The organism is Microbacterium sp. NPDC058021 (assembly GCF_042885955.1).
Lineage (GTDB): Bacteria > Actinomycetota > Actinomycetes > Actinomycetales > Microbacteriaceae > Microbacterium.
Genome location: NZ_JBHVRF010000007.1, coordinates 130,981 through 219,537, shown reverse-complemented (window position 1 = coordinate 219,537; position 88,557 = coordinate 130,981). Strand labels below are relative to the sequence as shown.

Sequence of the window (88,557 nt, the reverse complement as noted above, 5' to 3'; positions counted from 1 at the left end):
CACATACCGAACCCGGAAGCTAAGCCTCTCAGCGCCGATGGTACTGCAGGGGGGACCCTGTGGGAGAGTAGGACACCGCCGGACTTCTTTCGTGAGAAAGCCACCCAATGCTGGGTGGCTTTCTCTCGTTAACGCGTCACCAGATCGAGAGCCGCACGAGCGCGCCGATCACGCACGCCCACAGCAGGCTCGCGAGCGTGCCGACGATGAATCGTTCGCGCGCCGCGGGCGTCGACAGCTCCGAGAACCGCCCGATGCCCTTGAGGGCGACGACGACGGCGATGGCCTCGGGGAAACCGGCGATGAGCCCGAGGGTGACGCCGAGCCGCTCGAGGTAGCCGATGGTGGTGCCGCCGCGCAGGATCTCCTGCACCGCGCCCTGGTCTTCGCTGTCGCCGCGCTCCCCCACGAGGATGCCGCCGGCGATGCCCTGCTGCACCGTGCCGTGGGTGGCCATATCGAGGACGCGACGCACGACCGGGTCGCCGCCCAGCACCGCCAAGGCAAGCCCGAGCAGGGCGAGGATCATGCCCATGATCCCCGGCACGTTGTACGGGGTCATCACGACGATGACCAGGCCCACCACCACGAGGGCTGCGGCGATCGCCAGCGGCACGTTGCGTGGGCGGCGCAGACTCACCACCACGAGCACCAGCGCCGCACACAGCGCCAGAAACAGGAAGATCGACAGGACGGCGACGACAACGGCGTCGGGGATGGCCACCAACATGCGGTCAGTCTGGCACGGGGGTCCGTCACCGCCCCGGCATCCGCTCTTGTCACTTCGCGTCGCGCGCACCACCATGGGGCCATGGCGAAGATGGAGCACTTCGAGATCCCGGCCGACGACCTGGGCAGGGCGCAGGCGTTCTACCAGGAAGTGCTCGGCTACGACTTCCAACCCTGGGGCGAGGACATGGGCATGCTCACCCAGCCCGACGATGAGGGCGTCAATGGCGACCTGCATCGCCGCGCCGCCGTCTCCCACCCCACCGTCGTCTTCACCGTCGATCGCATCGAGGACACGATCGCCCTCGCCGTCGCCGCCGGCGGCGCGCAGGCGAGCGAGATCCAGGCGCTCGGCGAGAGCGGGCGGTGGGCGTACATCACCGACTCCGAGGGCAACACCATCGGGCTGTTCGACGAGGTCGCCGCGGCCTGAGGGCATCGGTGGCGCCCGGCATCCCGCTGATAGCCTGGAACGCGTGTCTTCCGAAGCCTTGACGGTCGCCCCGCCCGCGATCGACCCCACGTTCGAGAACGTCTGGGACGAACTGCAGTGGCGCGGCCTCGTGCACGTGTCCACCGACGCGCAGGCTCTGCGCGAACTGCTCGGTGGCGACCCGATCACCTACTACTGCGGCTTCGACCCGACGGCGCCGAGCCTGCACCTGGGCAACCTCGTGCAGCTGCTCACTCTGCGGCGTATCCAGCTCGCCGGCCACAAGCCGCTCGGCCTCGTCGGCGGCTCGACCGGTCTCATCGGCGACCCCCGGCCCTCCGCCGAGCGCACCCTGAACACCCCCGAAGTCGTCGCCGACTGGGTCGCGCGGCTGCGCGCCCAGGTCGAGCGCTTCCTGAGCTTCGAAGGCGACAACGCCGCGCGCATCGTCAACAACCTCGACTGGACGGCGCCGCTGTCGGCCATCGATTTCCTTCGGGAGATCGGAAAGCACTACCGCGTCGGCACCATGCTCAAGAAGGACGCCGTCGCGGCGAGGCTCAACTCCGATGCCGGCATCAGCTACACCGAGTTCAGCTACCAGATCCTGCAGGGCATGGACTACCTGGAGCTGTACCGCCAGTACGGCTGTGTGCTGCAGACCGGCGGCAGCGACCAATGGGGCAACCTCACCAGCGGGACGGACCTCATCCACCGCGTCGAGGGCGTGTCGGTGCACGCGATCGGCACACCGCTGATCACCAACAGTGACGGCACCAAGTTCGGCAAGAGCGAGGGCAACGCCGTCTGGCTCGACCCCGAGATGTGCAGCCCCTACCGGATGTACCAGTTCTGGCTCAACACCGATGATGCCGACGTGGTCTCGCGCCTGAAGGTCTTCACGTTCCTCACGCGCGCCGAGATCGAAGAATACGCCCGCCTCGTCGAGTCCGAGCCGTTCCGCCGTGCCGCCCAGAAGCGCCTCGCGCTCGAGGTGTCGACGCTCGTGCACGGCGCCGAGGCGACGGCCGCCGTCATCGCGGCATCGGACGCGCTGTTCGGCAAGGGCGATCTCACGGCGCTGGATGCCGCGACGCTGCGTTCCGCGCTCGAGGAGCTGCCGCACGCTTCCGTCACGCGGGACACGACGGTCGTGCAGGCGCTCGTCGACACCGGCCTGACCGCGAGCCTGTCGGAGTCGCGTCGCGCGATCACGCAGGGCGGTGTCTCCCTCGACGGCGTCCGCATCGAGGACGACACGGCGCTCGTGACCGGCGCGCTGCCCGGCGGCGTCTCGGTGCTGCGCCGCGGCAAGAAGACCCTCGCCGGCCTGTTCGTCGACGAGCCGGCCGGCTAGGCACGGGGCGCGGATGCCGTTCACGCCGAGCCACGCGCTCGTCGCGCTGCCGTTCATCCGCACGCCGATGGTGCCGGCTGCCGTCGCCATCGGCGCGATGACGCCCGATCTGCCGCTGTTCGTCCGCGGCACCCCGCTGACCTACGCCACGACTCACTCCTGGCCGGGGCTCGTCGTGACGCTGATGGTGGCCTTCGCACTGCTGCTGGCGTGGCGGTGCCTGCTGCGGCCCGCGGTGCGCGAGCTCTCGCCTGCGTGGCTCGCCGGCCGGTTGCCCGAGGGGTGGGACATGCCGGCCCGCGACGCGGCGCTGGACACGGTCGGTGCGCGCCCGCGGCATCCGCAGGGACGGGCCTACCCGCTGCTGGTGGTGGTGTCCCTCCTCGTCGGGGTCGTCTCGCATATCGTCTGGGACGCGTTCACCCACGAGGGCCGGTGGGGACTCGCATTGATCCCGGGGCTCGACGCGGCGTGGGGGCCGCTCCTCGGCTACAAATGGCTGCAGTACGCCTCGGGTGTCGTCGGACTGCTCATCATCGCGATCTGGGCGGCGTTGTGGCTCGGCCGCCGTGTCGAGCGCGCCGCGGTGTCGCGGGTGCTGCCCGGCGCCGTACGCGTCGCGTGGTGGATGTCGCTGCCCGTCGTGCTGATCGTGGCGTGGGCGATCGGGCTCGCGGTGTACGGCCCGCTGGACGCCGATTTCGGTGTGGCGCACCTCGCCTACCGCGTGCTGCCGCCCGCCTGCGCGGTGTGGGGAGCGGGCACCCTCGTGCTCGCGGTGTGGGTGCAGGTGCTGCGCGCACGGCGTCCTCGCGGCGCTGGGGACGCCCCCGCGCCGGCGGCGATGCGACGCGGCTAGGAGCGGGCGGCCGGGCGGGGAGCCCGCGTCGTGACCCGCGCGAGCGGGATCACCGCGAGGGCGGCGATCGGCGCGATGAGCAGCGCGACGCGCAGCGAGCTCGCGTCGGCGACCGCCCCGATCAGGGGCGGCGCGAGGAAGCCGATGCGCATGACGAGCGATGAGATCGTCAGGCCCACGCCCGCGCGCAGGCCCGGCGCGCGGTCGGCGGCCTCCATCGCCGAGGGGATCATCGTGGCGATGCCGATCCCCACGAGCACGAATCCGGTCAGTGTCGTCCACAGCCACGGCGCCGCCAGGGCGAGCGTGAACCCCGCGGCCGTCGCGATCGCCCCGACCGTGACCATGCGCCCGGTGCCCCACCGGTCGATCGCCCGGTCGCCGACGAGCCGGCCGACGGTGAGGGCGCACATGAAGACGATGAACGCGGTGCCTGCGGTGTCGGCACCGGCGCCCACGATGTCGACGAGGTAGATGCCGCCCCAGGTGGACACGACGTCTTCCAGCAGCGCGCCGCCGAGCCCGACACCCAGGATCGCGAGGAACGGCCACAGCGTGAACCGGCCTGCGGCGCGGGCCGCCGTCGCGGTCTCATCGGCATCCGTCGTCGCAGGCAGGCGCGCGAGCACCCCGGCCGCAGCCGAAAGCAGCACGATGAGGACGCCGGTCGTCACCAGCTGCGCGCCCATCGGCACGCCCTGGGCGACGGCCAGCGCGGCGCCGAGGCCGCCCACGATCGCGCCGACGCTCCACACGCCGTGGAGGCCGCTGATCACCGACCGGCCCATCGCGCGCTGCACGCGCAGCCCGTGGGCGTTGTTGGCGATGTCACCGGTGGAATCGAGCACCCCCGCGATGAACAGTGCCGCCGCGAGCGTCCACCCGTCCGAGGCCAGTGCGATGAGCACGAGGTTCAGCCCCAGCAGCATCGAGGAGGCGACGGCGGTCGGCGCGGAGCCGAGCGTCCGCAGCAACCGGCCGGCGACGAGACCGCCGCCAGCGCACCGACGGGCCCGGCGGCGATGATCAGCCCGAACGTGCCGTTGTCGAGCGAGAACGTCTCGCGCAGTTCGACGTACCGCGGCACGATCGACGCGAACGCGATGGCGTTGACGAAGAAGAGCAGCCCGACGCCCCAGCGGGCCCGTTCTGCGCGAGCCTGCGGCAGGAGTTCCATCGCACTCAGCCTATCCGCGCGGGCCCGGCGCCCCCGCGGCTACAGGCGCTCGGTGAACGGGGACGGCACGGCATCCGTCGTCAGCCGGAACAGCCGCACGACGCGACCCGAGTCGCGCTCGTACTGCCGGTAGCCCGGCCATTGCGCCTCGATCAGCCGCCATGCCGCATCGCGCTCGCCGTCGGGCAGCCGCTCGGCGTGCACTCGGTAGCGCCGCCCGCGCACGACGACTTCGGCATCGGGATGCGCGGCGAGGTTCGCCGTCCACGCCGGATGCCGGTCGCGCGCGAAACTCGTGCCCGCGACGATCGCACCGCCGCGTCCGTCCGGCGTGTACATGAGCTGCGTCTCGCGCGGCTGGCCGCTCTTGGCGCCGATCGTGTGCAGCACGAGTGAGGGGACCAGGATGCCGGAGACGATCACCCGCCCGCCGGTGAGCCGCTTCATGACCCGCTCGGCCACGGGGAGCGCCCGGGGTGCGACCCGGCGGAACGCGCGGGTGCGCGTCACCGGGGCCAGGACGCGCCGGAGGGTCGTGACGAGACGGTTCGCCATGCCCCGAGCATGCCATCGATCCCGCGGCGGGCGTGGGCGCGGCGCGCGCCGGTCAGGCCCGCGGCGCCGAGAGGTAGTGGGCGATCACGTACTCGGCGATCGCGATCGAACTGGTCGCGGCCGGCGAGGGGGCGTTGCGCAGCACCGTGACGGGCCCCACCTGGTCGACCGCGAAGTCGTCCAGCAGTTCACCGCCCCGTCCCCAGGCCTGCGCGCGCACGCCCGCGGCGGTCTTGTGGGTCAGGTCGCTCATCTTCAGCTCCGGCACGAACCGCCGCGCTTTGCGGAACCACAGCGGCTTGATCAGCGAGCTGCTGATCTCGTCCACTCCCATGCGCCAGTGCTGCTTGGCCAGTGGCCAGGCGCCCGGCCAACGCAGCGACTCCCACGTGTCCTTGGCCGACATCTGCAGCCAGGTGTAGCCCTCTCGCGCGAGCGCGGGCACGGCGTTGGGACCGACATGCACGTTGTCGTAGACGCCGCGCGTGAAATGCACGCCCAGGAACGGGAAGCGCGGGTCGGGCACGGGATAGATCATGCCCTTGACCAGGTCGCCGCGCTCGGCGGCGAGCTCCCAGTACTCGCCGCGGAACGGCAGGATCTTCGGCGACGGATCGGCGCCGACGAGCGTGGCCACCACGTCGGACTGCAGCCCCGCGCAGACGATGAGCCGGTCGAAGACATCCTCCGAGACCGGTGTCACGACGCGCACGGTGCCGTTCTCGCGGTGGATGCCGGTGACCTCGTGCCCCAGCCGGATCTCGCCGCCCGCGGCGCGCACGTCCTGTGCCATCGCCTCGGTGATGCTGGCGTAGTCCACCGCCGCGGTGTGGGGGGAGTGCACGGCGGCGACCCCGGCGACGTGCGGCTCGATCTCGTGCAGGCGCGCGACGTCGTCGACGCGCACGAGACCGGGCACACCGTTGGCGATGGAGCGTCGTTCGATCTCGGCCAGCGCGGGCAGCTCGGTCTCGTCGACGGCGACCACGAGCTTGCCGACCTCGCGGTAGGGCAGACCCTTGGCTTCGCAGAACTCGCGGATCGACACCCGGCCCGCCGCGCACAGCGTGGCCTTGAGCGATCCCGGTGCGTAGTAGAGACCGGCGTGCACGACGCCGGAGTTGCGGCCGGTCTGGTGCTGAGCGAGTCGCGGCTCCTTCTCGAGCACCGTGACCGCGGATCCGCGCTGGGCGAGGGCACGCGCGAGCGCGACGCCCACGATGCCTCCGCCGATGATTCCGATGCGCTCGGGCATCCGTGACTCCTCACTGCAAAAGGTGTTCCGGGTCGCGGCGCCCGGATCCGTCGTTCAGTCCTCGGCGACGCGCCGACCGATGTCGGTGCGGTGGTGCCCGCCCTCCAGGTGGATGCGCGCGAGCGCGTCGTACGCGCGCTCCCGCGCCTGGAAGAACGTGTTCCCGAGAGCGACGACGTTGAGCACGCGGCCGCCGGTGGCGATGAGTTCGCCGTCCTGGCGCGCGGTGGCCGCGTGGGCCAGGTGCACGCCGTCGACGGCGGCCGCGTCGTCGAGACCCGTGAGCACGCGGCCGGTGACGGGCGCGGCGGGGTAGCCCTCGCTGGCGAGCACGACGGTGACGGCGGCGGCCTCGGCGAACTGCGGGGCGGGCTCGTCCTCGAGGTGACCCGAGGCCGCGGCCATGAGCAGGGTCGACAGCGGAGTCGCCAGGCGCGCCAGCACGACCTGCGTCTCGGGGTCGCCGAAACGGGCGTTGAATTCGATCACCTTCACCCCCCGCTCGGTGAGGATGAGGCCGGCGTAGAGCAGACCGATGAAGGGCGTGCCCTCGGCGTCGAGCTGGCGGATGACCGGCTCCGCGACATCGCGCGTGACCTGGGCGACGAACTCGTCCTCGCCGCCGAAGGCGCCGGCCAGCCATGGCAGCGGCGAATACGCGCCCATGCCGCCGGTGTTGGGGCCGGCATCCTCGTCGAATGCGCGCTTGTAATCCTGCGCGGGTGACAGCGGGACGACGCGGTCGCCGTCGGAGACGAAGAACAGCGACACCTCGGGACCGGAGAGGAACTCCTCCACGAGCACCGGTGCGCCGGCGAGGTACTCGCCGGCGTGCGCGAGCGCGGCAGCGCGGTCCTCGGTGACGATGACGCCCTTGCCGGCGGCCAGACCGTCGGCCTTGACGACGAACGGCGCGCCGAACTCGTCGAGCGCCGCTTCGACCTCGGCGAGGGTGCGGGCCCGCACGGCCCGCCCGGTGGGCACTCCCGCGGCATCCATGATGCGCTTGGCGAAGGTCTTCGAGCCCTCCAGCTGGGCGGCGGCCTTGCCGGGACCGAAGGCCGGGATGCCCCGCTCGCGCAGCGCATCGGCGACCCCCGCCACGAGCGGCGCCTCCGGGCCGATCACGACGAGGTCGATCGCGTTCTCGTTGGCGTAGTTCGTCACGGCGACCGGATCGACCGGGTCGAGGTCGACGAGCGCGGCGTCGGCGCCGATCCCGGCGTTGCCCGGTGCGGCGAACAGCTCGTGCCCGGCTTCTTCGGCGCGCAGAGCGAGGATGATGGCGTGCTCACGCGCGCCCGAACCGAGGACCAGGATCTTCACCCGGCCAGCCTACCGAGCGGTGGTCGGCGGTAGCGTGGCGGGATGGCGCGGAAGATCACCACCGACGAGGGACGCGCGGCGCTCGCCGCCGTCGCGCAGGCCGCCACCCCTGCTCGCACCGACAATGCCACGGCGGTGCGCTACCTGCTGCAGCTGCTGGCCGAGAAGGCGCCGGGCAACACCGTCGAGGTGCGGGTGCCGCCCTTCGGTGCGGTGCAGGTGCTGGAAGGTCCCCGTCACACCCGCGGCACCCCGCCGAACGTCATCGAGACGGACCCGGCCACCTGGATCGCCCTCGCGACCGGCGCAGAGGCGTGGGCGGATGCCGCGGCGGCCGGCCGCATCCACGCATCGGGGACCCGCGCGGACCTGTCGGCGGTGCTGCCGCTGCGCCCCTGACCGTGCACCTGCCCCGCCGCGGCGCGCTCCCCTGTCGCCGGTGAGACAATGGAGGCATGACCGAGTCCGCGCGTGTGCGCCGCAGCCCGAAGTTCGCGGTGTTCCTCGGGCTCGGTGCCGCTCTCGGCATCCTGGCCGCCCTGATCCTCACGTTCGCGTTCGACGGCACGTCCGAGGTGAGCCCCAACACCGGCGTCGTCTACACCTCGACCCAGGTGTTCGGCTTCGTCGCCCTCATCTGCGTGCCGGTCGGCATTGCGATCGGCGGCATCGTCGCGGTCATCCTCGACCGCGTGCTGGCCCGCCGTGCGCGCGACGTGCAGATCGAGCACGAGCGCATCCGCACGCAGGACTGAGTCAGGCCAGTTCCGCGATGATCGGATGGATCGCCGCGTCGAACGCCACCACGTCGCCGCGCAAGCCATCGGTCACCGCGATCGTGAGCGAGCCGATCCACCACACCCCGCGCTGAGCCAGCGGCAGGACCTGCACGTTCAGCTCGAAGGAATGGGCGCGCCGGCCCACCCGACGCTCGTGCTCGGCGATCGCACCGGCATACGCGCGGTAGGACACCCGTGCGCCGGCGGCGGCATCGGCCACGTAGCGTTCGTGGGCGCGTCGTGCGTAGGCCACCACCGCCTCGGCGTGCGGAACCATCCCGTCGCGCAGTTCGTCATACCCCTCGGTGGGGAGGGCGGCGAGGCTGCCGAAGCCCTCGACCAGATCCAGCGGCACCGGGGAGGGGTGCGCCTGTGGTTCGACGGTCATCGCCCAGTAGCCGCGCCACTGGCGCTCGAGCACGGCTTGCGCATCCTCGTCGCGTTCGACGGATGCCGGAGGCAATCCCCGCAGCGGCGGCAGCTCGTCGGGGGAGCGGATGCCGAGGGCCTGGCGCACTCCGAGGGCTGCGAGCACCGCCTGGCTCGCGTCCTCGCGCACCACCCATTCGGGAGCCCCGCCGACCATGCGGCCATTGTAGGCCGGGCGTGTCGGGGTGGGGCAGGTCTGGAGGGGCCTGTCGCGGCGGGGCAGCCGCGCGGCCACGCTCGCGGACGGGCGAGGAGGATGGTCCCGCGAGGGTAGTCTGGTCGCGTGGCCCCACCCTCCCACAATCCCTATGCCGCTGCAGGTGTCGACACCGCTGCGGGCGATCTCGCCGTCGAACTCATGAAGACGGCCGTCAAACGCACGCATGGACCGGAGGTGCAGGGCGGCGTCGGCGGCTTCGCCGGCCTCTTCGACGCCACCGCGCTGACGGCGTACACGAAGCCGCTGCTGGCGACCAGCACCGACGGCGTCGGCACGAAGGTCGCCATCGCGCAGGCGATCGACAAGCACGACACGATCGGACTGGACCTCGTCGGCATGGTCGTCGACGACATCGTGGTGGTGGGTGCGAAACCCCTCTTCATGACCGATTACATCGCCTGCGGCAAGGTGGTGCCCGAGCGCATCGCCGACATCGTCAAGGGCATCGCCGCGGGCTGCGCCGAGACCGGCACCGCTCTCGTCGGTGGCGAGACGGCCGAGCATCCGGGACTTCTCGGCATCAACGACTACGACGTCGCGGGCGCCGCGACCGGCGTGGTCGAAGCCGACCGGGTGCTGGGAGCCGAGCGCGTGCGCGCCGGCGACGTCGTGCTGGCGCTCGGCTCCAGCGGCCTGCACTCCAACGGCTACTCGCTCGTGCGCCACATCGTCGCCGGTGCCGGCATCGCCTACGGCGACAACGCCGCCGATTTCGGAGCCACCTGGGGAGAGGCGCTGCTGGAGCCGACGCGGCTCTACACGACCCCGCTGCTGCGCCTGGCCGCCGAGTTCCCGGCCGATCTGCATGCGCTCAGCCACGTCACCGGGGGCGGCATCGCCGCGAACCTGGCGCGCGTGCTGCCGCTGGGCACCTGGGTCGACGTCGACCGGTCGACGTGGAGCCCGCCGCCGGTGTTCCGCGTGCTCGCCGACCTCGGCGACCTGGATCTCACTTCGACCGAGGGCACCTGGAACCTGGGCATCGGATTCCTCGCCGTCGTCTCGGCCGAGCGCGCGGATGCCGCGGCAGCCGCGCTCAACGCCGCCGGCATCCACACCTGGCAGGTCGGTGTCGTCCACGACACGGCGCTGCCGGACGGCGATTACGAACAGGGCGCCAAGGGCGTCGAGGGTGGTGCGGTTCGCCTGGTCGGCTCGTACCTCGAGCAGGGAACGGACTGACAACCCATGTGCGGAATCGTCGGCGTCGTCGGTCACGCCCCCGTCAACCAGGAGGTCTACGACGCGCTGCTGCTGCTGCAGCACCGCGGTCAGGACTCCACCGGCATCGCCACGGCCGAGCCGAGCGGCGTCGTGCACATGAACAAACAGCGCGGCATGGTGCGGGAGGCCTTCCGCACGCGTGACATGCGCACGCTCCTCGGCACGATCGGCCTCGGCCACGTGCGCTACGCCACGAAGGGCACGGCCTCCAGCGAAGAGGAGGCGCAGCCGTTCTACGTCAACGCGCCCTACGGCATCGTGCTCGTGCACAACGGCAACCTCACCAACACGCGCGAGCTCAGCGAAGAACTGTTCCGCACCGACCGCCGTCACCTGAACACCAGCTCCGACACCGAGCTGCTCGTGAACGTGCTCGCCAACGAGCTGCAGCAGACGATCCACGGCGAGCGGCTGAGCGCCGACGACGTGTTCACGGCCGTCACCCGGGTGCACCGCCGCGTCGAGGGCTCCTACGCCGCGATCGCGCTCATCGCCGGGTACGGGCTGCTGGCCTTCCGTGACCCCTTCGGCATCCGCCCCCTCATCCTCGGCACGCGCCGCACCGCCGACGGCCGCGACGAGTGGATCGTCTCGAGCGAATCACTCGTGCTCGAGAACGCCGACTACGAAGTCGTGCGCGACGTGCGGCCGGGCGAGGCGGTGTACATCGACATGGATGGACAGCTGCACTCCCGCCAGTGCGCCGACGAGACGCTGCTGGCGCCCTGCTCGTTCGAGTACGTGTACCTTGCCCGCCCCGATTCGATCATGAACGGCATCGCGGTGTACGAATCGCGGCTGCGGATGGGCGAGCGCCTGGCCGACACGATCGCCAAGCACACCCCGCCCGGATCCATCGACGTCGTCATGCCGATCCCCGACTCGTCCCGTCCGTCGGCGATGCAGGTCGCCCGCAAGCTCGGGCTCGAGTACCGCGAGGGCTTCTACAAGAACCGCTACGTCGGCCGGACTTTCATCATGCCGGGACAGGCGGTGCGCAAGAAGAGCGTGCGACAGAAGCTCAACGCGATGTCGAGCGAGTTCAAGGGCAAGAACGTGCTGCTCATCGACGATTCCATCGTGCGGGGGACGACCTCGAAGGAGATCATCCAGATGGCGCGGGATGCCGGCGCCAAGACGGTGACCTTCGCTTCCGCCGCCCCTCCGGTGCGGTACCCCCACGTCTACGGCATCAACATGCCGTCCCGGCACGAGCTCGTCGCGCACGGGCGCACGATCCCCGAGATCGCCGCGGAACTCGGCTGCGACCGGCTGGTCTATCAGGAGGTCGACGATCTCAAGGCCGCCATCCTCGAGGGCTCGGATCTCGTCGACCTCGACATGAGCTGCTTCGACGGCCGCTATGTCACGGGCACCGTCTCGGACGAGTACCTGGCCTGGGTCGAGGGCACCCAGGCATCTTGAGTCGCGAGGCGGCATCGCCGCGACCCGCGACGCCGGATCGGCGCGGCGGGGTGCTCGCGTTCGTCGGCATCGTGCTGTTCGCGTTCTCGCTGCGCAGCGCCGTGGCCTCGCTGTCGCCGCTCATCGACCTGATCTCCGCCGATTTCGCGCTGTCCGCGAGCGTCGTCGGCCTCATCGGCACCGCACCGCCGGTGTGCTTCGCCGTGTTCGGTCTGCTCGCGCCGCAGTTCGAGAAGCGCTTCGGACTCGAGAAGGTGACCGTTGCGGCGATCACGGTCGTCGCCGTGGGGTTGGTCATCCGCGCCTTCGCGGGCGATGCCATCGGCCTGCTCGGTGCGACGGCGCTCATCTTCGCCGGCGTCGGGACCGGCAACATCCTGCTGCCGCCGCTGGTGAAGAAGTACTTTCCGCGTCGGGTGGGGCTGCTGACGACCGTCTACTCGACCACCATGGCCGTCGCCACGTTCACGCCGCCGCTGGTCGCCGTGCCGCTGGCGGACGTCACGGGTTGGCGGATGTCGCTGGGCGTCTGGGCGGTCTTCGCCGCCGCCGCGACCCTCCCGTGGATCCTGATGCTGTGGCGCGCGCGGACCGATGCGCCCGAGGGGATCGCCGTCACGACGCCGCGTCTGTTCGCGCGGCTGTGGAAGCTGCCGCTGGCCTGGGCACTCGCGGTCGCCTTCGCCGTCTCGTCGATCCTGGCGTACACCTCGTTCGGGTGGCTGCCCACGATCCTCGTCGACATCGCCGGGGTGACGCCCCACGCCGCGGGCGCGCTGCTGTCGCTGTTCGCGCTGATGGGGCTGCCCGCCTCGCTGGCCGTTCCCCTGCTCGTGGCCCGGCTGCGCGCCGAACGGGTGCTCATCGCCATCGCGGTGTGCGCGGGATTCGCGGGCCTCGGCGGACTGATCGTCGCCCCGGAGGCCGCCCCGGCGCTGTGGGTGGCGCTGCTCGGGCTCACGCCGCTGCTGTTCCCCATGATCCTCGTGATGCTGGGGCTGCGCACCCGCTCGCACGAGACGGCCGTCGCCCTCAGCGGGTTCGTGCAGAGCATCGGCTACGCGATCGCTGCGGTGTTCCCGCTGGGGATCGGCCTGCTCCATGATGCGACGGGTCAGTGGACACCGGCACTGTGGGTGCTGGTCGGCGTGGTCGCCGCAGCGATCCCTGCCGGTTACGTCATCACCCGCGCACGCACGGTCGAAGAAGACTGGGAACGCCGTTACGGGCGGTGGTGAGAGGCGTTACGCCTTCTCGTCCTCGTACTCGTCGGCGTACTGATCCGCCCACTTGTCGACGTACTCGTTCTCATCACCTTCTGGGTGCCCCAATTCGCGTTCCAACGCGGCGTAGTTCACGCTCGGGCTGAACGACTTGAGTTCCCGGGCGATCTTGGTGTGCTTCGCCTTTTGACGGCCACGCCCCATGCGAGACCCCCTCATTTGTCTGAGCCGCGGGCTGCGACTGCCCGTCGTAATCACGATCCGGCCATATGCCGGGAAGAGTAGCATTCAGGATATCACGGAGCCCCGGGCCCGGCCCGAGGGGGAGGGCGTTGTTGCCATGTCTGACGAGTCCGCCGGAACCACCCCGCATCGAGCCGTGCTCGTCGGAGCGATCCCCGGCCAGCCGCCGCGGGTGCTGAAGGAAGCCGCGCGCTACGCCACGCTGCTCGGCGCCCCACTCGTGGTCGTGCACGTCGACGTGACGCGTTTCGTGACCTACGAGGATCCCGACGGCTACGTCCACTCCGCGCCGCTGGATCTGAACATCGCCACGGGAGAGGGGGATCTCGCCGAGGTGACCGCCGCTGCCGAGGCCGCGCTCGACGGGTCGGAGCTCTCGTGGAGCGTGCACCAGCTGGTGGGCGACCCGGCCCTGTCGATCAAGCACCTCGCCGATCAGACAGACGCGCGGCTCATCGTGGTGGGCACACGTCGCCGCGGGATCGGTGAGTCGATCCGTGAGTTCTTCACCGGATCGGTCGCCGCGCGACTCGCGCACCGTCAGCACCGGCCGATCCTCGTCGTGCCGCTGGACGAGCCGGCGCGCGACGACGAGGATCTCTGGCCAGAAGGCTGATCAGTCGCGCAGGCCCCGGATGAGGTTGCGGGCCGCGTCGTCGAGTGCCGAGATGAGGTCGTCGACGACGGATGCCGCCAGCGTGCCGCCGCGCGCGACGTGCGACCGCAGGTCACCGCGGATCTGCGCGCGGAACTCGGTCAGTGCGGTGTCGGCGCGGTGCAGTTGCTCGCGGCTGTAGGCGCGCGCATCATCGGCGACCGGCTGAGAGGCGGTGCTGCGCTCGCTGTGCGCGGCCGCGGCGAGATCTGCCTGCAGGCTGCGCATCGCCTCGCGGACGCTGCCGCGCACCTCATCGGCGATGAGGCGCACGCTGTCGGTGAGGCCGGCCTCGATCCCCTGCAGATCGCCCGCGCGGGCCGCCACCTCGGCGCGGCCGGCGTCAGTGATCTGATAGACGGTCTTGCGGCCGTCGACGAACTTCGTCACCAGCCCCTCCTCCTCCAGCTTCGCCAGGCGCGGGTACACCGTGCCGGCGCTGGGCGTGTACGTGCCGCCGGTGCGGTCGGACAGCGCCTGGATGAGGTCGTAGCCGTGGCGGGGTTCTTCGTCGAGCAGGCTCAGCAGGTACAGGCGGAGGTCGCCGTGCGAGAAGACGGGGGGCATCACCACTCCTCGGGCTCAGGGGCGGACAGGGGGTGTTCGGGCGTCGGTGCGGGGCTGCGGCGCAGCACCGTCACATCGCCCGAGACGCTGTGGGCGCGCATATCGAGGAACGAGCCGCTCAACTCGCCGATGGAACCGGTGTAGTTGACGCCGACCCCGACACCGCTGCCGCTGGAGCGGTTCACGCCGTCGATGAGCACCCGCCCGCTGACGCTGCGCACCGCGTAGTTGGTGGGCAGCTCCGGATCGAGCCGCACGGTCGCGTTGCCCGAGACCGTGTTGAGGTTCACCGCCTGGGCGGGTCCGGTGGAGTCGATGAGCATCGCGCCCGAGACGGTGTCGACCGTCGCTCGGCGCAGCGACCCGGAGGCGGCGATGTCGCCCGAGACGCTGTTCGCCGTCAACGCGCCCTCGAGACCTCGCGCCTGGGTGTCGCCCGAGACGGCGTTGACCGAGAGGTCCCCGGCCAAGCCGTCGACGATGATGTCGCCCGATACCGTGTTGAGCTTGGCTCCCGCCTGCAGCCCGGAAACGAGGGCGCTGGCGCTGACGACGCCGAGGGTGAGTGCGATGTCGCGAGGCACGGCCACGCTGATCTCGGCCTTCGGCCCGCCCGCACCGAAGTTGCGGAACGCCTCGAGGAAGTTGTCCCAGCGCAGCTGTGCGTGGTCGATCTCCAACTGGTCGCCCGAGGCTTCGATGCGCAGGTCCTTCACGGTGACGCCGTGCACTTCGACGCGGACGCCCGGCTCGTCGTGCGCCACGACGTCGATCTGTCCGCCGACGAGGCCGACTTTGAGTCTGCGGATGTCTTCGATGTCGATCACGCGGGTGTCGCCCGGGTGGATGATCCACTTCTCGAGGGTCATGTCTGCTCCTGGTGGGTGAAAGTCAAGATATATCGCGTGTGGTCACAGTAACACGATATATCGCGATGTCAATGCGTTCGTCCCCTTGCCTTGACCATGACGCAACGTCAACGCCTACCGTCGAATCGAGCGGAAGGAGAAGCGCATGGAGTGGTCCATCCAGGAGGTCGCCCGCATGGTCGGCGCGACGAGCCGCACGCTGCGCCACTACGGCGCCATCGGTCTGCTGCCGCCGACGAGTGTCGGACGCAACGGCTACCGGTACTACGACGAAGACGCCCTGGTTCGACTGCAGCGCATTCTCCTCCTGCGTCAACTGGGGCTGGGGCTGCCGCAGATCGCCGAGGTGCTGGGCCGGGAGATCTCGCCGCGGGAGGCGCTCGCCGTCCACGCGGCATGGCTGCGACAGGAGCAGGAGCGTCTGGCCCGGCAGATCGCGGCTGTGGAATCGACCATCGCGAGGTTGGAGGGAGGTGAACAACTCATGGCACAGGACATGTTCGACGGATTCGATCACACGCAGTACAGCGAGGAGGTGACCAAGCGCTGGGGTGCGCAGGCCTACGCGCAGGGCGACCGGTGGTGGCAAGGGCTCGACGCGAGCGACCGGGATGCCTGGAAGCAGCGGTCCACCGAGCTGGCGAGGGAGTGGACCCGGGCCGCGGCACGAGGCGTCGCTGCCGACTCCGACGAGGCTCAGGCACTGGCCGAGCGCCACGTCGCCTGGCTGACCGACGTCCCCGGTGCTCCCACCGGGCCGTCGCAGATCAAGGGGTACGTCAGCGGCCTCGGCGAGATGTATGTCGCTGACGAGCGCTTCGCGGCGAACTACGGCGGCGCGGCGGGCGCCGCGTTCGTGCGCGATGCGCTGCGGATCTACGCCGAGCGGGCGCTGTAGCCCGCACACAGAACGACGGCCCGGCGCGCGATGCGCCGGGCCGTCGTTCTGTGGACGTCTTTAGACCCTCTTGTTACCGCTGATGACGCGGAAGAGGAATGCGATCAACGCGATCACACCGACGATCAGGGCAACCCACAGCAGCCAGTTGAGGGCGGTGTTCAGTCCGCCGACAATGGCAAGCACGATCGCGACGACGATGATGATCAAGAGTGCGATGTTCATGGGGGCTCCTAGTCTGTACTCCCATCACCCGCAGGGAAGCGGGGTGAGGCGCGGGTCAGCGCTCGTCGAACACGCTAGCCAGGCTGGGAGTCTCATGCCGAGGTCTTGACTGGGTCTCCTCGGCAGTGGTAAATGTGCGCGCGACCGCTGTCAACCCCCTGCGCACGGAAGGTGGAGGTCCTAGCGTCGAGGCATCCACGAACGAGGAGGCGACATGCCACAAGGACGAGGTTCGAACAGCCTGAAGGATCCCGAGCTCTACGAAGAGCTGCGCAAGGACGGCGCGTCGAAGGAGAAGGCCGCGCGGGTGTCCAACGCCGCCGCACGCGATGGGCGCTCGGCCGTGGGGGGACGCGGCGGCCGGTCCGGCGACTACGACGACTGGACGGTCGCGGATCTACGCGCCCGTGCGAAGGAGCTGGGCCTGCGCGGGTACTCGGGCAAGCGCAAGGCGGAGCTCATCTCGATGCTCCGCAACCACTGACGGTGCCGCGCCTGCGGCGCGTGCGGCCGGGCGTAGACGTCGGCATCCGTCGCCTACGGGCGGGGGCGGGGTTCCGCTACGTCGACCACCGCGGGGCCGGGATCGACGAGGGGGACCGGGAGCGGATCACGCGGCTGGTCATCCCGCCGGCGTGGCGGGACGTCTGGATCAGCGCCGCCCCGAATGGTCACATCCAGGCGATCGGCGTCGACGACGCCGGGCGCACCCAGTACCTCTACCACCCCGATTGGGCACCGAAGCGCGACAAGGGCAAGTACGCCCGTGCGCTGCAGCTGGCCGAGGCGCTGCCGCGCGCGCGGGCGCGGGTGACCACGGCGCTGCGGCAGGAAGGACTGGATCGCGAGCGGGTGCTCGCGGCCGCATTCCGCCTACTCGACCAGGCAGCGGTGCGCATCGGCTCCGAGCGGCATCTGGCCCGTACCGGCAACCGCGGGCTCACCACGCTGCAGCGCCGACACGCGAGCGTGGACGGCGCGACGGTGTCGCTGAGCTTCCCGGGCAAGAGCGGCAGGCGCCAGCTGATCGAGATCGACGACGCCGACCTCGCCGCCGCGGTGGAGCTGCTCGCGGTGGGACGACCGTCCTCGCCGCTGCTGTCGTGGCAGCGCGGTCGACGCCGCACCCGGCTCCTGCCGCAGGAGGTCAACGCGTACGTGCGGGAACTCACCGGCGGAGATTTCACGGCGAAGGACTTCCGTACGCTGCGCGGGACGATCCTCGCCGCCGACACCCTCGCCCGCATCGGCACGGTGGACACCAAGCGCGACCGCAAGCGCGCGGAGGTGCTGGCAGTGCAGCGCACCGCCGACGCGCTCGGCAACACCCCGTCGGTCGCGCGGGGGTCATACATCGATCCGCGGGTGTTCTCGCGGTACCGGAAGGGACGGATGCTGGATACGTCGGTCTCGCCGGAATCGGCGATCCGCGCGCTCATTTCGGGCGAGCATCCCTAGCCTGAGCGCGTGGTGCGGTTCTCCTGGGTAACGCTCGCCCTCGTCGTGCTCGGCGGCGTGCTCGGCGTCGCCGTGCGTGCCGCCTTCGTGCTCCCCTGGGGATCGGGGACGCATCCGCTGGTCGTGCCCGCGATCACCCTGCTCATCAACGTCGTCGGCTCCTTCCTGATCGGCCTCGTCGCCGGCCGCCTGGACGCGCGCCGACCGCGGCTGCGCGCGTTCCTCGGCACCGGGGTGCTGGGCGGCTTCACGACGTACAGCGCGTTCGCGGTGCAGACCGTGCAGCTGTTCGGCGCCGCACCGGTGGTGGGGCTGCTGCTCGCGGCCGTCTCGGTGCTCGGTGGTGTCGCGGCTGCCGCCTGGGGGCTCGTGCTCGGCCGGCGCTCGAGGGTGCCGGACGCGGCGGTGGTCGAATGAACGGTCTGGAGGTGCTCGCGCTGGCCGCCGCGGGAGGGGTCGGCGCCGGCGCGAGGTACACGGTGGATGCCATCGTGATGCGCGGGCGCGGCGATGCCTTCCCCGCCGGAGTGCTGCTGGTCAACATCCTCGGGTCGCTCCTGTTCGGGCTCATCACGGGTCTCGGCGCGGTGCTCGCCCCGGTCTGGGGAGGGATCATCGGGGTGGGGCTGCTCGGCGGGTTCACCACGTTCAGTGCGGTCAGCCTCGACTCCGTGCTGCTGGCGCAGCGGGGTCGCCGGGAATGGGCCGTGGTCAACCTCGCCGCGACGTTCGTCCTGGCCGTTCTCGCCGCCGTGATCGGCATGGTCGTGGGGGGCCTCATTACGCGGTGACCTGGGGTTGGATGCCCCGTGGGATACTGGCATTCGATACACCCGCGTATCCGCCGCGCTCGCGGCATCCGTACTCCCGCATCCACGCTCGCAAAGGCAGCCCGTGTCGAACCTCGCCGTCCTGAGCCTCAAGAACCGCGCTCTCATCGCCCTCGTGACGATCGTCGCCGCCGTCTTCGGTGGCCTCGCCCTCACGAACCTCAAGCAGGAACTGATCCCGTCGATCGAGTTCCCCGCGCTGTCGGTGATCGCGAGCTACCCGGGTGCCTCGCCCGACGTCGTGGCCAACGACGTCTCCGCGCCGATCGAGTCCGCCATCCAGGGGGTTCCCGGGCTCGAATCCACGAGCGCCACGAGCACGACCAACGCGTCGATCATCCAGGCGTCTTTCGAGTACGGCACGGATCTGGCCACTGCGGAGCAGAAGATCTCGCAGGCGATCAACCGCATCAAGGGCCAGCTGCCCGAGTCGGTCGATCCGCAGGTGTTCAGCCTCTCGATCGATGATCTGCCGGTCATCCAGCTGGCCGTCACCGGCTACGACGACGAAGCCGCCGTGCAGGAGCTGCTGGAGCAGGCCGTCATCCCCGACCTCGAGGACGTCGACGGGGTCAACTCCGCCGAGGTCATCGGCGGAGCAGGGCAGCGCATCACGATCACCCCCGACCAGGAGGCGCTCGCCGCCGCGGGCTTCACACAGCAGGCCATCAGCGACGCCCTCGAGCAGAACGGCGTGCTCTTCCCGGGTGGGGGCATCACCGAGGGCGACCAGACCCTCACCGTGCAGACCGGCGCGAAGATCTCGTCGATCGAGGAGATCGGGCAGCTGCCGCTCGTGCCCACCGACGCCGCCCAGTTCGGCGCCGGGACGGTCACCATCGCCGACGTCGCCACCGTCACCGAGGAGACCGACCCGCAGACCTCGATCTCGCGCGTGGACGGTCAGCCCGCGCTCACGATCGCGGTGACCAAGCTCCCCGCCGCCAACACCGTCGATGTGTCGACGGGGGTGCTGGCGGTGCTCCCCGACCTCGAGGACGCCCTCGACGGGCAGGCCGAGTTCACGGTCGTCTTCGACCAGGCCCCCTACATCCAGCAGTCCATCGAAGCGCTCGCGCAGGAGGGCCTGCTCGGCCTCGCCTTCGCAGTGCTCGTGATCCTGCTGTTCCTGATGTCGGTGCGCTCCACCCTCGTCACCGCCATCTCGATCCCGACGAGCGTGCTCATCACGTTCATCGGCATCCAGGCGTTCGGGTACTCCCTCAACATCCTCACCCTCGGTGCGCTCACGATCGCGATCGGGCGCGTCGTGGACGACTCGATCGTCGTGATCGAGAACATCAAGCGGCACTACGTCGGCACCGCCGACAAGCTGCGGTCGATCCTGCTCGCGGTGCGCGAGGTGGCCGCCGCCATCACGGCATCCACCATCACGACCGTCGCCGTGTTCCTGCCCATCGCCTTCGTCGGCGACATGACCGGCGAGCTGTTCCGGCCGTTCGCACTCACGGTGACGATCGCGATGACCGCGTCGCTGCTGGTCTCGCTCACGATCGTGCCGGTGCTGGCCTACTGGTTCCTGCGCCCGGGCAAGCCCCTCCTCGACGCCGACGGCAACCAGGTCGACCCCGAAGACCCGGCCGCACCGCCCTCGCGACTGCAGAAGGCCTACCTGCCGGTCCTGCGCTGGACGCTCAAGCACTCGTGGATCACGCTGCTGCTGGCCGTGCTCGTGCTGGCCGGCACGGTCGCTGCCGCGCCGTTCATGAAGACCAACTTCCTCGGCGACACCGGCCAGAACACCTTCACGATGACGCAGGACCTCGGTCCCGCGGCATCGCTCGAGGCGAAGGATGCCGCGGCGCAGACCGTCGAGGACGCCCTGCTCGAGGTGGACGGCATCGAGACCGTGCAGGTCTCGATCGGCTCCAGCGGCTCGGCTCTCGTCGACGCGTTCTCCGGCGGCTCCAGCGGCGCGACCTTCTCGGTCACGACCGACCCCGACGCCGACCAGCTGGTCGTCCGCGAGGATGTGCTCGGCGTCGTCACCGGCCTCGAGGGCGTCGGCGACGTCGCGATCTCCGCCACCGGCGGGTTCGGCTCCAGCGACATCGAGATCGACGTCACCGCCCCCGATCAGCAGACGCTGCAGGAGGCGACGGATGCCGTCGTCACCGCCATCGACGGCCAGGACGGCGTGGAGCAGGTGACCACCAACCTCTCCGACGCGCTGCCCTACATCGCCGTGGTCGTCGACCGTGACGCCGCCGCCGCGCTCGGCCTCTCTGAGGTCGCCGTGGGCGCCCTCGTGTCGAGCACGATGCAGCCGCAGCAGCTGGGGACCGTTGAGATCGACGACACGGCCTTGACGGTCTACCTCGCCGCCTCGCAGACGCCGGCCACCCTCGAGGAGCTCCGCAACCTGCAGGTGCCGTCGGCGACGGGGCCCGTGGCGCTGTCGGAGATCGCGAGCGTCGAGGAGAGCCAGGGCCCGACCTCGATCACGACCGAGGGCGGTCAGCGCACCGCGACGGTGAGCGTCACCCCGTCGGGCGACGACCTCACCACCGCATCGGCCGTCGTCACCGAGGCGCTCGCCGAAGCGGACCTGCCCGCCGCGGCAGACGCGACTCTCGGCGGCGTGGTCTCGCAGCAGGAGGACGCGTTCACCCAGCTCGGCCTCGCGATGCTCGCGGCGATCCTCATCGTCTACATCGTGATGGTCGCGACCTTCAAGTCGCTGCGCCAGCCGCTGCTGCTGCTCGTGTCGGTGCCCTTCGCGGCGACCGGTGCGATCCTGCTGCAGATCGTGACGGGCGTGCCGCTGGGCGTGGCATCCCTCATCGGTGTGCTCATGCTGATCGGCATCGTCGTGACGAATGCGATCGTGCTGGTGGACCTCGTCAACCAGTACCGGGTCAAGGGACTCACCGCGCACGACGCGACCATCGCCGGCGGCGCGCGACGCCTGCGGCCCATCCTCATGACGGCGCTCGCGACGATCTTCGCCCTGACGCCGATGGCCATCGGCATCACCGGTCACGGCGGCTTCATCTCGCAGCCGCTCGCGATCGTCGTGATCGGCGGGCTCATCTCGTCGACCGTGCTGACCCTGCTCGTGCTGCCGACGCTCTACAACCTCGTCGAGGGGGCGCGGGAGCGCCGCCAGGCCAAGCGGGGCGCGCTGACCCCGGCCGTGGCGGGCGGACCCGCTCTGGCCGGCACCGAGCCCGAGACCACGACGGCGTCGGTGCCCCTGACGCGCCGGGACCGTCGCGCACAGGCGGCCATGATGTCCCTGCCCGTCGTGATCCCCGACGCAGTCGACACCCGTCAGGCTGCAGCCTCGGATGCCGCGCCGGTCACGGTCGCCGAGCCTGCCGCCGAGGAGCCGGCCGTCGCTGAGACTGCAGCCGAGGAGCCGGCGGTCGCAGACCCCGACGATGACGCGCTGTCGGCGCTCGCGCAGGCGGTGCAGCCGGCCCGCGTCGGCGACGACACGCAGTGGGCGCAGCCGGAGGCGCAGCAGGCCGAGCAGCCGACGGTGGAGGCGCCCGCCGAGGCCGAGGGCGACGTTCCTGCGGCAGAGGCGGACGCGGACGCGGAGACGGTCAGCGAAGCCGAGGCGGAGGCGGAGCCCGAGGCTCAGGCCGCCGAGGATCCCGACGCCGTGACGGAGTCGGTCGTCGCGGATGAGCCTACGGCCGAGAACGATGAGACCGAGGTCGAGGTCGCGGGCGAGTCCGACGCTGACGCTGGCGCAGACGATGCAGACGCGGACGACGCAGACCACGCCGGCAGCCGGGACGACGCCGCGCCGATCGCCGAGAACGACCAGACGCCGTCCGCCTCCGACGAGGAGCCCGAGCGCCGGGAGGACGACGGCCGCGACTGAGCCGGCTCAGGGGGTGCGGTAATCCGCACCCCACTGCAGCTGCCACTGTTCGCCCGGCGCCAGCCAGCGCAGGCCGATGCCCGAGTTGAGGGCGTCGGCGGGGGCGGTCAGCGGCTCGATCGCGAGGGCGACCGGCTGGCCGGGATAGCGGTCGGTCGTGAACAGCTGCAGGTAGTCGAAGCCGCTGCCGGCCCACACGTCCACCGAGCTGCCGTCGGGTGCACGGAGCACGGCGTGCGCGCGATCCTCGTCGTCACGGACGAGCCTGCTGTAGGCCGTGTCGAGGTCGAGATCGCCGACGATGCGCGGCGCACGCAGATCCGTCGCCTCGTCGACGGGCACCTCGGCGACCGGCAGCATCCGCTCATCGAGTGAGAAGCGCGTGGCGGCATCCACCTGCACGGTGAGGTCACTCGTCGCGGCCGTGCCGATGCAGAAGTACGGGTGGGCGCCCAGGGCCACCGGCGCCTCCTCGTCGCCCAGGTTCAGCAGGCGGTGCGTCACGGTCAGCGACATGTCCGTGACGGCATACGTGACCTCGGTCGCCAGGTGGAACGGGTACCCGGTCTGCGGGTACACGTCGGCCGCGAGGATGACGGTGTCTTCGGTGTACTCGATGGGCTGGTAGCCGGTGTAGCGCAGCAGTCCGTGCGAGGCGTTCCCCGTCTTGGGGTCGGTGATCGCGAGCTGGCGGGTGACGCCGCGCTGCGTCCATGCCCCGTCGCGCACGCGGCTCGCCCACGGCACCAGCACGATTCCCGATGCCGCAGGCGCCGGCGTGTGGTCGGGGTAGCGCGGAACGAGGTCGACATCGCCCACGGCGAACGCCCGTAAACCGGCTCCCACCTGGGAGATCTCCGCCGTCGTTTCGCCTGATCGGATCGTGAACCTGCGGCCGGTGGGATCGTACGGCGAATGAGTGCTCATGCCGCCATGGTAGGGCGGCGGGCAGTTTCCCAGCTGGCACCCATATACTCGTTCGGTCGGCTCTGGACACTGCGCATGATCGCGTGGATGGGTTTGTGAGTCCAAAGGGGCCGATGGTGGGCGTCGATCGACGCGCATGACCATCATCGATAATGGCCCCGGCCGACGAATGTCCGGGTATACCTGCGCGCTAGCGGGTGCTGTTCTCGTGTGTTGAGAACCCAGAAGGACATTTCCATGCCCAAAAGCAAGAAGCCCGCAGGCGGCCGCGCCGCCAAGAACTTCGAGCCCCGCTACGGCGCGAAGACCAGCTTCCAGGACCGCAAGCGTCGCCCCGGCGAGGCATCCACCGGCACCGCCGGCTCGAAGAGCCCCAGCCACCGCGGCTACCGCCCGGCTGCGGAGACCGCCGACGCCGCTCCCAAGCGCCGCTGGACCGCGCAGGAGAAGGTCGGCCGCGACGAGGCCCGCAGCATCCGCAGCACCGCCGGCGACGACCGTCCCCGCCGCTCCTTCGACGACCGCCCGGCGCGCGATGACCGTCCCGCCCGCGATGACCGCGGTGGCTACCGCGGCGACCGCGTGTCGCGCGACGACCGCCGCCCTTCGGGTGATGGCCGTCCCTCCTACCGTCCCGAGCGTCCGGCACGCTCCGGAGACGACCGCGGTGCGCGTTCCTACGGCGACCGCCCGCAGCGCTCGTACGGCGACCGCCCGCAGCGCGATGACCGTCCGGCCCGTTCGTACGACGACCGCCCGCAGCGGTCCTACGGCGACCGTCCGCAGCGCGATGACCGTCCGGCCCGTTCGGGTGACGACCGTCCGGCCCGTTCGTACGGCGACCGCCCGCAGCGGTCCTACGGCGACCGCCCGCAGCGCGACGACCGTCCGGCGCGCTCGTACGGCGACCGCCCGCAGCGTGACGACCGTCCGGCTCGTTCGTACGGCGACCGCCCGGCCCGCCCCTACGGCGACCGCCCGCAGCGTGACGACCGTCCCGCCCGTTCGTACGGCGACCGCCCGGCCCGCTCCTTCGACGACCGTCCCCGTCGCGACGACCGCCCCGCGCGTTCGTTCAACGATCGCCCCGCGCGTTCGTTCGACGACCGTCCCCGCCGCGACTCCGGCGACCGCCCGGCCCGCTCGGACTGGAATGCCGAGTCCAAGACCAAGGCGCAGCAGGACCACGTCGACGTCGTGCACGAGCGTCTGCAGGCCGAGGCCGTGCAGGCCGGCGAGGTCGCCGATGTGACGTTCTCGAGCCTCGGGCTCGGCGACAACATCGTCCGCGTCCTGAAGGACCTCGGTGCCCCGAGCCCCTTCCCGATCCAGGCGGCCACCATCGCCCCGATCCTCGAGGGCAAGGATGTGCTCGCCCGCGGCCGCACCGGCTCCGGCAAGACGATCGCGTTCGGCGCCCCCCTCGTGGAGTCGCTGCTGCGCTCGCAGGCAGGCAAGCGTCGTGAATTCGGCCGTCTGCCCAAGGCGCTCGTCCTCGCCCCGACCCGTGAGCTCGCGCTGCAGATCGACCGCACGATCCAGCCGATCGCGCGCAGCGTCGGCATCTTCACCACGCAGATCTACGGCGGTGTGCCCCAGGCGCGCCAGGTCGGTGCGCTGAAGAAGGGCGTCGACATCATCATCGGCACCCCCGGCCGCATCGAGGACCTGGTCGCCCAGGGCAAGCTCGACCTCTCCGAGGTGCAGATCGTCGTCCTCGACGAGGCAGACCACATGTCGGAGCTCGGATTCCTTGAGCCGATGCAGCGCATCCTCCGCCTCGTCGCCGACGGCGCCCAGAAGCTGCTCTTCTCGGCGACGCTCGACCGTGAGGTCGCGGCGCTGGTCGACGAGTTCCTCGTTGAGCCGGCCGTCTACGAGGTCGCCGGTGAGGACCAGGACTCCAGCACGATCAACCACCGCGTGCTCGTGATCGACCACCGCGACAAGGCCGAGATCCTCTCGTCGCTCGTGGACCGCGATGGCAAGACGCTCGTCTTCGCCCGCACCCGTGCGTACGCCGAGATGCTCGCCGAGCAGTTCGACGACCAGGGCATCCCCGCGGTGGCTCTGCACGGTGACCTGAACCAGGCCAAGCGCACGCGCAACCTGCAGCGTCTCACCGACGGCCGCGTCAGCGTGCTCGTCGCCACCGATGTCGCCGCCCGCGGCATCCACGTGGACGACATCGACCTGGTGATCCAGGCCGACGCGCCCGACGAGTACAAGACGTACCTGCACCGCTCGGGCCGCACCGGCCGCGCCGGCCGCACCGGCACGGTCGTCACCCTCATCCCGCGTCAGCGCCGTCGGCGCATGACCGAGATGCTCGAGCGCGCCGAGATCGACGCGCCGTTCGAAGAGGTGCGCGTCGGCGACGACGTGCTCGACGAGCTGGCCGGCCGCCAGCTGGCCGACGTCGACGCCTGATCGACGGCAAGCGCCCCGGAACCTCCGTGTTCCGGGGCGCTTCGTCGTTTCCGGCCGCTGCGGATCCCCGGTACAGGAGATCTCCGCAGAACAGGCCGATTCCGGCTGCATCCGTCCTGTTGCCGTGATTCCTCCTGTTGTGGGGAGGTGGGTGGATGCTGGGCGGGGCGACTGCGCCCGCGGCGGTGAGCGCCGGTACCCGGCCCGCGCCGCCTCCCCGGAGCAGGAGGTCTCCCGGAAACAGGCTGGGCCGGCTGCATCCGTCCTGCAACGGGGAGATCGCCTGTTTTGGGGCGGTCGTCAGAAGAGCATCGGCGCCGCCGCGGCGGCGCGACCGCGCGCCGTGGTCACGACGGCGCCCGGCCGCGGCGTCAGGCGGGGCGTGTCGTCCTCCTCGGCGCCGTTGAGCCGGTGCATCCGCAGCAGCGGACGCACGCGCTGCGCCAGCCAGGAGCGATACGCCTTGGGCGCACCGACGGCTGCCCCCGGGTACAGGCCGCGATACGACGACACCAGCTCCGGATGCTCGCGCTCGAGCCACTGCATGAACCACGGCTTCACGCCGGGCCGCAGGTGCATCGCGCCCCACACGACCCGCCCCGCACCGGCATTCTTGATGCGCCGCAGCGCATCGTCCAGCACGGCGACCGAATCGGTGAGGTGCGGCACGATCGGCATGAGGAAGACGGTCACCCGGAATCCGGCGTCGGCCGCGGCGCGCACGGTGTCGAGCCTGGCCTGGAACGACGGCGCCCCCGGCTCGATCGCCGCGCGCAGGTGCTCGTCGGCGACGGCGATCGACATGGCGATCGACACCGGGACGGAGGCTGCGGCATCGCGCAGCAGCGGCAGGTCTCGCCGGATCAGCGTGCCCTTCGTGAGCACGGAGAACGGCGTCCCCGAGGCGGTGAGCGCGCCGATGATGCCGGGCATGAGCCGGTAGCGGCCCTCGGCCCGCTGATAGGGGTCGGTGTTGGTCCCCAGCGCCACGGTCTCCCGCGCCCACGACCCCCGGTTCACCTCGCGGGCGAGCACCTCGGCGACGTTGATCTTCACGACGATCTGCGAATCGAAGTCGCGCCCGGCATCGAGATCGAGGTACTCGTGCGTGCCGCGGGCGAAGCAATACACGCACGCATGACTGCAGCCGCGGTAGGGGTTCACCGTCCAGTCGAACGGCATGGCGGAGGCCCCCGGAACGCGGTTGAGCGCCGACTTGCACTGCACCTCGTGGAACGTCATCCCGGCGAACTCGGGGGTCGTCACCGAGCGCACCAGCCCGTCGATGCGTTCCATCCCGGGCAGGGCGTCGGCATCCACCACGCCCAGTTCTTGACCCTGCCACCGCATCGTTCCATGGGAACAGAACTTCGAGACTGTGTCAATACGACGTCGGTTCAGTTCGAACGGCGCGCGCAGCGGACCGGTCGGCGGGCCGCCGCCGACGGGGGAGAATGGACACGTGACGGATCCCCCACCGCCGACCTCCCGCCGCGCCCTGCGCGCAGCGGTCGAGGACCCGCGCCCCGAGCCCGGGGCCCGGCGCCGTGCCGCGCGGCGCCGGGGGATCGTCGTGCTCACCGTCATCGGCGCCCTGCTCGCGTGGGGCGTCATCGCCCTCCTCTTCTCGGTGCTGGCGCCCGGCGACGCGCAGCCGGCGGGAGCCCCCGCGGCCGATCGGGGTCCCGCGCCCTGGGCGACCGCGCTTCCCGTGCCCACCCTGCGGGGCGCCACACCGCCCGAGCAGTCCGCCGCCCCCGCCGAGGCTCCGGCCCCCGCGCCGGCCGACGGCCTCTGCGCCGAGGCCGCGGTGACCGAAGCGTTGGCCGCGGGTGACGACGCTGCGGTCATCGCGGCCGCCGGCGGTGCCGCCGCGTTCCGCGAGCGGGTGGCATCGGGGGCCGTCCCGTGCATCGACCTCGCCGACCCCGCTCGGGTGTGGGTCGTCGTCAACAAGCAGCGCCCGTACGCGCCGCTGGAGTACGCCCCCTCGCCGCTCGTGTCGGCGGGGACGGCGGCGGATGCCGGTCACGCGATCCTGCGCACGGATGCCGCCGCCGCCCTCACCCAGATGGTCGCCGCCGCCCGCGCCGCCGGCGCCGGCGAGATCGGCGCACAGAACGGCTACCGCGCGTACGGGATGCAGCGGTCGATCTACGACGCGCAGGTCGCCCAGCGCGGTGCCGCGGGGGCCGACCTCGTGAGTGCCCGGCCGGGCTTCAGTGAGCACCAGTCGGGTCTCGCCGTCGACATCGTCCCGTGCGACCCGGCATGCGGCACTCTCGACGATCTCGCCGGCACGCCCGCCGACGCATGGATCCGCGACCACGCCTGGGAGTACGGCTGGATCGTCCGCTACGAAGAGGGCTACACGGCCATCACCGGCTACGCGTACGAGCCGTGGCACCTGCGCTACGTCGGCACCGACCTCGCCCGGGCCTACCGGGAGGGTGGCTTCCACTCGCTCGAGGAGTTCTTCGAGCTGCCGCCGGCGCCGGACTACGCCGACTAGCGGCATCCCACAATTGCGCGGTACTCAGTTCCACTCATCGCGACATCCGATCCCACAAACAGGTGCGGTGCGCTGCTGTGGAGCCTAGACTCGCCACGGCGGCGCCGCCGATCGGTGAGCGGTGCCACACCGAGACGTCTGAGTACCCGGCGGCTGCACCGCCGACGAACCGAAGGGGGCCTGCGCATGGAGCGCGACATCTACGACGAGGACCACGAGGCGTTCCGCGACGTCGTCAAGGAGTTCATCAAGCGCTACGCGACCAACGAGAAGCGCGAGCAGTGGGATGCCGACGGCGAGATCGACCGGGCGACGATGCTCGCCGCCGGTGAGGCCGGCATCATCGGGCTCTCCGTGCCGGAGGAGTTCGGCGGCGCGGGCATGCTGCAGGACTACCGCTTCCGCACGATCGTCAACGAAGAGGTCATCGGCGCCGGCGCCGGGTCGCTCGCGGGCGCCTTCGGCATCCAGGACGACCTCGCGGTGCCCTACCTCGTGCACATGGGCACGCAGGCGCAGAAGGAGAAGTGGCTGCCCCGCATGGCCACCGGCGAGATCCTCGGCGCGCTGGCGATGACCGAACCCGGCGCCGGCAGCGACCTGCGCGGCATCAAGACCACCGCGAAGAAGGTCGACGGCGGTTACATCGTCAACGGCGCGAAGACGTTCATCTCGTCGGGCAAGACCGCCGACATCGTCGTCACCTTCGTCAAGACCGGCGAGGGGACCCGCCCCGACGCGTTCAGCCTGCTCATCCTCGAGAACGGGATGGAGGGCTTCGACCACGGCAAGAAGCTGAACAAGATGGGCTCGCACGGTCACGACACCGCCGAGCTGTCGTTCACCGACGTGTTCGTGCCCGAGGAGAACCTCATCAGCGGCACCGAGGGCCAGGGCTTCATCCAGCTGATGATGAACCTCCCGCTCGAGCGGCTGTCGATCGGCATCGCCGCGGCATCCGCCTCGCAGGCGGCGCTGGCGTGGACGGTGGAGTACACCAAGAGCCGCGAGGCGTTCGGCGAGCGGGTCATCGACTTCCAGAACACGCGGTTCAAGCTTGCGGACGTCGCCACCACCGTCGACGTCATGTGGGCGTACCTCGACAAGGCCCTGATGTCTTACAAGGAGGGCAAGCTCACCGCCGAGGAGGCCGCGAAGGTCAAGTTCTGGACCACCGACCGCGAGTGGGAGATCCTCGACACCTGCGTGCAGCTGCACGGCGGCTACGGGTACATCACCGAGTACCCGATCGCCCGGGCGTTCCTCGACGCGCGCGTGCACCGCATCTACGGCGGCACGAACGAGATCATGCGCGACATCGTGAGCCGAAAGATCGCCGGCAAGCGCTGACACCGACGCACCCGGATGCCGCGGTCCCCTTCGGGTGGGCCGTGGCATCCGTCGTTCCCGGGCTGCCGCGCGGCGGTGCGCCCCCGCCAGAAACCACTTTCCGGTTCAGACGCCGCGCCGTGCGCGGTGTATCGACCGAGAAGTGGTTTCTCAGCGATGAGGGATGCCGCGGGGAGGGGACGCGGCGGGCGCGGGGCGTCGGGCGGGGCGGGATGCCGCGGGGCGGGGTGCCGTGAGTGCGGGGACGGCGGTCAGGCGCGCGGCCAGGTGAGCCAGAGCAGCAGGGCGGTGACGGCCCAGAACGCGACGACGAAGACCGTGTCACGCGTGCGCCAGGGCACGAGGTGCCGTTCGGTGCGGTCGGGGTACGCGCCGAACGCGCGGGAGTCCATCGCCAGCGCCACCCGCTCGGCGTGGCGGATCGCACTCGCCAGCAGCGGCACGATGTAGCCGCCCCAGCGCGCGATCGCGGCGAACGGCCCCCGCCCGCCGTGCGACCCGCGCACGCGGTGCGCCTGGCGGATGACGTCGAGCTCGTACCGGAACCGCGGCACGAAACGGAAGGCCGCCAGCGCCGTGTAGCCGATGCGGTACGGCACCCGCAGCTGCTGCACCATGGCGCGCACGAGGTCGGGGCCCGTGGTGGTGAGCCCCGCCATGAGAGCGAGCGCGACGATCGCGCCGAGCCGCAGCGCGGTGGCCATGCCGATGCGCAGCGCCCCGGCGTACAGCGTCCACTCGCCCACCTGCAGCACGGGGGCGGTGTCGGCGACCTGGGCGGCATCCACCCAGACGCTCATTCCGAAGCCCAGTAAAAGGATGCCGGCGGGCACGGCCAGCAGCAGCAGCGCCGCGAGGCGCAGTGTGAACCGCACCCCGACCAGCACCACGAGGTACGACAGCGCGAGGAAGGCCAGCGGGGTGGCCAGATCGCGGCTCGCGACGAGGGCGATCATCGCCGGGACGGGGGCCGCGAACTTCGCCAGCGGGTTCAGGGCGTACAGGAACCGCACCGGCGACGCCGGGCGCGCCTCGGCGTACGGGTCGGCGACGGCGGTCATGCGCGGCCTCCGGGGAGGTCGGCCAGTCGCACGACCGATTGCACCCGCGGATGCCGCGTCACCCCGCGCAGCGCTTCGCGCAGGGGCGGCGGACGCAGCCCCGCCCGCTGCAGCAGGGCGTCGTCGGCGAAGACCTCGGCCGTCGGGCCCGCGGCGAGCACCCGCCCGTCGCCGAGCACCACGGTGCGGTCGGCGTACTCGGTCACCAGTTGCATGTCGTGGGTCACGACGATGATGGTGGTCCCCTGACGGTTGAGGTCCTGCAGCAGGGTCAGCAGCTCGTCGGCGCGCGCGCGGTCCTGCCCGAAGGTCGGCTCGTCCAGCGCCAGCACGGGTGCCCCCGCCACGAGCGCGGTGCCCACCGACAGGCGTCGCTTCTGCCCGCCCGACAGCAGGAACGGGTGCACGTCGGCCTTGTCCGTCAGTCCGAATCGCTCCAGGAGCTCCTGCGTGCGCTCGCGCACCTGCGGGTCGGGGAGCTTCTGCAGCCGCAGCCCGTGCGCGAGCTCGTCGTAGACGGTGCCGGCGATGAACTGGTGCTCGGGGTTCTGGAACACGAACCCGATGCGCCGGTGCAGCGTCCGCGCGTCGACGCGTCCGGGGTCGATGCCGCCGACGTCGATGTGCCCGCGCGGCGGCCGAACGACCCCGGCGATCGCCTGCACGAGGGTGGTCTTGCCGGCCCCGTTGGCCCCGACGACGGCCACGAACTCGCCGGCGCGCACGTCGAGGTGCACGTCGTGCAGCACCTCGCGGCGTCCCCGGGTCACGTCCAGTCCCCGCACCTGCACGATGGGCGCCGTCGCGGGGCGGGCAGGGGCGGATGCCGGCAGGGCGTCTGCCGCGGCGACGCTCGCCGAAGCCGGCGCGGGCGCCTCCTGCAGCGCCGCGTGCAGTTCGGCGGGGGTCAGTGGCAGCGGGTCGAGCGCGTAGCCCGCCCGGCGCAGCCGCAGCGCCGCCATCGTCGCCGTCGGCAGCCACACCCCCATCTCGTGCAGCTGTGCCGCCCGGCCGCGCAGCACCTCGTCCACCGGCCCGTCCACCGCGGTGCGGCCCGCGTGGTCGAGCACGACCACGCGGTCGACGAGGCCGATCGCGGCATCCAGGTTGTGCTCGATCAGCAGGATCGCCCGGTCGCCGGTCGCGGCGACTTCGCCCAGCGCCCGGTAGACCTCCTCGATGCCCTGCGGGTCGAGGTTGGCGGTGGGTTCGTCCAGCACCAGCAGGTCCGAGCGCAGCGCGAGCGCGCACGCGATCGCGAGGCGCTGCCTGCCGCCGCCGGAGAGGTGGTCGGGGTTCTCGGTGCGCCGCTCCCACAGCCCCACGCGCCGCAGCGCCGCCTCGGCGCGGGCGAGGACCTCGGGGGCCGGCACCCGCAGGTTCTCCGGGCCGAACGCGACCTCGTCGAGCAGCGTGCCGGTCACCAGCTGCGCATCGGGGTCCTGGAAGACCATGCCCACGTGGCCGGCGAGCCGGGCGACGGGAGTCGTCGCGGCATCCTGCCCCGCCACCTCGACGGCGCCGTCGACGGTGGCCGGGACCGCCTGCGGGATGAGCCCGTTGAGAGTGAGCGCGAGGGTCGACTTTCCCGACCCGCTGGGACCGAGCAGCAGCACGACCTCGCCCCGCCGGACCGACAGGGTCGCCCTCGTGGGGGCCGACGCCGTCGCGCCCTCGTAGCGGACGGCGAGATCCCGCACCCGCAGCAGCGGGGGGACACCGGACGCCGCCGTGGCGGACACGGCGGACTCGTCGCGAGGGGCGGAGGTCACAGGCATCCAGAGCGCAGGGAAACGGGGTCGCTACCCAAGGTAGCCTGACCTAACTTCCCTGCCAATTGCGCGGGAGGGCGCGCGTCAGCGGGCGATGGCCTGGGCAACGCCCGCGCGGCGCAGGCCCCGGCCGACGGCGAGTCCCGCGGCCGTCCACGCCACCGGTCCCAGGACCGAGACGATGAGGTAGATCGCCTGCGCCCAGGGCGCCAGCGACCCGAGGTCGGCGACCATCGCCACCACGAACGCGATGATGCCGCCGAGGATGACGGCGGAGATGAAGAACCGCCACGCCTGCCACACCCGGTAGCGGGTGGCGGCGGCGACGAGCTCTTGGATGCCGCCGAACAGCAGCGCCGTGCCGATGAAGCGCAGCGCCCAGTGCGGTGCCATGGCGGCGCCGACGAGGGCGGCCATGAGGTGCGTCAGCAGCGCCACCCACGGCAGGCGCAGCGCCTCCTGCGCGATGATGCCGGGCAGCACGTGCACGCCGAGGACCACGCCGTACACGATCGGCACGCTCGCGATGACCAGCGGCGTGAGCCAGCTGCCGACGGCGGCCATGATGCCGGTGGCAACACCGATCGCCGCGCAGGTCAGCAGAACGCGCGTGGACAGTCGGGATGCTCGGGCCACGCCTCCAGGCTATCCGTTGCCGCGCGCTCGTGGCCGTGCGGAAGACCGGAGAAAACCGGGAGATTCCTCAGTTCCGCCGCCGCCGGCGGGTCAGGCGCACGCCGGGGAGGGGAGGGGCGGGGACGCGCTCGGGGCCGTGGCCGACGACATGGCCGAATCGGGGTGCGTCGGCCTCCCACGCCTCGCGGGCCTCGACGATCTCCTCGTGCGACCGGCCGACGAAGTTCCACCACATCACGATGTCGCTCTCGAACGGCTCGCCGCCGAGGAGGAAGGCGGTCACGTCGGTGGCGGCGACCAGGTCGACGCCCTCGTGGCCGGGGGCGAGGTAGAGCAGATGCTGCGGGGCGAGCGGCACCGGCGCAGCGCCCGCACCGGGGGCCACCTGCAGATCGCCCGAGACGCCGGCGACGGCGTGCTCCCACGCGGCATCCAGCGGCAGCCGCACGCGCGTGCCGGCCGGCAGGCGCAGCTCGGCGCCGACGAGCGGGGTGTACGCGGATGCCGGCGAGGTCGTGCCCGCGAAAGTCCCCATCACGACGGTCGCCTCGGCGCCGTCGCCGAGTGCGACGACGGGAAGGCCCTCGTGCTGCTCGAACGCGGGCGGGCCGTGACGGCGCGACTCCGGCAGCGCGACCCACAGCTGCAGGGCGTCCAGCGGCAGCGGCCCGTCGCCGAGCGAGTACTCGGAGTGGGCGATGCCCGCACCGCTGGTCATGAGGTCCAGCACGCCGCGGCGCACCACGACGTCGCTGCCGAGGGTGTCGCGATGTCGCACTTCGCCCACGAGCGGCCACGTCACCGTCTGCAGGCCGATGTGCGGGTGCGGTTCGACGCGCATCGTGGTGGTCTGCGGGCCGAACCGGTCGAGGAAGCACCAGGCGCCCACTGTCGGCAGCGCGCGCTGGGGCAGGCTCCGGTGCACCTGCATGCCGCGGAGCCCCCCGAGGGGAACCTCGCGCGCCTCGAGCAGCAGTATCTCGGGGGCATCCACCGCGGCGGTGCGCCGGGCGCCCGCCTGCTCCACCTGGGGTGCAGCCTCCGCGTCGCCGCGGGTCATGGTGCGGGTGCGGGATCGCTCGTGCGCGGCCACGCCACCTCGAGCCCCGGCACATCGTTCTTGGTGAGGAACGACGCGACGAACGGGCACACCGGCACCACCGTCTCGCCGCGCCGGGCGACATCGGTCATCGCCTCGCGCACGAGCGTGGAACCGAGCCCACGGCCCTCGAATGCCGGGTCGATCTCGGTGTGGACGAACCGCAGCCGCCCGCGCCGGTCGACCTCGAATTCGGCGAACCCGGCCAGCACCCCGCCGAGGCGGATCTCGTACCGATGGTCGTCGTCGTCACGGGTGACGGTGTGCTGCGGGTCGAGGTGGGCCATGGGTGGCTCCTTCCGGTCACTGCACCCAACGTAGGCCGCCCGCGCGGTGTTCCGCGAGGGCGGGCGGATGCCGTTCGTCGCGCGTCCGGTGCCGTTCGTCGCATGGTGCCGGCCGGGTCCGCCCGCCCGGCGGCATCCTGCCGCCGGTCCGGCTCCGGAGCAGAGGGCCCGCTGGACCCTGCCGAAGATCCTGCTGTGGGCGGGCATCGCCCTGCATCTGCCCGAGCGTCGTGCAGACTCGACAGGGTGAGCCTTCTCGACGCCGTCCGTGCCGCGCCCGATCCCGACGGCGTGTACGACGCGTTCGTGGCGTGGGCCACCGAGCGCGGCTTCGCGCTGTACCCCGCGCAGGACGAGGCCGTCATGGAACTCGTCTCCGGCGCGAACGTGGTGCTGTCCACCCCCACCGGCACCGGCAAGTCACTCGTCGCGATCGCGGCGCACGCGGCATCCCTCGCCCAGGGCGGCCGCACGTACTACACCGCTCCCATCAAGGCGCTCGTCAGCGAGAAGTTCTTCGCCCTCGTCGACATCTTCGGTGCGGACAACGTCGGCATGGTCACGGGCGATTCGTCGGTGAATCCCGAGGCGCCCATCGTCTGCTGCACGGCCGAGATCCTGGCCAACATCGCGCTGCGCCAGGGGGCGGACGCCGAGGTCGACCAGGTCGTCATGGACGAGTTCCACTACTACGGCGACCTCGACCGCGGCTGGGCGTGGCAGGTGCCGCTGCTGCTGCTGCCCCGCGCGCAGTTCCTGCTCATGTCGGCGACCCTGGGAGACGTCACCGACATCGCCGAGGACCTCACGCGGCGCACCGGTCGCCCCACGGCCATGGTCACCGGTGTCGAACGCCCCGTGCCGCTGCACTTCTCCTACGAACGCCGCCCCGTGCACGAAGTGGTCGCGTCGCTGCTGGACGAGAAGGAACGCCCCGTCTACATCGTGCACTTCTCGCAGGCCGCCGCCCTCGAGCGGGCGCAGGCACTCGCGAGCGTCAAGGTCGCCTCACGCGAGCAGCGGGATGCCATCGGCGAGGCCATCGGCGGCTTCCGCTTCAACACCGCATTCGGCAAGACCCTCTCCCGGCTCGTGCGTGCCGGCATCGGCGTGCACCACGCCGGCATGCTGCCGCGCTACCGGCGCCTCGTGGAGACCCTCGCCCAGCGGGGGCTGCTGCAGGTGATCTGCGGCACCGACACCCTCGGCGTCGGCATCAACGTCCCCATCCGCACCGTCGTCATCACCGCGCTCTCGAAATACGACGGCACGAAGATGCGCCAGCTCTCGGCGCGCGAGTTCCACCAGGTCGCCGGCCGTGCGGGCCGCGCAGGCTACGACCCCTACGGCAACGTCGTGGTGATGGCCCCGGAGTGGGAGATCGAGAACGAGGCGGCCCTGCGCCGCGCGGGCGACGACGCGGCCAAGCGCAAGAAGATCGTGCGCAAGAAGGCGCCCACCGGGGTCGTCAACTGGGGGATCGGCTCGTACGAGCGGCTCATCCAGGCCCAGCCCGAACCTCTCGTGCCGCACCTGCAGCTGACCGCGGCCATGCTCATCAACGTCATCGGCCGTGGCGGCGACGTCTTCGGCAATGTGCGCTCGCTCGTCTTCGACAACCACGAGCCGCCCTGGCGCCAGTACGAGCTGGCCCGGCGGGCCATCGCGATCTTCCGCACGCTCGTGGCGGCGGGCATCGTGGAGTCGGGGCCGGACGGCATCCACCTCACCGTCGACCTGCAGCCGAACTTCGCGCTCAACCAGCCGCTGTCGCCGTTCGCGCTCGCCGCCATCGACCTGCTCGACCCCGAGGTGGAGCTGGGGCGAGGAGCGGATGCCGCGGGCGTGGCGGCGCGCGATGCGGGCAGCATCGGCACCGGCCACTACGCCCTCGACGTCGTCAGCGTCATCGAAGCGACCCTCGACGACCCGCGCGCGATCCTCAGCCAGCAGGAGTACAAGGCGCGCGGCGAGGCGGTCGCAGCGATGAAGCGGGAGGGCATCGAGTACGAGGAGCGCATGGAGCTTCTCGAGGAGATCACCTATCCCAAGCCCCTGGCCGACCTGCTCGCGCAGTCGTTCGAGGTGTTCGCGACGAGCCAGCCGTGGGTGCGCGACTTCCAGCTGTCGCCGAAGTCGATCGTGCGTGACATGTACGAGCGGGCGCTGTCGTTCGGGGAATTCGTCGCGCTGTACCAGCTCGGCCGCAGCGAGGGGCTGGTGCTGCGCTACCTGAGCGACGCGTTCCGGGCGATCCGCCAGACGGTGCCGGCCGAGGCGCGCACCGACGACCTCATGGACGTCATCGAGTGGCTCGGCGAGCTCGTGCGCCAGGTGGATTCGAGTCTCGTCGACGAGTGGGAGGCCCTGACCCACCCGACGGACGACCCTGACGCGCCCGTCGTGCCTCCCGCGCCCCCGTCGGTGCTGACCAACCGGCGTGCGTTCACCGTGCTCGTGCGCAACGAGCTGTTCCGCCGGGTGCGGCTGGCGGCGCTGCAGGACGACGACGCGCTCGAGGCACTCGACCCCGACGTCGACTGGCCGGCGCGGTTGGACGCGTACTACGACGAGCATGACGAGATCCTCACCGGGGGACCGGCGCGCTCGCCGGGACTGTGCGTCATCGACGAGTCCGACGCGGCATCCGGTGTCTGGCGCGTCGACCAGATCATCGACGATCCCGCCGGTGACCACGACTGGCGCATCCGGGCGGAGGTCGACCTCGCGGCATCCGTCGAGGAGGGCGCTGCCGTCGTGCGCGTGACCGAGGTCGCACGGCTGTAGCGGTGTTGCGGCGGGTCTGCGGCGCGCCACGATCTCGGGGATCTGCAGTTCTTCGGAGCCTTGCACCGCCTTCGCTCCGAGGAACCGGCGATCTCCGAAGAAGTGGCGCGGTGACGCCGTGTCGCAGCCGGGAGCACAATGGCACCGTGGCGACCTACCTGGCGTTCCTGCGCGCGATCAATCTGGGCAAGACCCGCGTCTTCCCGAAGGACGACATCCGCCGGGTGGTCGAGGAGGCGGGCTTCACGGATGCCGCGACGCACATCAACACCGGCAACGTGCGGTTGACCACCTCGATGCGCTCCCGGGCGCGCATCGAGGAACGGCTCGAGCAGGCCTTCGCCGCCGATCGCGGCTTCGAGGTGCCGACGATCGTGTTCTCGGCGGCCGAGTTCACCCGGATCGCCGAGACCGGCCGCAGGCTCAGCGCCGAGCGGCCCGGCCTCGCCCGCCACTACGTGTACCTCCTGAAGGAGGAACCGTCGCCGGCAGCCGTCGCCGGCATCGCGGCCACGGCATCGGAGCGCGGGGAGATGGTCGTGAGCGGTCGGGCGGCGCACGCCCTGCTGCAGCCGGGATACGTCGAGGGACGGGTCGATCCGCTGCGCGCAGCCAGGCTGCTGGGGGTCGCCACCAACCGCACGCTCACGGTGGTCACGACGCTCGCCGATCGGTGGTGCTGACGGCCGTGGTGCGCGGGCGGGGGGCGGCGTAACCTGTCGCCACCGGATCCCGGAGGTGGACCATGGCCATGTGGAGACGCCGCCGCCGCACGCCGTATGCCGCGGTGACGGAGGAAGAGCGCATGTCGCGCTACGTCTACCTGTTGAGCACTCTGCCGCCCAGCGTCGTAGAGCGAGCGCACGAGGCGGCTTTCGGCAAGATGCCGCTGGAGCGGCGGCGCGAGATGTTCGAGAAGCTCCGACCGTTCATGACCGCAGAGGAACGTGTACGGGAGCCGCAGCCCGCGGTGCTCGCCGGCGTGTTCCGGCGGTTGACGCCGTCGGGTGGAGCCGCAGGGACGGCCGTCGAGGAGAAGGACCGGATCGCGGGTCGGGCATCCGCCCGCGCCGACGTGGAGCGCCGCGCTGCCGAGCTGTGGCCCTTCAACGACCCGCTGCTGTTCGCCGTCGTGGCGAGTCACTTCATCACGTCGGCCACCGTCGTGTCGTACTTCACGATCGGTGCCGGATCGATCGGCATCGCCGGCGAACCGGCGTGGGTCGGTGAGCTCGGTGGAATCCCGGCCGACACCGGCGCGTTCGGCGGCTACGCGGGTGACGGCGGCTACGGCGGTGATGGCGGTTACGGCAGTGGCGGTTACGACGGCGGCGGCGGTTTCGGGGGCGGGTTCGACGGCGGCGGCTTCGGCGGCGGGTTCGACGGCGGCGGCGGGATCGGCTGACCTGGGGAGGGCCCCAGCCGGGTGTCAGCCGCGCTCGGTAGGCTGTGGTGGTGGGAGATGGGCGCGAGACGACGGATGCCGGATGGGCGCCGTCCGACGCCCCCTTCGAGGCCTACGAGCCCCCGCCCGAAGACTGGGCGCCCCCGCCCGACGACGGGTGGATGCCCCCGCCGGATGACGCCTGGACGGCGCCTCGCGCGGCGCCGCCGGCCGCGGCATCCGCAGGGCTCGACCTGCCGCCGCGGCGCGAGCTGACCGGATCCGACCCGGTCGCCGTGCTCAAAGAGGTGTTCGGCTACGACTCCTTCCGCGGTGACCAGGGCGATGTCGTGGCGCACGTCGTCGCCGGTGGCGATGCGGTCGTGCTCATGCCGACGGGCGCCGGCAAGTCGATCACCTACCAGGTGCCCGCGCTCGTGCGCGAAGGCACGGGACTGGTGATCTCGCCCCTCATCGCGCTCATGCACGATCAGGTCGACGCCCTCATCGCCAACGGCGTGCGGGCGGCGTACCTGAACTCCACGCAGTCGGCCGCCGAGCGACAGGCGGTCGAACGGGACTACCTCGCGGGCGAGCTCGACCTCATCTATGTGGCGCCGGAGCGGCTGTCGAGCTCGCAGACGACGGCGCTGCTGCAGCGCGGTCGGCTCAGCGTCATCGCGATCGACGAAGCCCACTGCGTGTCGCAGTGGGGCCACGACTTCCGCCCCGACTACCTGGCGCTGGGCGATCTCGCCGAGCGGTTCCCCGGCGTCCCGCGCATGGCGCTCACCGCCACCGCGACCCGCGCGACCCACGAAGAGCTCACCGAGCGGCTGCACCTCCCCGAGGCGCGGCACTTCGTCGCGAGCTTCGACCGCCCCAACATCCAGTACCGCATCGCACCCAAGGTCGACCCGCGCCGGCAGCTGGTGTCGTTCATCCGGTCCCTGCCCGAGGGCTCCGCCGGCATCGTCTACGCCCTCAGCCGCAAATCCGTCGAGCAGACCGCCGAGTACCTGCGGACGCAGGGGCTCGATGCGCTGGCCTATCACGCGGGGTTGGATGCCGGCATGCGTGCGCGGCACCAGGCGCGGTTCCTCCGCGAGGACGGCGTGGTGATGGTCGCGACGATCGCGTTCGGCATGGGGATCGACAAGCCCGACGTGCGTTTCGTCGCGCACATCGACCTGCCGAAGTCCGTCGAGGGGTACTACCAGGAGACCGGTCGCGCCGGCCGCGACGGCGAACCCGCCGTGGCGTGGATGGCGTACGGCCTCGGCGACGTCGTGCAGCAGCGTCGGATGATCGACCAGAGCCCCGGCGACCGCACGTTCAAGATGCGCATGGGGCAGCACCTCGATGCCATGCTGGCGCTGTGCGAAACGGTCGAGTGCCGCCGCCAGAACCTGCTCGGCTACTTCGGGCAGGAATCCGGCCCCTGCGGCAACTGCGACACGTGCCTGGAGTCGCCGGAGACCTACGACGGCCTCGTGCCGGCACAGAAGCTGCTGTCGACGATCGTGCGGCTGCAGCGCGAGCGCAATCAGTCCTTCGGCGCGGGGCACCTCATCGACATCCTCCGCGGCGCCGACACCGAGCGCATCCGCCAGCAGGGACACGAGCGGCTGGCGACGTACGGGCTCGGAGCCGACCTCACCGATCAGGACTGGCGCTCGATCGTGCGACAGCTGCTGGCCCGCGGCATCCTCGTCGCCCGGGGCGACTACGGCACGCTCGCGCTCGGGGAACCGGCCGGCGCCGTGCTGCGCGGCGAGACCGCGGTGCCGCTGCGGCGTGACACGATCGGGCGGCCCGTCGCGGGTGCGCGGGTGCGCAAGGCATCGGCGGCCGACAGTCTGGGTGAGGGCGACCGCGGCCTGTTCGAGGCGCTTCGCGCCTGGCGTGCCGAGACCGCTCGCGAGCAGGGGGTGCCGGCGTACATCGTCTTCGGCGACGCGACGCTGCGGGCGCTCGCCGAGCACCGGCCAGCCTCGCTCGCGGATCTGGACGGCATCACCGGCATCGGCGCCAAGAAGCGCGAGGCCTACGGCGAGTCCGTGCTGGCCGTCATCGCCGCCGCCTGACCCCCGCTGCCGCCCGCGAGTGAGTATTCGTAGCGCCGAGTGAGCATTCGCGCCCTCGAGTGAGTATTCGACCCCGCGAGTGAGTATTCGCCTGGCCGAGAGAGTGCTCGCGCACTCGCGCTCAGAGGTCGAGCACCCAGATGTGGAACGTCAGCTCGCTGCCACGGAACACCTCGGTCAGTCGGCCGTGCTCGCGGAACCCGGCTCCGCGGCACAGGGCGATGGATGCCACGTTGTCGGCACCCGGGAGCGCGATGAGCCGGTCGCGGCGTCCGTCGTCGCGCACGAGGTCGATGAGGCCTCGCAGCGCCGCACGCGCGACGCCTCTGCCCTGCAGCTCCGGCACGACGCTCCACCCGGTTTCGAAGACGGGGTCGCCCTCAAGGTCACCCTCCCAGTAGCCGATGGCGCCGGCGGGCTCGCCATCGATGTCGATGCGGTACATCCGCGACGGACTGAGTTCCGGCGGCCTCAGGTAGCGCTCGTGCCGATCGAGTACCGCCGCGGTCGACTCAGGGCCGCCAAGGAACGCGGTCATCTCCGGGGTGTTCATCCGCACCAGCACATCGAGGTCGCCAGGTCCCCACGGCTCCAAGGTCACCGGCATCCGCGTCACCTCCTGCGAGTCATCTTCGCGCGGCCGCCTCCGCACTACCAGTACTCGCTCGGCGCATCGAATGCTCACTCGGCGCATCGAATACTCACTCGGCGCCACGAATGCTCACTCGGCAGCCCCCAAACCCGCGGCCGGCGGCGGGGGTGTGGGGTCGGCACAAGGGGGCGGCGGGGCGGGGACGGGAGCTGGTGTAGATAGTGACCAATCGGGTTGAGGCTGTGTTGTGGGACACCTACGGTCAGAGGACTCCGTTTCCCGCCGAAAGGTGACCCATGACTGACGCTGCCGTCCGTCCGAAGACCCCCGCGACCAGCAAGCGCACCCCCGCCGGCGGCGCGCCCACCGCGCCGCACACCGCCGAGCAGGCCCACGAGGCCCGCATCGACATCGCCGCCGTCACCGACCTGCTGCTGGGGACGTGGGCCGACACCCGCCGCGAGGCGCGCGAGATGGTCAAGGATCCGGCGCTCTGGCGCGTCGACGGCCTCTCGATGGCCGACCACCGCGAGCGGGTGCTCGAGCAGCTGCGCATCGTCGTGGCCAACGGCGGCTCCCGACGCGCCTACCCCAAGGAGTACGGCGGCCTCGATGACAACGGCGCCAACGTCTCCGCGTACCTGGAGCTGGTCCTCGCCGATCCCAGCCTGCAGGTCAAGGCCGGCGTGCAGTGGGGCCTGTTCGGCTCGGCGATCCACCACCTCGGCACCAAGCCCCACCACGACAAGTGGCTGCGCGACGTGATGAACCTCGACCTGCCCGGCGCTTTCGCGATGACCGAGACCGGCCACGGCTCGGACGTCGCGGCGGTCGGAACGACGGCCACCTACGACCCCGACACCGAGGAGTTCGTCATCCACACCCCCTTCCGCGGGGCGTGGAAGGACTATCTCGGCAACGCCGCGCTGCACGGCCGCGCCGCGACGGTGTTCGCCCAGCTCATCAGCGGCGGCGTCAACTACGGCGTGCACTGCTTCTTCGTGCCGCTGCGCGACGACAACGGTGAGTTCCTCCCCGGCGTCGGCGGCGAGGACGACGGCGTCAAGGGCGGCCTCAACGGCATCGACAACGGCCGCCTGCACTTCGACCACGTGCGCATCCCCCGCGAGAACCTCCTCAACCGCTACGGCGACGTCGCCCCCGACGGCACGTACTCGAGCCCCATCGCGAGCCCCGGCCGCCGCTTCTTCACGATGCTCGGCGCGCTCGTGCAGGGCCGGGTGTGCCTGGACGGGGCCGCGACCAACGCGACCGCCGCCGCCCTCACCATCGCCGTGACCTACGGCAATCAGCGCCGCCAGTTCGACAGCGGCACCGGGACCGACGAGGTCGTGCTGATGGACTACGCGCGGCACCAGCGGCGCCTGCTCCCGCGCCTCGCGACCACCTACGCGCAGTCCTTCGCCGGCGATGAGCTGATCAAGAAGTTCGACGGCGTCTTCAGCGGACGCGAAGACACCCCCGAGGAGCGCGAGGACCTCGAGACGCTCGCGGCGGCGCTGAAGGCGCTGTCGACGTGGAACGCCCTCGACACCATCCAGGAGGCCCGCGAGGCCTGCGGCGGCGCGGGGTACCTCGCCGAGAACCGGCTCGTGGGCCTCCGCGCCGACCTCGACATCTACGCGACGTTCGAGGGCGACAACAACGTGCTGCTGCAGCTGGTGGGCAAGCGCCTGCTGAGCGACCTCGCGAAGCAGTTCAAGGGCGCGGATGCCGCAGCGCTCGCCCGCTTCGCCGTCGGTCAGACCGCAGGCAAGGTCTTCCACGGCGCGGGCCTGCGCCGGCTCGGTCAGACCGTCACCGACTTCGGCTCGACCGCGCGCTCGGTGGAGCTGGGCCTGCGCGCCGACCAGCAGCACGATCTGCTGTCCGCCCGGGTGCAGCAGATGGTCGCCGACATCGCCGGCCGCCTGCGCCCCGCCGCGAAGATGTCGCCCGCCGATGCCGCCGCCCTGTTCAACGAGAACCAGTCCGAGCTCATCGAGGCCGCCCGTGCGCACGGCGAGCTGCTGCAGTGGGAGGCCTTCACCGACGGGGTGAACCGCGCCGCCGACGACGGCACCCGCCAGGTGCTCACCTGGCTGCGCGACCTGTTCGGGCTGTCGCTCATCGAGAAGCACCTCGCCTGGCACCTCATCCACGGCCGGCTCTCCACCCAGCGCGGCGCCGCGGTGTCGCGCTACATCGACCGCCTGTGCGCGCGGCTGCGGCCGCACTCGCAGGACCTGGTCGACGCGTTCGGGTTCGCGCCGGAGCACCTGCGCGCCCCGATCGCGTCGGGCGCCGAGCAGGAGCGCCAGCAGGAAGCACGGGAGCACTACGCGGCGCTCGCGGCATCCGGCAACGCCCCGGTGTCGGAGAAGGCGCTGAAGAAGAAGAAGTAGCGTCCCGACCGTAGGGTGGCGGGGTGAGTCCCGACATCCGCCTCGGCCCCGACGGCGTCCCGCGCTGCGCGTGGGTCGGCGACGACCCCGAGTATCGCCGCTACCACGACGAGGAATGGGGCAGGCCGCTCCACGGCGACCGGGAGCTGTTCGAGAAGCTGAGCCTGGAGGGCTTCCAGGCGGGCCTGTCGTGGATCACGATCCTGCGCAAGCGGCCGCGGTTCCGTGAGGTGTTCGCGGGCTTCGAGCCGGCCGTCGTCGCCGCGTTCGACGACGACGACGTCGAACGGCTCATGACGGATGCCGGCATCATCCGCAACCGCGCGAAGATCCTCGCCACCATCGGCAACGCCCGCATCGTCGACGCGATGGCACCGGGGGAGCTCGACGCCCTGATGTGGTCGTTCGCGCCCCCGCCGCGCCGGCGCCCGCAGTCGTTCGCCGACATCACGGCGACCACACCCGAGTCCGACGCGATGTCGAAGGAGCTGCGCCGGCGCGGATTCCGCTTCGTCGGGTCGACGACGATGTGGGCGCTCATGCAGTCGGCCGGGATGGTCGACGACCACGTCGCCGGCTGCTGGCGGGCCTGAGGCCGCACCGCGGGCCGCATGGGGAGTTCTCCCCACCGACAGCCGCGTGACCGCGGGTTAGGGTGGTCGAGGCGCCGACGCATCGTCGGACCCGACGCCACGCAAGTCGCTGCTGGAAACGACAAGGGGGATCGTTCTTCATGAGGTCCTTTGCGTGGCTTCGCGCGCGCCCGCGCACCCTGGCGTCGGCGAGCGTGGTCACCATCTCCGCCGTCGCGATCACCACGATGGCGTTCCTCTACGAGGGCTTCCCGACCACCGATGTCGAGCTGAACGACGGCTCCGTCTGGGTCACCAAGCAGTCCAGCTACCTCGTCGGCCGCTTCAACGACGCCTCCGAGGTGCTCGATGCGGGCCTGCGCACCGTGTCGGACCAGTACGACATCGTGCAGGACGGGCGCACCGTGCTCGTCGTCGACGAGGCCAACAGCACGCTCGCCCCCGTCGACGCGGCGACCGTCGCGACGGTGGGCGATATCGACATCCCCGCCGGCGCGACGGTGGGCGTGGGAGCTGCGACCGTCTCGATGCTCGAGCCGCAGGAGGGTGCGCTGTGGCTCACCCCGGCTTCCGGGCTCGCCGGCTTCACTCCCGCCGACGACCCGGCCGGTGAGTTCGGCAAGGGCGCCGTCGCCGCGACCGGCCCCGACGGCGCCGTCTACGTCGCCTCCCCCGAGCAGGGCACCCTCACCACCGTGCGCCTGGGCCCCGAGGGCGCGGAATCCTCCAGTGAACCGGTCGACGGGCTCGACGAGGGCGACGCGCTGTCGATCACGGTCGCCGGCACCACGCCGGTGCTCCTGAACAAGACCGACGCGCGGCTGTGGGTGCAGGGCCTGGGCCTGCGCGATCTCGAGGGTGTGGCGGATGCCGTGCTCCAGCATCCCTCCTCCTTCACCGAGCACGTCAGCTACGCCACCCCCACCGCGCTGGTCACCGTGCCGCTGGGCGACGGCCCCGCCGTCGAGACCGCAGCCGGAGGCAACGGCGCCCCCGCCGCGCCCGTCTCCCTCAAGGGCTGCGTCTACGGCGCGTGGGGCGGATCGGCCCGGTTCGTGCGGGACTGCGCTCAGGACCGCGACGACCTCACCGCCGACATCCCGGGGATCGCCGCGGACGCCGCCGTCGTCTTCCGCGTGAACCGCGACGTCGTCGTGCTCAACGACGTCGTCGCCGGCTCCGCGTGGACGGTCACCGAATCGCTCGAACTCGTCGACAACTGGGACGACATCGTGCCGCCCGAGGGAGGCGATGAGACCGAGCAGACCTCCACCGAGGTCGCCCCCGAGACTTCGCTCCCCGAGCGCACCGACGTCAACCACCCGCCGGTCGCCGAGGACGACGACTTCGGCGTGCGCCCCGGTCGCACCACGGTGCTGCCGGTGCTCGACAACGACAACGACCCCGACGGAGACGTGCTCACCGCCGCCGCGCAGGGCGGGGTGAGCGTGGGTGAGCTCGCCCCCATCTACGGTGGCCGGGCCCTCCAGGTGACGGTGCCCGAGGGCGCCTCCGGCACCGACACGTTCAGCTACGAGGTCAACGACGGGCGCCCCGGCGGCACCGATCAGGCCAACGTCACCGTCGAGGTGCGGCCGTGGTCGGTCAACGAGGCGCCGCTGCAGCGCAAGACGCCGATCGTGGTGGTCGAGCAGGGCGGGCAGATCACCCACGACACCCTGCTGGACTGGGTCGACCCCGACGGCGACGACATGTTCCTGCGCAGCGCCGTGGCCGACGGCGACGACGAGGTGGACTTCACGTCGGCCGGCGAACTCACCTTCCGCGCCGTCGGGTCGGTGCAGGGCCGGCGCACCGTGACCGTGACCGTCTCGGACGGCACCGACGACACCGCCGGCACGGTGGAGTTCGACGTACGCCCCGTCGGGTCGACCAAGCCCATCACGACGCCCGACCACCTCGTGGTGCGCACCAACGAGAAGACCAGCGTCTCGCCCCTGGACAACGACGTCTCGCCCAGCGGCGCGCCGCTGCGCCTGGCCCGCGTGACCGAGGTCGCCGGGGCCGAGGTGGTGCCCGACTACAACGCGGGGACCTTCTCGTTCGTCTCGCAGACCCCCGGCGTCTACTACGTGCAGTACCTCGCGACCGACGGGCCGCAGACGGTCACCGGACTCGCGCGCATCGACGTGCTGACCGCCGCCGACCCCGATGACCCGCCGATCGCGGTGCGCGACGTGGCGCTGCTGCCGTCGGGCAAGGACGTGCGCATCGACGTGCTCGCCAACGACTCCGATCCCGCCGGCGGCATCCTCGTCGTGCAGTCGGTCACGGTGCCACCCGATTCACGGGTGTCGGTCGCCGTGATCGACCACCGCTACCTGCTCGTGACCGACCAGTCGGGTCTGGCCCAGTCGGTGACGATCGAGTACCAGATCTCCAACGGCCGCCACTCGGCCACCGGCGACGTCGTCGTGATCCCGATCCCCGCGCCCACCCAGCTGCGACCGCCGGTGGCCGCCGACGACAACGTGATCGTGCGGGCCGGTGACGTCATCAGCATCCCGGTGCTGGATAACGACTACCACCCCAACGGCGACGCCCTCACGGTGCAGCCCGACCTGATCGACCCGCTCATCGACCCCGCCGACGGTGAGGCGTTCGTCTCCGAGAACACGCTGCGCTTCCGTGCCGGCACCGAAGCGAAGACCGTCTACGCGACGTACGAGATCGCCGATTCGCTCGGGCAGAAGGATGCCGGCTACGTCACGATCCAGATCGTCGACGTCGACGTCGAGAACAACCAGGCTCCCCGGCCGCGCGACCTCACCGCGCGCGTGCTCAGCGGCACCGAGGTGAAGATCCCGGTCGCACTCGACGGCATCGACCCCGACGGCGACTCGGTGCAGCTCGTGGGCGTCGCGTCCGCTCCCGCCAAGGGCCGCGTGGTGGAAGTGGGGCAGAACTACCTGCGGTACGAGGCGTTCGGCGAATCCACGGGCACCGACGAGTTCACCTACACGGTGCAGGACCGCCTCGGCCGCACCGCGACCGCAGCGGTGCGCATCGGCATTGCACCATCCACCGGCACCAACCAGGCACCGTTCGCCGTCAAGGACGTCGTGCTCATGCGGCCCGCGCGCACCGTCGCGGTGCCGGTGACCGTGAACGACTCCGACCCCGAGGGCGACAAGGTCATCCTCGTCGCCGACGGGCTTGAGGTGCCCGAGGGGATCGAGGCGATCGTGCGGGGTGACCGCGTGGTGATCACCAGCGCCGACGAGCCGGGCACCAAGACCCTCACCTACACGATCCGCGATTCGCGGGGCGCCTCGGCGATCGGCGCGCTCGTGGTCACCGTCGACCCCGACGTGCCGCTGCAGACCCCCATCGCCCGCGACGACCGGGTCACGATCGCCGACGTCGGCGACCAGCCGCAGGTCGACGTCGAGGTGCTACTCAACGACGAAGACCCCGACGGGGTGCGCGACGAGCTCACCATCACCACCGCCGAAGAGGACGTGCGGGTGCGCTCCGGCGGCATCGTGCGCGTTCCGCTGACCGACACCGCCCGCATCGTGCGGTACGACGTGACCGATGAGGACGGGCTCAGCGCCTCGGCGTTCATCCACGTGCCGGGCTTCGCGGACCTGCGCCCGTCGCTGGGCACGACCGGCGGCATCGAGGTCACAAGCGGTGAGACGGTGGAGATCCCCCTGGCCGACCACGTCGTCGTCGCCGGCGGCGGCCGGGCCATCATCACCGAGGCCGCGAAGGTCTCGGCGATCCACGCCGACGGTGCAGCGCTGGTGAAGGATGCCACGACGCTGGTCTACACCTCCGCCGACGGCTACAGCGGCGCCGACGCCATCACCTTCGAGGTCACCGACGGCACCGGCCCCGACGACCCGGAGGGTCGCGTGGCAACGCTCACCCTCCCCATCACGGTGCTCCCGCCCGACAACCTGCCGCCGACGCTGTCGGGGGCGGCCCTCTCGGTCGCGCCGGGCGAGACCGCCACGACGCTGGACCTGCGGGGCCTGGCATCCGACCCGAATGAGGAGGACCTCGCCGACCTCGCCTTCCGCCTGGTGGGCGGCGCCCCCGACGGGTTCTCTGCCTCGGTGTCCGACGGGGTGCTGAGCGTCTCCGCCGACGCCTCGACGCCCAAGGGCACGACCGCCACGATCGACGTCTCCGTCACCGACGGCGAGAGCGATCCGGTGACCGCCACGATGACGGCGACCGTCACGGCATCCACGCGCCCGCTGGCCGTCACCACCGACGACCTCGTGCCCGAGGCGCACCAGGGCGTGAGGCAGAGCATCGACGTGCTCGCCAACGACCAGAGCCCGTTCCCCGACGAGCCCCTCACCGTCATCGACGCGCAGGTCGAGGTCGGCAGCGTCAGCGCCCAGCCGCGGGTGCTCCCCGGTGGCACGGTGGAGCTGACCCCCGCTGACGACTTCGTCGGCAGCCTGGTGGTGCGCTACCGCGTGCAGGATGCCACCGAAGACCCCGACCGCGTCGTCGACGGCCGCATCCGCCTGACGGTGCAGGGCCGCCCCGACGTCCCCGGCACCCCGACCGTCTCGAGCGTGCAGGACCGCACCGTCGTGCTGTCGTGGTCGTCGCCGTCGAACAACGGCGCCGAGATCACGTCGTACACGGTGACCTCCACCCGCGGCGACTACACCAAGACCTGCGCCTCGACCACGTGCACGCTGGACGGTCTCACCAACAACGTCGAGTACAACTTCACCGTCGTAGCCACCAACCGGGTCGGCGAATCCGACCCCTCGGCCCCGTCTGCCACCGCGCGCCCCGACGCGCGGCCCGACACCCCGCAGCCGCCGTCGACCGTCTTCGGCGACAAGGCGATCACGGTGTCGTGGGTGACCCCGTCGACCCCCGGGTCGCCGGTCGAGAGCTTCGACCTCGAGATCTCGCCCGCCCCGCCGTCGGGCGCGACGCAGCAGACCGGCGTGACCGGCAACTCGCTGCGGTGGGAGGGCCTCGAGAACGGCACGTCCTACCAGGTGCGCGTGCGCGCCGTGAACCGGGCGCCGGAGCCGTCGGCCTGGAGCAGCTGGTCGCCGAGCGTCATCCCCGCAGGTCCCCCGGCGGCGCCCGCCGCGCCGACGACGCAGCGCCTGTCGCCGGTCGGTAACCAGGCTCAGCTGCAGGTGACGTGGGCGGCGCCCTTCGCCAACGGCGACCCGGTGAGCGGATACGAACTGCGCGTGCTGCGCGGCGGCACGGTCGTGAGCACCGTCCCCGTCGCCGGCGGGCAGACGTCCCAGGCGGTCAACGTCGACGCGTCGACCACCGACTACACGTTCACCGTCGCCGCCCGGAACAAGGCCGGTCAGGGTGCATTCAGCGCGCCGTCGGCACCCCGTCGTGCGTTCGTGCCGCCGGGGGCACCGGGGGCTGTCACGGCCACGCCCGGCGACCGGTCGCTATCGATCACCGCACCCGCAGGCGCGGGCAACGGCGCCAACCCCGGGGAGCTGAACTACGAGTACTCCCTCAACGGCGGCGGCTGGAGCGGCATCTGGGCGAGCCTGGAGAAGGGCGCCACGATCCGCGGCACGATCGCCGGCCTCGCCAACGGCACCGGGTACACGGTCGCCATCCGCGCGGTGAACAACATGGACGGGCAGAACTACGCCGGCCCCGGGTCGACCGGATCGAACCAGGTCGTCCCCTTCGGCAAGCCGAACGCCCCCGGCGCCGGCGCGCAGCGCGACGGCACATCGGTCGTGCTCAGCTGGTCGGGCCCCGCTCTCAACGGCCGCGACGTCACGGTGCAGATCAACGTCAACGGCGGAGGCTGGGAGAACGTCGGAGCCAACGGCAGCCGCCGGGTGGGTGACGGCTACGACCAGACCCACTCGATCCGCGTCCGCGCGGTCGACACCGAGGGTCAGGTGAGTCCCGAGAACTCCGCCCAGGCCTCCACGGGTCCGCGACCCGACCCGCAGAACGGCGCGCAGACGGTGAAGGGCGATTACAAATCCGGATGCAACGTCGCCTGCTACTACCTGTCGGTGCGCACCGAAGCGAACTTCCCGGCCGGCAGCTACACCTACAGCTGCCTGGCCAATGGTCGCAAGTTCAACGAGTGGGATGGCCCCGTGCACATCGCCGCCGGCGGGACGACGCAGATCCAGTGCTGGTACGGCAACCCCGGGCACACGGTGCAGGTGCAGCTCAACGGGATTCCGGCCGCCAGCCAGCCCAAGGCGACGACCTGGTAGCGGCGCACACACGATGATGAAGCGATGAAGGAGATACGCAGATGACGATGACGGTGGAGCAGGCGACGTGGTTCCGGGACACCTTCACGCGCCTGGCCGACAACGTCGGGCAGGCAGTGCTCGGCAAGGACGAGGTCGTGCGCCTCGTGCTGACCGCCATGCTCGCCGAGGGGCACGTGCTGCTGGAGGACGCCCCCGGCACCGGCAAGACGAGCCTCGCCCGTGCGCTGGCGGCCACCGTGCAGGGCACCAGCAGCCGCATCCAGTTCACGCCCGACCTGCTGCCGTCCGACGTCACCGGCGTCACGATCTACGATCAGGCGACCCACACGTTCGAGTTCCACAAGGGGCCCGTCTTCGCGCAGGTGGTGCTGGCCGATGAGATCAACCGCGCCTCGCCCAAGACCCAGTCGGCGCTGTTGGAGGTCATGGAGGAGTCGCGGATCACCGTGGACGGCGTCGCCCACGAGGTGGGCCGGCCGTTCCTGGTGATCGCGACGCAGAACCCCATCGAGCAGGCGGGCACCTACAAGCTGCCCGAGGCGCAGCTGGACCGCTTCCTGCTGAAGACCTCCATCGGCTACCCCGATCTGGCCAGCGCCGAGCGCATCCTCGCCGGCTCCGGCGACCGCAACCCGGTGAGCCGGCTGCAGCCGATCGTGACCGCCCATGCGGTGGCCGAGATGGCCGACCTCGCAGCCTCCGCCCACGTCGACCCCGTGCTGCTGCGCTATGCGGCGCAGCTGGCCGAAGCGACCCGCGAGAGCCGTGAGACGACGCTGGGCGTCTCGGTGCGCGGCATGCTCGCGATCGTGCGCGCCGCGAAGGTGCGCGCCGCCTCGGAGGGCCGCCACTACGTGCTGCCCGACGACATCAAGGCGCTCGCGCTGCCGGTGTGGAGCCACCGGCTCGTGCTCGACCCCGAGGCGGAGTTCTCGGGTGTCACGGCGGAAGGCGTCGTGCGGCGGGTCCTCGAGGACACGCCGGCACCGCAGGCCCGCGCGGCATGACCGCGGCGGCCGAGCCCGCCACCCCGACGCTGGTGCGCCGGGGTGATCGGCGTGCACGCGCGGCATCCGGACCCACCCTGCGCGCCCGCTACGAGGCCTCGGTCGCCCCCGCGCTCGCGCCGGTGGCCCGCCCGATCGGCCGCGTGCTGCGGGTCGTCACCCCGCTCGGCTGGGGCGTGATCGCCGTCACCCTCGTCGCCGCCGTCGCCGGAGCGATCCTGGGGTGGTGGGAGCTGACGACCTTGGCCCTGTGCGGCACTGCGCTGCTGGCGGTGTGCGCGGTGTTCCTCGTCGGCCGCACCCAGTACGACGTCGCGCTGGACCTCACCCGGGAACGCGTCGTGGTGGGGGAACGTGCGGTCGGCAGCCTGACGCTCCGCAACCCCGGCACCCGCGCCATCCTCCCCGCGCGCGTCATCATGCCCGTCGGTCACGCCCGCCCCGTCTTCGAGGTGCCGCGCCTCGCGGTGGGCGCGACGCACGAAGACCTCTTCGCCATCCCGACCACCCGCCGCGCCGTGCTGAAGGTGGGTCCGGTCAGCGCGGTACGGGGTGATCCGCTCGGCGTCTTCGAGCGCACGCAGGCCTGGAGCGACCCGGTCGAGCTGTTCGTGCACCCCCACACCGTGGGCCTCGGCGGCATGTCCGCCGGGTTCCTCCGGGACCTCGAAGGCCTGCCCACCCGCGACCTGTCGCCCGACGACGTCTCGTTCCACGCCCTGCGTGAGTATGCGCCCGGCGATGACCGTCGGCACGTGCACTGGCGCTCCACGGCGCGCACCGGCACCCTCATGGTGCGTCAGTTCGAAGACACCCGCCGGTCCCACATCGTCGTCACCCTCTCGCGCAACGCCGCAGAGTACGCCGATCCGGAGGAGTTCGAGCTGGCCGTCTCGGCCGCCGGGTCCATCGCGATCCAGGCGATGCGCGACGACCGACAGGTGTCCGTCCTCAGCCAGGACCTCACCATCCCGACCGCCGCCGGTCGTCCTCTCCTGGACGCACTCTCGCGCATCGAGACCGCCCACGCCGTGCCCTCCACGACCGAGCTCGCCGCGCGCGTGAAGGTCGAGGCGCTGCAGGCGAGCATCGTCGTCATGCTCACCGGGTCGCGGGTGTCCGCGCCCACCCTGCGGGCCGCCGCGACGACGCTCCCCGGCGGCGCCCGTGTGCTCGGCGTCTCGTGCACTCTCGGCGCCCCCGCACAGCTGCGCCGGCTGGGGGATGCCACCGTGCTCACCCTCGGCACGCTCTCCGACCTGCCCGTCGGGCTGCGGCGGGTGCTGTCGTGACCGCGCCCGCCTCGCCGCGCCCGCGGTTCACCCGCCGCCACGCCATCGACTTGGGCGCGGTCGCCGTGCTCATCGCGGTTGCGATCATCGGGTTCGGCCCCGCGTTCGACAGCCCGTTCTTCCTCGTCACCGGCTTCGGCGCCCTCCTCCTCGGTCTCGCCGTGGCGGCCATCGGCGCGTGGCTGCGCTGGGGGCTGCTGACGGTCGCCGCGGCGACCGTCGGCGTCTACGCCGTCTTCGGCGCCCCGCTCGCCGTCCCCACCACGACGCTCGGCGGCATCGTCCCGACGCTGGAGAGCGTCATCGCGCTCGCCGGGGGTGCGGTGTTCGCGTGGAAGCAGTTCGTCACGGCGGTGGCGCCCTTCGCGGCATCCGACGCGTTCCTGGTCGTGCCCTTCCTGTCGGTGCTGCTCACCGCCGTGATCGCCGGATCGATCGCGCTGCGCGCGCGGCAGTGGGCGTGGGCGGTGCTCCCGACCGGCGTGCTGCTCGTGCTCGCGATCGCGTTCGGCACGACGCAGACCGCCGCCCCGATCGTGCAGGGTGCGGTCTTCGCGATCACGGCCGTCGCGTGGGCCGCGTACCGCCGCTCCGTCACGGCGCAGCAGTACGCGGCGCAGTCCGGCTCGATCTCCACACAGCGACGGGGCCGGCGGGTGCTCGCCGCCGCCGGGGTGATCGCCCTCGCCGTGGGCCTCGGAGCCGGCGCGAGCGCGGCGGCCGCGCCGTCCGGCCCCCGCTACGTCGTGCGCGACGCGATTCTGCCGCCCATCGACATGCGCGACTACGTCAGTCCGCTGCAGTCGTTCCGCGCCTACGTGCGCGACAAGGCCGACGAGACCCTGTTCACCGTGTCGGGGCTGCCCGAAGGCGGCCGCGTGCGGCTGGCGACCCTCGACGCCTATGACGGCGTGGTCTACAACGTCGCCAGCGAGGGTGCCGGCGCCTCGGCGAGCTTCCAGCGCCTGGGCGACCGCATCCCCGCCGCGGTCGAGGGCGAGCAGGCGAAGGTGGACGTGGAGATCGGCGCGCTCCGCGGCGTGTGGCTGCCCGACGTCGGCTACCTCACCGGCATCCGCTACGACGGCGACCGGGCCGACGACCTCAAGCGCTCCACGTTCTACAACCGCGCCACCGGGGTCGGGGTGGTCACCGCGGGGCTGCGCGAAGGCGACGCCTACTCCCTCGATGTCGTCGTCCCCCGCACCCCCACCCGGGCGGAGCTGGAGGAGGCCGCGGTCGCCCCGCTGGCCCTCCCGCCGCAGCAGAACGTGCCCGAGGGCTCGGCGTCACTGGCCTCGACGATCGTCGGCGGCGCCGACACCCCGTTCGAGCAGGCCGACGCCCTGGCGACCACCCTGTCGACGCAGGGGTTCTTCAGCCACGGGCTGGAGGGGGAGGCGATCTCCCGCGCCGGGCACGGATCGGAGCGCATCCAGTCGCTGCTGGCGACACCCGAGCGCATGGTCGGCGACGACGAGCAGTACGCGGTCACCATGGCGCTGCTGGCCGGCCAGCTCGGCCTGCCGGCGCGCGTCGTCATGGGCTTCTACCCCGACGAGGATGCCGCCGGCTCCACGTTCGCCGCGACCGGCGAGCACCTCCACGCGTGGGTGGAGATCGCGTTCGACGAGTACGGCTGGGTCGTGTTCGATCCGACGCCGCCGGAAGACCAGGTCCCCACCGACCAGCAGACGGTGCCGCAGACCGAGCTGCAGCCGCAGACGCTGCAGCCGCCGCCGCCCGCGCAGGACCCCGTCAACCTGCCGCCGGACGTCCCCGAGGACGAGGGCAACGACGACGATGACGACAACGACGCCTTCGCGTGGCTCGCGATCGTCGCGTACGTCGCGGCCGGCCTCGGCGTGCTCATCGTGCTGGCGGCGCCGTTCGCCGCCGTGCTGCTGCTGAAGCTGCTGCGCCGCCGTCGCCGCCGCGAAGAGGGTGCGCCCTCGCAGCGCGCGAGCGGCGCGTGGGCCGAGGTCATCGACACCGCGCGCGACCTCGGGGCGAAGCCGCCGGCCGGGGGTACCCGCCGCGACGACGCGCGGCTGGTGGCCGACGCCCTCGCCGCCCCGGCGGTCGTCGCCGTGGCCGAGCGCGCCGATGCCGGCGTCTTCGGGCCGGGCGAACCCGCCGACGCCGACGTGGAGGCGCTGTGGCGCGAGGTCGATGAGGTCGTCGGCGGCATGCGCGGCTCGGTGGGCTTCTGGCGTCGGCTACGCTCTCGGCTGAGCCTGCGGTCGCTGCTCTCGCCTGCGGACAAGGGCACGCGCCCCCCGAAGGATGCCGCGGCGCCCGCCGCGACGAAGGACCGGACATGACCTCACCCCGCCCCGAGCCCGCCCGCTACACCGCCGGCGACGCCTACGCGATCGCGACGCCGCACGGCGTGGCGCTCGTGGCATCCGGCGTGGACGGCGCGGTGGTCGAGGGGGTGTGGCGCGCCCTCGCGGCGGGCGATGGCCTTGCCGCCGTGCTCGATGCCGCCACCGGCGGCCCCGGCCGCTTCGCCGATGTACCGCCGTTCGGGCTGGTGATGCGGGGCGAACCCGCCCGCGTGCTGGTGCGCGGTGAGGTGGAGGCGCACGTGACGGATGCCGCCGGGCGCGCCTGCGTGCTCAGCGGCGCCGGAGTCGCGACGTGGTCCGAGCATGTCGTCGCCGACGCGCGCGCCGTCTCGCTGCGGCTCGGTACGGCACCCGCCGGCGCCGACCTGCCCGTCGTCGACGGCATCGTGCGGGCGGCCGCGGTGACGGTGACGCTCGTGGCGGATGCGGCGTCGACGCCGATCGCCGCGCCGGCCACCGCCGCGCACGACCTCGCGCCGGAGGCGGTTGCCGCCGAGCCCTCGTCGGCCGCCGCGGCGCCGCCGTCCGCCGAGGTTGCGCAGCCCGCCGCCGTCGCTCCGACGCCGGACGGTCCGCTCGTGGCATCCGTCCCCGCCTGGGTCAGCGGCGACGTCCCGGCGGCGGACCCCGACCCGCTCGACACCGTGCAGTCCGACCGCCGCGGACGGTTCGCCCACCTCTGGGGCGAGACGGTCATGGCCTCGGTCGCCGCGGCCGCCGTCGCCGCCGACGCCGAGCCCGCAGTCGACGCGGTCGCTGTGGCGCCGGCGCCCGAGCCGCTCGTGCGTGCGGGCGACCACGACGGCGCCACGGTGTCGCTCGCGGCGGCCCGTGCCCTGCGCGCGGCGGGCCGCACCGACCTGCCGCCGGTCCCGGCCCCACCGGAGCCGGAACCGGCGACCCTCGGGCGCCTCGAGCTGTCGACCGGCCGCACCGTGCTGCTCGATCGCGACGTCGTCATCGGTCGCCGCCCCCGCGCGACGCGCGTGGGCGAGGACGTGCCCCAGCTGGTGACCGTGGACAGCCCGAACCAGGACATCTCCCGCAGCCACATCGAGGTACGCCGCGAGGGCGAATCGGCGGTCGTGGTCGACCTCGACACCACCAACGGCACGGTGCTGCACCGCGAGGGCTCCAGCCCCATGCGGCTGCACCCGGGCGAGGCGACGATGCTGCTCGACGGCGATGCGCTGGATCTCGGCGACGAAGTGACCGTCACCTACCGGGAGGGCTGATGAACGCGTCGCGTCCTCCCGCCGCGCCCCCGGTCCTCCCCGGCTTCACCTACCGCGAACTGCTCGGTTCGGGCGGCTTCGCCGACGTGTTCCTCTACGACCAGGCGCTGCCGCAGCGTCGCGTGGCGGTGAAGGTGCTGCTGGCGGACCGGCTCAGCCAGACCTCCGTCGCCGACTTCGCCGCCGAGGCCAACATCATGGCCCAGCTGTCGACGCACCCCGCGATCGTGACGATCTACCAGGCCGGCGTCTCCGACGACGGTCGGCCCTACCTCGTCATGGAGTACTGCTCCCGCCCGAACCTGCAGGCCCGCTATCGCCGGGAGCCGTTCTCGGTGGCCGAGGCGCTGCGGGTCGGAGTGCAGGTCGCCGCCGCCGTCGAGACCGCGCATCGCGCCGGCATCCTGCACCGCGACATCAAGCCGGCGAACATCCTCGTGACGGAATACAACCGTCCCGCGCTCACGGACTTCGGCATCGCCACCGCCGGCGACAACGAGCAGGAACTGGCCGGCATGTCGATCCCGTGGTCGCCGCCGGAGGCTTTCGCCGAAGCAGGTTCCCCCGGCCGCGCCGGTGACGTCTATGCGCTGGGCGCCACGATCTACACGCTGCTGGCGGGGCGCTCGCCGTTCGAGATCCCCGGTCAGCGCAACGGCAGCGCCGACCTCATCCAGCGCGCGCTCACCCAGCCGGTGCCCCCGCTCGGCCGGGCCGATGCGCCGCCGTCGCTGCAGCGCGTCTTCGAGCGGGCGATGGCCACGGCCCCCGGCGACCGCTACGCCAGCGCGCTGGACTTCGCCCGGGCGCTGCAGCGCGTGCAGCTCGAGCTGAACATGGCGGCCACCCCCATCGACGTCATCGACGAGAGCGTCGACGACGCCCCCGCCGAGGTGGAGGACGGCGGACTCACCCGCATCCGGGGGATCGTCAGCATCGACCCCTCGCTGCCGCCGCCCATCGTGCGTGCACCCGGCTCCACCAGCCCGCTCGCCGGCACCACCTCGCCCCCGGCCGCGACGACCGTCGGCGCCACGATGCTGCGCCCCGGCGCGGTGCAGCCGCCGGTGTGGGACAGCGCGCCCCCGGATGCCACGGTGCGGCGCTCCGCTCCGCTCGCCTCCCCGGCGCCCGCCGCGCCCGCACCCGGATTCGCGCCCCCGGCCGACGTTCGCCCCGACACCGACGAGTCCGCTCGCGTTGAGCCGCCGGAGCGGACTCGCCCCCGCACGGGTGCGCTCGTGGGCGCCATCGTGGCCGCCGTCGTCGTGCTCGCCGGCGGCGGCATCGCGGTCGCCGCAGCCACCGGCATCCTCACCCCCTCGCCGCAACCCTCCGCGGCTCCGGAAGACGATGAGGGACCCATCGACATCCTCCCCGCCGGCGGCGTGCCGGCCGTGGCCGATCTCACGGGCACGGTGGAGGGCGACACGGTCACCTTCACGTGGCGCAATGCCGAGCCCGAAGACGGCGACACCTACCTGTGGGCGGTGCAGCGCCTGGGCGAAGACCCCCGCATGGAGTCGACCGACCAGACCACCGTCACCGTGCCGGTCGAGCCGGGCGGGCGCACCTGCGTGGAGGTCACCCTCGTGCGCGCCGACCGGCAGAGCTCACCGCTGGCCGAGACCTGCGCGCCCTGATCTCAGAGCGTGGGCACGGGGCCGGTCTCACCGGTGTGGGACAGCACCTTCACGATGATGCCGCGGCGACGCAGCTCCGTGATCGTGCGGGATTCCTCGTCGACGTCGCGACCGAGGGCGCGCGCCGTGGCGACCACGACGACATCGCCGCGCGAGAGCCGACCGAACAGGCGGGTGAGGCGCTCCTGCCAGGTCTCCATCGTCTCCGGCGCGGGGTGACGGAAGCCTTCGATCGGCACCCCGAAGCGCGACAGCTCGTCGCGCTGGCGCACGATCGAGGGCATGTCGTCGCGGGCGACGACGAGCCCCACCAGGCGGGCGCCGGCGGGGCGGGCCAGCCACCAGTCGCGCGACTGCTCCAGATCGCGGAACGCCGCCGGCAGCGCGCCCGGGTCGACCGGCAGCGCGATCGATTCGGCGTAGTCGGCGGGCGCGCGGTGCAGGGCGGCATCCTGCGGTGTGACATCGGTCATCGTGGGCTCCTCGGTCATATCCATTCTCCCGCACCGCGGCCCCCGGCCGCTTACTGTTCGCCGTCCAGGCGCAGGCGCAGGCTCAGCTCGTCGGCGTCGAGCTCGGCCAGGGCGTGACGCAGCGCCGATGACCCGATGCCGCTGCGGCCGAGCGACACGAGTCGCACCCGCATCGCCTGGATGAGGGCAAGACGCAGCTCCAGCCCGTCGCGGTGCGCCAGCGACTCGTCGTCGTCGGGCGGCTCGGTCAACCGCGAGCCCACGCGCTGGATCAGCTCGGCCGGGAACGGGGTGCCGTCGCGGCGGTGCAGATCTGGCCGGCGCAGCGCATCGGTCGCCGCCGCCCGCAGTTCGTCGTCGATGCGGTCCTGCTCCTCGCGGGTGAGGTCGTCGCTCTCCGGGGGCAGCTGCAGCAGCCGCGCGAAGGCGGGCAGCGTGAAGCCCTGCACGAGCAGGCTGATCACGGCGACGAGGAACGCCGTCAGGATGAGCAGCTCCCGCGACGGGGTTTCACGGGGCAGGGTCTGGGCGGCGGCGAGCGTCACCACGCCGCGCATGCCCGCCCACACGATGATGCCGCCGTGCTTCCACCCCAGCGGCGACGCCTGGTAGTAGTCGAGATCGGCGAGCGACCGGGTCAGGCGCTCCCGCAGGGAGGCGATGCGGCGCTCTCGGTGCGGACCCCGCCGGTGGGCGGGGAGTGGATCGTCCTGCTGCTCGAACGCGTCGAGCCGGGCACCGAACTGGTCGAGCCGCTCGCGCTGCTTGCCGCGCGCCCGGCGCCCCTGCAGCAGCACGAGGAGGGCGACGTAGCCGGTGCGCACCACGAGCACGATCGCGAGCGCCGCCAGTGCGAGCCACACCGCGCGCAGCGGTCCGTCGTGCTCTGCGACGTTCTCGTTCCAGATGTCCTTGAGCTCCAGGCCCATGATGAGGAACACCGCTCCCTCGAGCACGAGTTCCACCGTGCGCCAGTTGAGGGTGTCGGACATGCGCTGGTCGGCGGTCAGCCACCGCGCCGAGCCCTGGCCGGTGACGATCCCCGCCACGACGGCGGCGACGAGCCCCGACCCGCCCAGGTGCTCGGTGGGCAGGTACGCCACGAACGGCACCGCGAAGCCCACCGCGGTGTTGGCCGCGGAGTGCGCCACCCACGCGCGGAACCGCAGGGTCGCCCATCCCACCAGAGCGCCGACGACGAGGGCCACCACGACGCCCCAGGCGAACGCCCCGACGAACTCGCCGACGGCCACCGCACCGCCGGCGGCGACGGCGGCGATCGCGGTGCGCAGCAGCACGAGCGAGGTCGCATCGTTGAGCAGACTCTCGCCCTCGAGCATCGTCACGACGCGCGGCGACAGGCCCAGCCGCTTCACGATCGACGTCGCGACGGCATCCGTCGGGCTGAGGATCGCCCCCAGCGCGATGGCCGACAGCAGCCCGAGACCGGGGATCACCCACGTGAAGAACAGGCCCAGCACGAGCGCACTGATGACCACCAGCACCACCGAGAGCCCCGCGATCGGCCCGAAGTCGCGGCGGAACTCGATCGCCGGCAGCGACACCGCCGCCGAGTACAGCAAGGGCGGCAGGATGCCGACGAGGATGATCTCCGGGTCGATCTCCACCGCAGGCACGAACGGCAGCAGGCTCACGCCGAGCCCGACGATCACCAGCAGCAGGGGCCCCGCGATGTTCACCCGCGGGGCGAGCGCCGTGGCCGTGGCGATGACGATCACCCCGAGTATCGCCAGCACGATGGCGGCATCCATTCCGCACCTCCCGTCGGGACGATTCTGGTGCCTCGGGACCGATTGCGGACTGCGCATGTCCGCAGAAGGGGGCATGCTGGGGTGCGCGCAACGGAAGGACCGCCATGACCGACGCCGTCGACACTCCCGCCGCCCCCGACACCCACGACGTGATCCGCGTCGTCGGTGCGCGCGAGAACAATCTGCAGGGCGTCAGCATCGACCTGCCCAAGCGCCGGCTGACCGTCTTCACCGGAGTGAGCGGGTCGGGAAAGTCCTCGCTCGTGTTCGGCACGATCGCCGCCGAGTCGCAGCGGCTCATCAACGAGACCTACAGCACCTTCGTGCAGGGGTTCATGCCCACCCTGCCGCGCCCCGATGTCGACCTGCTCGAGGGGCTGACCACCGCGATCCTCGTCGACCAGGAGCGGATGGGCGGCAACTCCCGCTCCACCGTCGGCACCGCCACCGACGCGCACGCGATGCTCCGCATCCTCTTCAGCCGGCTGGGGCAGCCGCACATCGGCTCACCGCAGGCCTTCTCGTTCAACGTGCCCTCCGCCAGCGGCTCCGGAGCCCTGAAAGTGGGCGACAAGAAGGCCGTCTCCCGCGACTTCACCGTGACCGGCGGCATGTGCCCCCGCTGCGAGGGCACCGGGGAGATCAGCGACATCGACCTGGACGAACTGTTCGACCGCAACAAATCGCTCGCCGAGGGGGCGATGACCGTCCCCGGCTACAGCGTCGACGGGTGGATGGTGCGCGGGTTCACCGAGTCGGGGTTCGTGGATGCCGACAAGAAGATCGCCGACTACAGCGAGCAGGAGTGGCAGGACTTCCTCTACAAGGAGCCCACGAAGGTCAAGATCCAGGGGATCAACATGACCTACGAAGGGCTCATCCCCAAGATCACCAAGAGCTTCATGCAGAAGGACCGCGACACCCTGCAGCCGCACGTGCGCGCGTTCATCGACCGGGCGGTGAAGTTCACGCCGTGCCCCGAATGCGGCGGCACACGGCTGAACGAGGCGGCACGCTCGTCGACCATCGGCGGGGTGAGCATCGCGGATGCCGCGGCGATGCAGATCACCGACCTCGCCGCCTGGCTGCGCACGATCGACGACCCCGAGGTCGCCCCGCTCGTGGCGGGACTGCGCGACACGATCGATTCATTCGTGGAGATCGGGCTCGGCTATCTCTCCCTCGATCGCGCATCGGGAACGCTCTCGGGCGGTGAAGCGCAGCGCACCCGCATGATCCGCCACCTCGGCTCGGCGCTCACCGACATCACCTATGTGTTCGACGAGCCCACGGCGGGGCTGCACCCCCACGACATCCAGCGCATGAACGCGCTGCTGCGGCGGCTGCGCGACAAGGGCAACACGGTGCTCGTCGTCGAGCACAAGCCCGAGGTCATCGACATCGCCGACCACGTGGTCGACCTCGGGCCCGGTGCCGGCCGCGACGGCGGCCACATCATGTACCGCGGCGACGTGGCAGGGCTCCGCGCCTCGGACACCGTCACCGGGCGCCACCTCGACCATCGCGCGCGGCTCAAGGACGCCGTGCGACCCCACCGCGGCGCCCTGTCGATCCGCGGCGCCACCCAGCACAACCTCCGCGACGTCGACGTCGACATCCCCCGCGGCGTGCTCACCGTCGTCACGGGCGTCGCCGGCTCCGGCAAGTCCTCGCTCATCCACGGCAACCTCACCGCGTTCGAGGACGTCGTGATGGTCGACCAATCCGCCATCCGCGGTTCGCGTCGCAGCAACCCGGCGACCTACACCGGCGTGCTCGATGTCATCCGCGCCGCCTTCGCAAAGGCCAACGGCGTGAAGCCGGCGCTGTTCAGCGCCAACTCCGCCGGCGCCTGCCCCGCGTGCAAGGGGCTCGGCGTCATCATCACCGAGCTCGGCTTCATGTCGACCGTCGAGACGGTGTGCGAGGTCTGCGAAGGCCGGCGGTTCACCGACGAGGTGCTGGAGTACCGCCTCGACGGCAAGAACATCGACGAGGTGCTCTCGATGCCGGTGGGGGAGGCGGCGGCGTTCTTCGGCAGCGGCCCGGCGCACACGACCCTTGCCCGCATGGTCGACGTCGGGCTGTCCTACCTCACGCTCGGGCAGCGACTCAACACGCTCTCCGGCGGCGAGCGGCAGCGGCTGAAGCTGGCCATCAGCATGGCCAAGAAGGGCGCGGTCTACGTGCTGGACGAGCCGACCACGGGCCTGCACCTCGCCGACGTCGACAACCTGCTCGGCATGCTCGACCGGCTCGTGGATGCCGGCAACACCGTCGTCGTCATCGAGCACCACCAGGCGGTCATGGCGCACGCCGACTGGATCGTGGATCTCGGCCCGGGCGCGGGCCGCGACGGCGGCACGATCGTGTTCGAGGGCGCCCCCAGCGAACTCGTCGCCGCGGGTGACACGCTCACCGCGCAGCACCTGCGCGCGTACGTCGCCGCCCCCGGTCGTTGAGCGAGCGGAGCGAGACGCGGTGCCCTTCCGGTCGTTGAGCGAGCGGAGCGAGACGAAACGCGCGCCGCCGGTCAGATCGCGCCGAGCTCCCGCACCGCGTCGCGCTCGGCGGCGAGCTCGGCGACCGAGGCCGCGAGCCCGGCCCGCACGCGCCCGTCGAGCTCCAGACCCTCGACGACACGGTAGCCCGACCCGTCGCTGGTCACCGGGAACGAGCACACCAGACCCTCGGGCACCCCGTATTCGCCGCGCGAGACCAGCGCGGCCGACGTCCAGCCGGCGTGGGTGCCTCGTGCCTCGTCCCGCACGTGCGCGATGACGGCGTTGGCCGCCGACGCGACCGACGACGAGCCTCGCACCCCGATGATCTCGGCGCCGCGACCGGCGACCCGCGGGATGAACACGTCGTCGAGCCACGTGGTCGCGGCATCCGCCCCGCCCAGTCGCTCCGCGAGCGCGTCGGTGACGGGGATCCCGTCGACCGTCGCGTGCGAGACGTCAGGGAACTGCGTGTTCGAGTGGTTGCCCCACACCGTGACATCGCGCAGCTGCGACGGCGACACCTCGAGGGCGGATGCCAGCTGTCCCAGCGCACGGTCGTGGTCGAGCCGGGTGAGCGCGCTGAAGCGGTCGGCGGGAATGCCCTCGGCGGCGCTCGCCGCGATGAGCGCATTGGTGTTCGCCGGGTTGCCCACCGCCAGCACGCGCACGTCCGCCGCGGCGTTCGCAGCGATCGCCGCGCCCTGCGGCCCGAAGACGCCGGCGTTGGCGGCCAGCAGATCGGCGCGATCCTGGCCCGCCGCCCGCGGGCGGGAACCCACCAGCAGGGCACGGTTCGCCCCGGCGAACGCAACCGCCGGGTCGTCGGTCACCTCGACGTCGCGCAGCAGCCCGAAGGCGCAGTCCTGCAGTTCCAGCGCCGCGCCCTCCGCCGCGCGCAGCCCCTGCGGGATCTCCAGCAGCCGCAGTCGCACCGGCTGATCGGGCCCCAGCATGTCGCCGGCTGCGATGCGGAACAGCAGCGCGTAGCCGATCTGGCCTCCGGCGCCGGTAATGGTCACGGTGACGGGAGCGGCATCCATCCGACGAGCATATCCACGCCGCGCCGCGGGGCAGCTCGAGTGTCACTTCCGCACAGTCGGAGGCCGCCGCACCCGCCATTGGTGACACTCGAAGAGCGCGCGCGCCCGCGGCGGACGCCCGCGGCGGACGCCCGAGGGGCGGCCCGAGGGGGCGGCTCGAGTGTCACTTCCGCACAGTAGGCGGCGCCCGCACCCGCCATTGGTGACACTCGAGCAGCGCGGATGCCGCGACGGACGTGTGGCGCAGGGGCGCCGGAGCGCGGCTTCATCGGTCCGGCGCCCCGGAATTCCGGGGCGGAACGGATACCGTGGGACCCGTGACGTTCAACGACAACGCCCGCGTGGGCGGCAACACGGCCAAGCGCCGTGGCCGCGGCGCCGCAGTCGTGGGTGGCGGGATCGCGGGCATCGGCGGCATCGCGGTGCTGCTTCTGACCCTGTTCACCGGTCAGGACTTCAGCGGACTGCTCGGCGGCCTCGGCGGCGGCGGTGCCGCGACCGAGGAATCGGCCATCGCCAACTGCGACACCGGGGCCGACGCGAACGCGAACGACGACTGCCGTCTCGCGGCCGCATCGCTGAACCTCGACCAGTTCTGGGCGCGCGAGCTCGACGGGTACCGTCAGCCGCAGCTGATCATCGTGGACGGCTCCACCCCGACCGCGTGCGGCACGGCATCCAACGCCACCGGCCCCTTCTACTGCCCCCCGGAAGAGACGGTCTACGTCGATCCGACGTTCTTCGCCATTCTGCGCGACCAGTTCGGCGCGACGGCAGGTCCCCTCGCCCAGCTGTACGTGCTGGCCCACGAGTACGGGCACCACGTGCAGCAGATCACCGGGATCTTCGACCGCTACCCGAACAACGGCAGCGGGCCCGACAGCAACGGCGTGCGCACCGAGCTGCAGGCCGACTGCTTCGCCGGCGCGTGGGTCGCCGATCTGTCGCAGCAGGTCGACGAGAACGGTGTGCCGTTCATGCAGGCGCCCACCGAGACCGAGATCCGCGACGCCCTCGATGCTGCGGCCGCCGTCGGCGACGACAACATCCAGCGGCAGTCCGGCGGTGCGGTCAACCCGGAGAGCTGGACGCACGGGTCCAGCGAGCAACGACAACGCTGGTTCGACACCGGCTACCAGCACGGCGCCCGATCGTGCGACACCTTCTCAACGTCAGGAGCGGACCTGTGAGCGACCTCGCGCACCTCGACGGCATCCTCTACCCGCCCATCGAACCCTACGAGACCGGCGAACTGCTGGTGGGTGAGGGCAACCGGGTCTACTGGGAGCAGTCGGGCAACCCCGACGGCAAGCCGGTCGTGTTCCTGCACGGCGGCCCCGGGGGCGGCACCTCGCCCTGGCAGCGGCGGTTCTTCGACCCCGAGGCGTACCGCATCATCCTGTTCGACCAGCGCGGGTGCGGGCGCAGCACACCGCACGCGAGCAGCCCCGAGTCCGACCTGCGCCACAACACCACGTGGCACCTCGTCGCCGACATCGACCTGCTGCGGCGGAGCCTCGGCATCGACCGGTGGATGGTGTTCGGCGGCTCGTGGGGCAGCACGCTCGCGCTGGCGTATGCCGAGGCGTACCCGGCGACGGTGAGCGAACTGGTGCTGCGCGGCATCTTCACCCTGCGCACGCACGAGCTGGAGTGGTTCTACGAGGGCGGGGCGGCGTCGCTGTTCCCCGACCTGTGGGAGGAGTTCATCGCTCCCATCCCCGTGCTCGAGCGCGCCCAGCTGATCGAGGCGTACCACCGGCGGCTCACCGACCCCGACCCTGCCGTGCACGTGCCGGCGGCGGTCGCGTGGGCGAAGTGGGAGGCGTCGACGGTCACCTTGCTGCCCGATCCCGAGCTCGTGGCATCCATGACGGGGCCTGCCGACGCGACGGCGTTCGCGCGCATCGAGAACCACTACTTCCTCAACCGCGGCTGGTTGCGCGAGGGGCAGCTCATCGCCGATGCCGGCGCGATCCGGCACATCCCCGGCGTCATCGTGCAGGGGCGGTATGACGCGTGCACGCCGATCATGACCGCATGGGATCTGCACCGGGCGTGGCCCGAGGCGGAGCTCGTGGTCGTGCCGGATGCCGGCCACTCGGCATCCGAGCCCGGGATCGCCGCCGCGCTCCGCGCCGCCACCGACCGCTTCGCCCGCAATGGCGGAGGTGCCGGTGCGGGTGTGGATGTCGGCGAGGGTGTTGGTGCGTCCCGGGAGTTCGCCGCGGGGAGCGCGTCGGGCGCGTCGTCGGATGTCGCGTCGGATGTCGCGTCGGGTGTCGCGTCGGGTGTCGGGTCGGGTGCCGGTTCGGAGGCCGGGTCGGGGTTCGCCTCGTATGCGGAGGCATCGCAGGCTTGAGCGTGCCGCGCCGCCGCTGATCGCCGCCCACGACGCGGTGGTGCCCTCCCCGTGTTCGGTCGTCGCATTCGTCCCTGCGGACGCGGGTGGAGGGTCGTTTGTGACGACCGAAGCCGCGGCGCCCAGCGCGCCAGGAGTTGCGTCGCCGCATCCGGCCTCGGCCTTCGGCTTGCGGGCGTTCGCGACGACCGAACCGGCGCGCCAGGGTTGGGACGGCGTTGGGTCGTCGCATCCGTCCTCCCGCCCCCCACCACGCGGCGCATTCGCGACGACCGAACTGGGGCGCCCTGCGGCGGGGATGCCTTCGGTCGTCGCATCCGTCCGTGCGGGGTCGCTTGGAGGGGCGTTCGCGACGACCGAACCGGCGCGCACAGGGTGGCGACGGGGCTGCGTCGTCGCATCCGTCCCTATGGCGCCCCAAACGAAAGGTCTCGCGACGACGGGATGCCGTGGTCAGCCGGACCAGCCGGCGGCCACCAGCGCGGCGCCCACTTGTCGCACGAGCTCGCGCGGATGCCGGCTGACGAGGTCGTGTGTGGCCCGCACGACCCGCCATCCTGCCTCGGCGTAGGCCTGGTACTTCTCGATGTCCCGATTCCACTGCTCACGCGACGTGCGGTGGTGGTCGCCCTCGTATTCGACGGCGACGCGGTAGACGGGGTAGGCGATCTCGCTGCATCCGAGCCACCGCCCGTGTGCGTCGTGCACATCGAAATCGAGGTGCGGCTCGGGGAGCCCGCCATCGAACAGGACGAGGCGGGTTCTCGTCTCGCCGGGCGAGGAACTTCCGGTGCGCAACAGCGGCAGCGCGTCGCGAAGCCGTTGCGCACCGACCCGGCGTCCTGCGGCAGCGGCGGCGGCGAGGTGCTCGATGGTCGCCAGTGGTGGCCCGCTGGGCGGGCGGAAGCCGCCGGGGTGCCGCGGCACGCGAACCATCGCATCGCCGAGTGCCACGAGTTCCGTGAGGTCGAGGTGAGCGCCGAACATCGCCCACGTCGTCGCCGGCGAGGTGGTGCGGATGCCGTCGACCACGGTGACGCGCGCGAGCGACGCACGCACGGAGTGGCCCTCGACGTTGCGACCTCGAGGCGCCCGGGCGGGGTGGTGCACGGCGACCTCGACGGGAGTGTTCGCCGACAGCCGGACGGGGTACCCATGCAGCACGGCCGCCGAGCGGAGACAGAGGAATGCCGGCTCGGGCATCACCAATGCGTATGCCTCGATGCGGGCGCGCAGCTCGCTGCGCCGGGCGGCGAACAGGTCGGCGTCGGGCTCGCCCGGCCTCGGCCGCATGCGCACGCCATGGAACGGGCGCGCGAGCTCGGGTCGATTCAGTCGCCTCCGGCTGACGCCGAGGGCGGATGCCTGGGCGACCGTGAACGCGACGGCGAGTTGAGGAGGGAGTGGCGCGCGTCGTGGCATCCGTCCACGGTGCCCTGTTCCAGTGCGGCTCCGCGGGTGGAAGTGCCGAAATGGGGACGGATTCCGCCCATTGCTTCCTGGGGAGGACGCGCCGCCACGCTCGAAGCGGCATCCCCTCGCTGCTCGTGCTGATCCCCGGCGCGCGCGCGGGGTTCGGTGGGCGCATTCGTCCCGCGGATGCCGCGGGGAGCGGCCGAACGTGACGACTGAGCGGGGGGTGGGGGTGGGGTGCTGGGGTGGGTCGTCGCAAATGGGCGCGTGGTGGCGCGTGGTGGGGCCGCATGCGACGACCGAACCCCAGCGCGGGCGTATGCGACGACCGAAGGCTGGGTGCGGATGCGGGTGTGCCGTCCGCCCACCGCCGCGGGCTCCGCGCCGCGGGCTCACCGCCGCGGGCTACGCGCCGAAGGCCTGCAGCAGCGTCGCCGACAGGCGCGCCGGGTTGCCGTCGATGCGGAAGCGGGTGAGCCCTTCGCTCACGGCCGAGCCGGTGCGCGAGGTCACGAACCACGGCGGCTTCGGCAGCACCGACGGGCGCCCGGAATCGAGCAGGCTGCCCACCGACAGCGACGACGGGAACGGGCGGAATGGCCCGCGCACGACACTGCGCTCCACCCGGTCCAGCAGCAGCGCGTTGTGCACGACGCCGATGCCGCTCGGCGCGTCGGCGAGGGTGCCGCCCGGGAACGCGCCCCACGTGCAGGTCGGCGTCATGAAGCCCATCGCCGTCCACGCGTTGATCGCGACGGTGCCGTAGCGGAGGTCGGCCATCGCCCGCTCGAACCCGTCGCCGAGGGCGGACTGCACCACCGGGTCGACGATCACGTTCGCTCCGAGGGTGCCGATGAGCCGGTCGTTGGCGTGGGCGACGGCCGCGTCGAGGAACTCCTGCCCGGTGCCGGGCAGGTCGACGACGCCGAGCACCGGCGCGAAGTACTCGGTGGTCTCGAGATGCGTGGCATCCGCGCCCTGCGTGTCGAAGAGCAGGCGGGTGCCGTCGCCGCTGCGCACCGCGCCGGGGTGTTCGGATGCCGCGGCCTCGACGCGCCGCTGTGCACCCGGGTACCAGACGGTGCGCCGGGGAGCGGCGGCGTAGGCGGCCTGCAGTGCGGCGACGAACGCGTCGCGCTGCGGCCAGTCGCGGCTGACCAGCACCACCTGCCCGGCGATGCAGTTGTGGCCGCTGTTGTACAGCCGCATCGTCACGATGTGCTCGGCGTGGTAGCGCAGGTCGGCGTCGGTCCACTCGCCGGGCACCACGATGATGGGCGACACCCCGCCCAGTTCCGCCGTGATCGGCACCCCCAGGCGCGGTTCGTCGGCGTCGCGGCGCGCGGCGGCATCCGCATCGCGGCCCCACACGATGGCCTCGAACGTCGAGACCGATCCGGTGATGTGCACGTGATCGATGCCGGGGTGCGTGGTGAGGTAGCCGCCCACCTCGCCACCGCCGGTGACGATGCGCACGAGCCCCGGTCCGATCAGCGGCGCCAGCGCGCGCTCGAAGACGGGCACCAGTGCGTCCTGCGTGGGGTTGACCTTGAGCAGCGCGACGCGGTTGAACGCGAGCAGCTCGTACAGCACGTCGAGGAACGGGATGGAGCTGACGTTGCCCGCGCCGAGCACCAGGCCCACACCCGCCGAGCGCGGTCCGGACAGCTGCCCGAGGCCCGCCGTGCGCACGGCTTCGGCCGCCGTGACGCCCGGCTCCAGCCACACCTCACCGGTGTATCCCGACAGCAGCAGCCGGTCGATGGGCGCGATGGGCAGCACGTGCACGCGGGTGCGCCCGCCCGGGGCCTCGTCGACGCGCAGGCCGTCCAGTGGACTCGCCCCGCGCTCCAGCGCGGCGAGCGTGTCGTCGTAGGCGTCGAGGGCGACGATGGCGCCGTACGGTCCCGACAGCCACTCCTCGCCCCGCAGCGGATGCCCGGGCTCGAGACCCTTCGAGGTGGATGCCACGTCGGCCCATTCCTCGGCCACGGCCGCCACGGCGGCGCGCACGCGGCCGAGCAGCCGGCGGCGCTGGCCGAGGGTCAGCCGCGCCCAGACCTGGGTGCCGGTGCGGAGCTCGTCGATCGCCGCATCCAGCCGCTCGCGCTCGTCGTCGGCCGGGCCGGTGCCGGCGGGGGCGGGGGAGGGGGACGGGGTGGATGCCACGGAGCGCTCTCCTCGGGTCGGGGTGTCCAGCTTAGGCCGGGACCCGGTGTCGCGGCCTGGCTGCGGTCACCCCGACGAGGCCGCGCCGCGCGGCGCCCCGAGCGTGTCGTCGATATCGGCGCGGCGCAGCGTGTACTTGGTGAACACCAGCACGCTCAGCACCACGAGCACCGCCGGGATGACGCTGAAACTCACCACGATGCCGTCGATCGCGGCATCCGGCTGGGTCACCGTCTGCCCCGCGGTGCGCTCGACGTAGCCGGTCACGGCGAGCACGATCGTGAGCACCGTGGCGCCGAGGGCGAATCCGGCGGTCTCACCCGCGGTCCAGACGCCGCCGAACGCCCCGGCCCGCCCGGGACCGTGCCGGGCCGCGTCGTGCGCGATGACGTCGGGGAGCATCGCCATCGGCAGCGACTGCATGCCGGCGTACGCGATGCCGGCGACGCCGACGGGAGCGTAGATCCAGGCGCCGGGAGTCCACAGCGCGCCGATCGTGGCGAGGGCCGCGACGGCGAACAGCAGGCTCGCCATCGCGAAGGTGCGCTCCTTGCCGATGCCCCGCGCGAGGCGTCCCCACGCGGGAGCGGCGAGCAGCGCAGGGGCGATCAGCGCGACGAACAGCAGCGTCACGGCATCCTCGGAGCGCAGCACCCAGGTGGCGAGGTACTGCGCGCCGGCGAGCATGAGTCCGGTGGCGAGGGCCTGCAGGCAGAAGGTGGCCAGCAGTGCGCGGAAGGGCGCGCTGCGGCGGAGCGCCTCGTAGGCCGAGCGGAAGTTGTCGCGGATGCCGCCGGCGGGCGTCGACGCATCCTTGCCGATGGCAGGCTCCGGGTGGCCGCTCACGCTCGGCGAGACCAGTGCCGCCTGCTCCGCGGCGGACGTGCCTGCAGCAGCCATCGCCGAGCGTCGGGTGCGCGTGCGCCCGGCGACCCCGGTGGCGATGAGCATGCCCAGGCCGATCACCACGCCGGCGACGATGCCCATCACGAGGTACCCGGTCGTCGGGTCGCCGGTCACCTTGCGCAGCTGCGGTCCGCCGGCGCCGAAGAGCAGGATCGCGAACGTCAGCACCACCACGCGCCAGGTCAGCAGCGTCGTGCGGGCGTCGTAGCGGTCGGTGAGCTCGGCGGGGAGCGCGATGTAGGGCACCTGGAACAGGCTGAACGCGGTGGCCGTCAGGACGAACGCGACCAGCACCCACAGCGCTCCGAGCACCGGTCCGAGCTGTGGCGGCGCGGCGAAGGTCAGCGCGAACAGCACCGGCAGCGCCAGTGCGCCCAGCGCCATCAGCCGGCGCCGGGACCCGTGGCGGGCGAGGTCGCGGTCGCTCAGCGCGCCGATGACGGGGTCGATCACGACGTCCCACACCTTGGCGGCGGCGACGATGACGCCCGCCAGCAGCGCGGTGACGCCGAGGCTGTCGGTGAGGTAGTACGTCAGCACGAGCCCCGGCAGCGTGGCGAACCCGCCGGTGCCGATCGATCCCACCGCGTAGCGGGCGACCGTGCCCCGGGTCAGGTCGGCAGATGCCGCGACAGTGCCCATGGGGGCAGTGTAGGGGTCAGATCAGCGAGAGCTCGCGCAGCTTCGACTCGACATCGGCGTTGCTCGGCTCGACGTGGTGGGTGGCGTCGGGGTAGACGACCACGGGGATGTTGGTGCGGCCGGAGATCTCGCGGGCGACCTCGGCGGCACCAGGGTCGGTCTCGAGATCGATGTACTCGTACCCGACGCCGAGCGCATCGAGCTGCGACTTGGTGCGGCGGCAGTCGCGGCACCAGTCGGCGCCGAACATCGTGATCGTGGGGGACTGGTCTGTCATCGCTCCAGCCTAGGTCTGCCCGGCTGAGCGGGTGCCGACCGCCTAGGGGTCCACCCGCACCCGCACCGCGGGCGGGTCGGATACCGCCACAGGGGCGCCGGTATGGCGCGGCGCGTAGACGACGAGTGCGTGGAAGACGAAGCGCACGATGAACGCCGCGACGAGGGTCAGGGCCGCGGCGAAGACGGCGGACAGGTGCGTGCCTTCCACGAGCACCCACATCACCGGGATGCGCACGGCGGCCTCGACGTTGTTGAAGACGAACGACTTCACGAACCGATGCCGCATGCGCCCCGACTCGGAGCGCATGTCGGCGAAGACGAGGTACTCCAGCAGCAGGAAGTTGCCGATGATCGTCAGCTCGCTGGCGATGACGGCGGCCACGACGTACTCCACGCCCAGGCGGATGAGCCCCCACATGATGAGCAGGTTGACGATGGCGCCGAACCCGCCCACCAGTGCGAACGCCGACATGCGGCCGAAGCGCAGCATCGCCAGCTGCGACAGGAACCGCACACCCTGGGTGAACGACGCCTTCGACGCGCCGGCGTGTCGCTCGTCGAAGTTGAACGGCACCTCCGCGATGCGCAGCTGCCGGCGGGCGAGCACCTCGAGCAGGATCTTGAAGCCGCGGGGCCGCAGCGCCTCGACGTCGAACGCCTCGCGGTCCACGAGGAAGAACCCCGTCATCGGGTCGGAGCAGCCGTGGAGCTTGCGCGGGAACATGGACTTGGTCAGCAGGTTCGACACGCGCGACACCGTCGTGCGCGTGGCATCCGCCAGCCCTTTCGAGGTGCCTCCGGCGGCGTAGCGCGACGCCACGACCACGTCGACGTCTCCCGCCTCGGCGCGGGCGAGCAGGGAGGGGATCGTCTCGGGCGGATGCTGCAGGTCGCCGTCCATCACGAGGCACCAGCGCGACTGCGCCATGCGGAACCCCTCGACCACGGCGCCGCCGAGCCCGGCGGTGGGCTCTTCCCGGTGCAGCATGCGCACCGGGAAGGGGGATGCCGCGGCGGCGGCGCGCACCACGGCAGGGGTGTCGTCGGTGGAGTCGTCGACGAACAGCACCTCGAACTCACGATCGGTCATCGCCGCGCCGATGCGGGTGAGCAGTTCGACGACGTTCGGACCTTCGTTGTAGGTCGGGACGATGATCGTCAGATCCATCGGTCGTCCTGTCGTCGGGCGGGCGGGCGGGTCGATCAAGGGTAGCCCGTCAGGTGATCCGGTGGCTGAGATCATCCACCGCGCATCCGCGCGGGAATCACGATTGATATATTGTATAGATCGCAGGTTCCGCCCGCGTCAGCGGCGACAGAGCAGAATCGAGGCCCCCATGCCAGCAGCGGCGACAGCGCCCGCGCGCGTCGAGGAAGAGACCGGCGCAGACGCCACGCGGCGGATCGCGCAGTGGGCGAGCGCGGCGGAGGCGCCCACGCTTCCCCTCGAGGTGCGGCACCACGGGCGGCGCATGATCATCGACTACCTCGCCGCCGCGGCGGCGGGAAGCGGGACGGAGCTCTCCCGCACCCTGCGCGAGCACTTCCGCGTGACCGAGCCGGGTCAGGCCGCGACCGTCATCGGGGGCCCGCGCCTCACGGCGACGGCAGCCGCGTACGTCAACGGCGCCGCGGCCCACGGCCTGGAGCTCGACGACGGCTACACCCCCGGCTCCGTGCACCCGGGCGCGTGCGTCGTGCCGGCGGTGCTGGCGGCGGGTGAATCGCGCGGCGCGAGCATCGACGACGTGGCCGCCGCCGTGGTGGTGGGCGTGGAGGTCACGGCCCGCATCGCCGAGGCCGGTCACCCGAGCGTGCTGCGGGCGGGGTTCCACAACACCCCGGTGGCCGGAGTGTTCGGTGCGACAGCGGGGGTCGGCCGGCTGCTGCGCCTGTCGCCCGACGCCCTGTCCGGCGCCCTGGGCCTGGCCGGCTCCGCCGCAGGTGGATTGCGCGAGTACCACGCGGATGGCTCGGAGGTGAAGCGGCTGCACACCGGCAAGGCGGCTCGCGACGGTGTGATGAGCGCCCAGCTCGCCGGCGCCGGCATCGCCGGTCCCCACACGATCCTCGAGGGGCACGACGGCTACTTCGCCGCCTTCGCCCGGGGCACGTGGAAGCCGGACGTGCTGCTGGACGGCCTCGGCACCACCTGGCGCGCGATGCGCACCTACGTCAAGCCCTACCCGTGCTGCCGGCATCTGCACGGCGCGATCGACGCGGCGCGGCAGCTGCGCGCCGCCGTGGGTGATGACCTCACCCGCATCGAGCAGATCCGCATCGGCACCTTCGACCTCGCCGCGCGGCTGGACCGCACCAGCCCGTCCACCGTCATGCAGGCGCAGTTCAGCCTGCCGTTCGCGGTCTCCGCCGCGCTCCGCCACGGCACGGTCGACCTCGGCACCTTCGAGCCGGAGGGTCTGGCAGACCCCGTCGTGCGGGCGCTCGCCCAGCGCGTGAGCGTCCATCTCGACGAATCGGCTCAGGCGGCGTACCCGCGCGAGCGGGCCGCCGAGGTGGAGATCACGCTCCACGGCGGCCAGGTGCTGCGCACGCGCGTGCACCACCCGCTCGGCGAGCCGGAGAACCCGCTCAGCGACGCCGACATCGAGCAGAAGTTCCGCACGCTCGCCCTCCCCGTCCTCGGCGCATCGCGCGTGGACGAGGCGCTGGAGCAGGCATGGCGCGGCAACGATCTGCAGGCGCTCACCTCCGCCCTGGCGGAGTAGACCGGACCACCCCGGCGGCATCGCCGCCGCGAAAGGACATCATGGACCACGCGGGCGCGCCCACCGGCGAACCTCTGCTCACCACGTTCGCCCGATGGATCGCGTCGGAGGACCTGGCCATCCCCGACGACGTGCGCCGCCACGCGCGGCTGGCGATCCTCGACACGGTCGGAACGACGATCGGGGCGCGGCTGAGCCCTGATTTCGATCAGGTCTCCCCCTTCATCGACGAGGCCGAACCCGGCACGAGCTCACCTCTCATCGGGCGTGCCGGGCGCGCGTCGACATCGGATGCCGCCTTCATCAACTCCTTCGGGGCGCACCTGCTCGACTTCGACGACTCGCAGGGCGACATGGCGGGGCATCCGACCGCGGTGATCTTCCCCGCTGTGCTCGCGGTCGCCGAGCGCGACGGCGGATCGCTCCGCGACGTGGTGGACGCCTACGCGGTCGGGGTCGAAGTCGCCGCCCGGCTGGGACGCATCCTCAACCCCGACCATTACGACCTCGGCTGGCATCCCAGCGCCACGATCGGCGTCTTCGGCGCGGCCGCGGGCGCCGCCCGCCTGCTCGGCCTCGATGCCGCGCGCACGCAGGCCGCCCTCAGCCTTGCGGCGGCGTTCTCCAGCGGCATCAAAGCCTCCTTCGGCACCTCCGCCAAGCCGTTGCAGGTCGGACGGGCCGCGGCATCCGGAGTCCAGGCCGCGTTGCTCGCGAGGGCCGGCGCGACGGGTCGCGAGAACGCCTTCGAGCACGCGCAGGGCTATGCGCGGGTGTTCGAGCGCAAGGACCCGCAGGCTCTGCCCCTCACCACCGCACTCGAGGGGCTCGGCACGGAGTGGGCGCTCGTGCACCCGGGCATCATCATCAAGCAGTACCCCTGCTGCGGCAGCACGCATTCCGCGATCGAGTCGGCCGCCGCCCTCGCGCCGCTGCGATGCGAGGACATCGAACAGGTGCTCATCCACCTGCACCCCAAGCGCCGCGGGCACGTGGACCGGCCGGACCCGCGCAGTGAGCTGGATGCGAAGTTCAGCGTGCAGTACACCGTGGCGCGGGCACTGCTGGCGGGCACCGTCACCCTGACCGACTTCGCCGACTCCGCGCACCGGTCCGCCGATGCCGTGGCGATGCTCGCGAAGACGGTCGTCGCCGACATCGACGCGCCCGACACCTCGGTCGCCGACCGGTATGTCGCGTCGGTGACGGTGCGCACCACCGATGGCCGGTCGCTGCACCGGACGACGCCCGTCGCGTCCGGCCGGGAGCCGGGCCGGATGCTCCCCGCGGCGAAGATCATCGCCAAGTACGAGAACTGCGTCGCGCCCTACCTCGCCACCGATCGCGCGGCGGCGCTGCGCGACCTGATCCTGGGCATCGGCGCCGAGTCCGCCGGCGACCTGCTGCGCCTCACGCAGCCGGAATGACAAGAGGGGGTGGATGCCGCTCGCGTGGCATCCACCCCCTCTTTCGTGTCCGCCTCAGGCCGGGGCGGGCGACGCTGAGCGATCGAGTGCAAATCGCGGCAGGACGAAGCCGTCGGGCATGGTGCTGTACCGCAGGACCACGCGCTCGCCGATCCAGGAGCCCTCGGGCTCCGGGCCTTCGAGGTTGCTGATCAGCAGCGGTCCCTCCTCCAGGCGCACCGCGATGACCGAGTGCGGCGCCGGATAGGCGGGCAGGTAGGTCTTGTGGAACACGACCCAGCTGAGGATCGTGCCCCTGCCGCTCACGCGCTCCCAAGTGGATTCCTCGGAGTTGCATTCTGCGCAGATCGGGCCGGCCGGGTAGCGCCACAGTCCGCACTCGGCGCAGCACTGGAGCTTGAGGTCCCGCTGCTCGACGGACTCCCAGAACGGGATGTCGTGGACGAGGGGGACGGGGCGGGGGGTGGGAGCGGGCTCCATGGGATTCTCCTATCGTCCGTAGATGACCGACATGCACTTGCCGGCGACATCGGAGGTGTAGTGGACGGTCTGCGCGCCGGCGACCTGTCGGTCCCCGGCGGTGCCGCGCAGCTGACGCACCGCCTCGAGCTGGTGGTTCCACCCCTGCATGTACGACTCCGAGAGGTGGCCGCCGTGGGTGTTCACCGGCAGCGCGCCGCCGGGACCGATCCCCTTCTCCGTGAGGAACTTCGCGACGTCGCCGACCTCGCAGTAGCCGTAGCCCTCGAGCGCGAGGGGCACGTGCACCGAGAAGCTGTCGTACGCGAGCATGACGTCCATGTCGTCCGGTCCGATGCCCGCCATCTCGTATGACGACGCCCCCGCCTGCTGCTGCGCCGGAAGGTAGTAGTCGGTCAGCCGCGGCTCGAGGCTCGTCGCGCCGGTGTTCAGATCCGACCGGCCGGTGCCGAGGATGTAGACCGGGTCCGGCCGCATCCGCTGGGCGTACTCCGCGTCCGCGATGATGAGGGCCACGCCGCCGTCGTTGACGAGGCAGTAGTCGAACACGTGCAGCGGCTCGCACACGTACCGCGACTGCAGGTAGTCGTCGATCGTGATCTGCTTGCGCTGGATGGCGGCTTCGTTCATGCTCGCCCACGCGCGCTGCGCGACGGCGACCTGCCCCATGTCCGCTTCCGAGAGTCCGCGCTCGTGCTGATAGCGGCGCAGGGTCAGCGCGTACAGCGCACCCTGCGAGGTCATGCCCCAGGGGGAGTGGTAGACGTACGAGAGGAACGACTGCCCGCCCATGGCGCTCGGGCCGCCGTACTGCGTGCCGGCGGAGCGCTGGTCGTTGCCGTAGACCAGCGCGATCACCTTGGCGTAACCGGCCTCGATGGCCATCTGCGCCTGCAGGATCGACTGCACGGCATCCGCTTGACCGCCCCAGCGGACGTTGAGGCCGAGGACCTCGCCCATCCGCTCGTAGGCGGTCGTCGGCCCCACGATGAGTCCGTCGATGTCTTCCTTCGGGATGCCGGAATCGCGCAGTGCGTCTTGGAAGGCGCGTGCGGCGTAGCCGACCGAGTCCGCCGGCTTCTCACCGGCGCGCACTCGCCTCCAGTCTCCGCTCCAGTCGGTCTGGCCGATGCCGATGATCGCCGTCGCGCGTCGCGTACGAGTCATGTTCTCCTTCTCCCGCTCGTCTCTAGCTGAGGATGTCGGTCGTGCGCAGGTCTGCGATCTCCTGCGGGCTCAGGCCCAGCAGCTGTGCGCAGATCTCGTCGGTGTGCTGGCCGAGCAGCGGTGCCGGGGTGGTCGGCTGCACCTCGTGGCGGGCGAACCGGAACGGCTGGCCGTTGTAGAGGGTGCGCCCCATCTCGGGGTGCTCCAGGATGCGCCAGTGCTCCCGGTGCGTCAGCTGCGGATCCGCGATGACCTCCGGCGGCGACAGCACGGGGGCGGCGGGGATGCCCGCCGCCTGCAGCGCATCGGCGAGTTCCCGGTTGCCGCGGGCCGCGACGGCGGCGGCGACGTCGCCCCGGCCGTGCTCGCGAGAGATCCCGGCAGGCAGTCCCAGCGTCGCCAGCATCGCGTCCCAGTCCGGCGGTGTCGGGGTGGAGATGGCGATCCAGTCATCGTCGCCCGCCGTGGGAAGCACGTCCTGCCAGTAGAAGCCTTCGCCGCTGTTGCCGAGCGGATCGCGGTCGTTTCCGTTGGCCGTCCAGTCCAGCAGTTCCGGGCCGAGGGTTGCGAGCATGGCCTCGGTCTGGGCCATGTCGATGCGCTGGCCGCGGCCGGTGCGGCGGCTGTGACGCAGGGCGGCGAGCATCGCGAACGCCGCGTGGCCGGGATTGGGGATGTGGTCGGGGTAATTCGTACCGGTGCCGGCCGGTGCGAGACCGGGAATGCCGCTCAAGTGGTGCAGCCCGGTGATGGCGCTCATCATCGCGCCGTATCCGCGGGCGTGGCGTTCGGGGCCGCTGTCGCCGTTCATCGACATGGAGAGATAGACGATGCGCGGATTGACCTCGGCCACCGCCTCGTAGCCGAGGCCCAGGCGCTCCATGACGCCCGCAGAAAAGTTGTTGCAGACCAGTTCGGCCTGGGCGATCAGCCGCAGCGCGATGTCGACGGCCGCGGGCTCCTTGAGGTTGAGCAGCATGCTGCGCTTGCTGGTGTTGCGGTCGGCGAAGTAGCCGCTGCGGTTCACCCCGCTTTGTCCGTCTGCGAAAGGCGGGCTCAGGCGGATGCCGTCGACCTTCTTCGTGCTCTCGATCTTGATGACCTCGGCGCCGAGGTCGGCGAGGATCTTCGTCGCGTACGACCCGGCACCGACCCAGCTGAAGTCGATGACGCGCACGCCCGTCAGTGGACGTCTCATGCGATGGCTCCGTCCCGGCGCAGTTCGTCGATGGTCGACGAGGAGAAGCCGACTTCCGCCAGGATCTCCTCGGTGTGCTCGCCGGGCCGCGGCGCCGGTCGACGGTGCTGCCAGGGCGTGCCGTCCAGTCGGTAGGGGGCGCCCGGCGCATCGGCGCGCGCCTGGCCGATCGCCGTCGGGGTGAAGAACTCCCGCGCCCGCAGCTGCTCCGAGCGGTGCACTTCCGCCATGGTCATCACGGGGGAGAGCGGCACGTTCCAGTCGATGGCCGCACGCAGCAGCTCATCCTTGGAATGCTGGGAGGAGTAGCCGGTGAAGATCTCCCAGAAGAGGTCCTTCGCCTCGGCGCTCTCCACGAAGGTTCGCTGTCCCCAGCGCTCCTGCTGCAGGACCTGCGCGTCCGTGACGCCTTCGGAAGTCATCCACTCGACGAAGTTCGGCCAGAATCTGTTGCCGCCGATGCCGGCGGCGATGAGGAAGACGAACCCGTCGGCGCAGGGGAAGACACCGAACCCCGCCTGCTTCTGCGTGCCGCCGTGGCGGCGGCGCACGTGACCTTCGAGGTCGTAGTACTGGATCGCGTTCTCGAGGCCGAGTGAGACACACTCCTGCACCGACACGTCGATGAGTTCCCCTCTCGCGTCCCCCTCCGCGAGGAGGGCGGACATCGATGCCACCGCGCCGAACAGGCTGCCGGCGCGGAAGGACTGGTGTCCGGCCGGCTGCACCGGCGGACCGTCCTCATAACCGCCGAGCCAGAGCATCCCGCCGAATGCCATGCACGTGGCATCCGTCGCCCGGTAGTGCGCGTACGGACCGCTCAGCCCGAAGGGGGTGATGACCGTCGTCGTGAGGGTGGGGAACATCTCGCCGAGCATGTCGTAGGAGAAACCCTCGGCGCCGAGGTCATGCTGCGTCTTGTCATCGAGAAGGAGATCGGCCGATGCGACGAGGCGGGCGAAGGCGGAGCGACCCCCGCTCGTGGCGAGGTCGATGCCGATCGACCGCTTGTCGGCGTTGTCATAGGCGAATCGCAGGCTCGCACCCGACGACGCGGCCAGCGGCGGCGCCGCACGGTAGCTCGAGCCTGCCGCGGGCTCGACGAGGATGACGTCGGCTCCCAGCTGCGCGAACAGTCGACCGCAGTAGTTCGCGATCTCCCCGCCCAGGTCGAGGATGCGCAGGCCTTCCAGCGCGCCGGCAGGCGGCAAGGTCGTGGTCATCGCTGCTCCTCTTCACTGAGTAGATATAATCTATATAATACACAATGAAAGATCAATGCCTTCGTTTGGAGAGCAGTTGCTCCCGGCGCGGCCGCCGCGGTACGTGAACGACGGGCGAATACTCACTCGGTGGTGCGAATGCTCACTCGGCAGCGCGAATGCTCACTCAGCAGCGGGGGCAGACGCAGTGCCCCGCTGTCGATGACGCGGGTCGCGTCACGGACAGGCGGGGCACTGGGCGTCGGGTCAGCCGCGCGAGAGGTCCGCGCCGTACTCGCTCTTGGCGTAGTCCGTGAGCCAGTCGATGATGTCCTGCGGGGGGTTGTACAGGGCGGCGTCGACGTCGGCCTCGAGGGAGTCGCCCGTGAGCAGCTCGTACCCGCCGAGCGCCTCGCGCACGGCATCGAAGGCCGGGTCCTTCTGCATGTCGATGATGGCTTGGCGATACGCCTCGACGGCCACAGCGGGAGCCTCGTCCTGGATCCACATCTGCTTCTGCAGGTTCTGGCCGATGAGGACGAGGTACTTGTAGGCCTCGAGCATGTCCGCGTCGGGAAGCGTGCCGTGCTTCTCCTGGTAGAGCTCGACGGCGTGGGGCAGGTCGGGGAAGGCCGGGTCGCGCACCAGCTCGCCGTCCTCCATGAGACCGATCGTGTAGACCGGGGTCGCCTCGCCGCGCTCGACGAGAGGGGCGATGGATTCGAGGTATGCGGCCGTGGACTGTCCGTCGATGGTGACCTCGCCCTGGCTGAACGCGATCTGCACCGCGCTGCGGGACTGATAGCCCCAGACGTGCGAGACGTCGAGTCCGAGCAGGTCCATGCCCAGCACTCGCGGGAACTCGCCGCCGCCGGGAGTGATGCCGCCATAGACCAGAGGGCTGGTGGTTTCCAGCAGGCTGGCGGAGTCCGTCACGCCGGTGGAGGGCGCCACATACTGCGTGCCGCCCGCCGGGATGCCGGCGATCGGGGTGAAGTCGTTGTAGTCGAAGTCCACCGCCGGGTCGCCGAACAGGACGGCGGTGTTGGTGGATGAGGACGTCATGAGGATCGTGAGTCCATCGGCGTCGGACCGGGCGAACTCGTTCGTTCCGAGCACCCCGTTTCCTCCCTCGATGTTCTCGATCTGGATCTTCGGGTTGCCCGGGATGTGCTCGGTGAGAAGCGATGCGAGCGCCCGCGCGGAGGTGTCGGTGCCGCCGCCCGCCTCGTAGGGGACGATCCAGCGGATCGTCTGACCTTCGAAGAACTCCGCGGGGTCATCCGTCTCGCGGACGTCGGAGGGCCGCGTGCAGCCGGTGAAGAGGAGGGCGAGGGCTCCGACGCCGGCGGCCACGGCCAGCGTGCGGCGCGTGCTGCGCGTCTTCGTGGAAGGGGTGATCATGCTTCTCCTCGGCTTGGAACTCTCGAAGGGACGTCGCGGCCGCTCGGGCCATCTGCCTCCCGTCCACAACTTTGTGGATTGTGTAGACCGTAAGATATAGAAGACTCAGTTCACAACACCTTTCGCAATCGGCCCGACGAGGAGCGCGATGGTCCGCATCTTCGAGCGAGCCGTGCCGTGGGGTCTGGTCGCTGTGATGGCGGGCACTGCCGTGCTGAGTCACGGGCTGAGACCCCTGGCGGGATACCGCGCCGTCGAACTGGATGCCTCCGCGTTCGAGATCGGCCTGCTCGCGTCCGCCTTCGCCCTGGGGGCACTCGTCCTCGCCCTTCCCGGCGGGCGGCTGATCGACCGCATAGGACCAGGCCCGGTGATCGTCATCGCGTGTCTGATACTGCCGGGGTCGGTGGCGGGGATGGCGATAGCGGTTTCGCTCCCCCTGCTGCTTGCCAGTGCGTCGGTGTTCGGCGTCGGCCAGATCCTTGCGGTGGTGGCGCTGCAGTCGGCGGTGGCGCGGGATCGTACGACGTCGCAGTTGGATCGTGTCTTCGGATGGTTGACAGCCGGCACGTCCGTGGGTCAGATTGTCGGGCCGCTTCTTGCCTTGGCGCTGCCGGGACTCCTGTCCACGGGGGCCACTGCTGCAGGGCTGCTCGTCCTCCTGGTTTTCTCTGCCACCGTCGGTGTGGGAGGTGCGATCGTCGGCATGCGGCTCCGCAACGCGGTGCCCCATGTGCGCGCGCCCCGAGGCGGGGGGCGCGCACGTACCCTCCGGGTGCCCGGGATGCCGGTGGCATTCCTTGCCAGCGGTGTCGTGCTGGCGTGTCTCGACCTGCTCACCGTCTTCCTCCCGCTGTGGGCGGCGGAGAACGGGGTCGCGCGGTCTGCGGCGGGACTACTTCTTGCGGTGCGTGGCGCGGTGTCCCTGGCCAGTCGTGTGGGTCTGGCTTCCCTGGCCCGGCTTGTCTCCCGGCGCATCCTTATCGTGGGGTCGACCTTCGCCGGCGCGGTGGCGTTCGCGCTTTTGCCCAGCCTGGACTTCTGGGGTGCAGCGGTGGCCATGGTGGTGATCGGCTTCGGCCTAGGGCTCGTGCAGCCGCTCACCCTCACTTGGGTGGTCAGTGCGGTTGCGCCCTCGGTCCGAGGCTCTGCGCTGGGGTTGCGGATGATGTCGAATCGTCTGCTGCAAGTCGTCCTGCCCCTGGGTGTCGGGGCCCTGTCGGCCCCCCTGGCGTTCCTCGGTACCGCCAGCTCTCGCAGCCTGATCCTGTCCGGCGTGGCTCTCTTCGTGAGTGCGACGCTCAGTGCGGGGGCGAGGTGGAGCACGGAGGAATCCGGCCCCGACCAACGATTCGACAAATGATTCTGTACAGAATATATAAAACCAGTTAGGCTCGGCGATCTGGCCCCCTGCAGTGCTGCATGGGCCGGTCCTCCCCGCAACGCTGCGAACGAGATCCTGGAGAATGCCAATGCTGTCACCGACCCAGAGCGTCACGGCCACGGCCGAATCGAGTGGCCCAGCCGTACGTCATGCGTCATCCGTGAGGGACCGTCGTGCTTGAGGCGGCACTGGAAGCGCTCACTCAGATCTTCACGCTGGAGCGCATGGGATGGTTGATGCTCGGGGTGCTCCTCGGGCTCTTCCTCGGCTTCGTGCCCGGTATCGGCGGCGTCGTCGGCATGTCGCTGCTCCTGCCGTTCATCTACGGCATGGACCCGTATACGGGCATCGCGCTGATGATCGGCATGGTCGCGGTGATGCACACCGGTGATACCTTCCCCGCGGTGCTCATCGGACTCCCCGGCAGTGCCGGCGGTCAAGCCACGATCATGGACGGCTATCCGATGGCCAGAAAGGGGCAGGCGGGGCGGGCGCTCGGTGCTGGCTTCTTCGCCTCGATGCTCGGCGGCCTCTTCGGCGCCGCGGTGCTGTTCGCGGTGTTGCCCATCGCGCGACCGATCGTCTTGGCCTTCGGGTCGCCCGAGCTGTTCATGATGACGCTTATCGGGCTGAGCCTCGTCGCGATCCTCAGCAAGGGAGCGCCGCTGAAGGGCGTGCTGGCGGGACTGCTCGGCATGCTCATCAGCACGGTGGGCATCGCGCCCGCCTCGACGGACCTGCGCTTCACCTTCGACCTGGGCTACCTGTACGGCGGGTTCGGCCTCGTGCTGATCGCCCTCGGTGCCTTCGCGATCCCCGAGATCATCGAACTCTTCGTGGAGAACAAGAAGATCGCGAAGGACGCAGCCAAGCTCAACGGCGGCATCGCAGAGGGAATGCGCGACACCATGACGAACTGGCGCCTTGTGCTCCAGGGCTCAACGATCGGCTCCGTGCTGGGCATGATCCCGGGCATCGGCGGCGCTGTCATCAACTGGCTCTGCTATGGACTGGCGGCGAGCACCATCCGCAAGAACAACCGGTTCGGACGCGGTGATGTCCGAGGCGTGATCGCACCTGAGGCCGGCAACAACGCGTCCGAGGGCGGCAACATGGTCCCGACCATGCTGTTCGGCATCCCGAGCGGTGGGACGACGGCCATCATCCTCGGCGCGCTCGTGCTGATGGGTGTGCAGCCCGGGCCGTCGATGCTCGAAGAGGAGAACATGCCGTTCCTCCTCACGATCGTGTGGACCCTGGCCATCGCGACCGTGATCGGCACCGGCCTGTGCATCCTGCTGGCGCGGCCGATCTCCCTGATGACGATCGTGCCGGCCCGCCGGGTCGCACCGTTCCTCGTCATCATCATCATCCTGGCGGCCTACCAGACCAGCAGGAACTGGGCCGACATCGCGGTCGTCCTCATCCTCGGCATCATCGCCTTCGTGATGAAGCAGCTGCAGTGGCCGCGCATCCCCCTCCTGATCGGGTTCGTTCTGGGCCCGGCGTCGGAGCGTTATTTCACCGTCAGCATCAGCCGCTTCGGATTCGAGTGGCTGACCCGGCCCAGCGTCCTGGTCCTCGGGCTCATCCTCGTCGCCGCGATCGTCTTCGGTGCGCGCCAGCAGCGCAAGATCATGCTGGCCCCGAAAAAGATCGAGCATGATGTGGCCGAGCGAGCGGCCGCGCTCCCGCCGACGGTCACCGTCAAGACGCTGCGCACCGCGCGTCAGCGGCGCAACGCGCTCAAGTCCGTCACGCGCACCACGCCTGGCGCCGTCGCCGTCGACGAGCGCGACGCCGATGCCGATGACGACGCCGACGGCACGTTGGACGGCGGCAGTGCCGGCGCCGGAAGGAAGGACCCGTCATGACCACCCAGACCGACATCGCCGCGGAGGAGACACAGGCCGCGCCGGAGGAGGCCCTCACGACGAAGGTCCTGCGACTCGCGTTGGCGGCCGCCGTCGTCGGCATCGGTGTCTTCGGTGCCGTCGGTGCTTCCGGCTTCTCTGAGGTGGCACGGCGCTTTCCGCTGTACATCTCGCTGGGCATCGTGATCATCGGCACCATCGTCTTGATCCGAGAGGTCATGATCATGGTGCGGGGAGGCGCGTTCAGCGCGGCCGCGTACGACTATCAGGTGGCCGATATGGCGCCGTCGACCGTGCTGCGCCGAGGGCTGCTCTGGTTCGGCATCGTCCTCGGCTTCATCGGCGTCATGGCGCTCGTGGGATACCTGGTGGCCGCTTTGGTGTTCCTGACGGTGACGCTCATCATCGGCGCGAAGATGCGGTGGTGGACGTCCCTCATCGCGGGCGTGATCGGAACCGGGGCGGTCTATGCCCTCGCCGAGGTGCTGGTCATTCCCCTTCCCGAGGGAATCTTCTACATCGGACTCTGAGGGTCCCGCGGCAGCCGCACGGGTGCCGCGGGGGCTGGGGGAGCGGAGGGTGTCACTCCGGGGACGAGTTGTCGTTCCGCGCCGTCCGCTCACCCAGCGCGACCCGGACATGCTCGGCCATGAAGCGGCCTGCGTCATCGCCGCGGCCGGACTCCAACGCGGCGAGCACAGCCTCGTGCTCCTTCAGGAAACGCTCCACCTGCTCGGCGCTGTCCCACATGCTCGCTGAGCTGGGAATCGTCTTCTCCCAGATCGGGCGCATCAGATGGTCGGCGATATAGGGCGACCCCGCGCGCATTACGGCGAGGTGGAACTCGCGGTTGGCTCGGGAGAGCTCGGCGGCGTCGGCTCCCTCCCGAACGAGCCGGCGCATCTCGTCGTGGGCGGTGCGCAGTGCGCTCAGCGATGCGGCGTCGGCGCGTTCGCTGGCCAGTCGGGCGAGGAATCCCTCGACCTCCGCGCGGAAGAGATACAGGTCGCGCACGTCATGCTGGGGCATCTCGGTGACCGTAGCGCCCCGGTGGGGGGAGTAGTCGACCAACCCGTCGGATTCGAGTCGGCGCAGGGCTTCCCGAACGGGGGTGGCGCTTACGCCGTAGCGGGAGCTGACCTCGGTCTGGCGGATCTGCGCCCCGGGCGGGATGGTGCCGTCGCGCAACTCCTTCCGCAAGCGCTGGAAGACGTATTCCGCCTTGCTGAGCGGCCGCTGGTCGGCGCTGGGCTGGTCGATCGATCCGTCCATCCGCATCTTCCTCGATAGGGAGCCTTCACTCTATCCACATAGGTCGGCGATGTGACTTGTTGCGGGAATCGCGGGATGTCGGTCTGTGGCGCGACCGGATCGATCAGCGCCCCACGAAGCGTGGGGTGCGCTTCTCGGCGAACGCTCGGCGCCCCTCTGCGCGATCCTCCGTGTCGCGGAGCAGGCCGAAGGCGTAACGCTCCGCAGCGATGCCGGCTTCGAGGGGGACGTCCTGTGACATTGTGACGAGCTTCTTCGCTGCGGAGATGGCGAGGGGGGCGTTGCGGGCGATGGCCAGGGCGAGCTCCGAGGCGCGCTCCTGCAGGCGATTGAACGGGACGACCTCCTGGACCAGACCGATGCGCAGCGCCTCCTCGGCATTGATGCGCTCGCCGGTGAGGATCATCTTCATCGCGTTCGGGACGCCCACGACCCGGGGGAGCAACTGGGTCCCGGCGCTGCCGGGGATGCTGCCGATGCGCGCTTCCGGGAGCCCGAAGCTCGCATTCGCCGAAGCGATGCGGATGTCCGCCCGCAGCGCGATCTCGAGTCCCCCGCCCAGCGCATAGCCGTTGATCGCGCAGATGGTGGGCTTGGACACCGGGAAATCGGCCAGGAGGTGATCGCTGCGCCCACCGAACTCCTGGACGACGAGACTGTCGGTGCTCGCCGGCGCCGATTTGAGGTCCGCCCCGGTGGAAAACGACTTGTCGCCCGCGCCGGTGAGAACCGCGACCCGGATCTGGCTGTCGTCCGTGATCCGGCGGTAGATGGTGCGGAGCTCGGCGCGGGTGGGAGCGTCGAGCGCATTCAGTGCCTCGGGGCGATCGAGGGTGACCCAGGCGACGCCGTCGTCGACGATCAGGTGCGCTGTCATGCTGCTCCTTCGAAACGATATAGAGTATAGATAATATCTGCATCCTATACGTGAGGTAAGTTGTGCGGATGAGCACACGCGAACCCGAGGCTGGGGCCGGTCGGGCGGAGTCTTTCGAAAGGCCGCTGAGTAAGGCGGAGTACGTCCTGCAGCGCCTGCGGCAGGAGCTTGTCGACGGGGCGATCGAGCCCGGGGCGCAGATCCGTCAGGGCGACATCAGTGCGCGGTACGGCGTCAGTGCCACGCCGGTGCGCGAGGCGCTGCGGCAACTGGAGGCTGAAGGCCACGTCAGCTACTCGCCCCACCGTGGCGCGACGGTGAACACCATGCCGGAGGAAGACCTCTACGCGCTCTACCGGTTCCGTATCGAGGTCGAGAAACTGCTCGCGGAACTCGCCGTCGAACGCAACGACGCGGAGGCGCTTGGGGACGTGAAGCGCAAGCACGAGGAGCTCAAAGCCGCAGTTGCGGCGGGGCAAAGTGCTGAGCGGCTCTCGCAGCTGAATCGGGAGTTCCATCTGGCGCTCATGCGCGCCGGTGCTCCGTATATCGCGGACCGGGTCGTGCGGCCACTGTGGAAGACCGTGATCCCGACCTCGCAGAGCCAGTGGGACAGCGGCGACTCCGTCGCGGAGTTCCTCCACGCCCACGACGAGATCGTCTCCGCCATCGAGAAGGGCGACGCCACTCGGGCCGGCAAGCTCATGGGCGCACACGTCCAGGACGCCTATAAGGAGCGTCTCTCGCGACTCAAGGGGGAGTAGCTCCTCAGCCCTCTCGCGTCTGTATAGTCTATACAATCCTTTGTATATGCGATACATTCAGGGGAGCGGTCGATCGACGAAGTCGACCACCCCATGGAGGCGAAATGAGTGAGAAGTACGACGTCGTCGTCGTCGGCGGAGCCAGCGCAGGGTATGCAGCGGCGGTCGCTGCCAGCCATGCCGGCGCAGAACGGGTGCTGGTCATCGAGAAGGCGCCGCGCGACGAGGTGGGCGGCAACTGCCGATTCTCGAAGATGGGCTTCCGGGTCGTGCACGACGGTACCGACGACCTGTTCGAGCTGCTCAATTCCGATCAGCAGGAGGAGCTCAAGGGTCGCTTCAAGGTGCGCCCCTACACGAAGGAAGACTTCGCGAGCGACCTCAACCGCGTCACCAAGGGGCTGATGGACCCGGAGCTCGCCCGCACCCTGGTCGAGGACTCCCGCGACGCCATCGACTGGATGACCGAGCTCGGCCACAAGTGGCTGGCCTGGCAGACGCCGGTCGACCGCGACGGTGTGCTGGAGTTCCCCCCGGGCACGGTCCTCGGCCCGGTCGGCGGCGGCCTCGGTCTCGTCGAGCAGTGGATCAAGATCGGCGACGAACTCGGCATCGAGCTGCGCACGGGCACCCGCGTCTCCGGCATCCTGGGCGACTCCAACCGCGTGCACGGCGTCGTCATCGACGGCCCCGAGGGTCGCACCGAGATCGAGGCCAAAGCGGTCATCCTCGCCAGCGGTGGCTTCCAGGCCAGCGCCGAGCGTCGGGCCCGGTACCTCCCCCCGGGCTCGGACCTCATGAAGGTGCGCGGCAGCCGGCACAACACCGGCGAGGTGCTGGACATGGCCGTGCAGCTGGGCGCCGACACGTCGGGGCAGTGGCAGGGCGGTCACGCCTCGCCCATCGACGCGAGCGCGCCCAACGTCGAGGTCGACAACAAGGTCAACCGC

At 71.3% G+C, this 88,557-nt stretch carries 73 protein-coding genes, 1 rRNA gene and 1 pseudogene (1 of these 75 only partly in view); 41 read left to right on the top strand and 34 right to left on the bottom strand.

Translation table 11 applies throughout. The features are described from left to right. A 5S ribosomal RNA gene (rrf, locus tag ACFVR6_RS15730) occupies nucleotides 1–84 on the top strand; the annotation flags it as partial. Nucleotides 85–136: 52 nt separating this feature from the next. Here rrf and ACFVR6_RS15725 read toward each other — a convergent pair. After that, nucleotides 137–730: a hypothetical protein gene (locus ACFVR6_RS15725; protein WP_386964727.1), complete on the bottom strand. Its 594-nt coding sequence runs from the start codon at nucleotides 728–730 to the stop codon at nucleotides 137–139. 81 nt (nucleotides 731–811) lie between these two features. On the opposite strand from ACFVR6_RS15725, the gene ACFVR6_RS15720 reads away from it, so the two are divergent. From ACFVR6_RS15720 to ACFVR6_RS15710, 3 genes are read left to right on the top strand one after another with little or no spacing between them, the layout of a single operon-like run. Further along, complete coding sequence (locus ACFVR6_RS15720) at nucleotides 812–1,162, top strand: VOC family protein (protein WP_386964725.1); 351 nt, start codon at nucleotides 812–814, stop codon at nucleotides 1,160–1,162. 43 nt (nucleotides 1,163–1,205) lie between these two features. Beyond that, a complete protein-coding gene (tyrS, locus tag ACFVR6_RS15715) occupies nucleotides 1,206–2,519 on the top strand; it encodes a tyrosine--tRNA ligase (protein ID WP_386964723.1) in 1,314 nt (437 codons plus the stop codon). 13 nt (nucleotides 2,520–2,532) lie between these two features. Then, on the top strand, nucleotides 2,533–3,378 hold the full coding sequence (locus tag ACFVR6_RS15710) for a DUF4184 family protein (protein WP_386964721.1): 846 nt from the start codon (nucleotides 2,533–2,535) through the stop codon (nucleotides 3,376–3,378). On the opposite strand, the gene ACFVR6_RS15705 is transcribed toward ACFVR6_RS15710, so the two are convergent. From ACFVR6_RS15705 to purD, 5 genes are read right to left on the bottom strand one after another with little or no spacing between them, the layout of a single operon-like run. Next, on the bottom strand, nucleotides 3,375–4,307 hold the full coding sequence (locus tag ACFVR6_RS15705; protein ID WP_386964719.1) for an MFS transporter: 933 nt from the start codon (nucleotides 4,305–4,307) through the stop codon (nucleotides 3,375–3,377). The genes ACFVR6_RS15710 and ACFVR6_RS15705 overlap by 4 nt on opposite strands. Next, nucleotides 4,292–4,555: a hypothetical protein gene (locus ACFVR6_RS15700; RefSeq protein WP_386964717.1), complete on the bottom strand. Its 264-nt coding sequence runs from the start codon at nucleotides 4,553–4,555 to the stop codon at nucleotides 4,292–4,294. Before ACFVR6_RS15700 ends, ACFVR6_RS15705 begins: the two co-directional genes overlap by 16 nt. Nucleotides 4,556–4,594: 39 nt before the next feature. After that, nucleotides 4,595–5,110, bottom strand: coding sequence for a nitroreductase family deazaflavin-dependent oxidoreductase (locus ACFVR6_RS15695; RefSeq protein WP_386964714.1), 516 nt, complete (start codon nucleotides 5,108–5,110; stop codon nucleotides 4,595–4,597). A 52-nt stretch (nucleotides 5,111–5,162) separates the two neighbouring features. Further along, nucleotides 5,163–6,365: an L-2-hydroxyglutarate oxidase gene (gene lhgO, locus ACFVR6_RS15690; protein WP_386964712.1), complete on the bottom strand. Its 1,203-nt coding sequence runs from the start codon at nucleotides 6,363–6,365 to the stop codon at nucleotides 5,163–5,165. 54 nt (nucleotides 6,366–6,419) lie between these two features. Continuing rightward, nucleotides 6,420–7,691: a phosphoribosylamine--glycine ligase gene (gene purD, locus ACFVR6_RS15685; protein WP_386964710.1), complete on the bottom strand. Its 1,272-nt coding sequence runs from the start codon at nucleotides 7,689–7,691 to the stop codon at nucleotides 6,420–6,422. 42 nt (nucleotides 7,692–7,733) lie between these two features. Here purD and ACFVR6_RS15680 point away from each other — a divergent pair, with 42 nt between their 5' ends. Further along, nucleotides 7,734–8,090, top strand: coding sequence for a sterol carrier family protein (locus ACFVR6_RS15680; protein ID WP_386964708.1), 357 nt, complete (start codon nucleotides 7,734–7,736; stop codon nucleotides 8,088–8,090). A gap of 56 nt (nucleotides 8,091–8,146) precedes the next feature. Beyond that, nucleotides 8,147–8,446 (top strand): potassium transporter Trk, encoded by a 300-nt coding sequence (locus tag ACFVR6_RS15675; protein WP_386964706.1) that lies wholly within the window; start codon nucleotides 8,147–8,149, stop codon nucleotides 8,444–8,446. 1 nt (nucleotide 8,447) lies between these two features. Here ACFVR6_RS15675 and ACFVR6_RS15670 read toward each other — a convergent pair whose 3' ends face one another. Further along, complete coding sequence (locus tag ACFVR6_RS15670; RefSeq protein ID WP_386964704.1) at nucleotides 8,448–9,056, bottom strand: zinc-binding alcohol dehydrogenase; 609 nt, start codon at nucleotides 9,054–9,056, stop codon at nucleotides 8,448–8,450. 126 nt (nucleotides 9,057–9,182) lie between these two features. Here ACFVR6_RS15670 and purM point away from each other — a divergent pair, with 126 nt between their 5' ends. The 3 genes from purM to ACFVR6_RS15655 are packed head-to-tail and all read left to right on the top strand — an operon-like array spanning nucleotide 9,183 to nucleotide 13,006. Beyond that, on the top strand, nucleotides 9,183–10,301 hold the full coding sequence (purM, locus tag ACFVR6_RS15665) for a phosphoribosylformylglycinamidine cyclo-ligase (RefSeq protein WP_386964702.1): 1,119 nt from the start codon (nucleotides 9,183–9,185) through the stop codon (nucleotides 10,299–10,301). A gap of 6 nt (nucleotides 10,302–10,307) precedes the next feature. Then, a complete protein-coding gene (gene purF, locus ACFVR6_RS15660; protein WP_386964700.1) occupies nucleotides 10,308–11,768 on the top strand; it encodes an amidophosphoribosyltransferase in 1,461 nt (486 codons plus the stop codon). Between the two features lie 50 nt (nucleotides 11,769–11,818). After that, on the top strand, nucleotides 11,819–13,006 hold the full coding sequence (locus ACFVR6_RS15655) for an MFS transporter (protein WP_386964698.1): 1,188 nt from the start codon (nucleotides 11,819–11,821) through the stop codon (nucleotides 13,004–13,006). 6 nt (nucleotides 13,007–13,012) lie between these two features. On the opposite strand, the gene ACFVR6_RS15650 is transcribed toward ACFVR6_RS15655, so the two are convergent. Beyond that, nucleotides 13,013–13,195 (bottom strand): DUF3073 domain-containing protein, encoded by a 183-nt coding sequence (locus ACFVR6_RS15650; protein WP_191719508.1) that lies wholly within the window; start codon nucleotides 13,193–13,195, stop codon nucleotides 13,013–13,015. Between the two features lie 136 nt (nucleotides 13,196–13,331). Here ACFVR6_RS15650 and ACFVR6_RS15645 point away from each other — a divergent pair, with 136 nt between their 5' ends. Continuing rightward, a complete protein-coding gene (locus ACFVR6_RS15645) occupies nucleotides 13,332–13,850 on the top strand; it encodes a universal stress protein (RefSeq protein WP_386964696.1) in 519 nt (172 codons plus the stop codon). Here ACFVR6_RS15645 and ACFVR6_RS15640 read toward each other — a convergent pair whose 3' ends face one another. Next, a complete protein-coding gene (locus ACFVR6_RS15640; protein WP_386964694.1) occupies nucleotides 13,851–14,456 on the bottom strand; it encodes a PadR family transcriptional regulator in 606 nt (201 codons plus the stop codon). After that, nucleotides 14,456–15,325, bottom strand: a complete 870-nt coding sequence (locus ACFVR6_RS15635; RefSeq protein WP_386964692.1) for a DUF4097 family beta strand repeat-containing protein — start codon at nucleotides 15,323–15,325, stop codon at nucleotides 14,456–14,458. The genes ACFVR6_RS15640 and ACFVR6_RS15635 overlap by 1 nt, the downstream gene beginning before the upstream one ends. A gap of 145 nt (nucleotides 15,326–15,470) precedes the next feature. Between ACFVR6_RS15635 and ACFVR6_RS15630 the strand changes: the two genes are divergently transcribed. Further along, nucleotides 15,471–16,223, top strand: coding sequence for a MerR family transcriptional regulator (locus ACFVR6_RS15630; protein WP_386964690.1), 753 nt, complete (start codon nucleotides 15,471–15,473; stop codon nucleotides 16,221–16,223). A 60-nt stretch (nucleotides 16,224–16,283) separates the two neighbouring features. On the opposite strand, the gene ACFVR6_RS15625 is transcribed toward ACFVR6_RS15630, so the two are convergent. Beyond that, nucleotides 16,284–16,448 (bottom strand): hypothetical protein, encoded by a 165-nt coding sequence (locus ACFVR6_RS15625; RefSeq protein ID WP_386964688.1) that lies wholly within the window; start codon nucleotides 16,446–16,448, stop codon nucleotides 16,284–16,286. A 214-nt stretch (nucleotides 16,449–16,662) separates the two neighbouring features. Between ACFVR6_RS15625 and ACFVR6_RS15620 the strand changes: the two genes are divergently transcribed. The 5 genes from ACFVR6_RS15620 to ACFVR6_RS15600 all read left to right on the top strand — a co-directional run bounded on the left by ACFVR6_RS15620 (nucleotide 16,663) and on the right by ACFVR6_RS15600 (nucleotide 22,592). Next, the gene (locus ACFVR6_RS15620) at nucleotides 16,663–16,932 is read left to right on the top strand and encodes a DUF7218 family protein (RefSeq protein ID WP_386964686.1); all 270 of its coding nucleotides are present in this window, start codon (nucleotides 16,663–16,665) and stop codon (nucleotides 16,930–16,932) included. A gap of 2 nt (nucleotides 16,933–16,934) precedes the next feature. Continuing rightward, nucleotides 16,935–17,906 carry a DNA topoisomerase IB gene (locus tag ACFVR6_RS15615; RefSeq protein WP_386964685.1) on the top strand — a complete coding sequence of 324 codons (972 nt, stop codon included), beginning with the start codon at nucleotides 16,935–16,937 and terminating at the stop codon, nucleotides 17,904–17,906. A 9-nt stretch (nucleotides 17,907–17,915) separates the two neighbouring features. Beyond that, nucleotides 17,916–18,323: a fluoride efflux transporter FluC gene (locus ACFVR6_RS15610; protein WP_386964683.1), complete on the top strand. Its 408-nt coding sequence runs from the start codon at nucleotides 17,916–17,918 to the stop codon at nucleotides 18,321–18,323. Further along, nucleotides 18,320–18,697 carry a fluoride efflux transporter FluC gene (locus ACFVR6_RS15605; protein WP_386964681.1) on the top strand — a complete coding sequence of 126 codons (378 nt, stop codon included), beginning with the start codon at nucleotides 18,320–18,322 and terminating at the stop codon, nucleotides 18,695–18,697. Before ACFVR6_RS15610 ends, ACFVR6_RS15605 begins: the two co-directional genes overlap by 4 nt. A gap of 103 nt (nucleotides 18,698–18,800) precedes the next feature. Further along, on the top strand, nucleotides 18,801–22,592 hold the full coding sequence (locus ACFVR6_RS15600; protein ID WP_386964679.1) for an efflux RND transporter permease subunit: 3,792 nt from the start codon (nucleotides 18,801–18,803) through the stop codon (nucleotides 22,590–22,592). 6 nt (nucleotides 22,593–22,598) lie between these two features. On the opposite strand, the gene ACFVR6_RS15595 is transcribed toward ACFVR6_RS15600, so the two are convergent. Continuing rightward, nucleotides 22,599–23,519 (bottom strand): aldose 1-epimerase family protein, encoded by a 921-nt coding sequence (locus ACFVR6_RS15595; RefSeq protein WP_386964677.1) that lies wholly within the window; start codon nucleotides 23,517–23,519, stop codon nucleotides 22,599–22,601. A 237-nt stretch (nucleotides 23,520–23,756) separates the two neighbouring features. Between ACFVR6_RS15595 and ACFVR6_RS15590 the strand changes: the two genes are divergently transcribed. Beyond that, nucleotides 23,757–25,949, top strand: a complete 2,193-nt coding sequence (locus ACFVR6_RS15590; RefSeq protein WP_386964675.1) for a DEAD/DEAH box helicase — start codon at nucleotides 23,757–23,759, stop codon at nucleotides 25,947–25,949. Nucleotides 25,950–26,249: 300 nt separating this feature from the next. On the opposite strand, the gene ACFVR6_RS15585 is transcribed toward ACFVR6_RS15590, so the two are convergent. Further along, nucleotides 26,250–27,299: an Rv2578c family radical SAM protein gene (locus ACFVR6_RS15585; RefSeq protein WP_386964673.1), complete on the bottom strand. Its 1,050-nt coding sequence runs from the start codon at nucleotides 27,297–27,299 to the stop codon at nucleotides 26,250–26,252. A gap of 112 nt (nucleotides 27,300–27,411) precedes the next feature. On the opposite strand from ACFVR6_RS15585, the gene ACFVR6_RS15580 reads away from it, so the two are divergent. After that, complete coding sequence (locus ACFVR6_RS15580) at nucleotides 27,412–28,461, top strand: M15 family metallopeptidase (RefSeq protein ID WP_386964671.1); 1,050 nt, start codon at nucleotides 27,412–27,414, stop codon at nucleotides 28,459–28,461. A gap of 186 nt (nucleotides 28,462–28,647) precedes the next feature. Next, on the top strand, nucleotides 28,648–29,811 hold the full coding sequence (locus ACFVR6_RS15575; protein ID WP_386964669.1) for an acyl-CoA dehydrogenase family protein: 1,164 nt from the start codon (nucleotides 28,648–28,650) through the stop codon (nucleotides 29,809–29,811). Nucleotides 29,812–30,062: 251 nt separating this feature from the next. Here the strand turns inward: ACFVR6_RS15575 and ACFVR6_RS15570 are convergent, their stop codons facing one another. From ACFVR6_RS15570 to ACFVR6_RS15550, 5 genes are all read right to left on the bottom strand, one after another. Next, nucleotides 30,063–30,872: an energy-coupling factor transporter transmembrane component T gene (locus ACFVR6_RS15570; protein WP_386964667.1), complete on the bottom strand. Its 810-nt coding sequence runs from the start codon at nucleotides 30,870–30,872 to the stop codon at nucleotides 30,063–30,065. Next, entirely contained in the window at nucleotides 30,869–32,650 is a 1,782-nt protein-coding gene (locus ACFVR6_RS15565) for an ABC transporter ATP-binding protein (protein WP_386964665.1), read from the bottom strand. Before ACFVR6_RS15565 ends, ACFVR6_RS15570 begins: the two co-directional genes overlap by 4 nt. Nucleotides 32,651–32,728: 78 nt before the next feature. Further along, nucleotides 32,729–33,280 (bottom strand): ECF transporter S component, encoded by a 552-nt coding sequence (locus tag ACFVR6_RS15560; RefSeq protein WP_386964663.1) that lies wholly within the window; start codon nucleotides 33,278–33,280, stop codon nucleotides 32,729–32,731. 67 nt (nucleotides 33,281–33,347) lie between these two features. Next, nucleotides 33,348–34,340, bottom strand: a complete 993-nt coding sequence (locus ACFVR6_RS15555; RefSeq protein WP_386964661.1) for a pirin family protein — start codon at nucleotides 34,338–34,340, stop codon at nucleotides 33,348–33,350. After that, entirely contained in the window at nucleotides 34,337–34,666 is a 330-nt protein-coding gene (locus ACFVR6_RS15550) for a GNAT family N-acetyltransferase (RefSeq protein WP_386964660.1), read from the bottom strand. The genes ACFVR6_RS15555 and ACFVR6_RS15550 overlap by 4 nt, the downstream gene beginning before the upstream one ends. 246 nt (nucleotides 34,667–34,912) lie before the next feature. Here ACFVR6_RS15550 and ACFVR6_RS15545 point away from each other — a divergent pair, with 246 nt between their 5' ends. From ACFVR6_RS15545 to recQ, 4 genes are all read left to right on the top strand, one after another. Then, nucleotides 34,913–37,453, top strand: coding sequence for a DEAD/DEAH box helicase (locus tag ACFVR6_RS15545; protein WP_386964658.1), 2,541 nt, complete (start codon nucleotides 34,913–34,915; stop codon nucleotides 37,451–37,453). Between the two features lie 146 nt (nucleotides 37,454–37,599). Further along, nucleotides 37,600–38,136 (top strand): DUF1697 domain-containing protein, encoded by a 537-nt coding sequence (locus tag ACFVR6_RS15540; protein WP_386964656.1) that lies wholly within the window; start codon nucleotides 37,600–37,602, stop codon nucleotides 38,134–38,136. A 62-nt stretch (nucleotides 38,137–38,198) separates the two neighbouring features. Then, nucleotides 38,199–38,858: a hypothetical protein gene (locus ACFVR6_RS15535; RefSeq protein ID WP_386964654.1), complete on the top strand. Its 660-nt coding sequence runs from the start codon at nucleotides 38,199–38,201 to the stop codon at nucleotides 38,856–38,858. 161 nt (nucleotides 38,859–39,019) lie between these two features. Next, nucleotides 39,020–40,924 carry a DNA helicase RecQ gene (gene recQ / locus ACFVR6_RS15530; protein WP_386964733.1) on the top strand — a complete coding sequence of 635 codons (1,905 nt, stop codon included), beginning with the start codon at nucleotides 39,020–39,022 and terminating at the stop codon, nucleotides 40,922–40,924. A 121-nt stretch (nucleotides 40,925–41,045) separates the two neighbouring features. Here recQ and ACFVR6_RS15525 read toward each other — a convergent pair whose 3' ends face one another. Continuing rightward, nucleotides 41,046–41,531 carry a GNAT family N-acetyltransferase gene (locus tag ACFVR6_RS15525; RefSeq protein ID WP_386964652.1) on the bottom strand — a complete coding sequence of 162 codons (486 nt, stop codon included), beginning with the start codon at nucleotides 41,529–41,531 and terminating at the stop codon, nucleotides 41,046–41,048. A 281-nt stretch (nucleotides 41,532–41,812) separates the two neighbouring features. Here ACFVR6_RS15525 and ACFVR6_RS15520 point away from each other — a divergent pair, with 281 nt between their 5' ends. From ACFVR6_RS15520 to ACFVR6_RS15485, 8 genes are all read left to right on the top strand, one after another. Then, nucleotides 41,813–43,921, top strand: a complete 2,109-nt coding sequence (locus ACFVR6_RS15520) for an acyl-CoA dehydrogenase family protein (RefSeq protein ID WP_386964650.1) — start codon at nucleotides 41,813–41,815, stop codon at nucleotides 43,919–43,921. 23 nt (nucleotides 43,922–43,944) lie between these two features. Further along, complete coding sequence (locus ACFVR6_RS15515) at nucleotides 43,945–44,514, top strand: DNA-3-methyladenine glycosylase I (protein ID WP_386964648.1); 570 nt, start codon at nucleotides 43,945–43,947, stop codon at nucleotides 44,512–44,514. Nucleotides 44,515–44,654: 140 nt separating this feature from the next. Next, nucleotides 44,655–50,738, top strand: coding sequence for an Ig-like domain-containing protein (locus tag ACFVR6_RS15510; protein WP_386964646.1), 6,084 nt, complete (start codon nucleotides 44,655–44,657; stop codon nucleotides 50,736–50,738). A gap of 41 nt (nucleotides 50,739–50,779) precedes the next feature. Beyond that, nucleotides 50,780–51,748 (top strand): AAA family ATPase, encoded by a 969-nt coding sequence (locus ACFVR6_RS15505; RefSeq protein WP_386964644.1) that lies wholly within the window; start codon nucleotides 50,780–50,782, stop codon nucleotides 51,746–51,748. Then, nucleotides 51,745–53,040 (top strand): DUF58 domain-containing protein, encoded by a 1,296-nt coding sequence (locus ACFVR6_RS15500; protein WP_386964642.1) that lies wholly within the window; start codon nucleotides 51,745–51,747, stop codon nucleotides 53,038–53,040. Before ACFVR6_RS15505 ends, ACFVR6_RS15500 begins: the two co-directional genes overlap by 4 nt. Further along, the gene (locus ACFVR6_RS15495) at nucleotides 53,037–55,364 is read left to right on the top strand and encodes a transglutaminase family protein (RefSeq protein WP_386964640.1); all 2,328 of its coding nucleotides are present in this window, start codon (nucleotides 53,037–53,039) and stop codon (nucleotides 55,362–55,364) included. The genes ACFVR6_RS15500 and ACFVR6_RS15495 overlap by 4 nt, the downstream gene beginning before the upstream one ends. Beyond that, complete coding sequence (locus tag ACFVR6_RS15490; protein ID WP_386964638.1) at nucleotides 55,361–56,626, top strand: FHA domain-containing protein; 1,266 nt, start codon at nucleotides 55,361–55,363, stop codon at nucleotides 56,624–56,626. The genes ACFVR6_RS15495 and ACFVR6_RS15490 overlap by 4 nt, the downstream gene beginning before the upstream one ends. Further along, complete coding sequence (locus tag ACFVR6_RS15485; protein WP_386964637.1) at nucleotides 56,626–58,269, top strand: serine/threonine-protein kinase; 1,644 nt, start codon at nucleotides 56,626–56,628, stop codon at nucleotides 58,267–58,269. The genes ACFVR6_RS15490 and ACFVR6_RS15485 overlap by 1 nt, the downstream gene beginning before the upstream one ends. 2 nt (nucleotides 58,270–58,271) lie before the next feature. On the opposite strand, the gene ACFVR6_RS15480 is transcribed toward ACFVR6_RS15485, so the two are convergent. Beyond that, the gene (locus ACFVR6_RS15480) at nucleotides 58,272–58,742 is read right to left on the bottom strand and encodes a recombinase family protein (RefSeq protein WP_386964635.1); all 471 of its coding nucleotides are present in this window, start codon (nucleotides 58,740–58,742) and stop codon (nucleotides 58,272–58,274) included. 50 nt (nucleotides 58,743–58,792) lie between these two features. After that, nucleotides 58,793–60,514 carry a cation:proton antiporter gene (locus ACFVR6_RS15475; RefSeq protein WP_386964633.1) on the bottom strand — a complete coding sequence of 574 codons (1,722 nt, stop codon included), beginning with the start codon at nucleotides 60,512–60,514 and terminating at the stop codon, nucleotides 58,793–58,795. 104 nt (nucleotides 60,515–60,618) lie between these two features. Between ACFVR6_RS15475 and ACFVR6_RS15470 the strand changes: the two genes are divergently transcribed. Beyond that, nucleotides 60,619–62,976 carry an ATP-binding cassette domain-containing protein gene (locus tag ACFVR6_RS15470; RefSeq protein ID WP_386964631.1) on the top strand — a complete coding sequence of 786 codons (2,358 nt, stop codon included), beginning with the start codon at nucleotides 60,619–60,621 and terminating at the stop codon, nucleotides 62,974–62,976. 71 nt (nucleotides 62,977–63,047) lie between these two features. Here the strand turns inward: ACFVR6_RS15470 and ACFVR6_RS15465 are convergent, their stop codons facing one another. Further along, the gene (locus tag ACFVR6_RS15465; RefSeq protein WP_386964629.1) at nucleotides 63,048–64,058 is read right to left on the bottom strand and encodes a malate dehydrogenase; all 1,011 of its coding nucleotides are present in this window, start codon (nucleotides 64,056–64,058) and stop codon (nucleotides 63,048–63,050) included. Between the two features lie 317 nt (nucleotides 64,059–64,375). On the opposite strand from ACFVR6_RS15465, the gene ACFVR6_RS15460 reads away from it, so the two are divergent. Then, nucleotides 64,376–65,248, top strand: a complete 873-nt coding sequence (locus tag ACFVR6_RS15460) for a KPN_02809 family neutral zinc metallopeptidase (RefSeq protein WP_386964627.1) — start codon at nucleotides 64,376–64,378, stop codon at nucleotides 65,246–65,248. Then, nucleotides 65,245–66,216: pseudogene (pip, locus tag ACFVR6_RS15455) on the top strand (prolyl aminopeptidase); the annotation flags it as partial. The gene ACFVR6_RS15460 and the pseudogene pip, both read left to right, overlap by 4 nt. A 657-nt stretch (nucleotides 66,217–66,873) precedes the next feature. On the opposite strand, the gene ACFVR6_RS15450 reads toward pip, so the two are convergent. The 5 genes from ACFVR6_RS15450 to ACFVR6_RS15430 form a co-directional block, all read right to left on the bottom strand. Next, on the bottom strand, nucleotides 66,874–67,842 hold the full coding sequence (locus ACFVR6_RS15450; RefSeq protein WP_386964625.1) for a hypothetical protein: 969 nt from the start codon (nucleotides 67,840–67,842) through the stop codon (nucleotides 66,874–66,876). A 396-nt stretch (nucleotides 67,843–68,238) separates the two neighbouring features. Continuing rightward, complete coding sequence (locus ACFVR6_RS15445; protein ID WP_386964623.1) at nucleotides 68,239–70,002, bottom strand: aldehyde dehydrogenase family protein; 1,764 nt, start codon at nucleotides 70,000–70,002, stop codon at nucleotides 68,239–68,241. A 66-nt stretch (nucleotides 70,003–70,068) separates the two neighbouring features. Then, nucleotides 70,069–71,550: an MFS transporter gene (locus ACFVR6_RS15440; RefSeq protein WP_386964622.1), complete on the bottom strand. Its 1,482-nt coding sequence runs from the start codon at nucleotides 71,548–71,550 to the stop codon at nucleotides 70,069–70,071. 16 nt (nucleotides 71,551–71,566) lie between these two features. Then, nucleotides 71,567–71,827 (bottom strand): glutaredoxin family protein, encoded by a 261-nt coding sequence (locus ACFVR6_RS15435; RefSeq protein WP_386964620.1) that lies wholly within the window; start codon nucleotides 71,825–71,827, stop codon nucleotides 71,567–71,569. Between the two features lie 42 nt (nucleotides 71,828–71,869). After that, nucleotides 71,870–72,997, bottom strand: a complete 1,128-nt coding sequence (locus ACFVR6_RS15430) for a glycosyltransferase (protein ID WP_386964618.1) — start codon at nucleotides 72,995–72,997, stop codon at nucleotides 71,870–71,872. Nucleotides 72,998–73,166: 169 nt separating this feature from the next. Between ACFVR6_RS15430 and ACFVR6_RS15425 the strand changes: the two genes are divergently transcribed. Beyond that, a complete protein-coding gene (locus ACFVR6_RS15425; protein WP_386964616.1) occupies nucleotides 73,167–74,558 on the top strand; it encodes an MmgE/PrpD family protein in 1,392 nt (463 codons plus the stop codon). A 41-nt stretch (nucleotides 74,559–74,599) separates the two neighbouring features. Beyond that, a complete protein-coding gene (locus ACFVR6_RS15420) occupies nucleotides 74,600–75,985 on the top strand; it encodes an MmgE/PrpD family protein (protein WP_386964615.1) in 1,386 nt (461 codons plus the stop codon). 54 nt (nucleotides 75,986–76,039) lie between these two features. Here ACFVR6_RS15420 and ACFVR6_RS15415 read toward each other — a convergent pair whose 3' ends face one another. The 5 genes from ACFVR6_RS15415 to ACFVR6_RS15395 all read right to left on the bottom strand — a co-directional run bounded on the left by ACFVR6_RS15415 (nucleotide 76,040) and on the right by ACFVR6_RS15395 (nucleotide 81,436). Beyond that, nucleotides 76,040–76,465, bottom strand: coding sequence for a Zn-ribbon domain-containing OB-fold protein (locus ACFVR6_RS15415; RefSeq protein WP_386964613.1), 426 nt, complete (start codon nucleotides 76,463–76,465; stop codon nucleotides 76,040–76,042). 9 nt (nucleotides 76,466–76,474) lie between these two features. After that, on the bottom strand, nucleotides 76,475–77,632 hold the full coding sequence (locus ACFVR6_RS15410; RefSeq protein WP_386964612.1) for a thiolase family protein: 1,158 nt from the start codon (nucleotides 77,630–77,632) through the stop codon (nucleotides 76,475–76,477). Between the two features lie 22 nt (nucleotides 77,633–77,654). Beyond that, a complete protein-coding gene (locus ACFVR6_RS15405) occupies nucleotides 77,655–78,830 on the bottom strand; it encodes a CaiB/BaiF CoA transferase family protein (RefSeq protein WP_386964610.1) in 1,176 nt (391 codons plus the stop codon). Continuing rightward, the gene (locus ACFVR6_RS15400) at nucleotides 78,827–80,053 is read right to left on the bottom strand and encodes a CaiB/BaiF CoA transferase family protein (RefSeq protein WP_386964608.1); all 1,227 of its coding nucleotides are present in this window, start codon (nucleotides 80,051–80,053) and stop codon (nucleotides 78,827–78,829) included. Before ACFVR6_RS15400 ends, ACFVR6_RS15405 begins: the two co-directional genes overlap by 4 nt. A gap of 246 nt (nucleotides 80,054–80,299) precedes the next feature. After that, nucleotides 80,300–81,436 (bottom strand): hypothetical protein, encoded by a 1,137-nt coding sequence (locus ACFVR6_RS15395; RefSeq protein WP_386964607.1) that lies wholly within the window; start codon nucleotides 81,434–81,436, stop codon nucleotides 80,300–80,302. A 148-nt stretch (nucleotides 81,437–81,584) separates the two neighbouring features. On the opposite strand from ACFVR6_RS15395, the gene ACFVR6_RS15390 reads away from it, so the two are divergent. From ACFVR6_RS15390 to ACFVR6_RS15380, 3 genes are all read left to right on the top strand, one after another. Further along, complete coding sequence (locus tag ACFVR6_RS15390; RefSeq protein ID WP_386964606.1) at nucleotides 81,585–82,799, top strand: MFS transporter; 1,215 nt, start codon at nucleotides 81,585–81,587, stop codon at nucleotides 82,797–82,799. A gap of 194 nt (nucleotides 82,800–82,993) precedes the next feature. Beyond that, the gene (locus tag ACFVR6_RS15385) at nucleotides 82,994–84,694 is read left to right on the top strand and encodes a tripartite tricarboxylate transporter permease (protein ID WP_386964605.1); all 1,701 of its coding nucleotides are present in this window, start codon (nucleotides 82,994–82,996) and stop codon (nucleotides 84,692–84,694) included. Continuing rightward, nucleotides 84,691–85,224, top strand: coding sequence for a tripartite tricarboxylate transporter TctB family protein (locus ACFVR6_RS15380; RefSeq protein ID WP_386964603.1), 534 nt, complete (start codon nucleotides 84,691–84,693; stop codon nucleotides 85,222–85,224). Before ACFVR6_RS15385 ends, ACFVR6_RS15380 begins: the two co-directional genes overlap by 4 nt. A 52-nt stretch (nucleotides 85,225–85,276) precedes the next feature. Here the strand turns inward: ACFVR6_RS15380 and ACFVR6_RS15375 are convergent, their stop codons facing one another. Next, nucleotides 85,277–85,966 (bottom strand): GntR family transcriptional regulator, encoded by a 690-nt coding sequence (locus ACFVR6_RS15375; protein WP_386964601.1) that lies wholly within the window; start codon nucleotides 85,964–85,966, stop codon nucleotides 85,277–85,279. Between the two features lie 103 nt (nucleotides 85,967–86,069). Continuing rightward, nucleotides 86,070–86,843 carry an enoyl-CoA hydratase/isomerase family protein gene (locus ACFVR6_RS15370; protein ID WP_386964599.1) on the bottom strand — a complete coding sequence of 258 codons (774 nt, stop codon included), beginning with the start codon at nucleotides 86,841–86,843 and terminating at the stop codon, nucleotides 86,070–86,072. Between the two features lie 68 nt (nucleotides 86,844–86,911). On the opposite strand from ACFVR6_RS15370, the gene ACFVR6_RS15365 reads away from it, so the two are divergent. After that, nucleotides 86,912–87,607 (top strand): GntR family transcriptional regulator, encoded by a 696-nt coding sequence (locus tag ACFVR6_RS15365; RefSeq protein ID WP_386964597.1) that lies wholly within the window; start codon nucleotides 86,912–86,914, stop codon nucleotides 87,605–87,607. 104 nt (nucleotides 87,608–87,711) lie between these two features. Beyond that, a protein-coding gene (gene tcuA, locus ACFVR6_RS15360) for an FAD-dependent tricarballylate dehydrogenase TcuA (protein WP_386964595.1) crosses the window boundary here: on the top strand, nucleotides 87,712–88,557 show its 5' portion. 618 nt of this gene lie beyond the right edge of the window; only the first 846 of its 1,464 coding nucleotides appear in the window; the start codon lies at nucleotides 87,712–87,714; its stop codon lies beyond the right edge, outside the window.

Bases quoted from the DNA above. Each gene is read 5' to 3' on its own strand.
- ACFVR6_RS15585 (WP_386964673.1), bottom strand. From the start codon at position 27,299: ATGCGGTGGCAGGGTCAAGAACTGGGCGTGGTGGATGCCGACGCCCTG.
- purF (WP_386964700.1), top strand. From the start codon at position 10,308: ATGTGCGGAATCGTCGGCGTCGTCGGTCACGCCCCCGTCAACCAGGAG.
- ACFVR6_RS15565 (WP_386964665.1), bottom strand. From the start codon at position 32,650: ATGCCTGTGACCTCCGCCCCTCGCGACGAGTCCGCCGTGTCCGCCACG.
- ACFVR6_RS15380 (WP_386964603.1), top strand. From the start codon at position 84,691: ATGACCACCCAGACCGACATCGCCGCGGAGGAGACACAGGCCGCGCCG.
- ACFVR6_RS15525 (WP_386964652.1), bottom strand. From the start codon at position 41,531: ATGCCGGTGACCTTGGAGCCGTGGGGACCTGGCGACCTCGATGTGCTG.
- ACFVR6_RS15510 (WP_386964646.1), top strand. From the start codon at position 44,655: ATGAGGTCCTTTGCGTGGCTTCGCGCGCGCCCGCGCACCCTGGCGTCG.
- ACFVR6_RS15695 (WP_386964714.1), bottom strand. From the start codon at position 5,110: ATGGCGAACCGTCTCGTCACGACCCTCCGGCGCGTCCTGGCCCCGGTG.
- ACFVR6_RS15625 (WP_386964688.1), bottom strand. From the start codon at position 16,448: ATGAACATCGCACTCTTGATCATCATCGTCGTCGCGATCGTGCTTGCC.
- ACFVR6_RS15550 (WP_386964660.1), bottom strand. From the start codon at position 34,666: ATGGCCCACCTCGACCCGCAGCACACCGTCACCCGTGACGACGACGAC.
- ACFVR6_RS15370 (WP_386964599.1), bottom strand. From the start codon at position 86,843: ATGACAGCGCACCTGATCGTCGACGACGGCGTCGCCTGGGTCACCCTC.
- ACFVR6_RS15375 (WP_386964601.1), bottom strand. From the start codon at position 85,966: ATGGACGGATCGATCGACCAGCCCAGCGCCGACCAGCGGCCGCTCAGC.
- ACFVR6_RS15425 (WP_386964616.1), top strand. From the start codon at position 73,167: ATGCCAGCAGCGGCGACAGCGCCCGCGCGCGTCGAGGAAGAGACCGGC.
- ACFVR6_RS15420 (WP_386964615.1), top strand. From the start codon at position 74,600: ATGGACCACGCGGGCGCGCCCACCGGCGAACCTCTGCTCACCACGTTC.
- ACFVR6_RS15680 (WP_386964708.1), top strand. From the start codon at position 7,734: ATGGCGCGGAAGATCACCACCGACGAGGGACGCGCGGCGCTCGCCGCC.
- ACFVR6_RS15490 (WP_386964638.1), top strand. From the start codon at position 55,361: ATGACCTCACCCCGCCCCGAGCCCGCCCGCTACACCGCCGGCGACGCC.
- ACFVR6_RS15535 (WP_386964654.1), top strand. From the start codon at position 38,199: ATGGCCATGTGGAGACGCCGCCGCCGCACGCCGTATGCCGCGGTGACG.
- ACFVR6_RS15700 (WP_386964717.1), bottom strand. From the start codon at position 4,555: ATGGAACTCCTGCCGCAGGCTCGCGCAGAACGGGCCCGCTGGGGCGTC.
- ACFVR6_RS15590 (WP_386964675.1), top strand. From the start codon at position 23,757: ATGCCCAAAAGCAAGAAGCCCGCAGGCGGCCGCGCCGCCAAGAACTTC.
- ACFVR6_RS15630 (WP_386964690.1), top strand. From the start codon at position 15,471: ATGGAGTGGTCCATCCAGGAGGTCGCCCGCATGGTCGGCGCGACGAGC.
- ACFVR6_RS15470 (WP_386964631.1), top strand. From the start codon at position 60,619: ATGACCGACGCCGTCGACACTCCCGCCGCCCCCGACACCCACGACGTG.
- ACFVR6_RS15645 (WP_386964696.1), top strand. From the start codon at position 13,332: ATGTCTGACGAGTCCGCCGGAACCACCCCGCATCGAGCCGTGCTCGTC.
- ACFVR6_RS15725 (WP_386964727.1), bottom strand. From the start codon at position 730: ATGTTGGTGGCCATCCCCGACGCCGTTGTCGTCGCCGTCCTGTCGATC.
- ACFVR6_RS15705 (WP_386964719.1), bottom strand. From the start codon at position 4,307: ATGCTGCTGGGGCTGAACCTCGTGCTCATCGCACTGGCCTCGGACGGG.
- ACFVR6_RS15500 (WP_386964642.1), top strand. From the start codon at position 51,745: ATGACCGCGGCGGCCGAGCCCGCCACCCCGACGCTGGTGCGCCGGGGT.
- ACFVR6_RS15410 (WP_386964612.1), bottom strand. From the start codon at position 77,632: ATGACTCGTACGCGACGCGCGACGGCGATCATCGGCATCGGCCAGACC.
- ACFVR6_RS15670 (WP_386964704.1), bottom strand. From the start codon at position 9,056: ATGGTCGGCGGGGCTCCCGAATGGGTGGTGCGCGAGGACGCGAGCCAG.
- ACFVR6_RS15675 (WP_386964706.1), top strand. From the start codon at position 8,147: ATGACCGAGTCCGCGCGTGTGCGCCGCAGCCCGAAGTTCGCGGTGTTC.
- ACFVR6_RS15465 (WP_386964629.1), bottom strand. From the start codon at position 64,058: ATGGATGCCGCTCCCGTCACCGTGACCATTACCGGCGCCGGAGGCCAG.
- ACFVR6_RS15415 (WP_386964613.1), bottom strand. From the start codon at position 76,465: ATGGAGCCCGCTCCCACCCCCCGCCCCGTCCCCCTCGTCCACGACATC.
- ACFVR6_RS15395 (WP_386964607.1), bottom strand. From the start codon at position 81,436: ATGATCACCCCTTCCACGAAGACGCGCAGCACGCGCCGCACGCTGGCC.
- lhgO (WP_386964712.1), bottom strand. From the start codon at position 6,365: ATGCCCGAGCGCATCGGAATCATCGGCGGAGGCATCGTGGGCGTCGCG.
- ACFVR6_RS15575 (WP_386964669.1), top strand. From the start codon at position 28,648: ATGGAGCGCGACATCTACGACGAGGACCACGAGGCGTTCCGCGACGTC.
- ACFVR6_RS15605 (WP_386964681.1), top strand. From the start codon at position 18,320: ATGAACGGTCTGGAGGTGCTCGCGCTGGCCGCCGCGGGAGGGGTCGGC.
- ACFVR6_RS15520 (WP_386964650.1), top strand. From the start codon at position 41,813: ATGACTGACGCTGCCGTCCGTCCGAAGACCCCCGCGACCAGCAAGCGC.
- ACFVR6_RS15720 (WP_386964725.1), top strand. From the start codon at position 812: ATGGCGAAGATGGAGCACTTCGAGATCCCGGCCGACGACCTGGGCAGG.
- ACFVR6_RS15430 (WP_386964618.1), bottom strand. From the start codon at position 72,997: ATGGATCTGACGATCATCGTCCCGACCTACAACGAAGGTCCGAACGTC.
- ACFVR6_RS15595 (WP_386964677.1), bottom strand. From the start codon at position 23,519: ATGAGCACTCATTCGCCGTACGATCCCACCGGCCGCAGGTTCACGATC.
- ACFVR6_RS15480 (WP_386964635.1), bottom strand. From the start codon at position 58,742: ATGACCGATGTCACACCGCAGGATGCCGCCCTGCACCGCGCGCCCGCC.
- ACFVR6_RS15710 (WP_386964721.1), top strand. From the start codon at position 2,533: ATGCCGTTCACGCCGAGCCACGCGCTCGTCGCGCTGCCGTTCATCCGC.
- ACFVR6_RS15635 (WP_386964692.1), bottom strand. From the start codon at position 15,325: ATGACCCTCGAGAAGTGGATCATCCACCCGGGCGACACCCGCGTGATC.
- ACFVR6_RS15570 (WP_386964667.1), bottom strand. From the start codon at position 30,872: ATGACCGCCGTCGCCGACCCGTACGCCGAGGCGCGCCCGGCGTCGCCG.
- ACFVR6_RS15390 (WP_386964606.1), top strand. From the start codon at position 81,585: ATGGTCCGCATCTTCGAGCGAGCCGTGCCGTGGGGTCTGGTCGCTGTG.
- ACFVR6_RS15405 (WP_386964610.1), bottom strand. From the start codon at position 78,830: ATGAGACGTCCACTGACGGGCGTGCGCGTCATCGACTTCAGCTGGGTC.
- ACFVR6_RS15505 (WP_386964644.1), top strand. From the start codon at position 50,780: ATGACGATGACGGTGGAGCAGGCGACGTGGTTCCGGGACACCTTCACG.
- ACFVR6_RS15435 (WP_386964620.1), bottom strand. From the start codon at position 71,827: ATGACAGACCAGTCCCCCACGATCACGATGTTCGGCGCCGACTGGTGC.
- ACFVR6_RS15485 (WP_386964637.1), top strand. From the start codon at position 56,626: ATGAACGCGTCGCGTCCTCCCGCCGCGCCCCCGGTCCTCCCCGGCTTC.
- recQ (WP_386964733.1), top strand. From the start codon at position 39,020: ATGCCCCCGCCGGATGACGCCTGGACGGCGCCTCGCGCGGCGCCGCCG.
- ACFVR6_RS15640 (WP_386964694.1), bottom strand. From the start codon at position 14,456: ATGCCCCCCGTCTTCTCGCACGGCGACCTCCGCCTGTACCTGCTGAGC.
- ACFVR6_RS15365 (WP_386964597.1), top strand. From the start codon at position 86,912: ATGAGCACACGCGAACCCGAGGCTGGGGCCGGTCGGGCGGAGTCTTTC.
- ACFVR6_RS15475 (WP_386964633.1), bottom strand. From the start codon at position 60,514: ATGGATGCCGCCATCGTGCTGGCGATACTCGGGGTGATCGTCATCGCC.
- ACFVR6_RS15650 (WP_191719508.1), bottom strand. From the start codon at position 13,195: ATGGGGCGTGGCCGTCAAAAGGCGAAGCACACCAAGATCGCCCGGGAA.
- ACFVR6_RS15555 (WP_386964661.1), bottom strand. From the start codon at position 34,340: ATGACCCGCGGCGACGCGGAGGCTGCACCCCAGGTGGAGCAGGCGGGC.
- ACFVR6_RS15440 (WP_386964622.1), bottom strand. From the start codon at position 71,550: ATGGGCACTGTCGCGGCATCTGCCGACCTGACCCGGGGCACGGTCGCC.
- ACFVR6_RS15450 (WP_386964625.1), bottom strand. From the start codon at position 67,842: ATGCCACGACGCGCGCCACTCCCTCCTCAACTCGCCGTCGCGTTCACG.
- ACFVR6_RS15400 (WP_386964608.1), bottom strand. From the start codon at position 80,053: ATGACCACGACCTTGCCGCCTGCCGGCGCGCTGGAAGGCCTGCGCATC.
- ACFVR6_RS15620 (WP_386964686.1), top strand. From the start codon at position 16,663: ATGCCACAAGGACGAGGTTCGAACAGCCTGAAGGATCCCGAGCTCTAC.